Below are 114,862 nucleotides of genomic sequence, written 5' to 3'. Positions count from 1 at the left end.
CTCCCATGTCCAGAAGGGTTGCCGTGTCTTTCGAGCGGCACCATTGGCTGCTCCAGACCGCATCGAACTGAACCCCCGCCGCCCGCATCATCTGACCGATCTGGCGCGCCTGTGCGCGCCCGCGATCCCCCAGATTACGCTGCGTGCTGCAATCGTTCACATCGAAATTGGCCGGGTCACCCGTGCCGGGGGCCAAGGCATGCCGCATCAAGGCCACAACGCCGGGCTGCTTGAGCGATGAAAAATCCTGCGCCGCCGCCCACGCGGGCCAGAGCACAATCAAAACCGCCACTATAAAACGCATTGTCCACCCTCCTGCTGTGAACAGAATGTTAGGGCAATTGCGCCAATCGGCCAATTATTCTTCGGTGACCTCGACGATCAGCAACTCGCGCTCGGACGCGCCGCGCGCATGGCTCAACGCCTCTTGGTAGTCGGCGCTGTGATAGCAGGTTTCAGCGGCCTCGACACTGGGAAACCGGGCCACCACATTGCGCGGACGGTCCTTGCCCTCCAACTGCACATAACGGCCACCGCGCGCGATGAACTTACCGCCATGCTTGGCAATTGCGGGCCCGGCCAGCTTGGCATATTTGCCATAAGCCTCTTCGTCGGTGACAGTCACATGGGCAATCCAAAGTGCAGACATCTCTTATCCTTCCAATACGGCTTCGGCGGCTTTGATCGCGGCGTCGGCGTTTCCGGCATCCTTGCCGCCGCCCTGCGCCATGTCGGGGCGGCCGCCGCCCCCCTTGCCGCCCAGTTCGGGCACAGCCGCCTTGACCAGATCAACCGCCGATACTTTGTCGGTCAAATCCTTGGTCACACCGGCGGCCACCGCGGCCTTGCCATCGGCATCGGCGATCAGCAACACTGCACCCGATCCAAGCCGCGCCTTGTGCTCGTCGATCAGTGCAGGCAAATCCTTGCCCGACACACCGCTGAGCACCTGCGCCATGAATGGAATGCCGCCCACCTCTTTGGCCTGTGGGCCATCGCCCTGCCCGGCACCACCGGCCATCGCCAGCTCGCGGCGCAGCTGTGCCACTTCGTTGCTCAGCGCGCGGCGCTCGTCCATGAGCGACTTTACGCGATCCACCAGATCCTCGGGCCGGGTTTTCAACTCGGCGGCCAGCGTATCGACGCGCTGCGCCTGTGCACTTAGATAGGCCATCGCGGCTTCGCCGGTCAGCGCCTCGATCCGGCGCACCCCCGCGCTTGAGGCCTGATCAGCCGTCACCACAAAGGCCCCGATATCGCCGGTCTGGCGCACATGGGTGCCTCCACACAATTCGATCGAGTAGGTCCGCGCATCCAGCCCCTTGCCCGAGCCGTCCTGCTTGCCCATCGACACAACGCGCACTTCGTCGCCGTATTTCTCGCCGAACAGCGCCTGCGCGCCCAATTCGCGCGCATCATCCGGCGTCATAATCCGGGTCTCGACCGGCTCGTTCTGGCGGATATAGGCGTTCACCTCCGCCTCGACGCGGGCCAGTTCTTCGGCGGTCAAGGCCTTGGCATGGTTGAAATCAAACCGCAGACGGTCGGGCGCGTTCAGGCTGCCGCGCTGCGCCACGTGATCGCCAAGCGCCTCGCGCAGCGCCTCGTGCAGCAGGTGCGTGGCCGAATGGTTGGCGCGGATGGCGCTGCGGCGGCTGTGCTCCACCTCAAGCTGCGCGGCAGATCCGCTTTCGATCTCACCGTCGGTCACTTGGGCCACATGGATAAACACCCCGGCCACTTTGCGCGTGTCGCTGATCTGCGCTGTTCCGGTGTCGGTTTTCAGAAGGCCGGTATCGCCCACCTGTCCGCCTGATTCGGCGTAGAACGGGGTTTGGTTCAACACAATCTGCACGTCCTGGCCCTTGTTGGCCTTATCCACAGATTTACCATCTTGCACCAGCCCGGTGATCTGCCCCTCGGCCACCTCGGTGTCGTAGCCCAGAAAATCGGTAGTTCCGGTGTCTTCGGCAATATCGAACCAGATCGAGGCATCCGCCGTTTCCCCTGATCCGGACCACGCGGCCCGCGCCTTGGCCTTCTGCTCGGCCATGGCGGCGTCAAACCCTGCCACATCCACGCCGCGCCCTTGCTCGCGCAGGGCGTCTTGGGTCAGGTCCAGCGGGAACCCGTAGGTATCGTATAGCTTGAACGCGGTCTCACCCGGCAGCGGCGCGCCATCGGGCAGCTTGCCCAAGGCGTCGTCCAACAAGCGCAAGCCGCGCTCAAGCGTCTGGCGGAACCGGGTTTCTTCCAGCTTGAGCGTTTCTTCGATCAACGCCTGCGCGCGGCCCAATTCGGGATAGGCCTGCCCCATCTGCGTCACCAACGCGGGCACAAGGCGATACATCACCGGATCTTGCGCGCCCAACAAATGCGCATGCCGCATCGCGCGGCGCATGATCCGGCGCAGCACATAGCCCCGTCCCTCGTTTGAAGGCATGACACCATCCGCGATCAGAAACGACGTGGAGCGCAGGTGATCGGCGATCACCCGGTGATGCACATTGCCTTTGCCATCCGGGTCGCTGTTGGTCAGGTTGGCGCTGGCTTCGATCAACGCGCGCATCAGGTCGGTGTCGTAATTGTCGTGCTTGCCTTGCAACAAGGCGCCGATGCGTTCCAGCCCCATGCCGGTGTCGATCGACTGCATGTCAAGCGCCCGCATGCTGCCATCTTCGAACCGTTCGTTCTGCATGAAAACAAGGTTCCAGATCTCAATGAAACGGTCGCCATCCTCATCCGCACTGCCCGGAGGGCCGCCCCAGATGTCCGGGCCATGATCATAGAAAATCTCGGTGCAGGGGCCGCAGGGGCCGGTTGCGCCCATCGACCAGAAATTATCGTCGCTATCGATTCGAATGATCCGGTCGTCGCTTAGCCCGGCATATTTCTTCCAGATGTTCGCGGCTTCATCATCGGTATGGTAAACCGTGACCAGCAGCTTGTCCTTGTTCAGCCCAAATTCCTTGGTCAGCAAATCCCACGAATAGGGGATCGCCTGTTGCTTGAAATAATCGCCGAAACTGAAATTCCCCAGCATCTCAAAGAAGGTGTGATGCCGTGCGGTGTAGCCGACGTTGTCGAGATCGTTGTGCTTGCCGCCTGCGCGCACGCATTTCTGGCTGGTCGCCGCGCGGGTGTAATCGCGATGCTCAACCCCGGTGAACAGGTTCTTGAACTGCACCATACCGGAATTGGTGAACATCAGCGTCGGGTCGTTGCGCGGCACCAAAGGGCTACTGTCGACGATGCGGTGATCGTTTTCATCGAAGAAATTCAAAAAGGTCGAGCGGATTTCATTCAGCGTGGGCATCTGGATCTCTTTCGGGGCAATGTGGCCAAGCGTTACGACGGTTTATCTGCGCCCAACTGCGGTGTCCACAGCAAGAAAAAACCCGGGTCCATCCGAACCCGGGTCTCGCTGTTCTTGCAAGATCAGCGGTGGTGATCCAGTTTAGCTTTCCACAATCTCGTCACCACCTTCGGCGGTGCCGGGCGGCATCTCGAATTCCAACCCGTGCGAGGCGCGCACCTTGTCCTCGATCTCAAGCGCGATCCGGGTGTTTTCTTTCAGGAAAGTCTTGGCATTTTCACGGCCTTGGCCAATGCGCTCGTCACCGTAGCTGAACCAGCTTCCCGATTTGTCGACCACACCGGCCTTGACGCCCAAATCCAGCAATTCGCCGGTTTTCGAGATGCCTTCGCCATACATGATGTCAAATTCAACCTGCTTGAAGGGCGGCGCCACCTTGTTCTTGACCACCTTGACCCGGGTCTGGTTGCCAACCACCTCGTCGCGGTCCTTGACCGAGCCGATGCGGCGAATGTCCAGTCGGACCGAGCTGTAGAATTTCAAAGCGTTGCCGCCAGTGGTGGTTTCGGGGCTGCCAAACATGACGCCAATCTTCATCCGAATCTGGTTGATGAAAATCACCGTGCATTTGCTGCGGCTGATCGATCCGGTCAGCTTGCGCATCGCTTGACTCATCAGGCGGGCCTGCACACCGACACTGCTGTCGCCCATATCGCCTTCCAGTTCCGATTTCGGCGTCAGTGCGGCGACCGAATCGACCACCACCATGCTGACCGCGCCTGAGCGCACCAAAGTGTCGACAATCTCCAACGATTGTTCGCCAGTGTCGGGTTGCGAAATCAGCAATTCGTCCAGATCAACCCCCAGCTTGCGGGCATAGATCGGATCCAGCGCATGCTCGGCATCGACAAAGGCGCAGACGCCGCCTTTTTTCTGTTCTTCGGCCACGCAATGCAGCGTCAGCGTTGTTTTCCCCGAGCTTTCGGGGCCATAAACTTCGACGATACGCCCCTTGGGGATGCCGCCGATCCCAAGCGCGATATCCAACCCCAAAGAGCCAGTCGACGTGGATTCGATATCCGCAATCGGGTTGTCGCCGCCCAGTTTCATGATCGAGCCCTTGCCAAATTGGCGCTCGATCTGTGCAAGGGCACTGTCCAGCGCCTTTTGCTTGTCCGCGTTTTTTTTGCTGTCCATCGTCAAAAGATCTGCCGTTGCCATTGAATTCGGTCCCTTATTTCACACCCGCCTTCGGGCAGCAATCACTGCGTTTGTTCACGTCATGTTCTCATTACCTATGCAGACAAAATGAGAACATTTCAAGAAAATTGTTTACAACACCACTTTTGCCCATAGCGATTAACAAGTAGTTTACGGCGACCGCCAAAGTGCGAAACGTTATCGGATCGAGTGCGACATGCTTTTGTTCTCAAAGGCAAAACTTGTGCTGCTCTGCGTGCCCAAGACCGGCACCACCGCCTATCAGACAGCGCTTGGCCCCCATGCGGCGATGGTCGTCCGCGATCCGCCCGAGCTGAAACATGCGCCGGTGTTTCGGTATAACCGCTTCTATCGGCCGGCATTGGAAAAGTTCATCGGTACGCCTTTGGATATTGTCGCCGTGATGCGTGAGCCCGTGGATTGGTTGGGCAGTTGGTATCGCTATCGCCGACGCCCCTTTACCAAGGGACAACGCACTTCGACCCATGACGTGACATTTGATGAATTCATCGACGCCTACACACGCGGCGACAAACCGCCCTTCGCCAATGTCGGATCACAGGCCAAGTTTCTGGAACCGCAAAAAAACGGCACAGCCGTTACGCATCTGTTTCGCTATGACGATCAAGACGGCTTGCGCAAGTTTCTGCAGGACCGTCTGGGCGTGACCTTCGACACGGGTCGCGAAAATGCCTCGCCCGACATGTCGCTGGCGTTGAGCGCCGAGACCGAAACAAAACTGCGCCGCAAATGCGCGGATGAGTTCACCTTGTGGGAGGGGATCGGCGAGAATGGCGCCTATCGCCCCTTGCCCGCACCCTGAACACAGGCCAGCGCCCTGTCACGACATCTGTCGCTGCACGGTTTCCGTGAGTTCCGTCAATGAAAACGGCTTGGGCAGGAAAACCGAGTTCGGAATTGCTTTTTGCACATCCCCAAAGGTTTCTTGCGCGTAGCCTGAGACAAACACCACATGCACGTCGGGCCGATTTTTCAATGCCTCCTGCACCCAGCTTGGGCCATCTATACCGGGCATCACCACGTCGCTTACGAAGACATCCACCTTCAAATCAGGATCATCCAGCAACTCTAGCGCCTCTTCTGCGGCCTCGGCCTCCAGCACGGTGAAACCGCGCAACTGCAAGGCCCGGCTGGCGAAGGCGCGCACTGGCGCCTCATCCTCGACCAGCAAAACAACACCATCAGCCCGGCCTGATCCAAGTTCTCTTTCCTTGGGGGCGGGGGCAGTATCCCGAGGGGTCTCATGCACCGGCAAAAGAAGTTGAAATGTCGTGCCTGTGTTTGGCTGGCTTTCGGCAAAGATAAAGCCCCCGGTTTGCTTGATGATGCCATAGGCGGTGGACAGGCCCAGCCCGGTGCCCTCGCCGGTGCGTTTGGTCGTGAAGAACGGCTCGAATACCTTTTGAAGCTTGTCAGCCGCAATACCGACACCGGCATCAATGACCTTGACCGACACGTAGCGCCCCGGCGCGACCACAGCCCGGTCGCGGCGCATCGGTTCGTCAAGTGTCAGGTTCTCGGTGACAATGCGAATCTCGCCCCCCTCCGGCATGGCATCACGGGCATTGACCACCAGGTTCATCAGCACCTGTTCCAACTGCCGCTTATCGGCGCGGATCGTGTCCAGCATCGGATCGTGACTAAGCGTCAGCGTCACCTTTTCGCCGACCAGCCGGTTCAAAAGATGGGTCAGATCGGCCAGCATATCCCGCATGTCCATGACCTGCGGCAGCAAGGTCTGTTTGCGGGAATAAGCCAGCAATTGGCTCACAAGCGCGGCAGCGCGGTTTGCATTCTGGCTGATCTGCATCAGGTCGGCGTAATCCGGATCGCCCTGATCGTGACGCAGCAACAAAAGATCGCAATGCCCCGAGATCGCCGTCAGCAGATTATTGAAATCATGCGCAACTCCCCCGGCCAATTGGCCGATCGCCTGCATTTTTTGGCTTTGAACAAACTGGGCCTCTAGCGATTTCAGCTTTGTTGCGTCGTTGAGAACGGCAATCAGAACAGGTTCACCATCCTCGACCACACGGCTCAACGTGACCTGCGCGAACACTTCTTTGTCGTCGCGCCGCACCCGCATGAATTCGGAATGCACGTCGCCACGCCCGGCCGCCGCGTCGTCCAACCAGTCACTGATCGACCGCCCCAACCCTTCCAACATGTCGCCCAAGGGGTGACCCACACACTCGGTCACACCCAACAGATCCCGCGCCGGACGGTTCGAGAGTTCCACGACGCCAAGGCGCCCCAGCTTCAACAACGGCACGGGCAATTCATCGAAAAAAGCCCAGCCGTCGATTTGTGATGCATCCGCGCCAAAATCGGGCAACAGGAACACTTCACGTCGCGCGGCCATCCCCTCCAACGCGACAACAAGGCAAGACACTATGCCGTCCTTGGTCAAAATCGGGTTGGCCTGCCCCGGACGCAGCGGCAGTTGCGGGCACAGGCGATCCAATGACCGCACCCGCTCACCGACAAGGTGCCGCGCCGCCGCATTCATCGAAAGAACGGTATCCTTGCGGCCAACCGTCAGCATTGGAAGCGACACCGTATCGGCCCCGGCAAGCACACGATCAGACGCGCTTTCGATACGCCACAGATAGGTGCCATCCCCGATATGATGAACGGACAGGCGCAAATGCCCCCGGCCCGTCACCAAATCTTCATGCGCCGCGCCCGTGCTTTCGGCGCGGCTTTGCAGGCGAAAGAGGATCGGGCCCGGGTTGGCCAGATCCGCCCGCAAACATCCGGCCAGCGTTTCACAGGTGTCGGACATGCCGTAATCGGCCAAAACGGCGTGGGTTGCAGGGTTTTGATAGAGGATCGATCCATCAGCCTTGGCGACAACGGATGGGATCGCGTCGGCCTGTAGCATCTGTGCATACCAGCCCTGCCCTTGCGCCGCCGCGTTCGATCTGGCCGCCACTACAAGCCACAAGGACGTGGCCAACAAGGTGCCCGCAACCAACACCAAGATGACCTGTGCCAAGTGCAGCGTCACGGCCCAGCCTAACCCGCCGAAAATCAAGGCCGCCAGCGCGATCAGGCCCGCATGCGGCCGCAGGGTGACAACACCGCGCCGCATCGGCATGGATTGCATCATGTCTGCCATCCGGCCCGTCTCCTGCCTCGCCATCGGTTCTCGGCAAGACTGTCCGAAAAACCTTAAGCGAGACTTAATGACAGCCAGATCAACACGTCAAGGTTGCATGCAGAATCTAATTAACGCGAAAAGGTAGATAAATAGAACCCATCTCCCACCGCACTGACGGACCATCGGCGGCGGTCTGTCTCGTGCCAGTCGTGATGTCGCGCGACAAAGCCGTCGCTCTGCGCCTCGTTCTCGGGCCGAAACAGCGAGCAGGTGGCATAGGCCAGCCGCCCACCGGGGGCAACCAGGGCTTGGGCGCGATCAAGAATTTCGGCCTGAATCGCGCATAGTTCGTCAAGGCGTTCGGGGGTCAGCCGCCACTTGGCGTCAGGCGCACGCCGCCATGTGCCACTGCCGGAGCACGGCGCGTCGCACAGCACCAGATCAAAGGGACCATGCGCCGCCAACTGGTCGCCAGATAGCTGCGCGATCTGCACACCGGCCCGCTGTGCGCGCGGCGTCAGATCCGCCATCCGCGCGGGCTCGGCATCATGGGCAAACCAATGCCCCTCCGCACGCGCCGCAAGGGCCAAGATCTTGCCGCCGCCACCTGCACAATAGTCCAGAACCTTGGCACCGGGAGGCAGGTCAAGCGCCTCCATCGCGGCTTGGCTTGACCCGTCTTGCACTTCGACCAGACCTGTTTGATACGGCTGAGTTTGCATGACGCGCCGCGCACCTTCGATGACGATCAGCCCGTGGCCCCCCCCCTCGACCGGTTCAACTTGAACACCGCTTTTGTCTAATTCTTCAATCGCTTGCGGCACGGTGCTCAGGCGCGCGTTGACGCGCAGAACCACGGGGGCGCGAGTGCGCAGCGCCAAGGCAGTCCCTTCAGCCTCGGGGCCCAAAGCCGCGTGGAACAACGGCAGTTGCCAATCAGGCAGGTCAAGCCTGTCGGCATCGGCAACCGGCGCGGCTCCGGCCTTGACTTCATCTAAATTCAGAGGGTTTGGCGCATGGCCTTGCCCGGTGAAAATCTCGGCCGGGTTCAGCCCTTGGTCGCGCAGCGCTCCCAGCATCAGGCCACGGCCGGTCGCCGCACCGCCCAAGCAGGCATACGACCGCCAACAGCGCAGCGCCTGAAACACATGATCGCGCACCGCCGCCCGGTCCTTGGACCCGGCAAACCGCGAACGGCGCGCCCAACTGGTCAGGGCGCGTTCAGCCGGGGTGCCGGTGGCGATGTCGTCCAGCAGTTCGATTGCGGCCTGCACCCGCGCCGCGGGGGTCATGCCATAACCTCAGCTTCGCACTGCAATAGACTGAAATTGCGCAACTTATCCAATTCGGTAATTCGGGCTTTCACGGGTAATTTGCACGTCGTGCACATGGCTTTCCTTCAGCCCGGCACCGGTGATCCGCACGAATTTGCAATCGTGCCGCATCTCTTCCACCGTGGCGCAGCCGGTATACCCCATGGCGGCCCGCAGCCCGCCCACCAACTGATGCAAGACATTGCTCGCCGAGCCTTTGTAGGCCACCTGACCCTCGATGCCTTCGGGCACCAGTTTGTCGCTGGCGGCGTCCTTCTGGAAATAGCGGTCGGCACTGCCGCGCGCCATCGCGCCAAGGCTGCCCATGCCACGATACGCCTTGAACGAGCGGCCCTGATACAAGATCACCTCACCGGGGCTTTCATCCGTGCCAGCCAGCATCGAGCCGACCATGGCACAGGACGCGCCTGCTGCAATCGCCTTGGCGAAATCACCGGAAAACTTGATGCCGCCATCGGCGATCACCGGCACATCCCCCGCTGCCGCCACACAATCCATCACTGCGGTCAGTTGCGGCACACCGACACCGGCCACCATGCGTGTGGTGCAAATGCTGCCCGGGCCAATACCAACCTTGATCGCATCCGCGCCCGCATCAATCAGTGCGCGCGTCGCTTCGGCCGTGGCCACGTTACCGGCGACCACCTGCACCTCGCTGGACAGGGCCTTGGCCCGCGCCACGGCATGGGCCACACCTTCGGAATGGCCATGCGCGGTATCGATCACCACCAAGTCGACCCCGGCATTCACCAGTGCCTCGGTACGCTCAAACCCGGCATCGCCCACGGTCGAGGCCGCAGCGACCCGCAAACGCCCAAGGCCATCTTTGCAGGCCGTTGGGTTCAGCACGGCCTGCTCGGTGTCTTTCAGCGTCAGCAGCCCGGTCAGCTTGCCTGTGCCATCGGTCACCAGCAGTTTTTCAATCCGCCGCGCCTTCATCAGGCTTTTGGCTTCGTCGCGATCAGCAGGTTCTTGCAAGATGGCAAGATTTTCGCTGGTCATCATCACCCGCACGGGTGTTGCATCGTCTTCGGCAAAGCGCATGTCGCGGTTTGTCACGATGCCAACCACGCGGCCATCTTCATCAACCACCGGAAAGCCGGTCACGTTGTAGCGGTCTTGCAGGGCTTTGGCATCGGCCAGTGTCTGATCGGCCCGCAGGGTGATCGGGTTATAGACGATCCCCGATTCAAACCGCTTGACGCGGCGCACTTCCTTGGCCTGCTCATCGACGGTCAAGTTACGGTGAATAACCCCGATCCCGCCCAATTGCGCCATGCAGATCGCCATGGCGCTTTCGGTCACGGTATCCATGGCCGAGCTCATCAGAGGAATATTGAGGTCAATAGACTGGGTGACGCGCGTCCGCGTGTCGGCTGTGCTGGGCAGCACGCTCGACTGGGCGGGGACAAGCAGAACATCATCGAAGGTCAGGGCCTCACGAATCTCCATCACGTTTCTCCATGGACAGATCGTTTGGCACGTCCCTATTACATGCATGCGGTCAAATGGAAAGGGGGCGTGAACGCCTGCTGACGATTTGCCGCCCTCTGCTTGCGTCCTGTCCCCCGTGGTGCAATGCAGCCTGCGCAGCCGCAAAGGCGCGACTCTAACGGTCTATCTTGTCCGACGGCGTGTCCGGCTCGGGCACGGGGTCGTGGCCGCACGCCCCCCAAGGGTTGCAACGCGCAATCCGCTTGGCGGCCAGCCAGCCACCTTTCAGCCCGCCGTGTTTCTGCAAGGCCTCCAACGCGTATTGGCTACAGGTTGGGTGATACCGGCAATGATAGCCCACCCAAGGTGACAGGATCAGCCGATACGCCTTGATCGGCCAAGACAGGATATGGGCAAGCGGTGTCATGTCTTGATCTGGTGCAAGCGGCTCAGCGCATAACGCAGATCATTTTTCAGAGCCTCGAAGGGCCGTGATGCGGTGGCCTCGGCCCGCCCGATCAGGACGTAGTCAAAGCCTTTTCGCCCTGCCTCGGGCAAGACCGCGCGCGCGGCTTCGCGCAGCCGTCGCTTGGCCCGGTTTCGGGCCACGGCGTTGCCGACCTTTTTTGAACAGGTGAACCCGACCCGGATCGTCGGATCTTCATCGCGCCGGTCGCGGGCTTGCACCATCATAGAGGCGGTGCCCTGCCGACGAGCTTGCGCCGCCCGCAAAAAGTCGGGGCGCTTTGTCAGTGTCTTAATGCATACGGAAACCGCCGGTGGCTGTATCCCCGGTGTGTGATCGGGAGCCTCCGGCGGTGTCATAGCCGTTGTCCTGAGATCGTGGCTTACGCGCTCAGATCCTTGCGGCCACGTGCACGGCGCGCATTCAGGATTTTGCGGCCAGCTTTGGTGGCCATACGTGCGCGAAAGCCGTGGCGGCGCTTGCGAACGAGGTTCGAGGGTTGGTAGGTGCGTTTCATCGCTCCGTCTCCGGTCTTTGCGGGGCGGCACCGCATGGAATCGCGGCCAGCCCGGTATCTGTTCGAAGCCCGCTCTATAGAGGCCCCTTTTGCCCAAGTCAAACCCAGCCGGGATGTTTTGCAACAATTTCCAGCCCACGTGGCGCATCCCCATGTTGCAAACGGGTGCAAAGCTGTCGCTCTTGGACCGAAACCATCACTCTGTATCACCCCCGCGTGAGGCCTCTGGTCAGGGGCCGCTTATCCGCGCATGTTAGCGGCAATTGTAACAATCAGCCCAAGGCGGCGCGAGATGACAGATATGCCACATTCCAAGAAACCAACGCTTTGGCGCCACGCGCCACTGGCCGCGATCGTTGTGGTGGCGATCGTCGGGTCGTTCACGCTGAGCGATTATTTTACCTTCGATACGCTTCAGTCGAACCGCGATGCGCTGCTGGCCTTTCGCGATGCGAATTTTCTGGGAATGGTCGCTTTGTTTATCACGATCTACGTGGTGATTGTGGCCTTTTCCCTGCCGGGGGCATCCGTCGCCTCGGTGACCGGGGGTTTTTTATTCGGCCTGACACTGGGAACGGTGTTCAACGTGATCGCCGCCACCCTTGGGGCCTGCGCGATTTTTCTGGCGGCCCGGTGGGGGTTGGGCAAAACCCTTGCCGCCAAGATTGACGCCTCTGACGGGACCATGAAGAAACTCAAGGCCGGCCTGCATGAAAATGAAGTCAGTGTGCTTTTCCTGATGCGCCTTGTGCCTGCCGTGCCGTTCTTTGTGGCCAATCTGGTGCCGGCGCTGGTCGGTGTCCGCTTCACGAATTTCGCCATGACGACCCTGTTTGGTATCATCCCCGGTGCCATCGTCTTTACCTGGATCGGTGTCGGCGTCGGCGAGGTGTTTGACCGCGGCGAACGCCCCGATCTGTCGCTTTTGTGGGAGCCTCAGATTATCGGCCCCATCCTTGGCCTGTGCGTTCTGGCCGCCATGCCGATCTTCATCAAGGCCGTGCGCGGCAAAAAGGAACTCTGAGCCATGACCAACAAGATCAAAACAGACCTGCTGGTGATCGGCGCAGGCTCTGGCGGATTGTCTGTGGCCGCGGGGGCCGCGCAGATGGGGGCGGATGTGACCCTGCTGGAAGGCGGCAAGATGGGCGGCGATTGCCTGAACTATGGCTGCGTCCCGTCAAAAGCCCTGATCGCCAGCGGCAAAGCCGCCCATGCGCAAGCCAATGCCAGCCCATACGGCGTGGCCGATGTGGTGCCGCAGGTCGATTATGCGAAAGCCAAGGATCATGTCCGCGACGTGATCGCCCAGATCGAACCGCATGACAGCCAAGACCGGTTTGAAGGCCTTGGCGTGCGGGTCATCCGCGACTATGGGCAGTTCATCTCGGACACCGAGGTGCAGGCCGGCGATCACGTGATCCGCGCGCGGCGCATCATCATCGCCACCGGCTCATCCCCCTTGGTGCCGCCCATTCCGGGGCTGAAAACCGTGCCCTATGACACCAACGAAACGCTGTTTGACCTGCGCGACAAGCCGGACCACCTGCTGGTGATCGGCGGCGGCCCGGTCGGCATGGAAATGGCGCAGGCGCATCGCAGGCTTGACTGCAAGGTCACGGTGATCGAAGGCATGAAAGCGCTCGGCAAAGATGACCCGGAAACCGCCAAAGTGGTTCTGGACGCGCTGCGCGGCGAAGGCATCGACATCGTCGAAAACGCCTCGGCCAGCGAAATTCGGGGCAGCCACGGCGCGATCGAGGTGGAAACCAAGGATGGCCGCGTCTTCAAAGGCAGTCACCTGTTGATGGCCGTGGGCCGCAAGCCGAATATCGACCGCCTGAACCTAAAGGCAGCGGGTATTGAAACCACCCGCAGCGGGATCAAGGTGGATGCGGCCCTGAAAACCACAAATCGCCGCGTTTACGCCATTGGCGACGTGGCCGGTGGTCTGCAATTCACCCATGTTGCGGGCTATCATGCGGGGATCATAATCCGTTCGGCCCTGTTCGGCCTGCCTGCCAAAGCCAGCACTGCGCATATTCCTTGGGCCACGTACACGGCCCCGGAACTGGCACAGGTCGGCCTGACCGAAGCGCAGGCGCGCGACGCGCATGGCGACACGCTTGAGGTCGTCCGCTTTCCCTTTGCACAAAACGACAGGGCCATTGCCGAACGCCACACTGCCGGTCTGATCAAGGTGATGGTGGTGCGCGGCCGCCCCGTTGGCGTGTCGATTGCAGGCGCACAGGCCGGCGAATTGATCAACCTTTGGGCGCTCGTGCTGGCCAATGGCCTGAAAATGAAACATGTTGCAAACATGGTTGCGCCCTACCCCACGATCGGTGAAATCAACAAGCGGGCGGCGGGGGCCTATTTCTCACCGCGGCTGTTTGATAACCCTAAGGTGAAAACAATCGTGGGGCTGGTGCAGCGCTGGCTTCCCTGAAGGGCACAAGACAACATGCGGGTGCTGAATTCTCTTTCCGGGCGTTTTTTGATCCTGACCGTCGTGTTCGTGATGCTGGCGGAAATCCTGATTTTTGTCCCTTCCATTGCACGCTTTCGCGAAGATTTCCTGAACGCGCGGCTGGATCGCTCGCAGATTGCCTCCCTTGCTTTGCTGGCCAGCGATGAGATCAGCGATGACCTGCAAAAAGAGCTGTTGCAGAACGCTGGCGTGTTCAACGTGGTCTTGCGCCGGAATGAATCGCGGCAACTGGTGTTGTCCTCGCCGATCCCCGAGCCGGTCACCACTACATTTGATATGCGCAATGCCACGGCGTTTGAGTTGATCCGAGACGCCATGGCCCGGTTGGCCACCCCCGAGCCGCAGGTGATCCGCGTGATGGGAGAGCCGTCGCGCATGGCGGGATTGTTGATCGAGGTGACGTTGGACACATCCGATCTACGCGCAGCGATGATTGATTACGGATTGCGCATTCTGCTGCTATCGGCTGTCATCTCGGCCGTGACGGCGTTGCTGCTGTTTTTGGCGGTGCAGCGGTTTCTTGTGAAACCGATCAAACGGGTTGTGGGCCACATGCAATCCTACGCCGCCGCCCCCGAGGATGCGCGCCGGGTGATCACCCCATCCGCCGGCGTGACCGAGCTGCGCGAAGCCGAGGAAACCCTGCAATTGATGCAAACCCAATTGACCCGCGCCCTAAAGCAAAAGGAAAGGCTGGCCCAACTGGGCGGCGCGGTCGCCAAGGTCAGCCATGATTTGCGCAACATCCTGACCTCGGCACAACTGTTCACCGACCGTATCGAATTGAGCGAGGATCCAGCCGTCAAGCGTATGGCGCCCAAACTGGTCAATTCGATCACCCGCGCGGTGCATCTGTGCGAAACCACGCTGGCCTATGGCAAAGCCGAAGAACCGGGCCCGCGCCTGTCCCGGGTTCACTTGGCGGATGTCATCAGCGACGTGATCGCCAGCGAGCGTTTGTCAGTGGAGGATGGGCAGGTCAGCTTTTCCGAGGATATCCCCGCTTCGCTGACCATCCGCGCCGATGCCGAGCAGCTTTATCGCGTCATCGCAAACCTTGTGCGCAACGCCAGACAGGCCATCGTGAGCGCCGGGCAGCCCGGCGAAATTAACATTTCGGCAACCGATACCGACGATGATTGGATCATCCAAATCAGCGACACAGGCCCCGGCCTGCCGGAAAAGGCCCGCGAGCATCTGTTCAAACCCTTTCAGGGCGGCGTGACCAAGGGCGGAACCGGTCTTGGTCTGACCATCGCGCAGGAATTGGTCCGTGGTCATGGCGGCGAACTGACGCTGGAACGCAGCGACCAGACAGGAACCGTCTTCACAATCACCCTGCCCCGCGGAGGTGTAGAATAAGTTTCAGATTTTTGACACTCCCCCCCTTGCATTGTCCCGCGACAAAGTCTAATTCCCGGCGTCACGGACCGATAGCTCAGCTGGATAGAGTACCTGACTACGAATCAGGGGGTCGGGGGTTCGAATCCTCCTCGGTCCGCCACTTACCCCTACATGTACTTGAAAATACTGAATGAATTGGATTGCGTTGCGCGCCCATTTGCGGCGTTGATGGCCATGGTCCGCTCGGTTTGACCAAACCCATGCTCGAACCGATTGCTGGTATCCGCGACGCCCTGTCCGATCTGGGCCAAGCCACACCCAAGCAACTTGCCCATACCTTCAAACGCACCCGCGCCAAGACAGTGCAGACCCGTCTGGACGGCATGACCGCCCTTGGCCTTGCCATGCAATCCGACGCCAGCGCGTCTCACGCCCGCACACTGATATTCGCATACCGGCGGGATGATCTGCACATCCGGCCCATCGTCGCTTCAAAGGCCAAGTCTTGAAATCAACCACGCACTCCAATCATCTGGACATCTGAACCATTCAGTTTACTCTCGGCTTCAACTGCGAAAGGCGAAAGGCGCTGATATGGAATTGACGGTGGATAACGTCACGCAAAGCCTTGATATCGAACCCGACATGCCGCTTTTGTGGGTGCTGCGCGACGAATTGGGGCTGACCGGTGTGAAATACGGCTGCGGCATCGCGCAATGCGGGGCTTGCACCGTGCAAATCGATGGCGCTGCCGTGCGCGCGTGCCAGACGCGTGTCGGGGATGTTTGGGGACCGGTGATCACGATCCATGGCTTGGGAACGCCTGACGCCTTGCACGCGGTTCAGGCGGCGTGGGTCGACCATCAGGTGGCGCAATGCGGCTACTGTCAATCTGGGCAGATCGTGCAGGCCGCCGCGCTTTTGGCGCAAACGCCCGATCCGTCATACGAGCAGATCAACGACGCGCTGAGCGGAAACCTGTGCCGATGTGGCACCTACCCACGTCTCCGCGCCGCTGTAAAAACCGCCGCCGCCAAGCTGCGCGAGGCGCCGGAATGAGCCGCGCCGGAAAAATCGCCCGCCGGACTTTTCTGATCGGGTCTGCCGCCATGGCGGGGGGCGTGGCCTTTGGCGTGGTGATGTACAAACGCCCGCACCACAACCCGTTGCTGGACACTTTGGGCAAGGACGCGGCCGCGCTGACGCCCTACGTGCTGATCACGCCGCAGGGCATCACCCTAATCACGCCGCGCGCCGATCTGGGCCAAGGGGCCTATCACCTACAGGCGGCCTTGATCGCCGAAGAGTTGGACGTGTCCCTGGATCAGGTCACGGTCGATCCCGGCCCACCAAGCCCGGCCTATTACAACACCGCCCTGTCGGGCGATGCCGTGCCCTTTGCCGCCACCGATGACGGCTGGATGGCTGAGACCGCGCGCGCGGTGGCGGACGTGCCGATGAAGCTCTTTGGCATCCAAGTCACCGGCGGTTCGACCACCGTGCCGGATGCGTGGGACAAACTGCGCCATGCCGGGGCCGTGGCGCGTGAAACGCTCAAGGCGGCGGCAGCGGCGCAAACAGGTCACAACGCCGATGATCTGCACACAGAGAACGGGGCGGTGATTTTACCCGATGGCACCCGCCTGCCCTATACCGATTTGGTGGATACCGTCGCGCAGACCGATCCTGTCACCGATGTCACGCTCCGCGACCCATCTGAATGGCGGCTGGTCGGGCACAACATGCAACGTCTGGACATGGTCGCCAAATCGACCGGCACACAGGCCTACGGAATTGATGTTGAGCTGGAGGGCATGCTGCACGCGGCGGTGCGCACAAACCCCCGGCAAGGCGGCACATTGCGCGGGTTCGACGCGTCAGAGGCCGAAACCATGCGCGGCGTGCACAAGGTTATCGCCATTCCCGGCGGTGTTGGTGTTCTGGCCGACAACACATGGCGCGCCATGCAAGCGGTGAACGCGGTTAAGATCGAATGGGATGAGACAGACCTCTATCCCGCCGCGATGGACGACCATTGGCGCATTCTGGCCGATAGTTTTGATGCAGCTTCTCGCGACAGCCGTTTCAAAGACGAGGGCGATGTCGAGGCCACCCTCGCCGCAACAGACGCCGTGCAGGCCGAGTATCGCGCGCCCTATCTGGCCCACGCCCCGCTTGAGCCGGTGAACGCCACGGTCCTGGTCACCGATGCCCGCGTCGATGTCTGGACCGGCACGCAGATACCACGGTTTGTGCAGGATAACGTGGCGCAAATCACCGGGCATGATGCGGATGACGTGCATGTACATGGGCAGGTGATCGGCGGCAGCTTTGGCCACCGTCTGGAAGATACCGTCGTGCGGCAAGCGGCGCACTTGGCGCGTGCGGTCAAAGGCACGCCTGTCAAACTGACCCTGTCCCGCGAAGAGGATATGATGCACGATTTCCCGCGCCAGATTGCCATGGCACGAGGGCGCGGCGCGGTCGCCGACGGTCAGGTGACAGCGTTTGACCTAGGGCTTGCCATGCCTTCGGTTCTAGCGTCACAGCTTGGCCGTCAGGGGCTACCCGCGGCAGGCCCTGACCTTCAGATCGTGGCCGGCGCATGGGATCAGCCGTTTGCCATCCCCGATTACCGCGTCACCGGCTACCGTGCCCAAGGGCTGGCCCCGGTCAGCTCGTGGCGCTCGGTCGGGGCATCGACCAACGGGTTCTTTCATGACAGCTTCCTTGACGAACTGATCCACGCCGCAGGGGCCGATCCGCTGGAAGAACGCTTGAGACTGTGCAACCACGCCCCGTCCCGCAAGGTGCTGGAGGCCGTGGGCGAGATGTCCGATTGGGGTAAGCCGTTGGCTGAGGGACAAGGGCGCGGGGTGGCCTATTGCCTGTCCTTCGGCGTGCCCTGCGCCGAGGTGGTCGAGGTCACCGACACAGCTGATGGTATACGCATCGACAAGGTCTTTGTCGCCGCCGAGGTCGGGCGGGTCATCGACCCGGTGAATTTCGAAAATCAGGTTCAGGGCGGTGTGATTTGGGGCCTTGGCCACGCGATCATGTCCGAAATCACCTATTCCGAAGGTCGCGCGACCCAAGATAATTTCGACAGCTTCCCGTTTCTGCGTCTCTACCAATGCCCGCAGATTTCCGTGCGCGGATTGGAAAACGACAGCGCCGTGCGCGGGGTTGGCGAACCGCCCGTGCCCCCCGCCGCCCCTGCCCTTGCCAACGCAATTTTTGCGGCCACGGGCAAACGGCTGCGCGAGATGCCGTTCAACAAGCACGTTGTTTTCGTCTGACACCTTCGGCCAAGGCCGCATCGCCTTTGACAGCGCCCCCGTCGCAGGTTATCTGAACACATGTTCATTTAAACGATCGGAGACCGCCATGCGCATGACAGACACTGCCGCGATCATCACCGGGGGCGCCTCTGGCTTGGGCGAGGCCACAGCCCGCCATTTTCGCGATCAGGGCGCGCAGGTCACCATTCTGGACCGCGACAGCGCCCGCGGCGAAACGGTCGCCCACGAGATCGGCGCGACATTCGTGGAAACCGATGTGACGGATGAGGCATCGGTGCAACATGCGGTGGCAACGGCCAACGCGCAAATGGGCAAGATTACCGCTGCGGTGAACTGTGCCGGGATTGCCACCGGCGAAAAGACCCTTGGCAAAAACGGGCCACATGATCTGGAGGCCTTCCGCCGCACCATCGACATCAATCTTGTGGGCAGCTTCAACGTCGCGCGGCTGGCCGCGGCCGAAATCGCCAAGAACGCGCCCGGCCCAAATGGCGAGCGGGGCGTGATTATCAACACCGCCTCCATCGCCGCGTTCGACGGACAAAAGGGCCAAGCGGCCTATGCCGCGTCGAAAGGCGGGATTGCGGGCCTGTCATTGCCCATGGCGCGGGATTTGGCCCGCGACGGCATCCGCGTGATGGCCATCGCACCCGGCATTTTTCTGACCCCGATGATGCAAGGTTTGCCGCAAGAGGTGCAGGACCAGTTGGCCCAAGACGTGACGTTTCCCAAACGTCTGGGCGATCCGGCGGAATACGCAGCACTGGCGCGGTTTATCGTCGAATGCGATTACCTGAACGGCGAGGTGATCCGGCTGGATGGAGCCTTGCGCATGCAATAAAGGTGTCGATCAGATGGCACCCTCGGTCTCGATCTTCAGGTCGTGACCGCAATGTTTGCAGAAAATCGCATCTACGTCATGCTTGATCAGCCCGCATTCCGGGCATTTATGTTTGACCTTGGTGGGGGAAAAAATCGCGCGGGCCAGTTGTAGGAACAGGCCTACGCCGACAACCATGATGCCGACGGACAGCAGCCTGCCCAATGGTGTCGTCATGGTGATGTCGCCAAATCCCGTGGTGGTCAGCGTCGCAACCGTGAAATACAAAGAGTCAATGTAGCTGTCCAAACCCGGCTCGTCGCCGCCACGCAACACCTGCACAAGCGCGGTCATGGCGAATATGAACACCAGCAGGTTGACAGCCGCCAGAATGGCATCCTCATGACGGCGGAAAAACAACGAGTCCCGCCGCAGATCCTTGAGCAGATAATAAGAATGGATCAACCGCAGGGCCCGCAGAACGCGCAACACCGCCAGCCCCTGCCCGATAAATGGCGCCACCAGCAGGGAAAACAGCACGACGACATCCACAATCACGTAAATCTGTCGCATCATGCGCGTTCGATTTTCCGAAATCCAGAACCGCATCGCCAAGTCGAGGACAATCACAAAAGCAATGACAGCATCCGCTGCAATCAGCGCCGGCGTCAGTTGCATAGTCGCAGTGGCCAGAAAAAACGCGATTGTAAGCACATCGAAAATCAACAGGCCGTAGCGAAATCGCGTGGCCCGTTTGCTGCGACCTTCGTATAAAAGCCTGATCTTGTCTTTCAGCGGTCTGTCACTGGCCATCGACGTTTACACCTTACTTGCACAGCCGCACGATAGCCAAACGACACCAATTGGCAAGATCATGCACCCTTTTCGGCCTTTTCTTCAAGTCGCAACCACTCGTCCTCGGCCTCTTGCAAGGCCGTTTGCCGCGCGGTCAGCGCCTCGGTCGCTTTCTTGAATTTCACCGGCTCTCGGGTGAACAAGTCGGGGTCGGCCAACAACTGTTCCAGTTTCGCAATCTCGGCCTCCAGTCGCTGCATGTCTTGGGGCAGTGCCTCAAGCCGGTGTTTTTCGGTGAACGACAGGCCGGAGGCCTTTGTTTGCTTTGGCTTTTCGCCGGATACCGCCTCGGCAGAAGGTGAGGCTGACGTGGTCGATTTCGATATCGTGTCAGGGTTATCGGTGCCTCGCTGCGCGCGGTAATCGCTCCAGCCGCCGGCATAGACCGTCGCACGCCCGTCCCCTTCCATCGCGATGGTCGTGGTGGCCACGCGATCCAGAAAATCGCGGTCGTGGCTGACCAAAAGGACCGTGCCGTCGAAATCGTCCAACAATTCCTGAAGCAGATCAAGGGTTTCGATATCCAGATCGTTGGTCGGCTCATCCAGCACCAAAAGGTTGCTTTCCCGCGCCATCAGCTTGGCCAGCAACAACCGTGCCTTTTCGCCGCCCGACAGTGATTTAACCGGCGCGCGCACTTGCCGTTCGTCGAACAGAAATTCCTTGAGGTAGCCAACCACATGCTTGGGCTGTCCGCGCACCATCACCTGATCGGCCTGCCCTGATACGCGCATGTCCTTGTCGCCGGTCAGACTGTCCCAAAGCGTCATTTCCGGGTCCAACTGCGCGCGGGATTGATCGAACACGGCAGGCAACAGATTGGTGCCATGCTGCACGGTGCCCTGATCAGGCTCGATCTCTTTCATCAACAGCTTGAGCAAGGTCGTTTTGCCCACGCCGTTCGGCCCGACAAAGGCCACCCGTTCGCCGCGCTGAATACGGATCGAGAAATCACGCAGGATGCAGTTGCCTTCGTAAGACTTTGAAATCTCGGTCGCTTCGATCACACGCTTGCCGGATTTCGGTGCCGCAGCCAGATCCATGGCCGCCGCCCCTTGGCGTTTGATCTGCGAGGCGCGTTCGGCGCGCAGATCTTGCAGGTTGCGCACCCGGCCCTGATTGCGCTTGCGGCGCGCGCTGATGCCTTCAACGGCCCACCGGGCCTCGGCCTTGATCTTGCGGTTCAGCTTGTGGCGGGCTTGGTCCTCGTCTTCCCAAACCTTGTCGCGCCAAGCTTCGAAATCGGCAAAGCCCTTTTCCTGTCGGCGGATGACACCGCGGTCGATCCAAAGCGTTGCGCGTGTCAGCTCGCGCAGGAATGCGCGGTCGTGGCTGATCAGAACAAACCCGGTTCGGGTGTTTTTCAACTCGGCCTCAAGCCATGCAATCGCTTCGATGTCCAAATGGTTGGTCGGCTCGTCCAACAGCATCAATTCCGGCGCCTCGGCCATCAGCTTGGCCAGGGCGGCGCGGCGGCGTTCTCCGCCCGATGCGGTGGCCACCGGCGTATCGGGTTTGAATTTCAGCCCTTCCGCCGCCATTTCCACGCGATAGGTTTCGCCCGCATCAAGGCCACTGGCGGCAAACTCGCCCAAGGTGGAAAACCCCGACATGTCGGGATGCTGGTCCATATACCCTACGCTGGCACCGGGCGGCACGGTGCGATGGCCCGAATCCGCTTCGACCAGCCCGGCCATGACCTTCATCAAGGTCGATTTGCCCGAGCCATTGCGCCCGACAAGCGCGACGCGGTCGCCCGGTTGCACCACAAGCGAGACCTTGTCAAAGATCGGGTTGCCACCGAAGGTGAGTGAAATATCGGATAATTGAAGAAGAGGTGCACGTGCCATGGCTGCGAGCTATCTTGCGCCCCGCACGCCGTCAAGCACCACCGTGGCCACAGTGGCCCCTAACTGCGTGACGGACCAGTCCGCCGCCCCTATTGCGCCACGGCGCGCAACAACCTTTTGCGTGCTGGTGGGATTGCGGCAATCTCCAGTCCGGTGAACACGTGCAAGGTGTTCAAGTGCCTGTCGATCACGGCATGATCGCTGACCCAACCGCCCATCATAAGATAGGTGCGCAAAAGCGGCGGCATCGCAAGCATGCTGCGTTTTACATCCGGCTTGGCCCGGCGCAAGCGGTGGGCAAAGCGGACCACAGACGGCGATTTCACACGCGGCAGCCAGCGGCGCGGCGCGATATGCCGTGCCGCCAGCATGGTCAACGCATCGCGATGTTTGCCAGCATCCGCCCCGTGAAATGACGAACACCCGAACAAAAGCTCGACGCTATGGTCGTCGACAAAGCGCGTCATCGCCCCCCAAGCCACACGCAGAATATCAGGATCGTTCACATCAGGGGCGATGCAGAACCGGCCCATTTCCACCATTGGCCCCTGAAACTGCGCCAAGGCCGACAATTCATAAAACTGCGCGGAATAGCTGCGCCCGATATCGCCGCCGTCCCGAAGGGCAAGCATCCGAAAGCAACACACCAAACGCCCGCCTTCGACCTCTTCGATCAGAACATGGGTGCAAACCTCGTCGAACGGATCCTCATCCAACAGGCTGGCGTCGCTGTCTGCGCCCGCAAGGAAGGCCGTGGCGCGCAACCTTTGTGCCGAAGTCAGATCAGCCTTGTCCTGCGCGATGCGCGCGCGATACCGCCCTTTGCACAATGCCGACATTCCAACGCCCTTTCATGACGATCACAAATCGTATGTGGGGCCGTTGAAACACGCAATATGTGACAGGGGTTTGTCGCGGATCAGTTGAACATCTGGGAAGGGTCGATATTTCCGAAATTGCCCAAAATCTGACGCAAGAACCCGTTATCCATCACCGACGAGTCGGTGACACGGCGCGACAGCGGCACGATATTGCCATCCTCAAGCGCGAATCGCTCGATGTTGGCAATCGTGTCATCTTCGGCAAAACTGATCGCAAGAACCTGCCGTTCGATCACTTCTGGGCGATACATCCCATATTCACGAACCCGACTGCGCACGTAGTAATAATCGCCGTCATTCAGCATACCCGCCACGGACGGTGTGCCAATCACATCGTCCACGGTGGCCCGTGTATCAACGCCGACAACCAACTGTTGCAGGTCTTCCTCAAGCGGGACATAACCGTGGTTCTGGTAAGTGGCCGAGCAGGCCGTGAGGGCAACGAAACCTAATACGGCCATGACGCCGCGTGTTCGCTTTATGATACCAATCATGTCCACCCTCTTGATCTTGGCTCGAGATGCCTTTTATCCCGCTTACAACAAGGTGGGCTACCGGTTCAAGAAAGGAACACATCGCTTTGACGAATGACAGCAGCCAGACAAAGACGGCATATCGCATATCAGAGCTATCCGCCGGACGCCCGACCACGTTCGAATTACGCCCCGGCAAACCGCAAATGGAGCGGATCGCCTACGAATTGCGGCTTGAGGCCCTGCGCAAATTGTCGTTCGTCGGCACCATCACATCCGAAGGCAAACGCGATTGGCGCCTTGATGCAAAGCTGGGGGCGACGGTTGTGCAACCCTGCGTCGTCACATTGGCCCCGGTGACAACACGGATCGACACGCCCGTTGAAAGGGTCTTTGTCACTGATATGCCCGACATCAAGACAACGGACGACGTTGAGATGCCCGAGGATGATACGCTTGAACCCCTTGGCAATGTGATCGACCTGACCGCCGTGATGACCGAGGCACTGGCCCTTGCTCTGCCAGACTACCCGCGCAGCAGCGAGGCACAGTTGACGCAAACAGAATTCACACCACCGGATGCCGAACCGATCCGCGAAGAAGAAACCAAACCGTTCGCGGGCCTTGCCGCGCTCAAGGACAAGCTCGACAAAGATCAGTGAGCCAAAAAACCACTTGCCCTTGTGCCGATTCACTGTATTTTCGCGCTCTCATCGGAATTTGGGGTTGAACCGGCGGCTCGGTACGGATTAAGAGCCGCGGACACTCGTGAAACAGGGCCGATTGGCCCACAGGAAATTGAGGTTGCGACATGGCTGTCCAACAGAACAAAGTCTCGAAATCGCGCCGCAACAATCGCCGCGCTCATGACTCGCTGGTTGCGGGCAACCCGAACGAATGCCCCAACTGTGGCGAACTGAAGCGTCCGCATCATGTTTGCTCGGCTTGTGGCCACTACGCAGATCGCGAAGTTGTCGCGATGGCTGACGAAGTCGATCTGGACGAAGACGCAGCCTGAACATCGAAAGGGCGGGCGTCCGCATGACCGCAGGAACGCAAAATTCTGTCGCGGGTGCCGGACGCACCATTATCTCTGTAGATGCCATGGGCGGCGACAAGGGACCGGCAACTGTTGTTGCCGGGATCTCCCATTCCGCAAAGAAAAACCCCGATTTGGGGTTTATTCTACATGGCCCGCGCGCCGAGCTTGAGCCTTTGGTGGCCAAACGCCGCAATCTGGCGGGCCGCTGCGAAATCCGCGACGCTGCAGAAATCGTCAAGATGGAAGACAAACCCGCCCATGTTTTGCGGCATGGACGGGACACGTCTATGTGGTCGGCGCTCGAATCGGTGCGCAACGGCGAGGCGCGCGTTTGCGTGTCCTGCGGCAATACCGGTGCCCTCATGCTGTTGTCGGTGGTGCGGCTGCGCAAACTCAAAGGCATCTATCGCCCCGCGATCGGTGTGCTCTGGCCGTCAAAGAATCCGCAGGGTTTCAATATCATGTTGGATGGTGGCGCGGACATACGCGCCGATGCCAAAGACCTGATGCAGTATGCCCTGATGGGCACGTCTTACGCCCGCAACGGTTTTGGTCTGACCCGACCCCGCGTCGGACTTTTGAATGTTGGCACCGAAGAACACAAAGGCCGCGCCGAGCTGAAAGAGGCGTTTGACCTGATCGCAGCCAACGCCAAACATTCGGATTTCGAGTTTGTGGGCTTTGTCGAAGGCCGCGATCTACCCGGCACGCGCTGTGATGTCATCGTCACCGACGGGTTTACCGGCAATGTCGCGCTGAAAACCGCCGAGGGGATCGCCACGCTGTTTTCAGACCTTTTGCGCGAAGCGTTCCAGTATTCTTTCTTGTCGCGGTTCGCATCCGTCTTGGCCTATCCCTCGCTACGGCGCCTCAAAAAGCGCATTGACCCCCGGCGCGCCAATGGCGGCGTTTTTCTGGGGCTCAACGGAACAGTCGTGAAATCGCACGGCGCGGCAGATGCCACGGGGGTTTCGGCTGCGGTAAAACTCGCATTCGAATTGGCACAGTCAGGTTTTACTGAAAAGCTTGCCGCGCGGGTTGCATCCGCCACGATGCTTGACCAAGATGGCGAGACTGACAACTCAGACAATGGTGACTCTGAATGACGCTGCGCGCTGTCGTGGAAGGCGTCGGGCATTATCTGCCTGACAGAATTGTGCCGAACTCGGAGTTTGAAAAAACCCTTGATACGTCGGATGAATGGATTCGGACGCGCTCGGGCATTGAGCGGCGGCATTTCGCAGCCGACGGTCAAACCACCTCGGAACTGGCCAGCAACGCGGCCCGCGCGGCCTTGGAACACGCCGGGCTGACGATTGACGATATTGACGGCATCATCATCGCCACCTCGACACCCGATCTGACATTCCCCGCGGTTGCCACCATGGTTCAGCAGGATCTGGGGATGACCCGTGGTTTTGGCTTCGACGTGCAGGCTGTTTGCGCCGGGTTCGTCTATGCGCTGACCAATGCGAATGCGCTGATCCTCGCCGGACAAGCCAAACGCATTCTGGTGATTGGCGCGGAAACCTTCAGCCGGATCATGGACTGGACCGACCGCTCGACCTGCGTTTTGTTCGGCGACGGGGCCGGCGCATTGGTTCTGGGCGCGCAAGACGGGGCCGGGGACAACAGCGACCGGGGCATTTTGTCGGCCGACCTGAATTCCGACGGGCGCTATCGCGATATGTTGTATGTCGATGGCGGGGTGTCATCGACCGGCACCGCGGGCAAGCTGCGCATGCAAGGCAACCCGCTGTTCCGTCAAGCCGTTGAAAAACTGACCTCAACCGCCGACACCGCGCTTGAAAAGGTCGGGCTTCAGGGAACGGATTTGGATTGGATCGTGCCGCATCAGGCGAATATCCGGATCATCCAAGGCACAGCCAAGAAAATGGGCCTGTCGATGGACCGGGTGATTGTCACGGTTCAAGATCACGGCAACACCTCGGCGGCGTCGATCCCTTTGGCAATGTCGGTCGGAGTCGAACAGGGCCGGATCAAGCAAGGTGATCTGGTTTTATGCGAGGCGATCGGCGGCGGGCTCGCTTGGGGGGCGGTCGTGCTGCGCTGGTAGCTTCATTTTCCGCGCAAACATCACGTGCCAAGTGGTTGAGATTGACTCGGAAATTCTTTCCGCCCTAAAGTCCTTTGATAAAAGAGGGGACATCATGACCGAGACAACACTAACCAGAATGGATCTGAGCGAAGCGGTGTTCCGCGAGGTCGGACTTTCACGCAACGATTCCGCGGAACTTGTGGAAAGCGTTCTGGCCCATATGTCCGACGCGTTGGTGCGCGGCGAGCAAGTCAAGATTTCGTCTTTCGGCACCTTTTCCGTGCGTGACAAATCAGCCCGAGTGGGGCGCAACCCCAAAACCGGTGAAGAAGTGCCGATCAATCCCCGCCGGGTTTTGACCTTTCGCCCCTCGCATCTGATGAAGGATCGGGTCGCCGCTGGAAACAAACGTTAGGACCAACCTGAATCATGGGCAAATCCGCCGACGCCTTCCGAACCATAAGTGAGGTTGCCGACTGGCTGGAAACCCCGGCCCATGTGCTGCGGTTTTGGGAAAGCAAATTCAGTCAAGTCAAACCAGTCAAACGGGCCGGTGGCCGCCGGTATTACCGGCCCGCCGACATGCGGCTTTTGGGCGGGATCAAGAAACTGCTGCATGATGACGGGATGACGATTAAGGGCGTCCAGAAACTGTTGCGCGATCAGGGCGTCAAGCATGTCTCGAACATGGCGCCTGCGCTTGATGACGGCCTGACAGAGCAGGATGATGCCTCAATTTCTCTGGACACCGTGGATCAAAGCCCATCAGACGGCGCACAGGTTTTGGATTTTGCCCGCGGCGCTGCCAAATCCGGCGCGCCCGAAACGACGGCACCAGACCCGGACCCTCAGGATCAGCCCCGCGAGCCTGAACTTTTCGGCGACACGGAGTCCGAAACCGCCGAACCTGAGACGCCGCCCGAGCAGACATCGCCCGAACAGACACCGCCGGACAATCCAACGCCGCCGCCCGACGACAGCGACGACGCCGAAGCGGATCAGCCCGAAACGCCAGTGAGCGCAGAAAGCCCAGACAGCTTGGCCGCGCAGGATGATCAGCCCGAGACGCCCGCAACGCCAGCGTTCAGGCATCACAGCACCGACGACGCTCTTGCGCCGTCAGAGGACAGTATCGAAGATGCCCCCGAACAGCCCACAGGTGAGTCCAATGCGGAAACACCGGGCGATGCCCCAGCCCCCTCCGCACCCAAGCCGAACATCATTGAGCTTGCAGACGATGCGCCCGACACGGTTGAGGCCGGTCTGGGGGTTTTGAGCAAACTTTGTGGCCTGTCTTCACCGCGCGACGCCGACACGGCAAAGCAGCTGGAACAGGTTGCACACCGCCTGCGCGCGTTGATCAACGACTAGGTCTGTCTTTAGACAACTTTCCACCGGGCAAATCGGTTTTTTTCTCTTGTTCCCACTCTCAAAACAGGTATGTAACGGCCTCATGTCGGGCTATAGCGCAGTCTGGTAGCGCGTCCGTCTGGGGGACGGGAGGTCGCAGGTTCGAGTCCTGCTAGCCCGACCATGAAAACCGCCCCCAACACCGGATCCTGACTGTGGCACGTGGCCTGCAAGCCGGGGCCGCGTTGCGCTGAAGGGGATAAGATGACGGGTGTACTGGCAAGCCAGCAAATTTCAGCCCTGATTGCTGACGGTCGTATTTCCGCGCAACCCGCCGTTATTTCAGAACAAATTCAACCGGCCAGTCTGGACCTGAGACTGGGCCACGTTGCGTATCGTGTGCGCGCCTCTTTTCTGTCCGGCCATAACCGCAGTGTTGCCGACCGTTTGGCCGAACTGGAAATGCACCGCATCGACCTGAGCCAAGGTGCCGTGCTGGAAAAGGGCTGTGTCTACGTTGTGCCATTGATGGAACAGCTTGACCTGCCATCAGGCATGCAGGCGGTTGCAAACGCCAAATCCTCGACCGGGCGGCTGGATCTGCTGACGCGCATGATCACCGATGGCGGCACAGAGTTTGATCGCGTTCCACAGGGCTACAAAGGCCCGCTTTATGCCGAGATCTGCCCAAGAAGTTTTTCGGTTCTGGTCCGGCCCGGAATGCGCCTGAACCAGATCCGATTCCGCGACGGGCAATCCATTCTGGACGACGCCGCGTTGCGGGCGTTGAACGCAGACACGCCTTTGGTGGATGGCCCTGCCGTCATCAGCGATGGCTTGGGGTTTTCCGTTGATCTGAAACCGGAAACCGGCACGCTGGTCGGGTATCGCGCCAAGCCGCATACCGGGGTCATTGATCTGGACAATATCGGCGGTTACAGCCCCGCGGAATATTGGGAAGAGGTGCATTCCGACACCGGGCGCATCATCCTTGACCCCGGCGCGTTTTACATCCTTGTCAGCCGCGAAGCGGTGCATATTCCGCCCGCTTATGCCGCTGAAATGGCCCCCTACCTTGCGATGGTGGGCGAATTCCGGGTGCATTACGCGGGTTTTTTCGACCCCGGCTTTGGCCATGACGCCGCCGGTGGTGCAGGATCGCGCGGCGTGCTTGAGGTGCGCTGTCACGAGGCCCCGTTTGTGTTGGAACATGGCCAGATCGTCGGGCGGCTGGTCTATGAGAAAATGGATCAGGTGCCACAGCAGCTATATGGTGCCGACCTGAAATCCAACTATCAGGGCCAAGGCCTGAAACTCAGCAAACACTTTCACGCGGCGTAAGTCGACGCGAACTCAAAACTTCCCGAAACGCCGGTTAACGCGCATGGCCTGACGGGCGCGTTTTTCGCTTGTTTTGCTGTCAGGACCGGTCGAAGGCCCCTGCCCGTCCTGATCTTGCGCGCTGTTATCCGCGCGACCGCGACCAAACCGTTTGCTGGCCGCGCTGATCCCTGCGTTCATGCCGCCGCGCATCACTTTGCGCATGACCATCCGGATCACCATATTAACTATGAAGTTGGCGTTCATTGCGGCCTCCTAAACTATCTACAGCCCCACACTTAACATCAAATCATGCAGTTTTCAGGGCATTCGCAAGATTTTTAACCCTTAGTCTTCGAACATGTCGCTCTGATCGGTATCCCCGCCATCCTCGCTGTCGTCATCAGGTGACATTGCACCGGGTGGCGGCCGGTTTTCCAACAGCCCGGCCGATCGCAATTCCTTGAGACCGGGCAGGTCACGCGCGGATTCAAGGCCGAAATGATCCAAAAAGGATTGGGTCACGACAAACGTCACCGGACGCCCCGGTGTCATTTTCCGGCGGCCAAAGCGAATCCACTCCATTTCAAGCAGTTGGTCCACCGTCCCACGGCTGACCGACACGCCCCTGATCTCTTCAATCTCGGCGCGGGTCACCGGCTGATGATACGCAACGATCGCCAGCGTCTCGATCGCCGCACGGCTGAGCTTGCGGGTCTCGACGGTTTCCTTTTGCATTAAAAACCCAAGGTCAGGCGCGGTGCGCATCGCCCACGCCTCGCCGACCTTGATCACCTGCACGCCCCGCCCCTCGTAACGTTTGCGCAAATGCACCAAGGCTTCGACCACGTCACACCCGTGCGGCATCCGGGCCGACATCTCCTTGACCGTGACCGGCTCGGCACTGGCAAAAAGGATCGCTTCGCACATTCTTTCTTGTTCGGCGATCGGCGGGGCCTCGAACAGGGTTTCTTCTTTTTCGTCGGTATCTTGTGACATGCTATCTATCCCTGCGGCGCACCTGAATTGGCGCGAACGTGTCCTCTTGCCGGATCTCGGCCTTGCCTTCCTTGACCAATTCCAGCGATGCCGCAAAGGTCGAGGCCGTCGCCGACCGCAGCCGCGCTGGATCGGATGTGAACCCTTCTGGCAAGTAGGTTGCAATATCCGTCCACGTCGCGGCAAATCCGATCAGCGGGCGCATACGCTCAAGCGCCTGCTCCAAGGTGAACACCGCGTCCCGATCCATGATGTAGGGGCGAAATTCATCCTTTGTGCGAATGCGTGCGTAGCCCTGCATCAGGTCCAACAAAGTGGCGGTATAGGTCACCCGTTTGACCCGCATCACATCCTCGGGGATACCACGGGCAAAGAAATCACGCCCCAATTGATCGCGTGCCATCAAGGTGGCCGCCTGTTCGCGCATCGCTTGCAGGCGTTCCAGTTGAAACGCCAGATGCGCGGCCAGTTCTTCGCCCGATGGCCCCTCTTCGGTGGGGTCGGGCGGCAGCAGCAGCCGCGATTTCAAGAACGCCAGCCATGCCGCCATGACCAGATAATCGGCGGCCAATTCGATGCGCAATTGCTTGGCCCGTTCGACAAAGGCCAGATATTGCTGCGCCAATTGCAGCACCGACACCTTGCGCAAGTCCACTTTCTGAGTGCGGCTTAACGTTAACAGCAGGTCCAACGGGCCTTCAAAACCGTCGACATCCACGATCAACGCCTCGGCCGCCATACGGTCGGCCACGCGTGTCGGTTCTGTTTGATCTTCCTCGAATAAGTCCTCAGACATCACCACGCCCGTTCAGCAATGCATCAAGCTTTGCTTCAACCGCGCGAATGTCAACCTGTTGGGGTGTTTTGCGCGCCGCCAAAGCACGCTCGGCCCGGTCTTGCGCCTGATCGGTCATCTGACCTGCGGCAGTTGCCACGGCGCGTCGGTCCTCAAGCGAGGCGTTGCACAACAGCACCACATCACAGCCTGCGGCCAGCGAACCTTGTGCTATCTCGGGCAACGATCCGTTCAACGCCTTCATCGAGATATCATCGGTCATGATCAGACCTTCGAACTCGATCTCGTCGCGGATTAATTGCATCACCTTTGGCGACAGCGTGGCGGGCCGCGCGTCGATCTCTGAGTAGACCACATGCGCGGTCATCCCCATGGGCAAATCGTTCAGCGCCTGAAACGGGGCAAAATCAATGCCTGTCAAATCCGACAGCGGCGCATCCACGCCGGGCAAATCAAGGTGACTGTCCACCACCGCGCGACCATGGCCGGGGATATGCTTGACCACAGGCAAAACGCCGCCATCCAGCAAGCCTTCCGCAACCGCGCGGCCCATGCGGGCCACGGTGCCTGCATCAAACCCGTAACAGCGGTTTTTTAGAAAATCATGCGTGTCCTGCCCCGCCACATCAACCAACGGCGCACAATTGCTGTCAATGCCCAGATCATACAGTTCCGCGGCAATAAGACGGTAGCGCAAATACATCGCCTGCGCCGCATTGGCCCTAGCCTCGGCCACATGTTCCAGCGGGGGCAGCCAGTCGCGCCACAGCGGCGCGCGCAAGCGCTGCACGCGGCCACCTTCCTGATCAATTGTGATCGGGGCCGCACGGCCCACGGCCTCGCGCATCTCGGCGCATAGGGCGCGGACCTGTTCGGGCGTGTCGATGTTGCGCGCAAACAGGATAAACCCGAACGGGTTCACCTCGGCAAAAAGCCGTTTCTCGTCGGCCGTCAGGCGCAGGCCTTCGGCATCAAGGATGCACGCGCCAAAGCGCACGCTCACCGTGTCACCACCGGGATACAATCGGCGTTCTCGGCGACAAGCGCCGAACAAAAGCGGCGCGCATCGCTGAGGTCGGCAAACCCCATGGCCCGTAAACGATAGAAGGTGCGCCCGCCACTTTGCGCCTTTTGGACGACCCGGTCCTTGTCGGCCAGATACTCGCCAAACTTGCCGCTCAGGCGCGTCCATTCTTTTTCTGCAATCTCGGCGGATTCAAAAGCGCCCAACTGGGCCATTCGGGTGCCAGCGGCGATATCCGCCGGATCAACATCCTGCGTCGCCTCGGAAGGGGCCGGGGCCGCGACCTGCCTAACCTCAGACAAGGTTGCAGGGCGCAGCCTGGGCCGCAAGGACCGGCCCAACCCATCTTTTGGCTCCGCCGTCTGCGGCTCCGCTTCAGGTTCTGCCTCAGCCGCAGGCTTGGGGGTCTCTTCGAATTTCGGGGATCCTTGCGCAAGTTGCGTGGCCAAGGCCTCGACCGTGGCCAACTGGATGGCCTCGCGGTCGGATGACGCAGGCGGTTCTGCCTCGGCTGTCGGGCTCACTTCGGTGGGCGTGTCGGTATTCTCTGACGCGGCCTGTGCCATTTTCTCTGACGGCACATCCTCAAGCGTCAGGTCCAATGGCTTGGGCGCAAGGATCAAACGGTCTGCGGGTTTCGCCGCAGTGCCTTGGGCAGCCACCTGATTGACAGCCAGCCCCTGATTGATGGCCTGCCGCCCGCCGGGATCATCGGGTTGGACGCGCATTGGCCCTTCGGCGGCGCGCACTACCGGCACGCCGCTGACGTCACGCACCAACAGTTTGTAGCCCCAAACACCAACCCCGGCGACCAGCGCCAAGGACACCACGGCGCCCGCAAGATTGGTGAATTTCTTAACGATATTGCTATGGTTCGGCGCAGCCATATGCTGCGCAGCTTGCCTGTCTGCCATGTCTCGCCTCGCTTTGCCGCCGACGATACTTGGCCGCCGGGGTCATTGCCTTGCCTGATCCCCGGCTTGCACGGTTTTTTTACCGCATTTCTTCCGCAGGGGTTACGCCAAGAATACCAAGACCAGAGGAAATAACAACGGTCACGGCCCGCGCCAAAGCGATTTTCGCCTGACTTGTGGCCGGATCGCCCTCTTGCAAGAAGCGCAGAGCCGGATCATCATTGCCACGGTTCCACAACGCATGCAGGTCGGACGCCAGATCATAGAGGTAGAAGGCAATGCGATGCGGTTCATTGGTGCGGCCCGCGATTTCCACCAGACGCGGCCATTCGGCCAGCTTCTTGGCCACCGCCAATTCGGCGTCATGGGTCAGGATTGACAAATCTGCCCCGGCCAAAGCGGCATCATCGACGGTAATACCCGCCTCGCGCGCCTTGCGCAGAACTGAATTGACCCGTGCATTGGCATATTGGACGTAAAACACGGGGTTGTCTTTCGACTGCTCTAGCACCTTGTCAAAATCGAAATCCAGCGGGGCGTCGTTCTTGCGGGTCAGCATGACAAAGCGCGTCACATCGGCCCCCACCTGATCGACCACATCGCGCAGGGTCACGAATGTGCCGGCCCGCTTGGACATTTTGAACGGCTCGCCGTTTTTATAAAGCTTGACCAGTTGGCACAGCTTGATGTCCAAGGGCACCCGGCCATCAGTCAGGGCCGACACAGCGGCTTTCATCCGTTTGACATAGCCGCCATGATCCGCGCCGAACACGTCGATCAGCATATCAAAGCCACGGCTGACCTTATCGTAGTGATAGGCAATATCGGGGGCGAAATACGTCCAGCCGCCATCGGATTTCTTCACCGGCCGGTCCACGTCATCGCCATGTTCGGTGGATTTGAACAAGGTTTGCTCGCGCGGCTCCCAATCCTCGGGCTTTTTGCCTTTGGGGGGCTCCAGCACGCCCTCGTAAATCAGGCCCTTTTCTTCCAGCGTCTGCAAGGCTTCTTCGATCCGGCCCGTGCCATACAGCGATTTTTCCGAGAAAAACACATCCATTTCGACGCCAAGCGCCTTCAGATCCTCGCGGATCAGCGCCATCATCGCATCACTGGCAAAGGTCCGGATTTCAGCCAGCCAGACGGCCTCGGGCTGATCGACATAGGCATCGCCAACCTGATCTTTCAGCGCCTCGCCCACGGCAATCAGGTAGTCGCCGGGATAGGTGCCATCCTCAAACGCCACGGCCTGACCATGCGCCTCAAGATACCGCAGATAGACCGACCGCGCCAAAACATCGACCTGCGCACCGCCATCGTTGATGTAATATTCGCGGGTCACATCATAGCCCACGAAAACCAGCAGGCTGGCCAAGGCATCGCCAAACACCGCGCCCCGCGTATGGCCCACATGCAGCGGCCCGGTCGGGTTGGCGCTGACATATTCGACATTCACCTTTTTACCCGCGCCCATATCCGAGCGGCCAAATTCAGGCCCGTCTGTCAGGGCCCTATGCACCACGTCCTGCCAAACACCGTCCGCCAGCCGCAGGTTCAAAAAGCCCGGCCCGGCCACGTCGGCGCTTTCGATCCGATCACTGCCCAAAAGCCGTGCTGCCAGATCAACGGCAATGTCGCGCGGCTTGAGCCCGGCGGGTTTGGCCAGCACCATGGCGGCGTTGGTCGCCATGTCGCCATGCGCAGGATCGCGCGGCGGCTCGACCGTGACATTCGCTAAATCAAGACCGTCGGGCAATTTGCCTTCGGATTGCAAAACGGCCAGTTCATTCTGAACCAACGCGTGAATTTCGGTGAACAGATTCATCGGAATATCCTTTGTTCGTTGGCGCAGGGTTTACCACTGCCACTGCCCGCGTCAATCGCAAGGCAGATCAACAGGCAAAACCGCCCCCGAGACCGTCTGGCCGTGCGGCTGACACAGCCACAAAACCGTCTGCGCAAGGTCGGCTTGGCCTCGGTCGGTCTCCAGCCCCGATGCGTTGGTCACGCGCACCGCATTGACGGCCCCCTGCGCCTGCAAGCCAAGCTCTTGTTGCAAGGCTTGGGGCAGATGCTGCATCGCACGGTCATAGGCCCATGCCTCGGCAGGCGCTTGCGCCGGTGGGACGACACAGACCACGATCACGCGGGCAAAACGGGCCGCCCGCAAGCCCGCGACAAGCGAGCGCGTCAGCGCCGGGATGGCCGCAATCACAGCACCCGGACGCCCCGGCGAGGACACAGCCTGCAAATGGATAAGCATATCAAGTGGTTCATCGCGCCATTCCGCCCCCAACACACGGCAAGACCGCGGCCGCAGCACATCCAAGACCAGATGATCAAGATGGTCTGGCGCGGCTTTGACCGTCTGGCGCAACAGGCCCTCGTCAACACCGGCAAGAATAAAGCGCACCCCGGCACGCGCCAAGGCCCAAGCCAAGGTTTAGCCAAAAGCACAATCCGCACCGGCAATCAAAGCTGTCTGTCCTGACACTCGCTGATCTTGCAATATCTACACTCGCCCTCTCAAAAGCTGGCGAAACGGTACTTCTTTACCTCTCACGTCACAATCCACGGTTTGATTTATTCGGTGCCTTCATTGTCGGCTTTGGCCGCGTCCAGTGTATCGTTTTCAGGGGACAGAGACAGAAGGGTAACATCTTTTTGCTTTCGCGGATCTTCATCGGCAACGATCAAGCGCAAATCGCCCCCCTCGTCATGCTCGGCCAGCAAGATGGCGTCGGGGTTCGCCGCGCGCCAGTTTTCAAACGTATATTCTTCCGTCAGGTTGGTGGCGCGCACACGCCACCCCGCATTCATCTTCGAGGTCAGATCAAGATAGGTCTGCCCCCCGGCAATCGCCCGCCCGCCAAGCGTTGCTGGCAAGGCATGGCGGGGGCTGTCCTGCTTGGTGCGTTTCAGTTGAAAGACGTTGTCGCGGCCAAACTCCGGCCCCAGATCGGTGGCCACCAGCGTGTTGTAGGCATCATTGTCGCTGACCGCCAGAACGCGGCCATAGCTTGTGACCTCGACACCGTGTTCGGCGGCCTCTGACAGAATGTCACCGAAAAAAACCGGCAAACCCACCTCACGCGCGCTGCGCAGGCGGCCCCGGTTCGGGTCGGCGATCAGCACCGGCACCTCGCGCTTTTGCAACGCTTCGCCAAAGGCCGCCGCAAAGCGCGATCCCCCCACGATGATCACACCGGGAATGCCCTTGCCTGCCAATCCAAGCGCCGCCGCAAACGGGCGCAAGGAAAACCCGTTTAACACGACAGTGGCCGCCACCAGAGCAAACGCCAACGGCCCCAGCAACGCGGCATCCGCCACGCCCATGGCCACCAAACGTTCGGCAAACAAGCCAGCCACCGCCACCAGAACAACACCACGTGGGCCCGTCAGCCCCACCAGCAGACGCTCGCGCATCGGCAATTTCGTACCGACCAGCGAGATCATGACCGTCAGCGGTCGCACCACCAAAATAACAACGATCACAAATGCCAACGCTCGCCAATTCAGCATCGCCAGCTTTTCGAAATCCATATTGGCCGCCAACAGGATAAACACCCCCGAGACCAGCAAAATGGTGGCATGTTCCTTGAACCGGCGCATTTCGGTGTAGCTGGGCAGATCAGCATTGGCGATCCATATGCCCATGACGGTCACGGCCAACAAACCGCTTTCGTGCAGCACCGTATCGGACAGCGCAAAGACCCCCAGCAAGGCGGCGAACAAGACCGGCACTTTCATGTATTCCGGCACCCATGCGCGGCGGAAGGATTCCGAGATAATTGCGCCTGCAGCCACACCCATCACGGCGGCCACGACAATCCCGCGCGCCATGTCCCATGCGGCATCGCCCATGGTTTCCGCCGTATTGAGGACCAAGACCACTTGGAACGCCAAGACGGCGGCCAATGCGCCGATCGGATCGTTGACGATGGCCTCCCACTGAAGCAGTTGCGCGGGCCTGCGGTTTAGCCGCGCCTGACGCAGCAAAGGCGCAATGACGGTGGGGCCGGTGACAATCATGATGCCGCCGAACACCGCCGAGGACGCCCATCCCAACCCCGCCACGTAATGCAGCGCCAAGGTCGAGAGCAGCCATCCAAGCGGCGCGCCCAAAACAATAAGGCGTTTCACACCTTCGGCCGCCCCCCGCAGGCTGTGCAGGTTTAGCGTTAAACCACCCTCGAACAGGATAATCGCAACCGCGATGGAAATCATCGGGGCCATCAGCGGCCCGATATCGCGGGAGGGGTCGAAAACGCCCAGCACCGGACCGATCAACAACCCGGCCAGCAGCATCAGAACGATGGCGGGCATGCGCAAGCGCCACGCGGCCCATTGCGCCCCGACGCCAAGCGCGCCGACCAATGCAAAACTCATAACCGGCGCCAAAGCCCCGTCTGCCGCTGACTCAATCGCCATAATCTATGCTCCGACCCATGCACCCGAACCGCCAGCGCCGCCCAACAGGCGCGCGTGTTGCTGCAACGCGAACCGGTCGGTCATGCCAGCGATGTAATCACTCACAAGACGCGCAAGCGTGGTTTCACCCTGCGCCGCCTCAACATCATGTCGCCAACGGTCGGGCAAAAGGCCGGGTTTCGCAAGGTAGAAAGGAAACAGCTCTTCCACGACATGGGTGACCTGCGCGCGCATCTCCATCACCGATGGGGCGCGATACATTCTGGAAAACAAAAACTCTCTGATCCGGGTCAGGTCTGCCCACATCTCGGGTGAAAACTGAATGACAGGACGCCCAAGATGACGGACTGCAGCCGCGCAATCCGGCGATGCCTGTTCCAACGTTGCGCGCGATGTTTCTATGACATCACCCACCATCACACCGAACACGCGGCGCAGCGCCTCATGCCGCCGCCTGTAGGCATCAAGCCCCGGATACAGCGATTCAACCTGGGCATAGCATGGGCCAACGATGGGCAATTGCCGAATATCGTCTTCGGTGAACAGCCCCGCGCGCAAGCCATCATGCAGGTCGTGGTTGTTATAGGCTATATCATCGGCCAAGGCGGCCACCTGCGCCTCGGTGCTGGCATGGGTGTGCAGTTCAAGATCATGGCGCGCGTTGTAATCAGACAGCGCATAGGGCAAATCACCCATGACCGGGCCGTTGTGCTTGGCGATCCCTTCCAGAGTGTCCCAGGTCAGGTTCAGGCCGTCGAACTCGGCATAATGGCGTTCCAGCGCGGTGACGATCCGAACTGCCTGCGCGTTGTGATCAAACCCGCCATAGGGCTGCATCAGCGCGTTGAGGGCATCCTCGCCGGTATGGCCAAACGGAGTATGCCCAAGGTCGTGCGCCAACGCGACAGCCTCGGTCAGTTCTTGGTTCAGACCAAGCGCCCCGGCAATCGTGCGCGCAACTTGCGCCACTTCGATGGAATGGGTCAGGCGCGTTCTAAAATAATCGCCCTCATGTTCGACGAAAACCTGTGTCTTGTGTTTCAGGCGGCGAAAGGCGCTCGAATGAATAATCCGGTCCCGATCGCGTTGAAAACACGACCGGAACGCGCTTTCATCCTCGGCCACCAGCCGTCCCTTGGTCTGCGCCGGAGTCGAGGCATAAGGCATTTGCATGTCGGCTATCCTTGTCGCGGGTTTTCCTGCTCCATATATTGCAAAGGATAGAACAACGGAACCGTCAGGAGAGCGCAATGCAACTGCCCCCCAAAGTGACCGAACGCGCCTTTGAGCGTCTGGCCGAAATCGGTGCCGCAAATGACGGCCATGCCCTTCGGGTCGCCGTGGAAGGTGGCGGGTGTTCGGGGTTTCAATACGAAATCCGGCTGGACAACCCAAGCAATGACGATCTGGTTCTGGAAGGTCAGGGCCAAAAGGTCGTGGTCGACAGCGTGTCCTTGCCCTTCTTGGCTGGCGCAACCATCGACTTCACCGAAGAGCTGATCGGCGCGCGGTTTACAATTAACAACCCCAATGCCAGCAGCTCTTGCGGCTGCGGAACATCTTTTTCAATGTAATCAATATAGTAAAGATCACCATTCACGCAAAACTTCAGGGCCGATCATTTTCAAGGCGCAAGACCCCCGCTTGTCTTGGGCTTGGTCTTGCGCGATAGAAGGTGCCAAGGACACAGGCAAAAAAAGGCGCAGGTCATGAAAATCGCCAGTTTCAATATCAACGGGATCAAGGCGCGCATTCAGGCCCTGCCAGATTGGCTGGACGAGGCGCAGCCGGATGTTGTTCTGTTACAGGAAATCAAATCCGTCGACGAAAATTTCCCGCGCGACCTGTTCGAAGAGCGCGGGTATACCGTCGAAACCCATGGGCAAAAAAGTTTTAACGGTGTCGCCATCCTGTCGAAACTTCCCCTAGAGGATGTCAGCCGCGGCCTGCCCGGTGATGACGACGACGAACAAGCCCGCTGGATCGAGGCCACCGTGATCGGTGACAAAACTGCCGTCCGGGTGTGTGGTCTTTACCTGCCGAACGGCAATCCGGCACCAGGGCCGAAATACGATTACAAACTGGCATGGATGGAGCGCCTGAAAGACCGCGCCGCCGAGTTGCTGGCCACCGAAGAACCGGCGCTGATGGCCGGCGACTATAACATCATCCCGCAAGACGAAGACGCCAAACGCCCCGAGGCTTGGGCGAAAGACGCGCTTGCCCTGCCCGAAAGCCGTGCTGCCTTTCGCAAGATCGTCAATCTGGGCTTTACCGAAGCCTTCCGGGCGCAGCATCAGGGGCCGGGGCACTATACGTTTTGGGATTATCAGGCCGGGGCCTGGAACCGCGATGACGGCATTCGCATCGATCATTTCCTGCTGACGCCTCAGGCGGCCGATTTGCTGACCGATTGCCAGATCGACAAAGAGGTGCGCGGGCGCGAAAAACCCTCGGATCACGTTCCGATCTGGATCACGCTGGACGCGTAAGCCCGGCGTCACCCGCTTGGGCGGGTCACGTCATATCCGTAGATCCAATCGAACTGGCGCAGCAAACGGTCAGGCGCGACGGTGCCACCAATCCTAAGCGCCGTGTGCGCCGCCCACCTGAGCGGTGAAAAGGCCAAATGGTATTTCCATGCATTACCGTTGGCCGCGTCGACCACCCGCGTTGCGCGCGGTTTTCGACGCTGTTGATAGGTCGACAGGCCGCTCTCCAGATCCCCTGCCCTGTCCAGACAATCCGCCAAGGCCCAAGCATCCTCAAGCGCCATACAGGCCCCTTGCGCCATGAACGGCAATGTCGGGTGCGCGGCATCGCCCAACAGGGCCGCACCACCGCCATACCAACGGTTGGCCACTGGATGCCGGAACAATCCCCAAAGATTCACGCTTTCAATCCGCGACAACATACGCTGCACATCCGGGCCGAAATCCGCGAACGCGGCCTGCACGGCCAAAGGATCGTCTTGCTGGCTCCAGCTTTCCTTGGCCCATGCGGCGCGTTCCTGCACGGCCACAAGGTTCATATACTGCCCGTCGCGCAAGGGGTAGCTGACCAGATGGCGGTGCGGCCCCATATGAACCCGCGCCTCGGGCGGCGCGTTATCGGCATTGGGCACAATCGCGCGCCATGCCACCTGGCCTGTGAAAAACGGCGCGACCTGCCCGTTCAGCGCCGGACGCACGACCGAGTGCAAACCATCCGCGCCGACCACAAGATCAGCCGACAAAACAGCGCCATTGCATAACGTCACACGCGCATTGGTCTGGCCCGGCGTCAGCGTGACAGACTGCACATTTTGCAACAGCCGAATTTTGACCCCGGCCTCACGCGCACCTTGGGCCAGAACATCGACCAGATCGGCCCGGTGGACGAAATAATAATCCCGGCTGTCCAGCCGCCCCAAATCCAGCGATACAACCTTTGGACCGCGATAGTCATGCAGATTGACCGCCCGTGCCTGTACGGAACACTCGCGCAAGGCCTGTCCCAAACCAAGCGCGTTCAACACGACAAAGCCGTTCGGGCTGATTTGCAGCCCGGCGCCGACCTCGGAAATCTCGGCGGCTTGCTCCAACACGGTGACATCGGCACCGCGCAACGCCATAGCTCGCGCCGCGGTCAAACCACCAATGCCGCCGCCGATCACCAGCGTTTTCAATCCGTGCAAACTCATGGGATTCTATTGAAACGAAAAACGCCGGAGCGAAAGCCCCGGCGTCGATGAAATTTAGTGAACGTCATGCTCAATCGTCGCGATGGACCTTTTCACGACGTTCATGACGCTCTTGCGCTTCAAGGCTCATGGTGGCGATCGGCCGCGCGTCCAGACGCTTTAGGCTGATCGGCTCGCCGGTGACTTCGCAATAGCCAAATTCACCCTCTTCGATCCGGCGCAGTGCGGCATCAATCTTGGTCACCAGTTTGCGCTGACGGTCACGGGTGCGCAGCTCGATTGCGCGGTCTGTTTCTTCGCTGGCGCGGTCCGCAACATCCGGAATTGCGCGGGTGCCGTCCTGTAACCCTTCGATTGTATCGCGGGTATCGTCCAGCAGGTCATTTTTCCAATTAATCAACTTGCGACGAAAATATTCCAACTGGCGTTCATTCATGAACGGTTCGTCTTCGGCCGGTTGGTAATCGTCGGGTAGAAAGACTTCGGCTTTCATGGTGGTCCCCTCATCAAGGCCAACGTCCGACATTGCAATCTCCTCAGATCGTGGCGCTTCCCTGCCGTGCAATTACACCCGCCACACAGGAATGTCACTAGGCAATCACGCTGCATTGATGTGCCGGACCGATCAGCCTACTGTGCGTGTCAAACCTGCCTGAAAAAGTCGCATAAGGACCAAACCGCACATGAAGTTCGAAGGAACAGAGAGCTACGTCGCTACAAGTGACCTGACCATCGCCGTGAATGCCGCCGTCACCTTGGAACGCCCCCTTCTGGTCAAGGGCGAACCCGGAACCGGCAAAACCGAATTGGCCCGTCAGGTGGCGCAGGGTTTGGGCCTGCGGATGATCGAATGGAACATCAAGTCCACCACCAAAGCCCAGCAGGGCCTTTACGAATATGACGCCGTCTCGCGCTTGCGCGACAGCCAATTGGGCGATGAACGCGTGCACGATGTGCGCAATTACATCCGCAAGGGCAAACTGTGGGAGGCGTTTGAAGCCGACGAAAAAGTCGTTTTGCTGATCGACGAGATCGACAAGGCCGACATCGAGTTTCCCAATGACCTTTTGCAAGAACTCGACCGGATGGAGTTTTACGTCTACGAGACCGGCGAAACCATCAAGGCCCGGCAACGGCCCATCGTCATCATCACCTCGAACAATGAAAAGGAACTGCCCGACGCGTTCTTGCGGCGCTGCTTTTTCCATTACATCCGCTTTCCCGACATCGAGACGATGAAGCGGATTGTCGCCGTGCATCACCCCGGCCTTAAGGACCAGTTGCTGACCACCGCCCTGACCCAGTTTTACGAACTGCGCGATCAAGCCGGGCTGAAGAAAAAGCCCTCAACCTCAGAGGTGCTGGATTGGCTCAAGCTGCTATTGGCCGAAGACCTGAGCGCAGACGATCTCAAGCGTGATGGCGCCGACGCCCTACCAAAACTGCACGGTGCGCTTTTGAAAAACGAACAAGACGTGCATCTTTTCGAAAGGCTGGCGTTCATGGCGCGGCGGACCAGATAACGCAGGAAAAGGACAGGCGATTGACGGTAAAGGCAGACACCATCTGCAAGCGACCCCTCGGCCCGGAAAATGAACCGGGCCACAGTTTTGCCGCGCTTCGTCCTTACCCCGGACAGGATAGGTGGGCATCGTCTGCCTTGTCCTGTGACGGTGCCCGCGCATCTGAAAGGGTGGCCCCAAGCGTGGCGGCCACCGTGAAACGCGCACGCCAAAGCAGGTGCATCGGCCGGGCCGTGACTGCCCCCGGTCGCATGACACGAAAACCAAGCTTCGGGGGGCACATGCGTCGCGTTATCCTACCTATATGTTTGATGCTGGGCGCTTGCGTGCCGGGGCAATCGGTCGACATGCCCTCGCGGGCCGCAACAGCCGATGTCTCGGGTCTGCCGGCGATCAAATCATTTTCCGCACCCCGCCCAGTGCCGCCCATGCGGTCCAACAAGGATATCCAGCGCGATTTTCTGGACCTGTCGTTCCAGTTGGAATCCGGGCGCAGGTTGCAACATTTCTCGCGCTTTGAAGAACCCATCAGCATCGCCGTCGCTGGCACCCCGCCGCCGACCTTGATGCCGGATCTGAACCGCTTGGTGCACCGCCTGCGGACCGAAGCCGGGATTGATGTGGCGCGTGTCCAAGATGGACCAGCCAATATCACGATCGAGGCCGTATCGCGGGCCGAGATCCGCCGAAACCTGCCGAAAGCGGCCTGTTTTGTTGTGCCGAATATTTCGCGCTTGTCAGAATACCGCACCGCACGGCATAGCCGCGCCACCAATTGGAGCTTGCTGACCGAGCGTAAAAAGCTGGCGATCTTCCTGCCCAATGACTCCTCTCCACAAGAGGTGCGCGATTGCCTGCATGAAGAACTGGCGCAGGCCCTTGGACCACTCAACGATCTATACCGACTGCCCGATTCGGTGTTCAACGACGACAATGTGCATGCGGTTCTGACCGGCTTTGATATGCTTATTCTGCGTGCCTATTACGCGCCCGAACTGCGCTCAGGCATGACGCGGGCGCAGGTGGAAGAGCGCCTGCCCACCATTCTGAGCCGTTTGAATCCAGCCGGTGACACGCGCGCGCCTCGCTTTGCATCGTCCACCCCGCGCGAATGGATCGACGCGATTCAAACCGCGCTTGGGCCGGGCGCCCGTTCCGCCGAGCGGCGCGAAGCCGCACTGACGGCCGTGCGCATCGCCGAGACCGTGGGCTGGCGCGACCATCGCCGCGGCTTCAGCCACTTTGCCCTTGGGCGGCTGTCGCAATCCGTCGACCCGGATTTTGCCCAAGATCAATTCGTCACCGCTGATCAGTTCTACAAACGCACGCCGGGCAATGATCTGCACCGGGCCTACACGGCGTCGCAACTGGCGGCCTATGCCATCAGTCAGGGCCGTGGCGCGGATGCCTTGATGCTGATCGGGCCGCATCTGGCCACCGCCGAACGCCACGAAAACGCCGCCCTTTTGGCGACCTTGATGATGCTGCGCGCCGAGGCGCTGGACCTGAGCGGTCGCGTTGCCGAAGCCAACGCCGTGCGGCTGGACAGTCTAGGCTGGGCGCGCTACGGGTTCGGGGCGGATTGGGCTGTGCGCGCGAAACTGCGCGAAATATCGGGCCTCAGTCCGTTAAAGGGATCGAACGGGTAAGCACAGCACATGATCGTTATTATCGGAGCCATTCTAGGCGCAATCATCGGCGCAACAATCGCCAAGCGGCGCAAGGGACGACTGGCCGACATCCTGCAATATGCCTTTGTGTATATGCTGGTTTTCACACTGGCGGGCTTGTTCATCACGCTGATTGTCCACCGCGCCTCGATATAAGGGCCGCTCATGTTTCTGCCGTTCTTCGAAACCCTTCGAAAATCCGGCGTTCCGGTGTCGCTGCGTGAATACCTGACCTTTCTTGAGGCGATGAACGCCAATCTGGTCACCTATGACATCGAAGGCTTCTATTATCTGGCGCGCGCGGCCATGGTCAAAGACGAGCGGATGATCGACCGCTTTGATCGTGCCTTTGCGATCAGCTTTGATGGCTTGGACCAGATTTCCGCAGATGACGTGCTGAACGCCGTCGACCTGCCCGCCGAGTGGCTGGAAAAACTGGCAGAAAAACACCTCAGCGACGAGGAAAAAGCCGAGATCGAAGCGCTTGGCGGTTTCGACAAGCTGATGGAAACCCTAAAAGAACGCCTGCGCGATCAGCAAGGCCGCCACCAAGGTGGTAACAAATGGATTGGTACGGCGGGCACGTCCCCGTTTGGTGCCTATGGCTACAACCCCGAAGGGGTGCGCATTGGGCAGGACCAATCGCGCCACCGCCGCGCGGTCAAGGTTTGGGACAAGCGCGAGTTTCGCAATCTCGACGACAGTATCGAATTGGGCACCCGCAACATCAAGGTCGCGCTGAAACGCCTGCGCCAATGGGCGCGCGACGGCGCCCATGACGAGCTGGATCTTGACGGCACCATTCGCGCCACCGCCGAACACGGTTATCTGGATGTCAAAACCCGCCCCGAGCGGCGCAATGCAGTCAAGGTGTTGCTGTTTCTGGATATCGGCGGCTCGATGGATCCGCATATCAAGGTGGTCGAGGAATTGTTCAGCGCCGCCCGCGCCGAGTTCAAGCATCTGGAATACTATTATTTCCACAATTGCCTGTATGAGGGCGTCTGGCGCGACAATGCGCGCCGCTATGATGAGCAAACCCCGACATGGGATGTGCTGCACACCTATGGCCCGGATTACAAATGTATTTTCGTGGGCGACGCCAGCATGTCACCCTATGAGGTCGCCTATCCCGGTGGCGCGAATGAACATTGGAACGCCGAGGCCGGGCAAGTCTGGCTGGAGCGCGCGCGCGAGCAATGGCCGTCGCATCTATGGATCAATCCGGTGCCGCAAAAATACTGGACCTATACCCAGTCCATCGGCATGATTTCGGACATTTTCGAAAATCGCATGGTGCCGATGACCCTTGAAGGGCTGGATCGCGGCATGCGCGCCCTGCTGCGCTGATCCGCGCCAGACCACATCGCACACAGAAAAAAGGGGCGCCCAAGGGCGCCCCAAGTTTTGCTGATCAGGCTCATCATTTGACCGCTCGGTTTCTGCCTGCGGCCTGATCGGCCCGGGGCAAGCGCACCTGCCCCGTGTCCGGTTGCGTGGTTTGCGCCTTTCGCGGCGCAAACCGTCTTGTCCTCAGCTACACCCGCTCGTTGATCCGCAGGTGTTGCACTTCATGCAGGTGCCGTTGCGCACCAGCGTGTAGTTGCCGCATTCGCCACAGGCCTCGCCCTCGTAGCCCTGCATCTTGGCCTTGGTGCGCGCGTCCATGCTGACACTGCCGGTGGCCATGGTGGTGGTCGTGGTCGACGTGGCCGCGACGGTTGCCGTGCCGCTGGCGGTTTCCGGCACCAGCGTTTGCAGCGTGTCAACCGCATCGCCCGAGCGGTCGAACGACACCGCACCAGATTGCCCACCATTCAGCACCACCAGTTCCTGCGGCAGACGCTTGCGCAGATACCCGGTTGAGCTGATCTGCTTGAGCACCTCCAGCGAGCGCGAGGCGGCGGCATCGCTCATCTCGGTGATGTTCGACACGCCCTCTTCCTCGCCACGCCCCAGATCGTCAAAGCTGGCACCTTGCGGCTTCACATGGGCCAGATCGGTGCGATCCAGATAGGACACGGCCAGTTCACGGAAGATATAATCAAGGATCGACGTGGCATTCTTGATGCTGTCATTGCCCTGCACCATGCCCGCCGGTTCGAACTTGGTGAAGGTGAAGGCATCCACGAATTCCTCCAGCGGCACACCGTATTGCAGGCCCACCGACACGGCGATGGCGAAATTGTTCATCATCGCCCGGAAGCCGGCACCTTCTTTGTGCATGTCGATAAAGATTTCGCCAAGCGCGCCGCCCTCGTATTCGCCGGTGCGCAGATACACCTTGTGACCGCCGACAATCGCCTTTTGCGTATAGCCCTTGCGCCGCTCGGGCATCTTGGTGCGTTGCGATTTGACGATTTCCTTGATCACCACCTTCTCGACGATCTTTTCGGCCAGAACCGCCGCTTTTTCCTGCGACGAGCCGCTTTCCAAAATCTCGGCCGCGTCCTCGTCATCTTCGACAAGGCTTGCCGCCAGCGGCTGGCTGAGCTTGGAGCCGTCGCGATACAGCGCGTTGGCTTTCACGCCCAAGGACCAGCTTAGCTCGTAGGCTTGCTGACAATCTTCGATGGTGGCGTCGTTGGGCATGTTGATCGTCTTCGAGATCGCCCCCGAGATAAAGCTTTGCGCCGCCGCCATCATGTAGATGTGGCTATCGACATTCAGGTACCGCTTGCCCTTCTTGCCGCAGGGATTGGCGCAATCGAAGATGTGGTAATGCTCTTCCTTAAGGTGCGGCGCACCTTCCAGCGTCATCGTCCCGCACACATGGTCGTTCGCAGCGTCGATATCGGCCTTGGAATAACCCAGATGAGCCAGCATGTCGAAGGTGGGATCGTTCAGCTTTGCAGCCGGGATGCCCAGAACATTGGTGCAGAATTCCTGCCCAAGCGTCCACTGGTTGAACACGAACCGGATATCAAAGGCCGAGCCAAGCGCGCCGTCGACCTTTTCCAACTCGTTGGGGCCAAACCCATGGCCGACCAACGAGGTGTGGTTGATCCCCGGCGCATTGCCGATGGTGCCGTGACCCACGGCATAGCTGACGATTTCCTCGACTTGGGCAGGGCCATAGCCCAGCTTTTCCAACGCCGCGGGCACCGATTGGTTGATGATCTTGAAATAACCACCACCGGCCAGCTTTTTGAACTTCACCAGCGCGAAATCGGGTTCGATTCCGGTGGTGTCGCAGTCCATCACCAGACCGATCGTGCCGGTTGGCGCGATCACTGTGGCCTGTGCATTGCGATAGCCGTGCTTTTCACCAAGCGACAGCGCCTCGTCCCAGCTGGCCATCGCCAGATCGACCAGACGCGTGTCGGGGCAGTTAGCCAGATCCAGCGGCACCGGCTTGACGGCCAAGCCTTCGTAGCCTTCGGTCGCACCGTAAGCCGCGTTGCGGTGGTTGCGGATCACCCGCAACATGTGACCGCGGTTCCGCTTGTAGCCCGCGAACGCGCCCAATTCGCCCGCCATCTCGGCGCTGGTGGCGTAGGCCACGCCGGTCATGATCGCGCTCAGCGCACCACACAGCGCCCGGCCTTCGGGGCTGTCATAGCCGTAGCCCATATTCATCAGCAGGCCGCCGATATTGGCGTAGCCCAGACCAAGCGTGCGGAAATCAAAGCTACGCTGCGCAATCTCTTTTGAGGGGAACTGCGCCATCATCACCGAAATTTCCAGCGTCACGGTCCAAAGACGCGAGGCGTGGACATAGCTATCGGCGTCAAACTGCCCGTCCTCGAAGAACTGCAACAGGTTCATCGACGCCAGATTGCAGGCCGTGTCATCAAGGAACATGTATTCCGAACATGGGTTCGAGCCGCGAATTTCACCGTCTTCGGGGCAGGTATGCCACGCATTGACCGTGTCATGGTATTGGATACCCGGATCGGCACAGGCCCATGCGGCATGGCCCACATCTTCCCACAGGTCGCGCGCTTTGATCGTCTTGGCCACGCTGCCATCGGTGCGGTTCAAAAGCGCCCAGTCATCATCGTTGCGCACAGCCTCAAGGAAGGCATCGGTCACCCGGATCGAGTTGTTCGAGTTCTGCCCCGACACAGATGCATAGGCCTCAGAGTCCCAATCGGTGTCATAGGTCGGAAACTCGATGCTGTCATAGCCCTGCTTGGCATAGTCAAGCACGCGCTTGACGTAGGTTTCGGGGATCTGCACCTGCTTGGCACCCCGGATGGCCCCCTTCAGGGCGTCGTTTTTCTTGGGGTCAACCGCATCCTCTGAACTGCCATCCCATGCGCGGATCGCGGCAAAGATTTCGTTCAGCTTCTGCTCGTGCATTTTCGAGCCGGCCACGATGCTGGCCACTTTTTGCTCTTCTTTAACCTTCCAGTTGATGAATTCCTGGATGTCGGGGTGGTCTGCATCGCAGATCACCATCTTGGCCGCACGGCGCGTGGTGCCGCCCGACTTGATCGCGCCCGCCGCGCGGTCGCCGATCTTGAGAAAGCCCATCAAGCCGCTGGATTTGCCACCGCCCGACAGGGATTCACCCGCCGCACGCAAGCTGGAAAAGTTGGTGCCGGTGCCCGAGCCATATTTGAACAGGCGCGCCTCGCGCACCCACAGGTCCATGATGCCACCGTCGCCAACCAAGTCATCCCCAACCGACTGGATGAAGCAGGCATGGGGCTGCGGATGCTCATAGGCGCTGCTGGATTTGGTCAGTTCGCCGGTCTGATAATCGACGTAGTAGTGCCCTTGGCTGGGGCCGTCGATGCCATAGGCCCAATGCAGGCCAGTGTTGAACCACTGCGGGCTATTGGGCGCGGCCATCTGGTTGGCCAGCATGAAACGCATTTCGTCATAATAGGCTTTGGCGTCGCCTTCTGTGGTGAAGTAGCCGCCTTTCCAGCCCCAATACGCCCACGCGCCTGCCAGCCGGTCGAACACCTGCTTCGAGCTGGTCTCGCCGCCAAAGCCCGTGTTGTCGTCTGCCGGGACCGACCGCCACAGGAATTCAGGAACATCTTTTTCTTCGACGCGGGTCAGTTTACGGGGCACACCAGCCTTGCGGAAATACTTCTGCGCGATCACGTCGCTGGCCACTTGGCTCCAGCTTGACGGAACTTCGACATTGTCCAACTTGAACACTGTGGTGCCGTCCGGGTTGCGAATTTCCGAGCTTGTCGTCACAAAATCCAGTGCCGCATACGCGTCTTGCCCTGCCTTGGTGAACTTTCTTTCAATCTTCATGGTCTTACTGCCCCATATCCAGCGTTTCACGTCTCAACTTTGTGCCATCGGTTGCCTGTGTGTCACACGTCAGACCAAACGCCCCTGCCTGCACCGGTCAGACCGATACAGATACATCTTGCCCGGAGGTCCCGGTGCTTATGGTGGGTTGCGTCCCTGATCCGCCGCTGCGCACTATATCTTGTGGCCCGCTGAGCGATGGCCACAATCTGGCGTATGAAAGGTGCTTTGGTCAACGGCTTTTTTTACACAATCTGCCGCAAAAAAACATTGACCTTTGGGCTGGCCGCATACCGACAAAGGCCGGCGACGATTCATCCACAGACCATGATCCAAGGATCTGATGGCACGCCGCTTGGCATCGAAAAGCAAAAATGGTGTTAAATAAAAGATTTATCTCAAAGCATTCATAAATTGCTTGAACATGGCCCAAGCCGTCAGTGCTGCGCGACTCGTGGCACAGCGCAGTTATCCACCACTGTTGATCTACATGTTGTGGATAACAAGACAGTGACAAAAAAACCCGCACTGCACTCAATTCAGATAATGACTTATAAAACTATCAGAAACTGAGGCTATACCAACAGGTAGCCACCGCCGAAGGGCGGGCTACTCTTTGCTACAAGATCTTGTGTGCTTGAGATTGGTCGGGGCGGCGAGATTCGAACTCACGACCCCCTGTACCCAAAACAGGTGCGCTACCAGACTGCGCTACGCCCCGAACCAAGGCTGTGCATACTCGGACAAAACCGGTTTGAAAACCCCCTAACAGGGCCAAGCCGCCGCTTTCGTATCAATTGCCGGATGTCGCAGTTGGCTGCCCTCTGAAATCCCCAACTGGGCCGCCAAGCCGCCGTTGATCTCAAGCACATACTGGATAGCGCGCCCGCCCATGATCGGGCGTTCATCATGCGGTTGGGCACGATGATGCACCCGCCGCACAGTCCCGGTGCGGTCGGCAAAGATCATATCCAGTTCGATCAACGTGTTTTTCATCCAAAAGCCCACACGTTTCGGCGCGGGATAGACGAATAGCATTCCGGCCGTCTTTGCCATGCTCTCGCGGTTCATCAGGCCTTGCGCGCGTTCCTCGGCATCGTCGGCAACCTCAACGGTGAACGCCGCCTGCCCCCAGTCGCCACGCACAGAAACCCGGTTGTCGCGGCACACGTCGCCCGCGACAACCGGCGTTCCAAACGCCAAAACACACAGTGCAAGCGTTAGCCGTCGTGCTGTTTTACCGCCATCTCCCATCCACACACCTCCATGGCCATACGGCCACGTTTACCATCTATCACGCGCATGGCCAAAGCTTCGCCCGGTTGCAGATCGGCCAAGCCGGACCGGCGCAGAACCTCGACATGCACGAAAACATCTTCCTCGCGGCCAAAGGTGTTGGCAAACCCAAACCCCTTGCCCTTATCGAACCATTTCACGCGTGCCGGCTCAAGCGGCGCCGCGCGCACAAGCTCGGGATCGATTTCTTCCAGATCGCTCAGCCCGGTGCCTTCGATGTCCTCCGGCGGCTCGATACTCAGAACTTCTACGGCTTGGACACCGCGCTCGGTGTCTTGCACATCAATTTCCACACCAGCCCGGTCTGCAACCGAACTTTGGCCAAAATTGCGCAAAACATTTGCGTGCAACAGAATATCAGGACCACCTTCATCGGCGACTACAAAACCAAACCCTTTAATCGGATCAAACCACTTAACGCGCCCCGTTACTCTTCGGATACGTTCATTTTCTTTGGTCACTTCTTTCCTACCTAAACAGTCTTTATCCCCAGAGACCCCGGTTTAGTCTTGCTTCAATTCATCACCCTGTTACAAGCAATAATCCTATTTATATTCAGCGCCTTGCATTTGACGACACGTGAATGTCACGGGTTGAGACGGGTAATTTCCCATGCTTTATCAGGGTCTTCGCGGCGCCAGACGAACCTGTCATGCAGCCTGAACGCACCGTCCGCCCAGAATTCAATCTCGACAGGATTGATTCTGAAACCTCCCCAAAAGGGTGGTCTCGGCGGATTTGTGCCGTGCCGTGCGGTCATCTTCGCGACCTCGGCCATAAGGGCGGTGCGCGACGACAAGGGCCGCGATTGTTTCGAGGCCCACGCGCCCAGCCTGCTTTTGAGGGATCGTGACGCGTAATAGGCATCTGCCTCGGGGCCGTCATCGCGGGTGACTGTGCCCCGCACGCGAAGCTGCCGGCGCAAAGATTTCCAATGCAGGACAATCGCCGCCTTGCCCGCGCCCTGCAACTCTTGTCCCTTTACACTGTCATAATTCGTGTAAAACCAAAACGCGTCGTCGGTGATGTCTTTCAGCAAGACCATTCGCACATTCGGAAGCCCGTCCGCGTCAACCGTAGACAAGGCCATAGCATTGGGATCATTCAGTTCCGTCTCGGTCGCCTCGGCCAACCAACGGCGCGCGATTTCAAACGGATCGTCTCCTGCAAAGATATCGGTTCTGTCTGTCATGTGCCCGCCCTTTTCTTATCCTATTGTTACGACTTTGCGCATGATACGCCATAAAAATTCGTGCCATTCCGCAGATTTCGTTATCGCACAAACATCGGCAATAACCGCTTTCCCTTGATGCCTTATAGTTGATCGCCTAAAGCGTCATGGAGCGGAGAACAGATGGGCCGAGGACAAAACATGTCAAATCAACTAATGGCGGGCAAGCGCGGCCTTATTATGGGCGTTGCAAATGATAAATCCATCGCGTGGGGCATCGCCAAGGCCTGCGCCGATGCCGGGGCCGAGCTGGCGTTTACCTACATGGGGGATGCCTTTCGCAAGCGGGTTGCGCCGCTGGCCGACAGTCTGGGCGTCGAGCATCTGTTTGACTGCAACGTATCCGATGCTGCGTCGATTGATGCCACCTTCGCCGAGATTGAAAAGGTTTGGGGCAAGATTGACTTTCTGGTCCACGCCATCGGGTTTTCGGACAAGTCAGAACTGCGCGGTCGCTATGTGGATACCAGCCGCGACAATTTCCTGATGACCATGGAGGTCAGCTGTTACAGCTTCACCTCTGTGATGCAGCGCGCCGAAAAGCTGATGACAGACGGCGGCAGCGCCCTGACGCTGACATATTATGGTGCCGAACAGGTGATGCCGCATTATAACGTCATGGGGGTGGCTAAGGCCGCGCTTGAAGCGTCGGTCAAATATCTGGCCGAAGATTTGGGCAAGGACAATATCCGCGTCAACGCCATCTCCGCCGGCCCGATCAAGACGCTGGCCGCCAGCGGCATCGGCGATTTCCGCTATATCCTGAAATGGAACGAGCTGAACTCGCCCCTGCGCCGCAACGTGACCATCGACGACGTTGGCAAATCCGCGCTTTATCTTCTGTCCGATCTGGGAAGCGGGGTGACCGGGGAAAACCTGCATGTCGACGCGGGCTATCATGTCGTCGGCATGAAGGCCGTGGACGCCCCGGATATTGACGCCACCTCATAATCGCAGGAGGCCACCTTGGACGCCACCGCGCTGATCGCTTTCAACATCGCCATGCTTGGCGCGCTGGTCTCACCGGGGCCCGCGCTGGTCGCGATGCTGCGCGCCGCGGTGACCGGTGGGCGAAAATCCGCGCTGGCCTGCGGTTTGGGGCTGGCCATTGGCGGTATGAGTTGGAGCGTGATGGCCATTCTTGGGCTAACGGCACTGTTCGCCGTCGCGCCTTGGGCCTTCATAACCCTGAAGCTATGTGGCGCGGCCTATCTAGTGTGGTTTGCCGTCACGCTGTGGCGCAACGCCGACCGGGCGCTGAACACCAGCGCGCCGCGCGGCGCACAGGGCTTTTGGCTGGGCCTGCTGACCAATCTGGCCAATCCCAAGGCCGTGGTGTGTCTGGCGGCGATTTTCACAACCGTGTTCCCCGCGATGCCCACCGGCGGGCAGGCGCTGTTGGTGTTGGGCAACCAATTGCTGCTTGAAGTCTCGTTCTTCGCGCTGTTGGCCTTCGGGCTGGCCTTGCCTGCCTTTCAGCACAGATATATCGCCTTCAAAGCCCAATGCGACCGGGCCGCCGCCGCTATACTAGGCGTTCTGGCCCTGCGCGTGGCGATCTGAAGCGCCCATACAAAAGACCGAAAGGATCAGAGGATGACCGACCGCTTGCCGCACGAAAAAGGCTTTCACGTCAGTTGGGACCAGTTGCACCGCGATGCCCGCGCGTTGGCGTGGCGGTTGCAGGATACCAGCCCGCAAGGCGGTTGGAACGCTGTGGTGGCCATCACCCGTGGCGGTATGGCCCCGGCGATGATCGTGGCGCGCGAATTGGATATTCGCGCCGTGGACACGATCAGCGTGAAATCCTATGACCATCAAACGCAATCTGCGCCACGGGTGATAAAATCCCCTGATCCCGATCTGGTGGGCAACGGCGAGGGCGTGCTGATCGTCGATGATCTGGTCGATACCGGCAAAACGCTTGAAGTGGTGCGGGCGCTTTTGCCCAAAGCGCATGTTGCGACTGTTTACGCCAAACCGATGGGCCGCGAGATGGTGCAGACCTTCGTCACCGAAGTCAGTCAGGACACGTGGATTTTCTTCCCGTGGGACATGGCCCTGCAATACGTGGAACCTTATCGCGGGGCATGACATACCCCTGACCGGAGCCTTATCATGACACATACGCCGCGCACGGCCCGCACCTTTTCGCCGCCAGTCATGGAGGCGCGCCGCTGGCTTGATGGGGTCGATTTCCCCATCGACCGCCCGCTGATCAATGTCAGTCAGGCCGCGCCCGTTGACCCGCCACCTGAACCGTTGCGCCAGATCATCGCCGACGCCGCACTCAGCGATCCTCAGGCGCATCTTTATGGCCCGGTTCTGGGCCGCCCCGATCTGCGCGAAGAAGTGGCCCACCAATGGTCGTCGACCTATGGCGGTGCGCTTGCGGCGCAGAACGTGGCCATCACCTCGGGCTGCAATCAGGCCTTTTGCGCGGCGATCGCCACACTATGCGCCGACGGCGACGAGGTGATCGTGCCAACGCCTTGGTATTTCAATCATAAAATGTGGCTGGATATGTCCGGCGTGGCAGCCGTGCCCCTGCCCGCACGGGCCGAACTTTTGCCCGACCCGGACGAAGCCGCGCACCTGATCACCCCGCGCACCCGCGCCATCGTTCTGGTCACGCCCAACAATCCCGGCGGCGTCGAATACCCCGCCGATCTGGTGCGCGCGTTTTATACGCTGGCGCAACAGCACGGGCTGGCCTTGATCATCGACGAGACTTACCGCGATTTCGATGCCCGCCCCGGCGCGCCGCATGATCTGTTTGCCGATACCGATTGGGATCAAACGCTGATCCAGCTTTATTCCTTTTCCAAGGCATACCGGCTGACCGGTCATAGGGTCGGCGCGATGGTGGCCAGCCCTGCGCGCTTGGCACAAGCTGAGAAGTTTCTGGATACCGTCACCATCTGCCCCAACCAACTGGGCCAGATCGCGGCGCTGTGGGGCATGCGCAACCTGTCGCAATGGCTGGCGGGCGAACGCGCTGAAATTCTTGACCGGCGCGCCGCCATTCACGACGCGATGCCGAAACTGGCCGCTCAGGGCTGGGAATTGCGAGGCTGCGGCGCTTATTTTGCCTACCTGCGCCACCCGTTCGCGATGCCGTCAAACGAACTGGCCCCGGCATTGGTGCGCGAGGCAAGCGTATTGCTGTTGCCGGGCACCATGTTTCAACCCGAAGACAGCCCAACCGCGGGCCATGAACTGCGCGTGGCCTTTGCCAATGTGGACCGCGCTGGAATCGACACCTTGTTTGGGCGGCTGGCGGGTCTGCGCTGGCCTCTTGCCCCTGCCCCGGACAGCGCGTAGACAGTCCCGAACATTGAACCCAACGCCGTCTGACAGGGGGCCTTATGGCAGCCAATAGCATTTCGAAAACGCTGGTCTGGATCTTGATGGGTCTGCTGATCCTTGGGCTGGGGGGCTTTGGCGTCACCAACCTGTCGGGCAATGTGCGCAGCGTCGGCAGCGTCGGCGACACCGAGATCGACATGAACGAATATGCCCGCGCGCTGCAAAACGAACTGAACGCGGGCGCGGCTGGCAGCGGCCAACCGATGACGCTACAGCAGGCCCGCCAGAACGGTGTGACAGATGCGGTTTTGTCGCGATTGATTGCCACCGCCTCGCTGGATCATGAGGCCGGGCGGCTTGGGATTTCGATTGGCGACGAAAACCTGCGCCAGCAAATTCTGGAGATTCCCGGATTTCAGGGCATCGACGGCAATTTTGACCGCGAGGCCTATTCCTTTGCTCTCGACCGCACCGGGCTGAGCGAGGCAGAGTTCGAAGAAGACATGCGTGCCGACACCGCGCGCTCTTTGCTGCAAGCCGCGATCATGGCCGGCATCAAGGCCCCGGACGGTTATACCAATCCGCTGCTGACCTATCTGGCCGAAGAACGGGATGTGTCCTTTGCCACACTGCAACGCAGCGATCTGGACACCGGCCTGCCCGCGCCAACCGACGAAGAATTGAAAGCCTACCATCAAAGCCACCTGCCGGATTTCACCACGCCGCAGGTCAAGCGCATCACCTATGCCTATCTGACGCCCGAGATGATCATCGACACGGTCGAGGTTGATGAACAATCCATGCGCGACGCCTATGAGGCCCGGATTGACGAATTCCGCCAACCCGAACGCCGCCTTGTCGAACGTCTGATCTTTGCCGACAGCACCACAGCAAACGACGCGCTGGCCCGGATCGAAGATGGCGACATCACCTTTGAAGATCTTGTGGCCGAACGCGGCCTTGCGCTGGCTGATATCGACATGGGCGATGTCACTGAAAACGATCTGGACGCAGCCGCCGATCCGATTTTCGCGGCACAGTCCGGCGACATCGTCGGCCCGCTCGACACCGATCTTGGCCCCGCCCTGTTTCGCGTGAACGCCATTCTCGCCGCACAGGAAACCACCTTTGAAGAGGCCGAGGCCGAACTGCGCGACGAACTGGCCAGTGACCGCGCCCGCCGGGTGATTGAAACCCAGATCACCAATATCGACGATCTGCTGGCCGGTGGCGCCACGATTGAGGATCTGGCCGCGGAAACCGATATGCAAACCGGAACCTTGGATTGGCACGACGAGGTCAGAGATGGCATTGCCGCCTATGCCAAGTTCCGTGAGGCCGCAGACAGCGTCACCGCCGAGGATTATCCCGAAGTCATGGATCTGGACGATGGCGGCATCTTTGCGCTGCGTCTGGACGATGTGATTGATCCCGAGGTTCAACCGCTTGACGAGGTGCGCAGCGCCGTTGTGGCCGGTTGGCGGGCGCAAGCCACAGTGGACGCGCTCAAGGCGCAGGTCGATCCGCAGCTTGCCCAATTGCGCACCGGTGCGAGTTTTGAAGAGCTGGGGCTTGATCCCACCATGGCGACCGATCTGACGCGGCAGGGGTTTCAACCCGATACACCGCCGGAATTTATCGAAACCGTATTCGGCATGGACAAGGGCGACGTGACCGTGATCGACGGCAATGCGCGTATTTTCGTGTTGCGGCTGGACGATGTCCGCGCGCCGGATACATCGTCGCCCGAACTGGCGACCTTGCAGCAACGCCTGCGCGAACAGGCCGCATCGGGGCTGGCGCAAGACATGTTCCAGATGCTGGCGAACGATATCCGCCAACGCGCGGGGCTGACCATCGACCAACAGGCGATCAACGCCGTGCATTCGAATTTCCAGTAAGGGGCCCTGACGTGGAGCTGACACCCTCGTTCGAAGACTTCGCCAAAGGGTTTGAATCCGGCCAAAATCAGGTGGTCCACGCCCGGTTGGCCGCCGATCTGGACACGCCAGTTTCCTTGATGCTGAAATTGACCGGCGCGGCGCGCGATGCCTTCATGTTGGAATCCGTCACCGGTGGCGAAACGCGTGGCCGCTATTCGATCATCGGCATGAAGCCAGACCTGATCTGGCAATGCCATGGCGAGACCAGCCGCATCAACCGGCAGGCCCGCTATGACAGCGACAGCTTTGAGGCTCAGGACGGCGACCCGTTGACCAATCTGCGCGCCCTGATCGCCGAGTGCAAAATCGACCTGCCCGATGATCTGCCCGCCGCCAGTGCGGGGCTCTATGGCTATCTGGGTTATGACATGATCCGGCTGGTCGAACATCTGCCCGATGTGAACCCCGACCCGTTGGGCCTGCCCGATGCGCTGATGATGCGGCCGTCTGTCGTGGCGGTGCTGGATGGCGTCAAGGGCGAGGTGATCGTCGTGGCCCCAGCTTGGGCAGGCAGTGGCCAGTCGGCGCGCGCAGCCTACGCTCAGGCGGCCGAGCGTGTGATGGACGCTATTCGCGATCTTGACCGCGCCCTGCCCCAACAAGCCCGCGATCTGGGCCATGCCGCCGCCGAAGACGAAGCCCCGGTGTCGAATTTCACGCACGCGGGCTACAAGGCCGCCGTTGAAAAGGCCAAGGATTACATCCGCGCCGGTGACATCTTTCAGGTGGTGCCAAGCCAACGCTGGACCCAACCTTTCCGCCAGCCGCCTTTCGCGCTCTATCGCTCGTTGCGTCGCACCAACCCATCGCCGTTCATGTTCTATTTCAATTTCGGCGGCTTTCAGGTGGTCGGGGCCAGCCCGGAAATCCTTGTTCGGGTGATGGAGGGTCAAGTGACGATCCGGCCCATTGCGGGCACCCGTCCGCGCGGCGCCACCCCGGAAGAGGATCGCGCCAACGAGGCAGACCTGCTGGCCGACCAGAAAGAACTGGCCGAGCATTTGATGCTGCTTGATCTGGGGCGCAACGATGCGGGCCGCGTGTCGAAAATCGGCACCGTGCGCCCGACCGAGGAATTCATCATCGAACGTTACAGCCACGTGATGCACATCGTGTCAAACGTGGTGGGCGAGCTTGACCCCGATCAAGACGCGCTGTCGGCGCTGTTGGCCGGCTTGCCTGCAGGGACGGTCTCGGGCGCGCCCAAGGTCCGCGCGATGGAAATCATCGACGAGCTGGAGCCGGAAAAACGCGGTGTCTACGGCGGCGGCGTGGGCTATTTCAGCGCCGGTGGGGACATGGATGTGTGCATCGCGCTGCGCACGGCCGTCGTAAAGGACGAAAAACTATATATTCAGGCCGGTGGCGGCGTGGTCTATGACAGCGACCCCGAGGCCGAATATATGGAAACCGTCCACAAATCCAACGCGATCCGGCGGGCCGCAGCCGATGCCGCACGCTTTGGCGGGGATGGCAATCGCTAGTCAGGCTTTGATTCAGGTCAAAGATCAGACGGCGGCACACCTTTAGACAGGACATCGTATTCCAAAACGCGAATGTCTTGAAAAGGAAACGCCATGAAATCCATTACCCGTCTTTTTGCCGCACCTGCCTTGGCCTTGGGCCTCAGCCTTGCGCTGCCGCTTCCGGCCCTCGCTGATGGTCACGGGTCGAAACTTGACACCTCGGTCATCGAATCTGAGTTGCCCAAGAAAAAGACCAACGCCACATCGACCTACATCACCGCCGCTGAATCGATTGCCCTGCTGGCCGAACGCGATGATGTGGCCTTGGTCGATATCCGCAGTCCCGAGGAAACCATGTTCGTGGGCTATGCCAATGAAACGGATGCCAACATCCCGTTCAAGCTGGTCAATCCCGACCATCCCTACAACGCCAAGAAAAACGCCTATGGCATGATGGATAACCCGGCCTTCATCGACCAGATCAAAGGCTTTGTTGCGGCCAATGATCCGGCGGCGGTTCTGATCATCTGCCGCTCAGGCTCGCGCAGTGCGGCGGCGGTTGATGCCTTGGTCGAGGCCGGTGTCGAAACCCCGTCCTATACGGTTGTCGACGGGTTCGAGGGTGACAAATCCGACGCGGGCCAACGCACTGTGAACGGCTGGAAAAACGCCGGCGGTGCCTGGACCTACAAGGTGCGCGCAGGGCTGATGCCGACCGCGGCCAACCAGTAACCCCTTGTCAGCCATGGCGTCCTGAGGCATCAGCGCGCCATGGCCCGTCTTATCGCCTTCAACAAACCTTTCGGTGTGCTGTCGCAGTTCACCGACAAGGGCACCGCCGACAGCCCGCGCGCGACGTTGTCCGATCACATCGACCTGCCCGGCGTCTATCCCGCCGGGCGGCTGGATCGCGACAGCGAAGGGCTGCTTTTGCTGACCGACGATGGAAAGCTACAGGCGCGCATTTCAAACCCACGGTTCAAAACTAAAAAAACCTATCGTGTGCAGGTCGAAGGCCTGCCGGATGACGCCGCGCTAGAGGCACTGCGCCGGGGTGTCACGCTCAAGGACGGGCTGACGCGCCCGGCCCAAGTGCGCCGGATTGATCCGCCCGACATCTGGGATCGCGATCCGCCTGTCCGCTATCGCAAAAGCGTGCCGGATTGCTGGCTAGAGATCACCATCAGCGAAGGCCGCAACCGCCAAGTGCGCCGGATGACGGCACATATCGGGCATCCTACCTTGCGGCTTGTGCGCTGGCGTATTGGCAATTGGTCGCTTGACGGGCTGTTGCCCGGCGCATGGCGTGACTTGCCCACCAAAAGCCGCCGCTAATCATCCCCAAGCGGTTGCCCATGCGGGCGGACATGCCCCGCCCGCATGGTGTTGATCAATATCGCCCGATGGTGAAATCCCGGATTTCGGCCAAGACCTTGCCTTGCTTATCCACAGCCTTCAGATCGACAGAATAGCGATTGTTCTTGCCGCCCGAACAGGGGGGCAAATAGCCGGGGCTGGCATATTTGCCCGAGGATTTGGCCGGGGCCATGACCTGCGCCCCACCGGGCAACCGCTTTGTCATACCCGGCACAGCTGGCAGGTCGGTCACCGCGCCGCGCACCGGAAATGCAATCGTGCCATGCCCACCATTACGCGACAGGGGCTTGTAAGACTTGTCATTGAAATAGGCCACAATCCAAACCGCGCCCGAGGGAATACCCGATACGCGCATCGGCGGTGTGCTGCCATTGCCGCCCTGCAAATTGCACTGCTGGCCCGACGGCACCTTGCCGCCATCCCATCCGCCGCCCAACTGGGCCGACATATCTGCCATGGCCACACCTGCACTGGCCACCAGACCCAACACTGCTGCTACTGTCACTTTCATTTCAAACCCCTTATAATCTTATACCTAAGGAAGAATACCCCAGAATTTTTCTAGTACAGGTTGATCAACATCCTGCAACACTGTTTCGCAAAGTGACTTTGAAGTTTTAGTCTTGGCGCAATATGGCCGAGACGGGGGCCAGCGCCACAGTGCTGGCTCGGTCCTGCAAGCCCCAAAGCAACAGCGCGCTGATCGTATCGGGGCGCAAGCGCCCCACCATGATCACCCCGCCCTCCTCGCGGCTGGCCTTGAAGGCCGCCTGATCGAGAAACCGGCGGATCACCGTCGCATCCTGTCCGCTGGCATCGAAATCCCGAAATATCGTGGCCGACGGCACGCCGTCCTTGGCAATCAATTTCTGCGCGGTGTTCAGCCCCTGCGGATACATCACCAAACCATGACCGCTGGCCGACAGGATGCTGGCCAATTGCTCACTGGCGTCACGATTAGATTGCAAATCGGCGTCCGGGGCCTCGAACACGGCCACGGCATTGGGAACCGCCGCCATTTGCGCCTGCATGGCCACCTCGGTATCCGCCGGGCTGGCGCCGGGCGGCAAATAGGCCATGGCAAGGGTTTCAAACCCGGCCTCGCGATAGCGCCGGGCGGCCTCGGCTGCGCCGGGCCATCCGGGGTCAATCGCAAAGCTGATTGGGTAGGGAAACCCTGACAATGCCTCAAGCCCGACCGCGCTGTCGCCATCGTCAATCAAGACGATGGACATCAGGGGCTTGCCTTCAGGATTGTCAAACGCGGTGGCGAACCGTTCCAGCGGCGGCCGGGTGTCTTCGGCCTCGCCGCCATCCGCTGCGTCTGTCTCATCCGGCGGGGTGGCGGCGCGGGTCTCGGCGTTGGTCCCTGTCGTGTCAGGTGTGTCAGGTGTGTCAGGTGTGTCGGCCATTGACGGCAAGCGCCCGGTGGTCACCCCCTGCGCCATGTTGCCGATTGTGGCCTGACGCTCTGGTTCCTCTGTGGCGGTGTCGTCGGGCTGCGCGTCAACGGCCGTGTCAGCCTCGTTCTGCGCGGCTTGGTCGGGCGTGGGGTTGGGGATGGTCGCGATCTCATCCGAGGGGCGGTCCTGATCCGCACTGTCGGCTTGCGGCGCGCGGGCCTCGGGTTCGGCTTCGAGGTCAGAGCTTTGCGCATCCTCTGGCGTGGTCGACGCCTCAGGCGTGGACTGCGGCCCATCGAATGCGCCACCATCTTCCACGTCCGGGGCCGCGGGCTGTGCCGGTTCGGTCGAGATCGACAGGTTGTCGTCATCCGCTGGCGCGGTGGGCGCCATGGCTTGTGGGCTGGGCAATACCGGGCTGTCACTTTCCACTTGAACGCCTGACGCGTCATCGCCCACCTCGGGCGCAGACAGTCCATTTTCAGGCTGTGCCGTTTCGGGCTGGCCGGCCGGCGCGGTATCGGCGTCTTGCAAAGACGTCAGGTCATCCGGCTCGGGCGGGGCAACCTTGGGCGCGGAGGCCGAAGCAGACGTGCCTTGGTCCGAAGCGGGCAAATCAGCCTCGCGATCCTCGCGCGATTGATCAAACTCCGAGCTTGCCGGAACATCCAACGCCGCCGCCTCGGGCGAGGTGGTCACCGGTGGCGCGGTCAGCACCGACACGGTGCCAAGCACAGCCCCCGACAGCACAGTTCCGACAAGGAATCCCGAAAAAAGCCCGCGTGCCACTGCAATTGCCCCCTGTTATTACCTTTTCTCAGCTATGCGCCCCTTGACGGTACCGCGCAAGCCTGAACATGTATACCGCGACCGCACCGCCGGCCTCCACCCCCCTCTTGGCGCAAGGACGGGCAAAATGCTGCTTTTGATAGATAACTACGACAGTTTCACCTACAATCTGGTGCATTACGTCGGTGAATTGGGCGCAGACGTTGTTGTAAAACGCAACGACGCGCTGACCGTGCAAGACGCGATGGCCATGAACCCCGCCGGGATTCTGCTGTCACCGGGGCCGTGTGACCCTGATCAGGCCGGCATCTGCCTTGCGCTGACGCAGGCCGCCGCCGAAACGGGCACGCCACTTTTGGGCGTCTGCCTTGGCCATCAGACCATCGGGCAGGCCTTTGGCGGCAAGGTGGTGCGCCACTCGGACATCGTGCACGGCAAGATGGGGCAAGTGCATCACACCGGACAGGGTGTGTTCGCAGGCCTGCCCTCGCCGTTTCAGGCGACGCGCTATCATTCGCTGGTGGTCGAACGGGCCACCTGCCCCGAAGTGCTGGCCATCACCGCCGAGCTTGAGGATGGCACGATCATGGGCCTGAAACATCGCGAATTGCCAATCGAAGGCGTGCAGTTTCACCCCGAATCGATAGCCTCGGAACACGGCCATGCCCTGCTGAAAAATTTCCTTGATACGATGAAGGCCCCGGCATGAGCGACCGTTTGAAGCCATTGATCGGCGCCGCCGCAGAACGCCCCCTGAGCCGAGACGAGGCCGAGGCGGCATTTTCGTGTTTGTTCGAGGGCGAGGCCACACCGGCCCAGATGGGCGGCTTTCTGATGGCGCTGCGCACCCGTGGCGAAACGGTGGACGAATTCGCCGCCGCCGCCGCCGTGATGCGCGCAAAGTGCAACAAGGTGACGGCCCCCGCAGGCGCGATGGATATCGTCGGCACAGGCGGCGACGGCAAGGGCACGCTGAACATTTCCACCGCGACCGCCTTTGTGGTGGCGGGCGCGGGTGTGCCGGTGGCTAAACACGGCAACCGCAACCTCAGCTCAAAATCCGGCGCGGCGGATGCACTGACGCAGATGGGAATCAACGTGATGGTTGGCCCGGATGTGGTGGAACGCGCCATGCAACAGGCCGGGATCGGCTTTATGATGGCCCCGATGCATCACCCTGCGATGGCGCATGTCGGCCCGGTCCGCGCCGAGCTGGGAACACGCACCATTTTCAACATTCTGGGCCCGCTGACCAATCCCGCAGGTGTCAAACGGCAATTGACCGGCGCTTTTGCGCGCGACCTGATCCGCCCGATGGCCGAAACGCTGGGGCAGCTTGGATCCGAGCGCGCATGGCTGGTGCATGGCAGCGACGGCACCGACGAGATGACGATCACCGGTATCACATGGGTGGCGCAACTGGGCGAAAACGGCGATGTGACCGACACCGAGATGCACCCCGAAGAGTTCGGCCTGCCCGTGCATCCGTTCGAGGCGATCATCGGCGGCACCCCCGAAGACAACGCCAACGCCTTTCGCGCGCTGCTGGAGGGGGCCGCGGGGGCCTATCGCGACGCGGTTTTGCTGAACGCAGCGGCCGCATTGGTGGTCGCAGGCCACGCAGCCGACGTGAAAGACGGCGTCGCGCAGGCCATTGAAAGCATTGACAGCGGCGCAGCCCACGCCAAAGTTAGAACCCTTGCCAAGATCACATCGGAGGCCGCATGAGCACCCCTACCATTCTGGAAAAGATCAAGGCCTACAAACTGGACGAAATCGCCGCCGCCAAGGCCGAACTCCCGCTGGACGAGGTTGAGGCCGCCGCACGCGACGCGGGCGAGGTCCGCCCCTTTGCCGACACGTTGTTGCAAGCCAGCAAGCTGGGCTACGGCCTGATCGCCGAGATCAAGAAGGCCAGCCCCTCCAAGGGGCTGATCCGCGAAGATTTTGATCCTGCCACATTGGCGACGGCCTATGCAAATGGCGGCGCGGCCTGTCTGTCGGTTCTGACCGACACGCCCAGTTTTCAGGGCGCGCCTGACTATCTGCAACAGGCCCGTGCCGCCTGTGACCTGCCGGTGCTGCGCAAGGATTTCATGTATGACCCCTATCAGGTGGCCGAAGCGCGCGCATGGGGGTCCGATTGCATCCTGATCATCATGGCCTCGGTCGATGACACGCAAGCCGCCGAGCTTGAGGCGGCCGCGACGGATTGGGGCATGGATGCGCTGATCGAAGTGCATGACGAGGCCGAGCTTGAGCGGGCCGCGAAACTGTCTTCAAAGATGATCGGTATCAACAATCGCGACCTGAACACGTTTGAAACCTCTTTGGACACCACGCGCACCTTGTCGCGGCTGGTGCCCGCCGATCGCATGATCGTCTGCGAAAGCGGGCTGAGCACGCCCAAGGATCTGTCGGATATGGCAAGGTATGGCGCACGATGCTTTTTGATCGGGGAATCGCTGATGCGGGCGGATGATGTCGCCGCGGCCACCCAAACGCTGCTGGCCAACCCGCTGACCGCGGGGGGGATGTAAATGGCGGGCCTCACGCATTTTGACGGCAAGGGCGATGCGCATATGGTCGATGTCTCGGACAAGGCCGTGACCGCCCGTGTCGCCGTGGCCGCCGGGCATGTGACCATGGCGCAAGCCACCTTTGACATGATCAGCGACGGCACCGCCAAGAAAGGCGATGTGCTGTCGGTGGCGCGGCTGGCAGGCATCATGGGGGCCAAGAAAACGCCCGAGTTGATCCCGCTATGTCATCCCCTGCCCGTGACCAAAGTGGCGGTAGACCTGACGCTTGATCCCGAGTTGCCCGGTGTGCAGATCGAGGCGACGGTCAAGACCACGGGCCAGACCGGCGTTGAGATGGAGGCGCTGACCGCCGTCAGCACCGCAGCATTGACCGTCTATGACATGGTCAAGGCCGTCGACAAGGCGATGGAGATCGGTGGCATCCGCGTGTTGCTGAAAGATGGTGGCAAATCCGGGCGTTACGAGGCCACATGATCACCGTAGATGACGCGCTGAAACATCTGTTTTCGCTGGTTACCCCGCTGAACAGCGAAACCGTTCCCCTAAAGGATGCGGCGGGCCGTGTTCTGGCCGCCGATGCTGTCGCCCGGCGCGATCAGCCACCCTTTGCGGCCTCGGCCATGGATGGCTATGCGGTCAGCGGCCCTGCCGCCCACCCCGGCGCGCAGTTCGACGTGATCGGCGAGGCCGCCGCCGGCCACGGGTTTGCGGGCCATGTGCGGGCGGGCCAAGCCGTGCGCATTTTCACCGGCGCGCCCGTGCCCGAAGGCGCCGACAGGGTCGTCATCCAAGAAGATGTCACCCGCGACGGCGACCGGATCACCTTGGGGGACAATCTGGGTGACAACACACATATCCGCCCCGTCGGCGCGGACTTCAAAACCGGCGACCGGATCACCGCGCCCCGTGTTCTGAGGCCGGCGGATATTGCCCTTCTGGCCTCGATGAATATCGGGGCCGTGACTGTCAGCCGCAAACCGCAGGTCGCGCTGATCTCGACCGGGGATGAACTGGTGATGCCCGGCGAAGACCCCGGCCCGGACCAGATCATCGCCTCGAACACCTTCGGGTTGAAGGCGATGCTGGACGGGATTGGCGCGCAGGCCCGCATCCTGCCGATTGCGCGCGACACGCGCGCCTCGTTGGAAGCGGCGTTCGATCTGGCGCGCGACGCAGATCTGGTAATCACCATCGGCGGCGCGTCGGTGGGCGACCATGATCTGGTCGGCGATGTGACCGAAAGCCTTGGCGTGAAGCGGGCATTTTACAAGGTGCGCATGCGCCCTGGCAAACCGCTGATGGCGGGCCGGATGGGCGATGCGGTGATGATCGGCCTGCCCGGCAATCCGGTTTCGGCCATGGTGTGCGGGCATGTGTTTGTGATCCCGGTGATCCGCGCCATGCTGGGCCTTGGGGCGCAGCGCTCGTCGCGCCTAACGGCGCGCCTCGCACATGATTTACCAGCGGGCGGACCGCGCGAACATTACATGCGCGCGCAGGTGGACGGTGGCGCAATCACACCGGCCAGCCGCCAAGACAGTGCTTTGCTGAGCGTTCTGGCCGATGCCAACGCGCTGATGATCCGCCCCGCCGATGACGGGCCACGAAAAGCGGGCGAAATGATCGAGTATCTAGCGGTTTGAAAAGGGGGGCGCTGCCCCCGTCGCCGTAAACGGCGACTCCCCCGGAGTATTTTCAGAACAATGAAGGTTCGCGGTGCGGAGTTGACACAAAACGGGAACATGTGTAGAACAAAAAAAAATGCACAGTCCGGAGGTGTGCCGCATGTTGACCAAGAAACAGCTGGATCTGCTGGAATTCATCCATAACCGCGTCCAACGTGATGGCGTGCCCCCCAGTTTTGACGAAATGAAAGAAGCGCTTGATTTGCGGTCGAAATCTGGCATTCACCGCCTGATTACCGCGTTGGAAGAACGTGGATTCATTCGGCGGTTGGCGCATCGGGCCCGTGCGCTTGAAATTGTGAAGCTGCCCGAGTCACTGGGCGGAGAGGCGCGCCATGGCTTCACCCCGCACGTGATTGAGGGTGATCGTCCCGATGCGGCGCAACCGGCAAACGCGCAGCCGGTAGAGGCACTGGCTGCGATGGAACTGCCGGTTATGGGGCGGATTGCGGCCGGTGTTCCGATCGAGGCGATTGCCCATGTCAGCCATAAGGTGGCCGTGCCCGGCGCGATGATCTCGGGACAGGGCGAGCATTACGCGTTGGAAGTGAAGGGCGATTCGATGATCGAGGCTGGGATTAACGAAGGCGATGTCGTGGTGATCCGGGAAACCAGCACGGCAGACAATGGCGATATCGTTGTGGCACTGATCGAAGATCAGGAAGCGACGCTGAAAAAATTCTATCGCCGCGGCAATGCGATTGCACTCGAAGCCGCCAATCCGGCCTATGAAACCCGCGTTTTGCCTGAAGACCAAGTCAAGGTTCAGGGCCGTCTGGTGGGATTGATCCGCACCTATTGAGCGTTCCACATCCGCGCGCCGGTGACTTGGCGCGCGGTTTTTTGAATGATGCCATCGGGTGTTGCGTAGAGGGCGATCGCGCCCGTGTGCCGCAGGCGGGGCGGATCGAACACAGTGCACGGCACGGGATGCACGGCCGGGGTGTTAATCACAATCCAGTCGTAGCCCCGGCACGTCGTCAAACTCTGGGCGGCGGCTTTTCCACGCAGGGCCAAGACGCCAATGTCCCCGACAGATTGATCGCGCCAACGGGATGCGGCGCGTTCCTGAGAGGCGGCATCGCCATCGTTTTCCAGCCAGTTCAAAGCGACGAACCCCGCTCCCCGCGCGCGGTTCAAGGCGCGGCCTTCCGGCGTCATGACACCTATCAATGCGCCGGTATCGGCGATCAGGACATCGGGCCGCTTGGCCCCTGTCCAAAGAAACACCGCCAAAAGCATTGGCAGACAGCCGACAAGCCGAAAGCGGCCCTGCCATAGCACCAATATCAAAGCGCCAAACGCCATAACTGGCAGAACCATGGTATCAGGACTGACCACTGTACCGCGCGCGCCATCAAGGCCTGACACCCAGTGTGCCACGCCTAAAATCCAGTCTAGGCCCAGCCCCATGGCCCAAAGGGCCAAGGCTTCTAATCCAAACGGCAAAAGGCAGGCGGCCAGCACGGCGGCGGGCATGACCAAAACCCCCATCAACGGCACACTCGCCAAATTGGCCAGCAGGCCAAAATGCGCGAATTGGTTGAAATGCGCGGCAGCCACGGGCGCGGTGGCAAGCCCCGCGACTGTGGAGGAGATCACCACCGCCACCGCCCCACGCGCCAATCGCGGCCCAAGCGGAACCTGTGCATCGCGCAGCCATCCGAACACCGCAACCAGCGCCGTGGTGGCCGCGAACGACATCTGAAACCCCGGGCCCAACAACGCCTCGGGGCGCAAGATCAAAACGATCACCGCGGCCACTGCCACCGCCCTGAGCGACAAGACACGTCGATCTGTCATCACGGCCACCAAGGCCACGGCCACCATGACGAAGGCCCGTTCCGTCGCCACATTGCCCCCCGAGAGGCCCAGATAAACGGCCGCCACGGGCAAAGCCATCAGAGCCGACAATTTTTTGGCGGGCACCCGCAACCCAACCGCTGGCACCGCCGCAAAGGCCAACCGGAAGGCGGCAAAGACAAGCCCTGCCAGCAGCCCCATATGCAACCCCGAAATAGCCAGCAGATGCGCGAGGTTGGACACCCGCAGCGCGCGCAATGTGTCTTGGCCAATGCCAGAACGGTCGCCTGTCATGATCGCTGCGGCAAAGCCACCCGTTTCACCGGGCAAAGCGGCTTGCACCCGTGCGGACAGGGCCATGCGGGCCTTGAACATCCACTGCCCGGCCCCGGGCGGGGCGACTGTCAGAACAGGTGTGCGCGTGTAGCCAACAGCGCCCAAGCGCAAAAACCACGCGTGGCGCTGAAAATCAAAGCCCCCCGGTTCGACCGGGCCGCCGGGGGGCGACAGATGCGCGGTCATCATCACCCGCAGACCGGGGCGCGGCGTGATAAAGCCCTGTTGACCATGCAGCGAAACCCGCACGCGCGCCGGGGTTTTGGACGGGGCGACATCATCCAGGCGGACGTGATCCAACGTCAGGCGCATGGCATCCGAGCCCGAGCGATCAATGGCCACGATCCGGCCTTCGACCGGGCCGTAATACCGCCAGCCCAGAACCGGTTCGTCAAAGCTATGGGCGCGCACGCCCGCCAAACAGACACCGGCGGCCATAAGTGACAGCGCCAGCAGCAGCGGGCCGATCCCGGCGCGCAACCACCATGCCAAAGCGGTGGCAACAGCGCAGAAGGCGACCAGCCCGACATAGGCCCACACCGATGGCTCTGTCCTCAAGGCGAAATAAATCGCCACGCCAAGGCCCAGACAGACCGGCACCCAAGGAAACAAATACCCCCGCTGATCCAGCCAAGCGGACCACGCGTATTGCCAAAGCGCCACGTCTTGTCACCCCTCTGCCGCGCCGATAGACAGGCGGCAACGCTAGGCCCATTCCGGTTACCGAAAGGTTAATACCCCCCATGTCGCAGACAATCGTGACCCGTTTCGCCCCGTCTCCCACGGGATTCCTGCATATCGGCGGCGCGCGCACCGCGCTGTTCAACTGGCTTTATGCCCGTGGCCGGGGCGGCAAGTTCCTGTTGCGGATCGAAGACACCGACCGCGCCCGCTCGACCGAGGCGGCAACGCAGGCCATTCTTGACGGTATGGCATGGCTGGGGCTGGATCATGACGGTGAGGTGATCAGCCAGTACGCGCGCGGCGATCGGCACCGCGAGGTCGCGCTTGAGCTATTGGAAAAAGGCCAAGCCTACAAATGCTTTGCCACCCAAGACGACATTGAATCCTTCCGCGAGGCCGCACGCGCCGAAGGCCGTTCGACCCTGTATCAAAGCCCGTGGCGCGACGCCGATCCGGCCAGCCATCCCGATGCGCCCTACGTGGTTCGCATCAAGGCGCCGCGCGATGGTGCCACCGTCATTCACGATCAGGTTCAGGGCGATGTGACCATCCGCAACGATCAACTGGACGATATGGTGTTGCTGCGCTCGGATGACACCCCGGTCTACATGTTGGCCGTGGCGGTGGACGATCATGATATGGGCGTGACCCATGTGATCCGGGGCGATGACCACCTCAACAACGCGGCGCGGCAAATGCTGATTTATACCGCAATGGGCTGGCCCCTGCCCGTCTACGCGCATATCCCGCTGATCCACGGCCCCGACGGCAAAAAGCTGAGCAAACGCCACGGCGCGCTTGGCGTCGATGAATATCAGAAAATGGGCTACCCGGCGGCGGGCATGCGCAATTATCTGGCGCGCTTGGGTTGGAGCCACGGGGACGACGAATTCTTTACCGACGCGCAGGCGCAAGACTGGTTCGATCTGAACGGTGTCGGCAAATCCCCGGCGCGGTTCGATTTTAAGAAGCTCGACAACCTGTGCGGGCAGCATATCGCGGCCAGCGACGATGCTGCGCTGCTGCATGAATTGCAGGGCTTTCTGGCCGCCACCGACCAGCCCAAGCTGCAACCGGAAAAATCCGCGCTGATGGAAAAGGCCATGTATTGCCTCAAAGAGCGCGCCAAAACATTCCCGGAACTTCTTGATAAAGCACAGTTTATTTTGGCCGACCGCCCGATTATACCGGATGAGAAAGCTGCCGGACAGCTCGACAGTGTATCCCGTAGTATACTGACACAATTGACGCCGCACCTGCAAACTGTTACTTGGTCCCGCGATGAATTAGAGGCGGTTGCAATGCAATTCGCCGAATCCGTGGATATGAAATTCGGCAAGCTGGCAGGCCCTTTGCGGGCCGCATTGGCAGGCCGCAGCGCGACACCGAGCGTTTTTGACATGATGCTCGTGCTTGGCCGGGATGAAACCATTGCCCGGCTTTCTGATGCCGCCTCCGAGAGTGGTTAATCCCCTCGAAAGGCTGAATGTAATAGGCAGCCCATGACGCGCGCAGGACGCGCGGGCTTGTAAGGGAGGACCCCCAATGGCTGAAAGCACCAAGAATGCGACCCTGTCGATTGACGGCACAGACTATGAATTGCCGATCTTTTCGCCCACGGCCGGCCCCGATGTGATCGACATCCGCAAGCTGTATGCCCAAGCGGGCGTGTTCACTTATGATCCGGGCTTTACCTCGACGGCAAGCTGCGACAGCACGATCACCTTCATTGATGGCGACAAGGGCGAATTGCTGCACAGGGGCTATCCGATTGATCAACTTGCTGAAAAATCGCATTTCCTCGAAGTGTGCTACCTGTTGCTTTACGGCGAACTGCCCTCGCCCGCGCAGTTGGAAGATTTCGAATCGCGCGTTACCAACCACACCATGATCCACGAACAGATGATGTATCTGTTCCGCGGCTACCGCCGCGATGCGCACCCGATGGCGATCATGGTGGGTGTTGTCGGCGCATTGTCAGCCTTTTATCATGACAGCACCGACATTGCCGACCCGTGGCAGCGCGAGGTGGCGTCGATCCGGATGATCGCCAAGATGCCGACGATTGCCGCGATGGCGTTCAAATACACACTGGGTCAGCCCTTTGTGTATCCACGCAATGATCTGGACTACGCGTCGAACTTCCTGCGCATGTGTTTTGCCGTCCCGGCCGAGGATTACGAAGTCAACCCGATCCTGTCGCGCGCGATGGACCGCATTTTTACCCTGCATGCCGACCACGAACAAAACGCATCGACATCGACCGTGCGTCTGGCGTCCAGCTCGGGGGCCAACCCGTTTGCCTGCATCGCGGCGGGCATCGCATGCCTGTGGGGGCCGGCCCATGGTGGCGCCAATCAGGCCACGCTGGAAATGCTGCGCGAAATCGGCACGCCAGATCGTATCCCCGAATTCATCGCGCGCGCCAAGGACAAAGACGACCCGTTCCGCCTGATGGGCTTTGGTCACCGCGTCTACAAAAACTTCGACCCGCGCGCCAAGGTGATGAAGCAATCCGCCGACGAGGTGCTGGATCTTTTGGGTGTCGAAGACAACCCAACCCTGCAGGTCGCCAAAGAGCTTGAAGCCGCGGCGCTGGCCGATCCTTATTTCACCGACAAAAAACTGTTCCCGAATGTCGATTTCTACTCGGGGATCATTCTTGAAGCGATGGGTTTCCCAACCTCGATGTTCACCCCCATCTTTGCGCTGTCGCGCACCGTGGGCTGGATTTCGCAGTGGAAGGAAATGATCAGCGACCCGCAGTTGAAAATTGGCCGTCCGCGCCAATTGTACAGGGGCGATACCCTGCGCGATTACGTGGATATCGAAAACCGCTAATTCGCAACCAATCCCAAAGACAAAGGCCGGGCCGCATCATGCGCCCGGCCTTTTTTTCCGTATTTTCTCAAATTTTATTGAAGATTTCACCGCTCCGGCCAAGCGCTATTCACCCGACCTTTACCACCGTCCTGCTAGGCGTGGTCGGTCACGGATCACACTCAAGGGGCGTTTCTCATGGCCTTTCTTGCACTTTTTCTAGTGGTCGGCGCATCGCTTGCGGGCATGGTCGGGCTGTCAGCGGCGGAAATTGACAGCCCTGATGCAGCGCTTGACGATGACAACATTGAACAAGGCAATGACAACGCCGACACGTTATCGGGCGATAGTGGCAATGAGCTGTTGATCGGTTGGAATGGCGGCGATGCGCTATCGGGGAACGACGGCCATGATTGGCTCTTGGGCCTGAATGGCGATGATCACCTTTCGGGCGGGGATGGGGCGGACGTTCTGATCGGCGGCGCGGGGCAGGACACGCTTATTGGCGGCGCTGGCGGCGACTTCATAGAGTCAGCCAATATTGTAGATGAAGCCGCGCTGCTCGCCTCGATCAAAGGGGCGGACAATCCGGGCGATCTGGACTTTGGCTATGCCCTGCCCGGCACCTCCGATGACGGCGACATTGCCGATCTTGGGCCCGGCGACGACACGATTGTGGCGGGCAGCGATGACAGCGTGACCGGCGGCAGCGGGGCCGATGAATTTGTCTTGGGCGACTGGATCGAAGGCGGCCGACCGGTTGTGATCGAAGATTTTGACATCGCAGAGGATTTGATCTCTTTCATGCATGCCGATGATCAGCCCACCCCGGACATGACCCTTCAGGTGGACGCGCAAACCGGCCTCACCAGCATCAAGGCCGATGGTCAGACCGTGGCGGTTGTGCGCAATGCCAGCCCGGATTTTTCGCTGCGCAACGTGGCCGTGGGCCGCTATGCCGCCTGAAGTGCACTGGGGAACTGTCGCGCCGGTATGATATCCCCCCCAAAGGCGGCGCATCCCTACGGCTCAAAAGCTTTGATACCACGCGACGGCAGGGTCTTTGCCGCGGCTCATATATGCCTGCGCCGCGACCAATTGACCGCGTGCCGGCCCTTGCTGCGCCGGGCTTAGCGCCCCTCGTACCGGGCTGGGCGTTTCTCCAAAAAAGCCACCACGCCTTCCTTGAAATCGCGGGTCTGGCCACAGGCCCCCTGCAATTTCGCCTCCAGATCCAACTGCGCGTCGTAGTCATTGCTCCAGCTTTGGCGGATCGCCTGTTTCAATTGGCGATAAGCCACCGTCGGCCCCTTGGCCAGATGCGCCGCGCGGGCCAGCCAATGCGCCTCGAACGCATCGTCGGGCACCGCTTCCCAGATCATGCCCCAATCGCTGGCTTGCCGGGCGCTGACCGGCTCGGCGAACAGAGCCGCGCCCATGGCCTTGGCCGCCCCCATCTGACGCGGCAACCAATAGGTTCCGCCCGCGTCGGGTATCAGCCCAATGCGCGTAAAGGCTTGAAGAAAATAGGCACTTTCCGATGCGATCACCACATCGGCGGCCAATGCCAAATTGGCCCCCGCCCCGGCAGCCGGGCCATTGACCGCGCTGATCGTCGGAATGGGACACTCGGCAATGGCGCGCAACATCGGCTCGTATTCATCCCGTAGCACACGTTCAAGATCCAGGTTGGCGGCATTGCCGTTATCGCTCAGATCCTGCCCCGAGCAAAAACATGTGCCGTTGCCCGTCATTACCAGCACGCGAGCTGTCTTGGCCGCGGCGCTGATGGCATCGGTGATTTCGGCACGCATCTGGGTGTTCAGCGCGTTCATTTTGTCGGTACGGTTGAGCCGTAAAACGGCAACATCCTCTGCGATGTCCAGCGTAATCGTCTGATAGTCTTTCACCGGGCCGTCCCCTCTGCGCTTTGTTGTAAAATGTCAGGCAGAATAAACCCGATTTGCCCGCACAGGGAAAGCGCAACGGCGCGTCAGTCTTTCATGATCTCGCGCAAACGCTCGGCCTCGTCTTCGTCCAGCGGATCAATCTGGTCATCCTCGGCCCGTCCACGGCGGCGCAGATAGGCCCAGCCAATACCTGCCCCGATCAACAGCATCCCGGGCCCTGCCAGCCACAGCACAAGGTTCGACCCTGTGACGCGCGGGTTCAACAATACATACTCGCCATACCGGTCCACGATAAATTGGACGACCTCATCGTTACTGTCGCCCGCGATCAGCCGCTCACGCACCAAAAGGCGCAAATCACGCGCCAAATCTGCGTTGGACTCGTCAATGCTTTCGTTGCGGCACACCAAACAGCGCAGACCCGCCGAAATATCGCGCGCGCGCTCTTCCAGCTTGGGATCGTCCAGAACTTCATCTGGTTCCAAGGCTAAAAGCGGCGAGGCCATCAAGCACAAGGCAAGGCTAAGGGCCAGGTGTTTCATTCTGCCGGCACCCCCGACGCGCGCGGCGCCGCTTTACGCGCACCCGCCGCGACACGATAGCGCCGGTCGCTCAGGCTGAAGGCACCACCAATTGCCATCAGGATAGAGCCCCCCCAAATCCAGTTGGCCAGCGGTTTGTAATAGGTCCGAACGGCCCAACCGCCATTATCCTGAGGATCGCCGATCACAACGTAGATATCACGCCAAAACCCGATATCCAGCGCCGCCTCGGTGGTGGGCATCCGGGCCACGGGGTAGTTACGTTTTTCCGGCTGCAATGTCGAAATCTCGCGCCCGTCGCGCGACAGAACCATGTCAGCCTGCACCGCAGTGTAGTTCGGCCCCTGAATCCGCCGAACATCGTCCAGCTTGACGGTATAGCCCGACAGGTCAAGGCTTTCGCCCATCTGCAATACGCGAATATCCTCGGTCTCCCAGGCAAGGATGCCGGCAACACCGGCAAAGGTCACGCCAAGACCGGCATGGGCTATGGATTTACCCCAATCGGCGCGCGGAAGGCGGGCCAGCCGGCCCAAACGGTTTTTACCGCGCCCGGTCCGCCCCCAAAGATCAACCGCCGCACCAGACACCAGCCACGCGCCCAGAAACAGACCGACAGGGCCAAGCGCACTGCGCCCGGTCTGCATGGCAAAGGTCAACGCCCCAACGGCCACCGCCAACGCGAAGGCCCCGCGCAACTGTCGAATGATTCGACCAATATTGGCACGTTTCCATGGCAGCATCGCACCGACCGGAAGGATAAGGCCCAACACCACCATGAACGGCGTGAAGGCCATGTTAAAGAAAGGTGCCCCAACCGACAGTTTGCGATCAAACGCCATTTCGCTGACCAACGGCCACATGGTGCCCACGAACACCACCAAGGCCGACACCGCCAGCAGAACATTATTGGCCACCAACATGGATTCCCGACTGGCCAGCGAGAAAACGCCCTTGGCCTGCAACACGTTGGCCCGCGCCGCAAACAATGCCAGCGCGCCGATCATGAACACTGCCAAAATCAGCAACAGGAACACCCCACGCTCGGGGTCGGTGGCGAAGGCATGCACCGAGGTAATCACCCCCGAGCGCGTGATGAATGCGCCCACCATCGAAAAACCAAAGGCGATGATCGCCAACAGCACGGTCCAGCTTTTCAAGCTTTCGCGTTTTTCCACCACGATGGCCGAATGCAACAGCGCAACGGCAATCAGCCACGGCATGAAACTGGCGTTTTCAACGGGATCCCAAAACCAGAAACCGCCCCAGCCCAGCTCGTAATAGGCCCACCAGCTACCAAGGCCGATCCCAACGGTCAGGAAAATCCACGCCGCCAACGTGTAAGGCCGCACCCAGCGGCCCCACGCCGCATCCACGCGCCCTTCGATCAAGGCCGCCACGGCGAACGAAAATGTCATCGACAGCCCGACATAGCCCAAGTAAAGGAACGGCGGATGAAAGGCCAAACCGGGGTCTTGCAGCAGCGGGTTGAGGTCTTGCCCATCAAAGGGCGGGACCGACATGCGCAAAAACGGGTTGGAGGTGAAAAGGATAAAGGCGAAAAACGCCACGCCGATCATCGCCTGAACCGACAAGACGCGCGCCTTCAGCGTCGGTGGTAGGTTCCCGCCGAACCATGCGGCAAAGGCGCCGAACAATGTCACAATCAGCACCCACAGCAGCATTGAGCCTTCGTGATTCCCCCAAACGCCCGTGATTTTGTAGAGCAGCGGCTTGTCGGTGTGACTGTTGATCGTCACCAACTGAACCGAGAAGTCCGAGAAGACAAAGGCGTAGGTCAACGCGGCGAAAGACGCCGCCGTCAGAAGAAATTGAACATTCGCCGCAGGTTCGGCCACGGCCATCCAGCCGGGCCAGCGTTTATATGCGCCAACAAGCGGCACAACCGCCTGAACACAAGCGACGAAAAAGGCGAGGACGAGGGCGAAGTGGCCAAATTCTGTAATCATGCCCCCAATATAGACAATTCACATCTGTGCAGCCAATCGGATTCGTACGCGCAAGGTGATCACATTGTCGCGGGCTGCCCGTTTCAACGCGCGCGCGCTGCATCCCGCGCCTGCCATGCGGCCAGGGCGGGGTTTTCCGCCGGTCGGATCACTGTCAGCGCCGCGCGGGCATCTGGCCCCGGATCGGCCACGCCGGGGCTGTCGGGGCGCAACTGCTCCAACCGCTGCAAATTGTCAGCCACCTGCGGTGTGCGCGCCAGCGTGCGCGCCACCGATTGTTGAAACTGCTGCCCTTTCAACTGATGCCGCGCCCCGAAATAAAAGCTGACGATTGCCCCCAACAGCCACCACAGCGGTTCGGGCACAAGGGCGATTCCTTGCATCCGCGCAGCAAACCACACCGGATCAATCATCGCGGCGGCGAACAATCCCAAAGTTCCAAGCGCCATGGCCGGACGCGGCACACGGTTCACCCCGTCCATGATACGGTCAAACAGTCCGCGCGAAGGCTGGCTGAACTCGGCCCCGAACTGATCGACGACCCCGGCCCGCTGCGCGGCGTCACGTGCGGCACCGCTCTCGGCGTTTTCTCGAAACACTTCGACCGTGTCACGCACCATGTTTCGCCCGTCACCAAAAACCAGCGTCACCAGACGTTCCATCAACCCCATGCCGCAACCCTTTCCCGAAATGCCTTGTTGCTCAGATGATATCGCGGCGCGATGAATTCTTCGGCGCGCTTGATCCAGCCACCTTTGCCGCCACTGCGCGTTCGGGCAAACTTGCGGCTGGCGGGGCGGCGATCGGCCAAGGCAAGGTAATAATTGCGGCGCGCGATCCCGTAGGCATCGGCAATATGGTCCGGGGCTGCATCCACTGCGGCCCGCGCGGCGGCCATGGTCTGCGGCCCAATCACACCATCCACCGCCACCACCTGCCCCATATCGCGTAGTAAGCGCTGTAAAATCTTCACTGCATTGGCCCCAGCATTGACATACATGTCAAAAACACTGGCTTGCAGCGTCTCGGGCAGCGCATCAATCTGCGGTCGATGATAATAATGCTCGATGAAGATCGCCTGCGCATCGGCCCGTGTCAGACGCTGGACATCACCCACATCAACATCGCCATCCCGGTCCAGACCCAACCCAAGACGGCGCATGGTGTGGATCGTGACCCCGTATTTCGTGGCCCCGCCCGGATCATCCGGGTCGTTCACAAAGCCCCCCTCGCGGGCGACGATCTGTTTGGCGATGTCAGAAACGGTTTGCATGGCAGGATCCCTCTTGCGGCCCATGGCAGCAAGACTGATCCCGAAATGTTAATGGTTGGCTTGACCAGCGGTCGCAAGTCCGACCAGCGACCTCAGCTTCCGCTGTTGTGGCCGTTATACTGCGCTTCCGGCTCTTGATAGACGCCTTGCTCTTTCAACGCATCCACCACTTCCTTGGGCATGTAATCTTCGTCATGCTTGGCCAAAATCTCGGTGGCGCGGAACACCTTGCCGTCATAGGTGCCCATGCCAACCATGCCCTGATTTTCCTCGAACAAATCTGGCAAAACACCTTTGTAAGTCACCGGCACCGCGGCACCGCCATCGGTCACATTAAAGCGGATTTCTTCCCCCTGACCGCGCACAAGGCTGCCCCCTTCGACCAGCCCGCCGATCCGGAACACTTCGGTCGCGCCGGGCGGTTTTGCGATCACTTCAGAGGGCGAGCGGAAAAAGTTGATGCCGTCCTTGAACGCCCACCCAATCAGCGAAACCGATACAAGCAGCGCAACAACAGCAATAAGGACCACATGTACTCTGCGTCTCTTTTTCAACGATTTCATGGCCTTGCTCCGATCAGGTCACGGGAATACCGGGGCCATCAAAAGACCTTCGGTTTCTTGAATATTTAACATTAAATTGGCGTTCTGCAATGCCTGCCCGCTGCTACCTTTTGTCAGGTTATCCAACGCAGCGATGACAATAGCCTTACCGGGCTGACGGTCGGCCACCACCCCGATATGGCAGTAGTTGCTACCACGCACATGGCGGGTGCTGGGTGTTTCGCCCATCGGCAACAGTTCGATGAACGGCTCTTTGTCATATTGCGCGGCCAGTGCGGCATGAATGGCTTGCGCCTCACCTTTGACGTAGCCCGTGGCCAGAATGCCCCGGTTCGCGGGCACCAGATGCGGGGTAAACTGGATATGCACATCACGCCCGGCAATCGCACTGAATTCCTGATCGAACTCGCCCAGATGGCGATGCGGACCGCCGACTGCATAGGCATGATAGCCCTCGGACAGCTCGGCGTGCAGTAGGTTTTCCTTCAAAGACCGTCCCGCCCCCGAGACGCCGCATTTCAGATCAAGGATGATATCCTCAAGGTCAATCACCCCGGCGGCGATCAGCGGGCGCAACAGATATTGCCCCGTCGCGGCGTTACAGCCCGTCCCGGCCACCAACCTCGCCTCACGAATCTGATCGCGGTAGAACTCGGTCAGGCCATAGACCGCCTCTTTTTGCAATTCGACCGCCGCATGGGGGTTGCCATACCACGTCTCATAGGCGGCCGGGTCGCGCAGCCGGAAATCGGCGCTTAGGTCCACGATCTTCAGATAACGCGGCAAGGCGCTGATGACCTCTTGGCTGGTCTTGTGCGGCAAAGCGCAAAAGCACAGGTCGATCTCCGCAAAATCAATCTGGTCGATGGTCACCAGATCGGGCAGGTGCAGATGCCGCAAATGCGGGAACACCTGCGCCATGCGCTGTCCCGCCTTGGAGTTCGCCCCAAGCGCGGCAATCTCCATCTGCGGATGGGTGGCAATCAGCCGAACAAGTTCCGCCCCAGTATACCCGCTGGCCCCCAGAATCGCGATTTTATGAGTCATAGCAACGCCCCGATCTTTATCGGCATTTGCCTACATGCTGCACATCCGAAAGCCAAGGGCAGGCGCGATCCCCGCCAACACCGCGTCGCCAGCGTAGAAACCGCGGCACGCGACGATCAGGCGGCGGTAAAGCTTATCTCGCGGCGCAGGAACTGCGTGGCACGGCTGGACACGCGCTTGGGATCGCCCGTGGTCAGAAAACCCGGCCCTGTCCCGTCGCCTATCATGTTCGGATGGCGTGTCAGGTAATCGGCAAGGCTTTCGGCCACCAGATTGGCCTGACTATACACTTGCACATCTTCGCCAAGGGCGTCCTGAAACACGTCTTGCATTAAAGGATAATGGGTGCAGCCCAGAATGGCCGCCTCGGGCTTGGGCATTTTGCGCCGCAGCGCATCGACATGGGATCGCACCAGCGCCTCGGCTAGAATCATGTCGCCCTCTTCGATGGCGTCGACAACACCGCCGCAGGCCTGCGCCTCGACATCCACACCGATGGCGCGAAACGCCAGTTCGCGCTGAAACGCCCGACTGCTGACCGTGGCCGGCGTGGCAAACAATGCGACATGCTTGACCGCCACCTCGCGCGGGGGCGAGTTGTCGCCCCATTGCCGTTCGGTCAGCGCCTCGATCAAGGGCACGAAAACGCCCAACACCCGTTTGTCACGCGGCACCCACGATTCCTGCATCCGGCGCAAAGCGGCGGCGCTGGCGGTGTTGCAGGCCAAGATCACCAGATCACAGCCCGCATCCCACAACCGTTCAACGGCCTTGGTTGTAAGATCATAAACATCATCGGCGTCACGCACGCCGTACGGCGCGTGGGCATTATCCCCGTAATACACAAACGGCACGTCGGGCAGGCGTTTTTGCACCGCGTCCAGCACCGTCAGCCCGCCAAGCCCGCTGTCGAAAATTCCCACCGCCATGATGATCCGCGCCCCTGCGCCGCTATTCGTACTCGAAGCCGACTGCCATTGGATCAACCGGCCTTGGGGCAAGCTCATACGTCTTGTGTCGCAAAAACGCCATAAGGGATTTACTGTCACCGGCGTGTGCGCCAAGCGCATCACGACCGATAGGGTTGCCAACAACCACCCTCACCGACGTGTCGACACGCTTGCGGAACTCTTTGATCAAAAGCCCCATGCGCAACGTGTAATGCAGATGGCTGGCCACTTGAAACAGACGGCTGGTGTGCCCGTCGAAATACACCGGCACCACCGTGGCGTTAGATTTGGCTACCATCCGCGCGGTAAATCCGCGCCAGCCCGGATCCATCGGCTGCGCAAAGGGTTTCGCCGCCGTGCTGACCGTGCCGCCGGGAAAGATGCCGATGGCCCCGCCCTGCCCCAGATACTCCAGCGCGCGTTTGCGGGTGTCGAGGTTGAGTTTCACAGCCTCTTTGGTGTCGTCAAAACTGATCGGTAAAATAATCCGGCTGACATCTTCGGCCTTGCGAAACACATGATGCGCAAGAATGCGGAAATCCCCGCGTGTCTGGCTTAGGATGTGGCCCATCATCAGCCCATCCAGTATGCCATAGGGATGGTTGGCAATCAGGATCAACGGCCCGTCACGCGGGATGCTATCCAACGACCCGCCCACAACGTCCAGCGTCAGGCCATACCGCTCGACCATCACCTGCCAAAAGTCGCGCCCCTGCGCGATTTCCTGCTCGTAACCGCGCGCGCGCTTGATCAGGCCGATCCGGCCCGTCAGGTTTTCCATCGTGCGGATCATAGCCCGGCCACCCTTGGACCGGGCCGAGTGGGCATAGCTGATATCACGAGCGATTTGTCTGTCTTGACGCATGGTCAGTCCTGTCTGATTCGAGGCGCTAGGTGGCACTTCAAGACAGGGGTGACCAGATATCGTTACAGTTTCACGACATTTGCATGACGTTTATTCCGCCGCCTGCGCCATCGGGGCGCCACCTTGCCGGATCACGGTCAACAATTCCTCGCGCCGTTTGGCGGCCTTTGCCTCATTCGCCTGCTTGACCGGGCCAAACCCGCGGATCTGCAGGGGCAGCTCTGCCAAGGCGACAATCGCCTCGCGCGTGGCGTCATCGAGTTTTGGCAAAACCTCGGCCATGTCACGCTCGTATTGCGTGATCAGCGCGCGCTCCATCTTGCGCTCGGCGGTATATCCAAACGGGTCCAGCGGTGTGCCGCGCAGGCGTTTGAGCTTTGACATCAAGCGCAAGGGCCGCTCCAGCCATGGCCCAAACTCACGCTTCTGGGGCCGCCCGTCCGCGCCTGTCTTGGCCAGCAAAGGCGGCGCAAGGTGGAAGGTCATAGCGAAATCGCCATCAAACTCCGCACGGGCCTTGTCGCGGGTCGACAGCAGCAGCCGCGCAACCTCGTATTCGTCCTTGTAGGCCAATAGTTTGTGATAGCCCTTGGCAACCGCCTCTTTGACAGCCGGGTCCGTGATCGCATCCAGCATCTTGCGGTAACGTTTGGCCAGTCGCTTACCCTGATAAGCCACCAGATGATCGGCACGGAAGGCTATTTTTTCGTCAAGCGACTTTGGCTTTTGCACCACATTGGGGGCCAGCATATCGGCGGCCTCTTGGGGCCGTTCAGCGGCCCACCGGCCAACATCAAAGGCACGTAGATTACGCTCAACCGCGGCCCCGTTCAGCGTGATCGCCTCGCGAATGGCTTCCAGCGACAGCGGGACAAGCCCACGCTGCCACGCCGCGCCAAACACGATCATGTTCGAATATATCGAATCGCCAAGCGTGATTTTGGCCAACTCATGCGCGTCGAACATCTGCACCTTGTCTTGCAACCGCGCCTCAAGCGACAGCTTCAGCTGGTCGGTTGGCAGGCGAAACTCGGTGTTGCGGGTAAACTCGCCGGTGATGATCTCGTGGCTGTTGACCACCGCGCCTGTGCGGCCCGTGCGGGTCAGGCCCAACGTTTTAGCCCCGGCGCTGACCACCAGATCGCCGCCGATCAGGGCATCCGCCTCGCCCAAGGCCACGCGGATCGCGCTGATATCGGCGGGGCTGTTGGCAATCCGGCAATGGATATGCACCGCACCGCCCTTTTGGGCCAAGCCGGCCATTTCCATCATGCCCGCGCCCTTGCCGTCCAACTGCGCCGCCTGCGCCATGATGGCGCCGATGGTCACAACGCCTGTGCCGCCCACGCCGGTGATGACCACGTTATGGGTGCCGTCAATCTGAGGCACTTTCGGCAATGGCAGATCAGGCAGGTCGAACGCCTTGGCTGGTTCTTTACGAACTTGTGCCCCCTCCAGCGTCACAAAGGACGGGCAGAAGCCTTTCAGACAACTGAAATCCTTGTTGCAGGCCGATTGATCAATCGCGCGTTTGCGGCCCAGTTCGGTTTCTTCTGGCACCACCGCCACGCAGTTCGACTGCACCCCGCAATCGCCACAGCCCTCGCAGACATCGGTGTTGATGAACACCCGCTTGTCAGGATCGGGAAAGCTGCCCCGCTTGCGGCGTCGGCGCTTTTCGGCGGCGCAGGTCTGCACGTAAACAATTGCCGACACGCCTTTGATTTCACGCATTTTATCCTGAATTTTTGGCAGCTCTGCACGCTCATGCCACGCGATATCCGTCGGGAAATCCGCGCGCTCGGGCTCTTCCTTGGCGTCATAGACAACGGCAATCTCTTGCACGCCCGCCGCCTGCAGTTCGCGCACAATCCGATCCGGGGTCAGATCCCCCTCGTTGCCCTGCCCGCCGGTCATTGCGACCGCATCGTTATAGAGGATCTTGTAGGTGATATTGGTGCCCGCCGCCACGGCCGCCCGGATCGCCAAAAGGCCCGAATGGTTATAGGTGCCGTCGCCGATGTTCTGGAACACATGGTCGCGCGTCGAAAATGGCGCTTCGCCGATCCAGTTTGCGCCTTCACCGCCCATATGGGTGTAGCCGCTGGTCTCACGATCCATCCAAAGCGACATGATATGACAGCCGATGCCCGCATAGGCGCGGCTGCCCTCGGGCACCTTGGTTGAGGTATTATGCGGGCAGCCTGCGCAAAAGTAGGGCAAGCGCGCGGCAATCTCTTCGGCATTGTCGGATTTCTTATCCTGTTCAATGGCTTGAAGACCGGCCTTCACGCCATCTGTGCCGCGCCCTTCCTCGATCAGGATGGTGCCGATCTTTTCGGCAATCATCACCGGATCCAGCGCCATACGGGTCGGGAACAGCTCTTCGGAGTGCATACTGCCTGCACCGCCCTTGTACCAACCATAGACACGCCGCCCGCGCCGGTTGTCGAAAATCGCCTCTTTGATCTGCACCTCGATCAGCTTGCGCTTTTCTTCGACCACCACGATCAATTCCAGCCCCTCGGCCCAATCATGAAAGCCTTTCATATCCATCGGGAAAGTCTGGCCGATCTTGTAGGTGGTCAGCCCAAGGCGCAGCGCCTCCTCCTCGTCGATACCCAACAGGTCCAGCGCGTGAACCAGATCCAACCAGTTCTTGCCCGCCGCGACGAACCCAATTTTGGCCCCCGGCTTACCCCACACCCGCTTGTCCATTTTATTCGCGTTTGCAAAGGCTTCTGCGGCGAACCTCTTGTGGTCGATCATCCGCGCCTCTTGCGGAATCCAGTGGTCGTTCAGGCGGATATTCAGCCCGCCCTCGGGCATGTCGAACTCGGGCGTGACAAACTGCATCCGGTCGGGGCGGCCATCGACAACGCTGGTCACTTCTACCGTGTCTTTCATCGTCTTTAGCCCGGCCCAGACCCCGGCAAAGCGGCTCAGCGCAAAACCATAAAGCCCAAAGTCCAGAATTTCCTGCACCCCCGCAGGCGACAGAACCGGCATATAGGCATCCACCATCGCCCAATCGGATTGATGACACACGGTCGAGGATTCGCCGGTATGGTCATCACCCATGGCCATCAGCACGCCGCCATGCCGCGAGCTGCCCGCCATATTGGCATGCCGCATCACATCGCCTGAGCGGTCCACGCCGGGACCTTTGCCATACCACAGGCCAAACACACCGTCATAACGCCCCTCACCGCGCAACTCGGCCTGCTGCGTGCCCCACAGGGCCGTCGCCGCCAGATCTTCGTTGAGGCCCGGCTGAAACAGAACATCAGCCTGTTTGAGATGCTTTTCGGCACGCATCATCTGCATGTCGACCGCCCCCAAAGGTGAGCCGCGATAGCCCGTCACATAACCGGCAGTGGTCAGCCCCGCCGCCCTGTCACGTGCGGCCTGCATCAACATCAGCCGGACCAAGGCCTGCGTCCCGTTCAACAACACGGGCGATTTCTCCAGATCAAAACGATCACTCAGGGATACTGTCTGTTTGCTCATCGCGCGCCCCCTTTCGGTGCGTTGGATATGATCAAATATAGGGCATTATTAGGTCACAATCTATGACCTACCAAGTAAAATTTCATAATTCTTCCAAGGGAACACTGTGGCGTAAAAGTGGTTTTCTGCTATTGCGTGAGAGCGGGACAGGAAAATTGAAAGTTGCTTCGATGGATTGGGATAAGCTCAGAATCTTTCACGCTGTGGCCGACGCAGGCAGCCTGACACATGCGGGCGATCAACTGCACCTGTCGCAATCGGCCGTGTCGCGGCAAGTGCGCGCGCTTGAGGAATCATTGAATACCACCCTGTTCCACCGCCATGCGCGTGGGCTGATTCTGACAGAACAGGGCGAATTGTTGTTCGATGCCACCCGTGCCATGCTCAAGCGGTTGGATGCCGCCACCGCGCGCATCCGCGACAGCGAAGAAGAAGTGTTTGGCGAATTGCGCGTCACCACGACCACCGGCTTTGGCACCTTGTGGCTGGCCCCGCGCCTGCCGCAGCTTTACGCCAATTACCCTGATCTCAAGATTGACCTGATGCTGGAAGAACGCGTGCTTGACTTGCCCATGCGCGAAGCCGATGTCGCCATCCGTATGAAAGAACCCAGCCAGGCCGATCTGATCCGCAAGCGCCTGATGACCGTGACGATGTGCCTGTATGCGTCATCTGATTACGTGGCGCAGCACGGCATGCCCACAACCACGGCAGACCTGCATCGTCATCGGCTGATTTGCCAAAACCCACGCTCGGCGCAGGTTGGGGCCGGCGCCATGCTGATCAATGAATTGATGACGCATGATATTCCGTCGCTTCTGACCGTGAACAATTATTTCGGCGTTTTGCAGGGGGTTCTGCACAATCTGGGTATTGGGGTGCTGCCGGACTATCTGACCCATGAATACTCCAATCTTGTGCAAGTCCTGCCAGATGTGCATTCGGTCGATGTTCCGGTCTTTCTGGCGTATCCAGAGGAGCTGCGCCACTCCAAGCGCATCGCGGCGTTCCGGGATTTCGTGCAAGAGCAGATTTTAAGCTACCGCAAAAAGCGCAGAGAACAATCAGACAGCTGATCTTTTGGGCAGCTTCTGATTTAGACATGCACAAAACGCATATCGGTCATGCTGCAACTGCGGCATTATTGCCCTTGATCGGCGCAACACCAATCCCTAAATCCCGGTCATGACAGTGATTGCTTAGCGCATCACTTTCATACCTCCCTGTTGGACTATGGCCGAGCTTAGTGCTCGGCCTTTTTTTTGGGCAACCGGCAGTCCGGCACCTCATTCCGCCCATTTTACATGCAGTCCGCCCGTTTTGCAGTCAGTCTACCGTGTGCCGGACGTTAGATCACGGGCAATTCAGGCCCCGCCAAGGGCGATAGGGCGCTTGGCGCATCTTCGGTGATCACGATGTTTTCCTCGTGGACCATGATCCGCCCCGGTGCCGTATCGATGCAAGGCTCCAGCGTAATCACCATGCCGGGCCGCAACTCGGTCAGGTCCTTCACGGTCAGCGATAGCACCTCGGTCAGTTGCATGCCCAACCCGTGTCCCAAACGCCCCGCGCCATCAGTGCCGCCGACGATATCGGCCATGGCCCGCCAAACCTGGCAGGCCCGTGCACCGGGCCGCGCCGCGGCAAGCCCGGCCTGTGTCGCCTCGATCAGGCGGGCATGGGCAGCCCGTTGCAACGGGGTGGCGCGGCCGATTGCGAAATTCCGGTCAAAATCGCAGAAATACCCATCCCATACCGCGCCGGTATCCAGCATCAGGATATCCCCCTTGGCCAGCGGCGTCTCGGTGGCGGGCGATATCACGTCGCCATACCCGTCCGGGCCAGCGCCGCCCGCCAGATAGGGCACCCAATCGGCCCCTTCCTCCAGCAACAAGCGCTGAAAATCACGAAATACCCGGCTCAGCGGCACGCCCTGCGCGGCAATCTCTCCGACACGGGCAAACGCCCGGCCCGCAATCGCGCAACTTTCTGCAATCTTCGCAATCTCGGCCTCTGACTTCACAGCACGGCACCGCGCCACGATGCCCCGATCATCCATAAATGTCAGGCCACTGGCCTGTTTCAGCCGCTCGAATTCAGCCAAAGGCATGCGCAAGTGGCTTTCCGGCCCCGATGGCACCCCGACAGGGCCGCCCGTTTCGCGCAACGCCTCGGACAAAAGGCTTATCCCGTCATCCTCCGGGTCGGGCGCGGCCCATGTGCGGATATCGTTGATCCATGTCGTGCCCATAAGGGCCGCCCCAATCGACGGGATCACCGCCACCGGATCGCCCGCCGCCGGCAAAATCAGAAACCAAGGGCGGCTTGGGCTTTCCCAGAACCGCGTCAGAAAGCCGGTGAAATAGCGTATCTCGGGCTCGGTGGTCAGCAGCAGCGCCCCCAACCCCGCGTTGGCCATACCCGCTTGCGCACGGGCCAGCCGACCGCGATATTCTTCCACCGGGAATCCCCGGATCATGCCTCGGCCTCTTCGCTGATAATGCACAGAACTCGCGCATCGGCGCGCAGATCCATCTCGCCCAGCGCCGCCAACCCGGCCGCCCCCGATTCCGTGGTCGCCAGCCCCTGTGCGGCCAATTGCGACAGCACCGCGCTGGCCTGCGCATCACGGATGGTGACAAAGGCATCGGCATCACGCGCCAGACCTTTCAACGCAATCAAAGACGGCGTTTTGCAATCCAGCCGCCCCATGTTCGACACCGGGCCATCGGTATCAACCACATGTCCGGCCTTGATCGAAGCGAGCAAGGCTGGCGCGGCCTCGGGCTCAACCACGATGATTTGCGGGGCATCGCCCCAGACATGGCGGAACCACGCCGCACAGGCCCCTGCCAGCCCGCCAACCCCGGCTTGCAATAGGATATGCGTGGGCGGCTCGGGCATTTGCCGCGTCGCCTCGGCGGCCATGGCCAGATACCCCTCCATCAACCGATGCGGCAGATCGAAATAGCCGGGCCATGAACTGTCCGACAAGAGCGTCCAACCCTTTTCATGCGCGGTATCAGCCGCGGCCTGCATGCTGGCCTCGTAATCGCGGCCCGCGCGCACCACCTCGGCCCCTTTGTGGCGCAGCTTTTGCGCGAACACATCCGGCACAGTGTCGGACAGGTAAACAACCGCCCGCGCCCCGAATATCTGCGCCCCTGCGGCCACAGACAGCCCGTGATTGCCCGCGCTTGCAGTCACATAAGTGCGGCCCGCCAGTGCGCGCGCCATATCCGACGTGCCGGTCGCGGCGGCCTGATGCGCAATCACATAAGCCGCACCCAGCGCCTTGAAGCTGCCCAGCCCCATGCGGCCGCGTTCATCCTTGGCCCAGACACGGGGGACGAAACCCGACACTTCGACCAGCGGGGTTTCCGCCGCCGCCGGACACCGCGCCAAGAGGCCTTCGACGGTCCCTGCGTCGAGGCTTGGGGCCGGTGCGCCGTGCAAAACCTGATCCGGCAGGCCCGTGCCCCGCCATGGATTGTCTAACCTGTTCATGTTGTCTCCCTGTCTGACACATCATAGCAATGCCAAAGCGCCGCTTGGGTCAAGCATCCTTGCGCGCCCCCTTCCCCCGGCCCGCGCCATGCACTAAAGAGGCATCAACCGGACCACCGAGGGGGAATCCATTCACATGCAGGACCCGGCAATCACGCCCGAACTGATCGAGGCCCACGGCCTCAAGGCCGACGAATATCAACTGATCCTCGATATCATCGGCCGCGAACCCACATTCACCGAGCTGGGCATCTTCAGCGCCATGTGGAACGAACACTGTTCCTACAAGTCGTCCAAGAAATGGCTGCGCACCCTGCCCACCGAAGGGCCACAGGTGATCTGCGGGCCGGGCGAAAACGCCGGGGTTGTCGATATTGGCGACGGGCAAGCGGTGATCTTCAAAATGGAAAGCCACAACCACCCCAGCTATATCGAGCCCTACCAAGGCGCAGCGACGGGTGTGGGCGGTATCCTGCGCGATGTGTTCACCATGGGCGCGCGGCCTATCGCGTCGATGAACTCGCTGTCGTTCGGCGAACCCGACCACCCCAAGACACGCCAGCTGGTGCATGGTGTGGTCGAAGGGATCGGCGGCTATGGCAACTGTTTCGGCGTGCCGTGCGCGGGTGGCGAGGTGCGGTTTGATCCGGCCTATAACGGCAATTGCCTTGTGAACGCCTTTGCTGCCGGTCTGGCCGATGCCGATAAGATTTTCTACTCAGCCGCATCCGGTGTTGGCATGCCCGTTGTGTATCTGGGCGCCAAAACGGGCCGCGACGGTGTCGGCGGTGCCACCATGGCCAGCGCCGAGTTTGACGAAACCATCGAAGAAAAGCGCCCCACCGTTCAGGTTGGCGACCCGTTCACTGAAAAACGCCTGATGGAAGCCACGCTGGAATTGATGGCCACCGGGGCTGTGATCTCGATTCAAGATATGGGCGCGGCAGGCCTGACTTGTTCAGCGGTGGAAATGGGCGACAAGGGCAATCTGGGTGTGCGCCTCAACCTCGAAGACGTGCCGTGCCGTGAAGAAAACATGACCGCCTACGAAATGATGCTGTCGGAAAGCCAAGAACGCATGCTGATGGTCCTGCGCCCAGAAAAAGAGGCCGAAGCCAAGGCGGTGTTTGACAAATGGGATCTCGATTTCGCCATCGTCGGCGAAACCATCCCCGAGGATCGCTTCCTCATCATGCACAACAACACCGTCAAGGCCGACCTGCCCCTAAAGGCGCTGTCGGGCAACGCGCCCGAATATGACCGTCCTTGGGTGGAAACCGTCGCCGCAGAACCGCTTGATCCAGCCAGCGTGCCGGGTGTCGACCCTGTTGATGGGCTGCGCGCGCTGCTTGCCTCGCCCAATTACTGCGCGCGGCAGTGGGTCTATGAACAATACGACACGATGGTGATGGCCGACACCGCCCGTACACCGGGCCAAGGCGCGGGGCTGATCCGCGTGCATGGCACTGATAAGCAGTTGGCCTTCACATCGGATGTGACGCCGCGCTACGTCAAGGCCAACCCCGTCGAGGGCGGCAAACAGGCCGTGGCCGAGGCCTATCGCAACCTGACAGCCCTTGGCGCGGTGCCGCTGGCCACCACCGACAACATGAACTTCGGCAACCCCAAAAAGCCTGAAATAATGGGCCAATTCGTTGGCGCTATCAAAGGGATCGGCGCTGCCGTGTCGGCGCTGGATATGCCCATCGTGTCGGGCAATGTCTCGCTTTACAATGAAACCGACGGGCAGGCGATCCTTCCCACCCCCACCATCGGCGCCGTCGGCCTGATCCGAGACCCCGAAACCGCCATCACCGGCGAGGTGCGCGACGGCCATATGGCCATATTGATCGGCGACACCGCCGGGCATCTGGGGCAGTCGGCATTGCTGGCCGAAGTCTATAACCGTGTCGAAGGCGACGCGCCGCCGGTCGATCTGGAGATCGAAAAGCGCAACGGTGATTTTATCCGCGCGAACCATGCGCTGATCAAGGCCTGCACCGATCTGTCCGATGGCGGTCTGGCGCTGGCCGCCTTTGAAATGGCCGAGGCCGCAGGCGTGGGCGTTCAACTTGCCAGCGACGATACCGCTTTCTTGTTTGGCGAAGATCAGGCGCGCTATCTGGTGGCCTGTAACTTTGATCAGGCCGAGGCGCTTATGATCGAAGCGGGCCGCGCCGGTGTGCCTGTGCAAACCGTAGGCCGATTTACCGGCGACACGGTGCAATTCGGCACATCAGAGGCCACACTTTCGGATCTGTCGCATCAGTTCCGCACCAGTTTCGGCGCGCATTTCGCCTGATCGTGCATCGTGGGCAGGGTCTGACCCTGCCCGCTCTTGCACGCCACGCAGCCGCGCTCTACATCTTTTGGAAGAAGAGCAACAGGAGATCCCGCATGCCAATTCAAGCTCAGGAAATCGAGGATTTGATCCGCGCTGCATTTCCCGACGCCAAAATTAAAATCACCGATCTGGCAGGCGACGGGAACCACTACGCCGCCGAGGTCGTGGACGCCGCTTTCAAAGGCATGAACCGGGTTCAGCAACAGCGCGCCGTCTATGCCGCGCTTAAGGGCAAGATGGATGGCCCCAGTGGCGACTTGCACGCGCTGGCCCTGACAACCAAGGCACCTGACTAACCAATGGATGTACGGACCATCGTCTTCTTTCTGCTGACACCCTTCGTCTTGGTGTTCATTTATGCCGCATGGCACGAATACGGGCGATTCAAGCGCGAAGGCCCGTCTTCTTATGGATTGACCTACGATCCAGAAACCAACACCACCCATGTCGGGGCGCTGCCTGACGACGACGATGGGTTCGATCCCGAAGATTTTGACCCCGAAGACACACCCGACGCAGAGCAAACGGCCTCCGATGCATCGGACCAAGACACCAACGCACAGGACATCAAATCATGACCGACGCAAAAAACCAGATCGACGAAACCGTCAAAGCAAACGACGTCGTGCTTTACATGAAGGGCACCAAGGATATGCCGCAATGCGGGTTTTCCAGCCGTGTGGCCGGAGTGCTGAATTTCATGGGCGTGGAGTTCGCGGATGTGAACGTGCTGGCTGATGAAAATATCCGCCAAGGCATCAAGGATTATTCTGATTGGCCCACCATCCCGCAGCTTTACGTCAAAGGCGAGTTTGTGGGCGGCTGCGACATCATCACCGAAATGACCCTGTCGGGCGAGCTTGACCAATTGTTCGCGGACAACGGCGTGACTTTCGACAAAGACGCGGCCGACAAAATCCGTGAGGCCAACGCCTGACTCATCAGGCGCACTGAACATCAAAGCCCGGCCCACCTGTTGGTGGCCGGGTTTTTCTTTTGCATCTCGCAAACCTCTCAGGGATCGCGTTTCTCGGCCCCGCCTTCAATCTGATCGGCCAAGGATTCCGTGCGCGCTGCAATCTCGGCCATGGCATCCGTCACTGCCTGTGGCACCACCGGCACCTCGATATGCTGCGGTTCGGGCGCGGGCGCGTTGCGCAACTGGTCCAACTCGGCCTCTTTTTCGGCCATGCGGTCCTCCATCGCGCGCAGCTTGTCCTGCACGCCCGCTGTCTTGTCGGCCAACATCAGCCCGGCCATCAACAGCATGCGCGCCTCGGGAATACGCCCGATCTGCGCGGTCAGAACCGAAGCCTCTTCATCCAACATCTTGGCCGCCGCCTTCAGATAGTGTTCTTCGCCTTCCTGACAGGCCACCTCGAACGTGCGGCCACCGATTTCAATCTCGACCTCTGGCATCAGGCGTCCTCCGACTGGGATTGATCGTTTGTCGCGGCCCCCGCGTCCAGAATGCGGCCCAACTCGGCCAGAATGGCATCGGCTTCGGCCTGATCGGCGGCATGAGTGGCGCGCAGCCCTTCAAGCTCGGCCAACATCGCCTTGTTGATCAGATGCGGTTCCGCCACGCCTGCGGCATTGGCCTCGCGAAGGGTCGCGTTGTTTTCGCGCAATTGCTGATTGGCCGTGCGCAACGATTGCAGGTCACGATCCAGCGTTTCGATCTTGCTGGCCAACTCATCTCGTGCGCGGGCCGCAACCTCGGCCTGTGCATCCTGCTTGTCACGCAGCTTTTTCAGACGCTCTTCCAATTGCGCACTGGCCAGTCGTTCATCCTCCAACTGCTGCTTGAGTGTCTCAACTTCCTGCACGTCGGGCCCGGCCTGCTGACCTTCAAGCCCCTGACCGATCCGGTCCAGTGCTGCAATGATCCTGCGTTGTAATTCGTCGATCTGGCTCATTCGTGGCGATTCCCCTGCTTGCCTCGGGTCGCGGCCACGCGAATCGCTTGTGGGCCGCTTTGGACCCAAGTTTAGCGAATGGCGCAACGAAATGCGCCCCCCTATGCCAATGCATGCCACCATGGGCGCCCGGCATGCTTGATCTTTGACCCCGGCCTGATATTCAGCGGCTGAAGACTGCCAATCAAAGGATGACCCCGTGGATATCGCCGCCCTGCGCACTTCCAATCCCGATCACTGGACCAAAGCCGCCGCAATCCGCGCCCTGACGCTGGATGCTGTGGCCGCCGCAAATTCTGGCCATTCCGGCATGCCAATGGGCATGGCCGATGTCGCCACCGTGCTGTTTGAAAAGCACCTCAAATTTGATGCCGCCACCCCCGACTGGCCTGACCGCGACAGGTTTATCCTGTCGGCGGGGCACGGCTCGATGCTGCTGTATTCGTTGCTGCACCTGACCGGCTATCAGGACATGACGCTTGAGCAGATCAAGAACTTCCGCCAGTGGGGCGCGATCACGGCGGGCCACCCGGAATACGGCCACGCCAAGGGGATTGAGACCACCACCGGTCCCTTGGGTCAGGGCATTTCCAACGCCGTCGGCTTTGCCATGGCCGAAGAAATGCTGCGGGCTCGTTTTGGCCGTAAACTGGTTGATCATCACACCTACGCCATCGCCGGGGATGGTTGCCTGATGGAAGGCGTCAGCCAAGAGGCCATCACCCTTGCCGGTCGCCATAGCCTTGGCAAGTTGATCGTGTTCTGGGACAATAACAACATCACCATCGACGGCACCGTCGATCTGGCGGACCGCACCGATCAGGTGAAACGCTTCCGCGCTGCGGGCTGGCAGGTTCTGGAAATCGACGGCCACGACCCGGCAGCGATTGATCAAGCCATCACCGCGGCCAAGACCACGCGCAAGCCGACGATGATCGCCTGCGCCACGCATATCGCCCTTGGCCACGCCGCGCAGGACACCTCCAAGGGTCACGGCGCGCTGACCGACGCCACCCAACTGGCCGCCGCGAAAGAGGCCTATGGCTGGCCTCATGGCCCCTTCGAAGTGCCCGCTGAGGTGAAATCGGCATGGGAGGCCATCGGATCGCGCGGTGGCGCGGACCGCGAAGCCTGGGAGGGTCGCCTGTCGGAGATGCCCGAGCGTCGCCAGAAGGAATTCGCCCGCATCTTCGCGCGGGATGTTCCCAAAAGCCTGTCGGCCCGTATCAAGGCCCTCAAGAAACAGATTTCCGAAGAGCAGCCCAAGGTGGCCACCCGTAAATCCAGCGAAATGGTGCTAGAGGTGGTCAACCCGGTCATGCCCGAAACCGTCGGCGGCTCGGCCGATCTGTCGGGATCGAACAACACCCGTTCGGGCGACATGACCGTGTTTGACGTGGACAACCGCAAGGGCCGCTACGTGCACTGGGGCATTCGTGAACACGGCATGGCCGCCGCGATGAACGGCATGGCGCTGCATGGCGGCATCCGTCCCTATGGCGGCACCTTCATGTGCTTTACCGACTACGCCCGCCCGGCGATGCGTCTGGCTGCGCTGATGCGTATTCCCACCGTGTTCGTCATGACCCATGACAGCATCGGTCTGGGCGAAGACGGCCCGACCCACCAACCGGTCGAGCATCTGGCCATCAGCCGCGCAACCCCCAACACCTATGTGTTCCGCCCCTGCGACACCGTGGAAACCGCCGAAGCATGGGAAATCGCCCTGCGCTCTAAGGACACGCCATCGGTGCTGTCACTGACGCGCCAAGGCGTGGCCACCCTGCGGGTTGAGCACAAGAACAAGAACCTCACCGAACAGGGCGCTTATGTTTTGGCCGACGCCGAAGGCAAGCGTCAGGCGGTCCTGATCGCCACCGGCTCTGAGGTGGAAATCGCCATGCAGGCCCGCGATCTGCTACAGGCCGACGGCATCGGCACCCGTGTGGTTTCGATGCCCTGCATGGAATTGTTCGCCGATCAGGACGAGGCCTACCGCAAACGCGTCTTGCCCGGTGGCCCTGTCCGCGTCGGCGTCGAGGCGGCGGTGCAGCAAGGCTGGGATCGCTGGCTGTGCGGCGAGCGGGGCCGCGAGACGAAAGCCGGCTTTGTCGGCATGGACAGCTTTGGCGCTTCCGCGCCCGCAGGCACGCTTTACGAAAAATTCGGAATCACCGCGCAGGCCGTGGCCGAAAAGGCCAAATCCCTGCTCTGATCGCGGCGCACTGACAAGAAAAGGCCCGGACGCGCGCAACGTCCGGGCCTTTTTTTTCCGTTATCAGACCTTGCCCATCCACTGCTGAGCCCGCCATGAAATCAGCCAAACCGGGGAAACGATGCAAGCCCCGGCTATTTACATCCCTCACCTGTCCGGAGTTTCCCACTCTGACGCGGGCACATTGCGCCGCCGCAACCGTATTGCCAGCCCAAGCGCCACGCCAACCCCGATCGCCAAGGCCAGATCGGTCACCACCGTCAGAACCAACGTTATAATCATCAAAAACCGGTCCGAGCGCCGCTCTTTCAGATAGCCGCGCCAACGGTGCGGCTCGCTCATGTTCCAAGCTGTCAAGATCAACAAACCGGCCAGCGCGGGCATCGCCATGAACCCGGCCAGCGGCGCGGCCACCAGCATCACGATCAGGATCACCACCGCATGAACCAGCCCCGCCACCGGGGTCTTGCCGCCCGCGCGCACATTGGTCGCGGTTCGGGCAATCGCACCCGTCGCGGGCAGCCCCCCAAACAGGCCCGATCCCAGATTGGCCGCCCCTTGCGCCAATAACTCGGCATTCGGTCGATGCTGCCCGCCAATCATCCGGTCGGCCACCATCGCTGACAACAGCGATTCAACCCCGGCCAGAAACGCGATCACCAGCGCCGAAGGCAGCAACTCTTTGATCCGTGAAAGGCTTATCTCGGGCAAAGACGGCACAGGCAAAGCCTGTGGCAAAGCCCCAAAGCGCGACTGAATGGTGTCCACCGGCCAGCCCATCAGCGCCACCAGCCCTGATGTAAGCCCAACCGCCACGATCAAGCCCGGAAAGCGCGGAAACGCCCGCCGCAAGCCCACGATCAGCCCCATGGTCACCAGACCAATGGCCAGCGCCGACGCGTTCAACGTTTCCTGCGCGCCCCATAACGCAGCCAGCTTTCCAAAAAACTCCGCCGGAACTTCGGGCAATGAAAGGCCCAGGAGATCCTTGATCTGACTGGTGGCAATCACCACTGCAATGCCGATGGTGAACCCGTTGATCACCGGCTCGGGCACCAACCGGATCAACCGCCCGGCCCGCAACAGCCCCGCCACCAGCAAGATCACCCCAGCCATCAGCGTCGCCAGAACCAACCCGTCATAGCCATGCTCGGCAATCACGCCAAACACGACCACGATAAAGGCGCCGGTTGGCCCGCCAATCTGCACTCGGCTTCCGCCAAGGGCCGAAATCAACCCACCCGCTACAATCGCGGTCACCAGCCCTGTCTCGGGCGCTGCACCCGATGCAATCGCAATCGCAAGGCTAAGCGGCAAAGCCACCATCGCAACGGTGATCCCGGCCATAAGATCGGCACCAAAAGTTTGCCGGTCATAGGTTTGCAACGTGGTGAAAATCTTGGGCGTCATGTCAACACTTTGCGTCCGGTATCCAACGGCTGCAAGCCGATTGGTTTTGCATCCCATATCATTGGCCTGTGTCTCTGGCCTCAGCCTGTCACACCGGCTAGGCTCTCCAAATGGCACAGCTTTTGATCATCTACCACTCACGCACCGGCGGCAGTCAGCAGATGGCGCAGGCCGCGCATGACGCCGCGAAAGGCGAAACCGAAACCGTCCTGAAACCTGCCGATCAGGCCGGTCCCGACGATTTGCTGGCCGCCGATGGCTATCTTTTCTGCGCGCCCGAAAATCTTGCCGCACTGTCAGGCGTGATGAAGGATTTCTTTGATCGTTGTTATTATCCCGTTCTGGGCCGGATCGAGGGCCGCGCCTACGTCCAGATGGTCTGTGCCGGGTCCGATGGCGAAAACGCCGTGCGCCAAACCGCGCGCATCGCCCAAGGCTGGCGGCTGCGTGCGGTGCAAGAGGCGCTGATCATCTGCACCCACGCCCAATCGCCCGAGGATATCCTTGCGCCCAAAACGATCCCCAACGACGAATTGGCCAAATGCCGCGACATCGGGCAGGCGCTGGCGGCGGGCTTGGCCATGGGCCTGTTCTAACGCGCGTTCCACCAGAAACCCGGCCTGCTTTGGTATAGATACGGCTTCGTCATCACGGCGAACACGCGCCTCAGGCCGGCATCACGCTGGTCCAAAGCGGTTTGATGATTTTCACCCCAATGGGAATCAAGACAACGCCAAGCGCAAGGCCAAACACCCCGTCCAGACCGGCGGTCACGCCCCATTCAAGCGCGCCTTGCCAGTTGCCCGTTCCTTGCGCCGCGGCGACAGCGACATGGTGAACCCAGTCATACGGTGCCGAAACCGCCATCTGGTCCAAAGCGTGCAGAATGATCGAGCCGCCCACCCATAGCATCGCCGCCGTGCCGACGATCATCAACAGTTTCATAAAAGCAGGCATTGCATGCACGATCCCGCGTCCGATGGCGCGGGTCAGGCCCCAGCGTCCGCGCTCGGCCATGAACAGCCCCACATCATCCGCTTTCACAATCAGGGCCACGGCCCCATAGACCAAAACCGTGATTCCGACCGCAACCATGGCCAGCGTGGCGGCCTCCATCCAGAAATTGCTTTCGGGGATCGCAGCCAAGGAAATGGTCATGATTTCGGCGGATAGAATGAAATCAGTCTTGATCGCGCCTTTGACCTTGGTTTCTTCCAGATGCGTGGCATCGCCTTCGGTGTGGCTTCCGTCGGGGCCACCATGACCCTTGCCAAAGCCAAGCGCATGGGCAATCTTTTCTGCGCCTTCAAAACATAAATACGCACCGCCCAGCATCAACAAGGGCGGAATCAGCCACGGCGCAAAGGCCGCTAATGCCAGCCCCGCAGGTAATAAAAACACCAGCTTGTTGAACGCCGAGGCCCGCGCGATCCGCCAGACCATCGGCAATTCGCGCGCCGGCGCAAAGCCTTGCATGTATTTCGGCGTGACAGCCGCATCGTCAATCGCCGCGCCTGCGGCCTTTGATCCGGCCTTGGCCGCCTGCCCGGCCACGTCATCTACCGACGCCGCCGCCATCTTGGCGATGCCTGCCACATCGTCCAAAAGTGCCATCAATCCACTCATACCAACCCCTTTGCTTGCCGCTGTCCTTTAGTTCTTCGTTAGCGCCATCATGTCAAGCCCTGCCATGGATCGCTTGGTTTTGCGATAACGGTTACCGCTAACATATTGAGATAGCGCTAAAATTGCCGTTTTTCACCTTTCAGCACAGTGTCGCGCCGTCTATATCGCAGACAACCCGAAAACGCAGGAGATACGCATGACCATCACCGTCGGCATCAATGGTTTCGGCCGAATCGGCCGCTGCACGCTGGCCCATATCGCGGCCAGCACCCGCAACGATATCAAGGTGGTCAAGGTCAATGCCACAGGCCCTTTGGAAACCGCAGCGCACTTGCTCAAATACGACAGCGTGCATGGCCGCTTCCCGCATGAGATCACGCTTGGCGATAGCACCATGGATCTGGGCCGTGGGCCGATGCAGATGTATTCCACCTATGACATGGATGCGCTGGACTGGTCGGGTGTCGATGTGGTTCTGGAATGCACCGGCAACTTTAACGACGGCCTGAAAGCCCAAAAGCATCTTGAGCGCGGCGCCGGTAAAGTGCTGCTGTCGGCCCCCGGCAAGAACGTCGACCGCACTGTGGTTTACGGCGTCAACCACAACGACCTGCAAGCTGATGAGCGGATGATCTCGAACGGGTCTTGCACCACCAACTGCCTTGCCCCGCTGGCCAAGGTGCTGAACGAAACGATTGGCATCGAGTCGGGCATCATGACAACGATCCACGCCTATACAGGCGATCAGCCCACGCTGGACCGCCGGCACAGCGATTTGTATCGCGCCCGCGCCGCCGCGATGTCGATGATTCCCACCTCGACCGGTGCCGCAAAGGCCTTGGGCGAGGTTCTGCCCGACCTCAAGGGCAAGCTGGACGGCTCGGCCATTCGCGTGCCAACCCCCAACGTCTCGGCCGTGGACCTGACATTCGTCGCCAAGAAAGACGTGACGGCCGAGGATGTGAACGCCGTGGTCGCCGAAGCCGCCGCAGGCCCGATGAAAGGTGTTCTGGGCTATGATCCCGAACCAAAGGTCAGCGTCGATTTCAACCACACCGAGGAAAGCTCGATCTTTGCGCCCGATCAGACACGAGTGACGGGCGGGCGCTTGGTGCGGGTGCTGGCATGGTATGACAACGAATGGGGCTTTTCGTGCCGCATGGCCGATGTGGCCGTGGCCATGGGCCGCTTGTCTTAAAAACGGTCTCAACCCTTTTAAAATCACAGAACCCCGGTGCATCCGCGCCGGGGTTTTTTAGTGCCCATTGCCGGGATATGCGCCCATCAACCTGAGTTATAGGCGGGCCAAATGAACCTTAGGTCAATGGATGCGGCACGCCGTTCCCGTCACTTTCGGTGTCATCGCGGGCCACAACGCGCCCTGTGATCAACACAATCAACATCCCCCGAAAGGACACATCATGACACGCATCATCGCACTGGCCCTTGCCATCACCGCAGGCAGCATGGCGCAGGCCTCGGACGACTATATGAAAATCGACCCCGCCAAAGCCGAGCAGATCAAGGCGCAGCTAAGCGCGCAGGGCTATGACGTGCGCAAGATCGAGATGGAGGACGGCATGTACGAGGCCTACGCCCTCAAGGACGGTGCCCGCTATGAAATCTACCTCAACAGAGATCTGAGCATCGTGAAAACCGAAATTGATGATTGACGGTTTGGGGCCGGCACGCCCGGCCCCGCCCCACAACGGAGATTGCCATGACCAAGATCAAAGTCTGGGATCCGTTCGTCAGGGTCTTTCACTGGTCACTTGTGATCGGATTTGCCGCGAACGCCCTGTTTGTCGACGATGACAGTAAGCTGCATGAATGGGTCGGTTACGCCGTTGTCGCCCTTGTGCTCGCGCGTATCCTTTGGGGGCTTGTCGGACCACACACCGCGCGGTTCGCAAGTTTCCTGCCCGGCCCTGCCGCAGTTATGGAACAAGTCACCGATATAGCCACACAGCGCCGGCGCACACATCTGGGTCATACGCCGCTAGGCGCATTGATGATCGTGAACCTGATGGCGACAATGCTGGCCATCGGCGCGACCGGCTACATGATGACCACAAACATGTTCTGGGGCGTGGACTGGGTGGAAGACACCCACGAAGCCTTGGTGATATGGGCCGAAATTTCGGTTGTGCTGCACATCGTGGCGGTGGTCTGGGAAAGCTGGCGCACGGGGGTAAATCTGCCACGAGCGATGGTAACGGGTATCAAAACCATCCCAGACAACGTAAACTTGGTCAGATGAAACAAACCCACCCTGACCGCCCCGGCGCACTGATTTTCCTGATTGCCGTGCAGGCGCTTTGCGCCGGGTTTTTCCTATGGGACGTTCTGGAGGATACACGGCCTGATGGCTTGCGTGCGCTGATCAATTTGCACATTGCCATCGAAGCGCTGGCCGCGTTCGGCCTGATTGTCGCGGTGGTCTTTGAAACCCGATATCTCATGCGTCTTTTGCGGCGCAAGGCGCATCTTGAACAGCAAGTCTCGGTCGCGGCGGGGGCATTTCATGACATCATGCAAGCGCATTTTCGCACATGGGGCCTGACCCCGGCCGAGGAAGACGTGGCGACATTCACGATCAAGGGTTTCTCGATTGCTGAAATCGCCGCAATAAGAGGCGCGGCGCAAGGCACCGTGAAGTCTCAATTGAACGCGATTTATCGCAAGGCCGGGGTGACAGGGCGCGGTGGCCTCCTCAGTGTATTGATCGACGATCTTCTGAACGCTCCGCTGATGCCCTCGGACATCAAGCCCCGCCAACAACCTGCGTGACTTGCGCGGCGCGCTCTGGCATCTAGGGGCGCAATCGTGGATCGCAAAGGCAAGTACAGCATGACCAACGCAACCTCTGTCGGGCTGGGCGTGATCATCCTGATCGGCTTGGGGATTGATGCCACTCAGTTTGACTGGTCGGGCACCCTGTTTCTGGCCCGAAAGCTGACCGACATGATCGAGTGGATGGCCTTTTGGCGCTGATCTGCGCGCGGCTTGCCGCTGGCTAAGCAATTTTGAGCAGCCCCCTGTTGACGGATCGTGGCCGCGGCGATTATACACCCGGTTGACTGGAATTGTTAGCGCTAACAAACACGCAGGAGAAAACCATGCCAATCAGACTTGCCATCAACGGGTTCGGCCGGATCGGACGAAACGTATTGCGCGCCATCGTGGAGTCGGGCCGCACTGATGTTGAAATCGTTGCGATCAATGATTTGGCCCCGGTTGCAACCAATGCCCACCTGCTGGAATTCGATAGCGTCCATGGTCGGTTTCCCGGCACAATCCAGACGCAGGAAAACAGCATTGACGTCGGGCGCGGGCCAATCCGGGTGACCGCCCTGCGCGACCCGTCCGACCTGCCGTGGGACGATGTCGATATCGCCTTGGAATGCACCGGCTTGTTCACCGACCGCGACAGCGCGGCCAAGCACCTGAACAACGGATCAAACCGGGTGCTGGTCTCGGCCCCCGCCAAGGGCGCGGACCGCACCGTTGTTTATGGCGTCAATCACGACACGCTGACTGTGGATGACCTGATCGTCTCAAACGCGTCCTGCACGACCAACTGTCTTGCCCCGATGGTCAAGGCCCTGCATGACGCCATCGGCATCACGCGGGGGTTCATGACCACGATCCACAGCTACACCGGCGACCAGCCCACGCTGGACACCGCGCATAAGGATCTGTATCGCGCCCGCGCCGCAGGGCTGAACATGATCCCCACATCGACCGGCGCAGCGCGGGCCGTGGGGCTGGTGCTGCCCGATCTGGCTGGCAAGCTGGACGGCACCGCCATTCGCGTGCCGACCCCCAATGTCAGCGCCGTTGACCTGACATTCGAAGCCGCGCGTCACACGACCGCCGAGGAAATCAACGAAGCCATCGCAAACGCGGTGCAAAACGGCCCTCTGGCCGGGGTGTTGGACATCACCAACCGTGAGCTGGTGTCATCAGACTTCAACCACCATCCAGCCAGCTCGGTTTTTGCCACCGATCAGACGCGGGTCATGGACGGCACGATGTGCCGGGTTCTCAGCTGGTATGACAACGAATGGGGCTTTTCGAACCGGATGGTCGACACGGCCGCCGCCATGGGCGCCCTGCACAGCAAAGGCGGCGCGGGTCACAACACCACGACGCGGACCCCCGAACACGTATAAGCGTGACCGGCCGGGCAGCACCCTGCCCGGCCTTTACACGAATTTGGCCATCAACTGCGATTGGACTGCGGGGGTCACGAATTTGCTGGTGTCCCCGCCCAAGCGGGCGATTTCCTTGACCAGCTTGCTGGCGATAGCCTGATGAGTGGCATCTGCCATCAGGAACACTGTCTCGACCGAGTTGTCCAAAGTCCGGTTCATACCGACCATCTGAAACTCATATTCAAAATCCGCGACCGCCCGAAGACCACGAATAATCAACTGCGCGCCGACATCATGGGCGCAGTCGATCAGCAGGTTCTCGAACGGATGGACGACAATCTCGGTGCCGATATCCTGAGATAGCTTGGCGGCTTCCGCCTCGATCAGGGCAACCCGCTCTTCCAGCGGGAAAAGCGGGCCTTTGTCACGATTGATCGCAACCCCGATCACCAACCGATCCACAAGCGCGGCGGCGCGGCGGATGATGTCGATATGGCCCAACGTGATGGGATCGAAAGTGCCGGGGTATAATCCGATGCGCATGATGCCGCTCCGTTTTCTGTCTTGCTGCGCACGCAACAAGATTGCGCGCAAGATTGCAAGACGTAGAAATACGTCATGCGGTATTGGCGGATGCTATGGCAGATGTGGCGACCGGTTTGGGGGGCGCTGCCCCCGTCGCCGCAGGCGGCGACTCCCCCGGAGTATTTTTGGAACAATGAAGCGGCGAAACGCGAGCGTTTCCGTGCGGCTAGTGCCCCATGATCATGCCTTGCAGGGCATCTTTTTCCATCGACAGTTCCTGCAGGCGCGCCTTGACCACGTCGCCGATGGTCACGAGTCCGATCAGTTTTCCATCTTCGACCACCGGCATGTGACGAAACCGCCCGTCAGTCATACGCGACAGAACCTGATCCGAGCTGTCCTGCCGCGTGCAGGACACGGGGTTACGGGTCATCATCATGTCGACTGTCTCGGTCAGGCAGCCCGGTCCTTTGACCGCCAAGGCGCGGACGATATCGCGCTCGGACAGGATGCCATCAGCGGTGGAGCCGTCGCGCGAGACGATCACACCGCCGATCCGGCGCTCGGCCAGAATCTGCGCCGCATCCGCGACCAATGTGCCCGGCGTGACCGTGATCACACCATCGTCACCTTTGGATTTCAGGATTTGCTGCACCAGCATAGTTGGGCCCTCCGAAAAAATGACCGTTGGATCAGCGTTTACGATCTGCGGCATTCTGTCAAGTCAGTGCCTCAAGTCGCGCCACCTCGGTCCGGGTTTCGCTGACCAAGGCGGCGGCGAAGCGGTTCAAGCGCTCAAGCCGTCGATCATCGGCGTGACGCACAAGGTAAAAACTGCGCGTCAGGGTGAAATCCCCGACCAGAAGCTTGCGCAGCCCGCGAAACCACGGGATCGAGAAATCATGCACAACGCCGATGCCCCCGCCCTGCCTGATCCAGTTCACCTGCACTGCCACCGAGTTCGAAGCGAGGTTCACACGCTCGACCCCGGCTTCGCTCAGGTAGTCCAGTTCCTTGTCGAAAATCATGTCCTGGATATAGCCGACCAACCGGTGACCTTTGAGATCGGACAATTGCGTGATCGGATCGTGCTGGCGCAGATACGACCGGTGTGCCGCTAGATGCAGGTGATAGTCGGTAATCTTTTGCACGCTCAGCCGCCCGGCCGTGGGCGGGCTGACCGCGACAACCATATCCGCCTCGCGCCGGGTCAGGTTGAACACACGCGGCAACGCAACGATTTGAATCTCAAGATCGGGATTATCGCGCGCGATCCGGGCGCACACCTGTGGCAGCACGAAATTTGCCGCCCCATCCGGCGCGCCGATGCGGATCTGTCCGGTCAGCCCGCCCGATTGCCCAGCCATTTCCTCGGCCACACCTTCAACCGCCTGTTCGACGCGCACGGCGTGCGACATCAGGCGTTGGCCTGCGTCACTCAGCGCATAACCCATGGGCGATTTGGCAAACAGCGGCGCGCCCAGATCGGTTTCAAGCCGGGCAATGCGGCGGCCCACGGTGGCCGGATCAATCCGCAGCATCCGCCCCGCGCCCGATAAGCTCTCGGCGCGGGCCACGGCCAGAAACACTCGCAGATCGTCCCATTGTACATCCATCACGACAGCCTTTGCATTTTTGCATGACGCTTTTGAGATATTGCGTGTTTTACATCAATATTTGCAAGACTACACTGCGGGAAACTTGAACCCGAGGGAGGATTCTCATGAAAGAGCTTACGCATTACATTGGCGGCGAACATGTCAAAGGCACATCGGGCCGCTTTGCCGACGTCTTCAACCCGGCCACCGGCGAAGTGCAGTCGAAATGCCCGCTGGCCTCGACCGAAGAGCTGAACAAGGCCGTCGACATCGCCGCCGCCGCACAGCCCGCATGGGGCGCGACCAACCCACAGCGCCGCGCGCGGGTGATGATGGAATTCGTCCGCCTGCTCAACCGCGACATGGACAAGCTGGCCGAGGCCCTGTCGTCAGAGCATGGCAAGACCTTTCCCGACGCCAAGGGCGACATTCAGCGCGGTCTGGAAGTTGTGGAATACTGCATTGGCGCGCCGCAACTGCTGAAAGGTGAATTCACCGATGGCGCGGGCCCCGGCATCGACATGTATTCGATGAAACAGCCACTTGGCGTGTCGGCGGGCATCACGCCCTTCAACTTCCCGGCGATGATCCCGATGTGGATGTTCGCCCCGGCGCTGGCCTGCGGCAACGCCTTTATCCTCAAACCTTCCGAGCGTGACCCCTCGGTGCCCTTGATGCTGGCCGAATTGATGGAAGAGGCCGGGCTGCCCAAGGGGCTGCTGCAAGTCGTCAACGGCGACAAGGACGCGGTGGATGCGATCCTTGATAACCCGGTGATCCAATCGGTTGGCTTTGTCGGCTCCACTCCGATTGCCGAATATATCTATGGGCGGGGATGTTCCAACGGCAAGCGTGTGCAGTGCTTTGGCGGGGCCAAGAACCACATGATCATCATGCCCGATGCCGATATGGATCAGGCGGCTGATGCGCTGGTGGGCGCGGGCTATGGCGCGGCGGGCGAACGCTGCATGGCAATTTCCGTGGCTGTGCCGGTGGGCGATGAGACCGCTGATCGGTTGATCGAAAAGCTGGTGCCGCGCATCGAAAAGCTGAAGGTTGGCCCCTTTACGGCTGGCAATGACGTGGATTACGGCCCCGTCGTGACCGCCGCGGCCAAGGAAAAAATCCTTGGGCTGATACAATCGGGCGTCGATCAGGGCGCGGAACTGGTTGTGGATGGTCGCGACTTTTCCTTGCAAGGCTACGAGAACGGGTTCTTTGTCGGCCCGCACCTGTTTGACAAGGTGACGCCTGATATGGACATCTACCAGCAGGAAATCTTCGGCCCTGTGCTAAGCACCGTGCGCGCGGCGTCTTACGAAGAGGCGCTCAAGCTGGCGATGGATCACGAGATGGGCAACGGCACCGCGATCTATACCCGCGATGGCGATGCGGCCCGCGATTTTGCTGCCCGGATCAATATCGGCATGGTCGGCGTCAACGTCCCGATCCCGGTGCCGCTGGCCTATCACACCTTTGGCGGCTGGAAGAAATCCATGTTTGGCGACCTTAACCAACACGGCCCCGACGCCTTCAAGTTCTACACCCGCACCAAAACCGTCACCTCGCGCTGGCCCTCAGGCATCAAAGAAGGCGGCGAATTCAACTTCAAAGCGATGGACTGATCCATCTTGCCTTGACCGGAAGATGAGCGCCTGCCCCGATCCGGGGCGGGCGTTTTTCATATCTGGGCTGGCCAACTTGCCTCTTGCCCGATCCGGCCCCGGCGTGCTCAAGTGAACACCCCGATTGTTGTTACAAGGGGGCGCATCATGGCCCTGACACATCCCGATTTCACCATCGGCATCGAAGAAGAATACCTTCTGGTTGACCGTGACAGCCTCGCCTTGGCCGATGCGCCCGATGGGCTGATGCAAGACTGCCAAACCCAATTGCAAGATCAGGTCAGCCCGGAATTCCTGAATTGTCAGATCGAGATCGGCACGCAGGTCTGTCGCAATGTGGCCGAAGCCCGCGATGACCTCAAACGCCTGCGTTCCACCGTATCGGCCTGCGCGGCCAAGTATAATCTGGCACCCATTGCCGCCGCGTGCCATCCATTTGCCGATTGGCGCAACCAGACGCACACCGACAAGGACCGCTACAACATGCTGGCGGGTGATCTGGCTGGTGTCGTGCGGCGGATGCTGATCTGCGGCATGCATGTACATGTCGGCATCGACCCGCCCGACCGACGCGTCGACCTTATGAACCAGCTGTCCTATTTTCTGCCGCATCTTCTGGCGCTGAGCTGTTCCTCGCCGTTTTGGCAGGGGCAAGATACCGGGCTTAGCAGCTATCGGCTGACCGTGTTTGACAACCTGCCGCGCACCGGATTGCCCCCGCGCATGGAAAGCTATGGAGAGTTCGAACGCTCGGTAAACGCGCTGGTCGATCTGGGCGTGATCGAGGACAGTTCCAAAATCTGGTGGGATTTGCGCCCCAGTCATCAATTCCCCACGCTTGAAACACGGATTTGCGATGTTCAGCCAAGGCTGGAAGATGCGTTGACGCTGGCCGCGATCACGCAGGCCTTGGCCCGAATGCTGTGGCGGCTGGCCGTGAAAAACCAACGCTGGCGGCTCTATGACCGGTTCCTGTTGGCCGAAAACCGCTGGCGCGCGCAACGCTATGGCGTGCGCGAAGGCTTGATTGATTTTGGTCTTGGCGAGATCGTCCCGATGGGCGATCTGGTGGAGGAACTGATCGGGCTTTTGGCCGAAGATGCTGCATTTTTCGAATCCCTCGCCGAAATCGAAGGTGCCCGCGACATGCTGCGCACGGGCAGCAGTTCGGGGCGGCAGCGACAGGTCTATTCCGACGCGCTGCACGCCGCCGACGATCGCGATCACGCCCTTCAGGCCGTGGTGCGACACTTGATCGAAGAATATCATGCCGATCTATGACAATCCCGTCCGCCCGATGCCGGACCCCGCCGTCAGGCCATGGACACCGCCCGCTTGCAATACTCCTGCAAGAATTGGTAATTAAACGCATGTTCAATTCAACTTGGGAGGAGGCCAGGTCATGGATTTTGCCCTGACAGAGGAACAAACCGCCATTTTCGACATGGCCCATGCCTTTGGGCAGGACAACATTGCGCCCCATGCGCAACAATGGGAACGCGATGGCACCATCCCAAAAGAGCTGTGGCCGCAAATCGCCGAATTGGGATTTGGCGGGTTGTATGTCTCTGAGGACGGTGGCGGTTCGGGGCTGTCCCGGCTGGATGCGACGCTGGTGTTCGAGGCTTTGTCGATGGCCTGCCCGTCGGTCGCGGCCTTCCTTTCAATCCACAACATGTGCGCCAAGATGATCGACACCTTCGCCAGTGACGAAATGAAGGCCCGCGTCATGCCTGACGTGCTGTCGATGAAGACCGTTCTGTCCTACTGCCTGACCGAACCCGGCTCGGGCTCGGACGCGGCGGCGCTGAAAACCCGCGCCGAACGCACCAACGAAGGCTATACCCTGAACGGCACCAAGGCGTTCATCTCAGGGGGCGGGTATTCCGACGCGTATGTTGTCATGGTCCGCACCGGCGAAGACGGGCCCAAGGGCATCTCGACCGTCTATGTCGAAGACGGCACCGAGGGCCTCAGCTTTGGCGGGCTAGAGGATAAAATGGGCTGGCGCAGTCAACCGACGGCACAGGTTCAGTTCGACAATTGCAACATTTCTGCCAACAATCTGCTTGGCGAAGAGGGCAAAGGTTTCACATATGCGATGTCGGGCCTTGATGGCGGGCGTTTGAATATCGCCGCCTGTTCGCTTGGGGCCGCGCAACAGGCGCTAACCATGACGCTTGGGTATATGGGCGACCGCAAGGCCTTTGGCAAACCCATCGACCAATTCCAAGCGCTGCAATTCAGGCTGGCTGATCTTGAGATCGAACTTCAGGCCGCGCGCACCTTTTTGCGCCAAGCCGCGTGGAAACTGGATACAGGCGCGCCTGACGCCACCAAGTTCTGCGCCATGGCCAAGAAATTCGTGACCGAAGCGGGCAGCCGCATCGTCAATCAGTGCCTGCAACTGCATGGGGGCTATGGCTACCTTGCCGATTACGGGATCGAGAAACTGGTGCGCGATCTGCGCGTGCATGAAATCCTTGAAGGGACCAATGAAATCATGCGCCTGATCGTGGCGCGTCAGATGCTGGCCGACCGATGACCGACGACATCAACATACGCAAAGACGGCCGCGCCGGGCGCATCACGCTGACGCGCCCGAAGGCGCTAAACGCGCTTGGCTACGACATGTGCCTTGCCATTGAGGATGCGTTGGACAATTGGGCCACGGATGACGACATTGACCTGATCATAATCGACGCCGAAGGCGACAAGGCCTTTTGCGCCGGCGGCGACATTCAAAAGCTCTACGAAGCAGGCCGCGCCGGGGATTTCACCTATGGCCGCCGCTTTTGGCGTGACGAATACCGCCTGAACGCGAAAATCGCTGAGTATCCCAAACCCTATGTCGCCTTCCTACAGGGCTTTACCATGGGCGGCGGGGTTGGCATGGGCTGTCACGGCAGTCACCGAATTGTCTGCGACAGCAGCCAGATCGCCATGCCCGAATGCTCAATCGGGCTGGTGCCTGATGTGGGCGGTTCGCTTTTGCTGACCCGCGCGCCGGGTCGGATGGGCGAGTATCTGGGCCTGACGGGCGCGCGCATGGGGCCGGGCGATGCCATTCACGCAGGCTTTGCCGATCACTACCTGCCCCAGGAGGCGTGGGACGAACTGAAAGCCCAACTGATCGACACAGGCGATGCAAAGTTGATCGAAACCTCTGCCGCACCGGCCCCCGATAGCCCGTTGGCGGCTCAACAGCACGACATTGACGCCCTGTTCAACGGCAAGCACCTGTCGGACATCGTGACAGCACTTGAGGCCGATGCGGGCGACGTTGCGGCAAGCGCGCTCAAGGCCATACGCCGCAACGCGCCGCTTTCCATGGCCTGCACCGTTGAAATGATCCACCGTCTGCGCGATGCCACCGCCGATATCCGCGACGCACTGGACCTTGAATACCGGTTCACGCATCGGGCGATGGAACAGGGGGATTTCCTTGAAGGCGTCCGCGCCCAGATCATCGACAAGGATCGTCAGCCCAAATGGCAGCACGAGCTTATCGCCCTGCCCGACATGGCCGTGAACCAGATGCTGGACCCGCTTGGCGCCGACGCACTGACATTCGACAAGGAAGGATAAGCCATGAAAATCGGATTTATCGGATTGGGCAACATGGGCGGGCCGATGGCCGCCAACCTGGCCAAGGCTGGCCATGATGTCACCGGTTTCGATGCCGCCGACGTCACGATTGAGGGCGTCACCCCCGCCAACAGCGCCGAGGAGGCCGCACAAGGCGCAGAGGTGGTGATCACGATGCTGCCCAACGGGCAGATCCTGCGCAGCGTCGCCGATCAGGTAGTCCCTGTGATGGACAAGGGTGCGGTGCTTCTGGATTGCTCGACCGTGGATGTGGACAGCGCCCGCGCGGTGGCCGAACAGGCGCAGGCTGCAGGCCTTTCGGCCTTGGATGCGCCGGTGTCGGGTGGCGTTGGTGGGGCGCAGAACGGCACGCTGACCTTCATGGTCGGCGGCGACGAGGCAGGCTTTGATACCGCCCGAGACCTGTTTGATATCATGGGGCAAAAAGCCGTCCACTGCGGCCCCTCCGGCAACGGGCAAGCCGCCAAGATTTGCAACAACATGATCCTTGGCGCCACCATGATCGTCACCTGCGAGGCATTTGCCTTGGCCGACAAGCTGGGCCTTGATCGGCAGGCGATGTTCGATGTGGTCAGCACATCCTCGGGGCAATCGTGGTCGATGAACACCTACTGCCCTGCCCCCGGCGTGGGCCCCACCAGCCCCGCCGACAACGGGTATCAACCCGGCTTCGCCGCCGAATTGATGCTCAAGGATTTGCGCCTTGCCCAAGAAGCCGCCAGTTCGGCAGATGCCGACACCCCAATTGGCGAAGCGGCGATGAAGCTTTATGCACAATTCGTCGAAGAGGAAGATGGAAATGGCCGTGACTTCAGCGCCATGTTGCCCCGCTTTGAAAAACGCGTGCGCGGTTGATCTGCATCATATTCCCGAATCCCGATTTATTGTTAACATGCGCGCTAGATAAACCTTTTTGGGAGAAACCGCATGTTTGCAAAGAATATGGGAAACGCTGATCGTGCAATTCGGGCAATTGTTGGGATCGTACTGTTGATCTTGGCCTTCACATCGCTGGCGGGCACATGGGCTTGGGTCGCGGGGATCGTCGGCGCGGTGCTTTTGGTCACCGCCGCCATGGGGTCATGCCCGCCCTATGCATTGCTTGGGATCAACACCTGCAAAAAGTCCTGAGCAACACACCATAAAAGGCCGCGCGACAGGGCGGCCTTTTCCATATCCGACCATCAGGCAGACCAGCTTATTCCGCCGCCACCTTGCGCGCCAAAAGCATCTCTTTCAGGTAGCGGCCGGTATGACTGCGCTCGACCTCGGCCACCTTTTCCGGCGTGCCCTCGGCCACGATTTCGCCACCGCCATCACCGCCTTCGGGGCCGATGTCGATGATATGATCGGCGGTTTTGACCACGTCCAAATTATGCTCGATCACCACAACGGTATTGCCAGCCTCAACCAGTTCGTGCAGCACTTCCAGCAGTTTCTTGACGTCCTCGAAATGCAAGCCCGTCGTCGGCTCGTCCAAAATATACAGCGTTCGCCCGGTGGATCGCTTAGCCAACTCCTTGGACAGCTTGACGCGCTGCGCCTCGCCGCCTGATAGCGTTGTCGCCTGCTGGCCAACCTTGATATACCCCAGACCAACCCGCGCCAGTGCATCCATCTTGTCACGGATGCTGGGCACCGCCTTAAAGAACTCCTGCGCATCCTCCACCGTCATATCCAGCACATCGGCAATGCTTTTGCCCTTCCACTGGATGTCCAAAGTCTCGCGGTTATAGCGCGCGCCGTTGCAGGTTTCGCAGGTCACATAGACATCGGGCAAAAAGTGCATCTCGATCTTGATGACACCGTCACCCTGACAGGCCTCACACCGCCCACCTTTGACGTTGAAGGAAAACCGCCCCGGTTTATAGCCGCGCGCCTTGGCCTCGGGGAGCCCGGCAAACCAGTCACGGATCGGGGTGAACGCCCCGGTATAGGTCGCCGGGTTTGAACGTGGCGTGCGCCCGATAGGCCGCTGGTCAATGTCGATCACCTTGTCCAGATGCTCAAGCCCCTTGATCGTCTCACAGGGGGCCGGCGTCTGGCGGGCCCCGTTCAGCCGCATCGATGCAGTCTTGAACAGGGTTTCGATGGTCAATGTAGATTTGCCGCCGCCCGACACGCCGGTCACGCAGACGAACTTGCCCAAGGGGAACTTGGCCGTCACGTTTTTCAGGTTGTTGCCGGTGGCCTTGACCACGCTCAGCGCCTTGCCGTTGCCCTTGCGCCGCTTGGGCGGGATGGCGATCTCGCGCGCGCCGGACAGGTATTGCCCGGTGATCGAGGCCGGATCGGCTATGATCTGCTCGGGCGTGCCGTGGCTGACCACCTGCCCGCCATGCACACCCGCGCCGGGGCCAATATCATAGACATAATCGGCGGTGCGGATCGCCTCTTCGTCATGCTCAACCACGATCACCGTATTGCCCTGATCGCGTAGGTTTTGCAGCGTGGTCAGCAACCGGTCATTGTCGCGCTGATGCAGCCCGATGCTGGGTTCATCCAGCACATACAACACCCCGGTCAACCCGCTGCCGATCTGGCTGGCAAGCCGTATGCGTTGGCTTTCCCCGCCCGACAACGTCCCGGCATTGCGGCTCAGCGTCAGGTATTCCAGCCCGACATTGTTCAAAAAGCCCAAACGCTCGCGGATTTCTTTCAGGATGGCGCGCGCGATCTCGTTTTTTTGCTTGGTCAGCGCCTCGGGCACACCGCCGCACCACTCATAGGCCTCGCGGATCGACATCTGCACCACTTGGCCGATATGCAACCCGTCGATGCGCACGGCCAACGCCTCTTCGCGCAAACGATACCCGCCACAGGTGCCACAGGAACGGTTGTTCTGATACCGCTCGAACTCCTCGCGGATCCAGTTGCTGTCCGTCTCGCGATACCGCCGCTCCATGTTGGGGATCACCCCCTCAAAACTGCGCGTCACGTTATAAACACGCCCGCCTTCGTCATAGCGAAACGGTATTTCCTCGTCACCCGAGCCATAGAGGAACACCTGCTGCACATGCTTGGGCAGGTCTTTCCACGGGCTTTTCTTGTCAAATTCGTAATGCTTGGCCAGCGATTCGATGGTTTGCAGGAAATACGGCGATTTGCCCTTCCGCCACGGCGCAATCGCCCCGTCACTGATCTTCAACGTCGCATCCGGCACGACAAGTTGCTCGTCAAAGAACAATTCCACACCCAACCCGTCACAATCCGGGCAGGCCCCAAAGGGGGCGTTGAACGAGAACAATCGCGGCTCGATCTCGGGGATGGTAAACCCGCTGACCGGGCAGGCAAATTTCTCGGAAAATGTGATGCGCTCCGGCTCGCCCTCTTTGGGTGCGGTTTCCAGGATAGCAATCCCGTCAGCCAAATCCAGCGCGGTGCGGAAACTGTCGGCTAGCCGGGTCTCAATCCCCTCTTTCACCACCAGACGATCCACGACAACGTCGATGTCATGGCGGTATTTCTTGTCCAGCGTCGGCGGATCATCCAGATCATGAAAATTCCCGTCGACCTTGATGCGCTGAAAGCCCTGCTTGCGCAGTTCCAGCATTTCTTTGCGATACTCGCCCTTGCGGTCGCGCACGATGGGGGCCAGCAAATAGGCGCGCGTGCCCTCCTCCATGGCCATCACCCGGTCGGCCATGTCCTGCACCTGCTGGGCCTCAATGGGCAGCCCCGTGGCGGGGGAAAATGGCGTGCCGACACGGGCGAACAACAGACGCATGTAGTCATAAATCTCGGTCACAGTGCCCACGGTCGATCGCGGGTTCTTGCTGGTGGTTTTCTGTTCAATGGAAATCGCCGGGCTCAGCCCGCTGATGTGGTCCACATCGGGCTTTTCCATCATATCCAGAAACTGCCGCGCATAGGCCGACAGGCTTTCGACATAGCGCCGCTGCCCTTCAGCATAAATCGTATCGAACGCCAGCGACGACTTGCCCGAGCCGCTCAGCCCGGTGATCACCACCAGTTCATTGCGCGGAATATCCACGTCAATGCTCTTGAGGTTGTGCTCGCGTGCGCCACGCACCTCGATATGCTTCAACTCGGCCATAGGGTCCCCCGTCAACGGTGGTTCACAGATAGTGGCGCGCGCGGCGGGTTCCAAGAATTTTCTGCGAACAATTAAGGAACACCTATGACAGCCACGACTTATTTTTGCGCCAGCGCCCACGAACAGATCGGAAAGTCCGGCTCATCGGTCAGATCGTCGCGGCCGCGCTCATAGGCGGGCGGCCACGGCGTTTCGAAATTGCGCAACGCAGCCGCCCGATTGCCCCACTGACGCGCCTTGATCTTGTCCTCGTCAAAGCCCGCTTCGATCAACAGGTTCTTCAAGCCCCGCGCGCTCCACCGCGAACAATCCACCGGGTCGCCATGATAGGGAATGAAGAACGGCACCGCGACCCAAAAATACCCGCCCGGCCGCAGCATCTCTAACACGTTGCGCGTGGCGGTATAGGGCCGGTCCAGATGCTCCCACACCTGATTGGCCAAAATCAGATCAAAGTTGAAGATCTCACCATCCCGTCCGCGATACGGCCCGGCGCAGACATCGTATTTGGGATAGCGAAACCGCTCATAGCTGCGGAACGCGAACCGCCGCCCGAATTTGCCCGACACCTCGGCCACATCCATCTGCGCCAGCGGTAGGGCCTCCAACCATCGGCGCGTCGTGCGCTGCATCACAACCCGGTTCACACTTGGCATGGCTGACCCCTTACGCTTTGCGGCCCTCATACTGCATGTAAGGACGTAAACGGCAAGATCACCCTGCCCTTCATTGTTCCAAAAATACTCCGGGGGAGTCGCCGCCTGCGGCGACGGGGGCAGCGCCCCCATCTGCACCGCTCAGATATGAATAACCCGGTCAAACGCATCCAAAACCGATTCGTGCATCATCTCGCTCAGCGTCGGATGCGGGAACACGGCCTGCATCAGGTCTTCCTCGGTGGTCTCCAATTGACGGCCCACCACATAGCCCTGAATAAGCTCGGTCACTTCGGCGCCGATCATATGCGCGCCCAGCAATTCGCCGGTTTTCTCGTCGAACAGGGTTTTCACCATGCCCTCGGGCTCGCCAAGTGCGATGGCCTTGCCATTGCCGATAAACGGGAAGCGGCCCACCTTGATCTTGTACCCAGCCTCCTTGGCCTGCGCCTCGGTCATCCCGACGCTGGCGATCTGCGGATGACAATAGGTGCAGCCTGCGATGCTTTCGGGTTTGACCGGATGCGCCTTTTGCCCGGCGATCATGTCAGCCACCATGACGCCTTCGTGGCTGGCCTTATGCGCCAGCCACGGTGCCCCAGCCAGATCACCGATGGCATACACGCCCTCGACGCCCGTGCGGCAGTATTCATCGGTCACCACATGGGTCCGGTCCACTGTGACACCCAGCTCTTCCAGTCCAAGCCCTTCGGTGTTGCCGACGATGCCAACCGCAGAAATCACCGCGTCGAACGCGTGTTTTTCCACTTTGCCGCCGGTTTCGATATGGGCGGTCACCTTGTCCTTGGCACGATCCAATTGCTTGACCATGGCTTTTTCC

At 60.4% G+C, this 114,862-nt stretch carries 112 protein-coding genes and 3 tRNA genes (2 of these 115 cut by a window edge); 60 read left to right on the top strand and 55 right to left on the bottom strand.

What is annotated here, in order from left to right:
- The 4 genes from HAT86_RS01115 to recA form a co-directional block, all read right to left on the bottom strand.
- Positions 1-304 carry the 5' portion of a histidine phosphatase family protein gene (locus HAT86_RS01115; RefSeq protein WP_167192744.1) on the bottom strand. The gene continues 245 nt to the left of window position 1, outside the view, so only the first 304 of its 549 coding nucleotides appear in the window; the start codon lies at positions 302-304; its stop codon lies beyond the left edge, outside the window.
- A 54-nt stretch (positions 305-358) separates the two neighbouring features.
- Positions 359-649 (bottom strand): DUF1330 domain-containing protein, encoded by a 291-nt coding sequence (locus tag HAT86_RS01110; protein WP_167192743.1) that lies wholly within the window; start codon positions 647-649, stop codon positions 359-361.
- Positions 650-652: 3 nt separating this feature from the next.
- Positions 653-3,316 (bottom strand): alanine--tRNA ligase, encoded by a 2,664-nt coding sequence (alaS, locus tag HAT86_RS01105; protein WP_167192742.1) that lies wholly within the window; start codon positions 3,314-3,316, stop codon positions 653-655.
- A 141-nt stretch (positions 3,317-3,457) separates the two neighbouring features.
- Positions 3,458-4,537 (bottom strand): recombinase RecA, encoded by a 1,080-nt coding sequence (gene recA, locus HAT86_RS01100; RefSeq protein ID WP_167192741.1) that lies wholly within the window; start codon positions 4,535-4,537, stop codon positions 3,458-3,460.
- A gap of 196 nt (positions 4,538-4,733) precedes the next feature.
- On the opposite strand from recA, the gene HAT86_RS01095 reads away from it, so the two are divergent.
- Positions 4,734-5,360, top strand: a complete 627-nt coding sequence (locus HAT86_RS01095; protein WP_167192740.1) for a gamma-glutamyl kinase — start codon at positions 4,734-4,736, stop codon at positions 5,358-5,360.
- 18 nt (positions 5,361-5,378) lie between these two features.
- On the opposite strand, the gene HAT86_RS01090 is transcribed toward HAT86_RS01095, so the two are convergent.
- The 6 genes from HAT86_RS01090 to rpmH all read right to left on the bottom strand — a co-directional run bounded on the left by HAT86_RS01090 (position 5,379) and on the right by rpmH (position 11,412).
- Entirely contained in the window at positions 5,379-7,670 is a 2,292-nt protein-coding gene (locus HAT86_RS01090; RefSeq protein WP_408014978.1) for an ATP-binding response regulator, read from the bottom strand.
- Between the two features lie 119 nt (positions 7,671-7,789).
- Positions 7,790-8,953: an RsmB/NOP family class I SAM-dependent RNA methyltransferase gene (locus tag HAT86_RS01085; RefSeq protein ID WP_167192738.1), complete on the bottom strand. Its 1,164-nt coding sequence runs from the start codon at positions 8,951-8,953 to the stop codon at positions 7,790-7,792.
- Between the two features lie 45 nt (positions 8,954-8,998).
- Positions 8,999-10,447: an IMP dehydrogenase gene (guaB, locus tag HAT86_RS01080; protein ID WP_167192737.1), complete on the bottom strand. Its 1,449-nt coding sequence runs from the start codon at positions 10,445-10,447 to the stop codon at positions 8,999-9,001.
- Between the two features lie 157 nt (positions 10,448-10,604).
- Complete coding sequence (gene yidD, locus HAT86_RS01075; RefSeq protein ID WP_167192736.1) at positions 10,605-10,856, bottom strand: membrane protein insertion efficiency factor YidD; 252 nt, start codon at positions 10,854-10,856, stop codon at positions 10,605-10,607.
- On the bottom strand, positions 10,853-11,254 hold the full coding sequence (rnpA, locus tag HAT86_RS01070; RefSeq protein WP_167192735.1) for a ribonuclease P protein component: 402 nt from the start codon (positions 11,252-11,254) through the stop codon (positions 10,853-10,855). Before rnpA ends, yidD begins: the two co-directional genes overlap by 4 nt.
- A 23-nt stretch (positions 11,255-11,277) precedes the next feature.
- Entirely contained in the window at positions 11,278-11,412 is a 135-nt protein-coding gene (gene rpmH, locus HAT86_RS01065; RefSeq protein WP_090269000.1) for a 50S ribosomal protein L34, read from the bottom strand.
- A 292-nt stretch (positions 11,413-11,704) separates the two neighbouring features.
- Here rpmH and HAT86_RS01060 point away from each other — a divergent pair, with 292 nt between their 5' ends.
- From HAT86_RS01060 to HAT86_RS01025, 8 genes are all read left to right on the top strand, one after another.
- The gene (locus HAT86_RS01060; protein ID WP_167192734.1) at positions 11,705-12,436 is read left to right on the top strand and encodes a TVP38/TMEM64 family protein; all 732 of its coding nucleotides are present in this window, start codon (positions 11,705-11,707) and stop codon (positions 12,434-12,436) included.
- Positions 12,437-12,439: 3 nt separating this feature from the next.
- Entirely contained in the window at positions 12,440-13,861 is a 1,422-nt protein-coding gene (locus HAT86_RS01055; protein ID WP_167192733.1) for a dihydrolipoyl dehydrogenase family protein, read from the top strand.
- 21 nt (positions 13,862-13,882) lie between these two features.
- Positions 13,883-15,265 (top strand): sensor histidine kinase, encoded by a 1,383-nt coding sequence (locus HAT86_RS01050; RefSeq protein ID WP_167192781.1) that lies wholly within the window; start codon positions 13,883-13,885, stop codon positions 15,263-15,265.
- A gap of 65 nt (positions 15,266-15,330) precedes the next feature.
- Positions 15,331-15,407 (top strand) — tRNA-Arg (locus HAT86_RS01045).
- Between the two features lie 100 nt (positions 15,408-15,507).
- Positions 15,508-15,756 carry a hypothetical protein gene (locus tag HAT86_RS01040; RefSeq protein ID WP_167192732.1) on the top strand — a complete coding sequence of 83 codons (249 nt, stop codon included), beginning with the start codon at positions 15,508-15,510 and terminating at the stop codon, positions 15,754-15,756.
- Between the two features lie 85 nt (positions 15,757-15,841).
- Positions 15,842-16,306, top strand: a complete 465-nt coding sequence (locus HAT86_RS01035; protein WP_167192731.1) for a (2Fe-2S)-binding protein — start codon at positions 15,842-15,844, stop codon at positions 16,304-16,306.
- Entirely contained in the window at positions 16,303-18,546 is a 2,244-nt protein-coding gene (locus HAT86_RS01030) for a xanthine dehydrogenase family protein molybdopterin-binding subunit (RefSeq protein ID WP_167192730.1), read from the top strand. Before HAT86_RS01035 ends, HAT86_RS01030 begins: the two co-directional genes overlap by 4 nt.
- Before the next feature lie 88 nt (positions 18,547-18,634).
- Complete coding sequence (locus HAT86_RS01025; RefSeq protein ID WP_167192729.1) at positions 18,635-19,390, top strand: 3-hydroxyacyl-CoA dehydrogenase; 756 nt, start codon at positions 18,635-18,637, stop codon at positions 19,388-19,390.
- A 9-nt stretch (positions 19,391-19,399) separates the two neighbouring features.
- Here the strand turns inward: HAT86_RS01025 and HAT86_RS01020 are convergent, their stop codons facing one another.
- The 4 genes from HAT86_RS01020 to HAT86_RS01005 all read right to left on the bottom strand — a co-directional run bounded on the left by HAT86_RS01020 (position 19,400) and on the right by HAT86_RS01005 (position 23,449).
- Positions 19,400-20,182, bottom strand: a complete 783-nt coding sequence (locus HAT86_RS01020) for an ion channel (protein ID WP_167192728.1) — start codon at positions 20,180-20,182, stop codon at positions 19,400-19,402.
- Positions 20,183-20,241: 59 nt separating this feature from the next.
- Positions 20,242-22,074, bottom strand: coding sequence for an ABC-F family ATP-binding cassette domain-containing protein (locus tag HAT86_RS01015; protein ID WP_167192727.1), 1,833 nt, complete (start codon positions 22,072-22,074; stop codon positions 20,242-20,244).
- A gap of 89 nt (positions 22,075-22,163) precedes the next feature.
- Positions 22,164-22,913, bottom strand: coding sequence for a GNAT family N-acetyltransferase (locus tag HAT86_RS01010; protein ID WP_167192726.1), 750 nt, complete (start codon positions 22,911-22,913; stop codon positions 22,164-22,166).
- Positions 22,914-22,993: 80 nt separating this feature from the next.
- Positions 22,994-23,449, bottom strand: a complete 456-nt coding sequence (locus HAT86_RS01005) for an outer membrane protein assembly factor BamE (RefSeq protein ID WP_167192725.1) — start codon at positions 23,447-23,449, stop codon at positions 22,994-22,996.
- An 86-nt stretch (positions 23,450-23,535) separates the two neighbouring features.
- Here HAT86_RS01005 and HAT86_RS01000 point away from each other — a divergent pair, with 86 nt between their 5' ends.
- The 8 genes from HAT86_RS01000 to HAT86_RS00965 all read left to right on the top strand — a co-directional run bounded on the left by HAT86_RS01000 (position 23,536) and on the right by HAT86_RS00965 (position 29,220).
- On the top strand, positions 23,536-24,090 hold the full coding sequence (locus HAT86_RS01000; RefSeq protein WP_231125774.1) for a YceD family protein: 555 nt from the start codon (positions 23,536-23,538) through the stop codon (positions 24,088-24,090).
- Between the two features lie 149 nt (positions 24,091-24,239).
- Entirely contained in the window at positions 24,240-24,446 is a 207-nt protein-coding gene (gene rpmF, locus HAT86_RS00995) for a 50S ribosomal protein L32 (RefSeq protein WP_167192723.1), read from the top strand.
- A 23-nt stretch (positions 24,447-24,469) separates the two neighbouring features.
- Positions 24,470-25,576, top strand: a complete 1,107-nt coding sequence (gene plsX / locus HAT86_RS00990) for a phosphate acyltransferase PlsX (protein ID WP_167192722.1) — start codon at positions 24,470-24,472, stop codon at positions 25,574-25,576.
- A complete protein-coding gene (locus HAT86_RS00985; RefSeq protein ID WP_167192721.1) occupies positions 25,573-26,547 on the top strand; it encodes a beta-ketoacyl-ACP synthase III in 975 nt (324 codons plus the stop codon). Before plsX ends, HAT86_RS00985 begins: the two co-directional genes overlap by 4 nt.
- A 94-nt stretch (positions 26,548-26,641) precedes the next feature.
- Positions 26,642-26,944, top strand: coding sequence for an integration host factor subunit alpha (gene ihfA, locus HAT86_RS00980; protein ID WP_167192720.1), 303 nt, complete (start codon positions 26,642-26,644; stop codon positions 26,942-26,944).
- A gap of 14 nt (positions 26,945-26,958) precedes the next feature.
- Complete coding sequence (locus HAT86_RS16795; RefSeq protein ID WP_231125773.1) at positions 26,959-27,900, top strand: MerR family transcriptional regulator; 942 nt, start codon at positions 26,959-26,961, stop codon at positions 27,898-27,900.
- Positions 27,901-27,986: 86 nt separating this feature from the next.
- Positions 27,987-28,063: transfer RNA gene (locus HAT86_RS00970), tRNA-Pro, on the top strand.
- Between the two features lie 80 nt (positions 28,064-28,143).
- Complete coding sequence (locus tag HAT86_RS00965; RefSeq protein ID WP_167192719.1) at positions 28,144-29,220, top strand: 2'-deoxycytidine 5'-triphosphate deaminase; 1,077 nt, start codon at positions 28,144-28,146, stop codon at positions 29,218-29,220.
- Positions 29,221-29,232: 12 nt separating this feature from the next.
- Here the strand turns inward: HAT86_RS00965 and HAT86_RS00960 are convergent, their stop codons facing one another.
- The 9 genes from HAT86_RS00960 to HAT86_RS00925 all read right to left on the bottom strand — a co-directional run bounded on the left by HAT86_RS00960 (position 29,233) and on the right by HAT86_RS00925 (position 38,536).
- Complete coding sequence (locus tag HAT86_RS00960) at positions 29,233-29,466, bottom strand: hypothetical protein (RefSeq protein ID WP_167192718.1); 234 nt, start codon at positions 29,464-29,466, stop codon at positions 29,233-29,235.
- Positions 29,467-29,547: 81 nt separating this feature from the next.
- Positions 29,548-30,198: an SMC-Scp complex subunit ScpB gene (gene scpB, locus HAT86_RS00955; protein ID WP_167192717.1), complete on the bottom strand. Its 651-nt coding sequence runs from the start codon at positions 30,196-30,198 to the stop codon at positions 29,548-29,550.
- A gap of 1 nt (position 30,199) precedes the next feature.
- Complete coding sequence (locus HAT86_RS00950) at positions 30,200-30,994, bottom strand: segregation and condensation protein A (RefSeq protein ID WP_167192716.1); 795 nt, start codon at positions 30,992-30,994, stop codon at positions 30,200-30,202.
- A complete protein-coding gene (gene nagZ, locus HAT86_RS00945) occupies positions 30,987-31,991 on the bottom strand; it encodes a beta-N-acetylhexosaminidase (RefSeq protein WP_331272481.1) in 1,005 nt (334 codons plus the stop codon). The genes HAT86_RS00950 and nagZ overlap by 8 nt, the downstream gene beginning before the upstream one ends.
- A 2-nt stretch (positions 31,992-31,993) precedes the next feature.
- The gene (locus HAT86_RS16790; RefSeq protein ID WP_231125771.1) at positions 31,994-32,932 is read right to left on the bottom strand and encodes an SPOR domain-containing protein; all 939 of its coding nucleotides are present in this window, start codon (positions 32,930-32,932) and stop codon (positions 31,994-31,996) included.
- Positions 32,933-33,011: 79 nt separating this feature from the next.
- Positions 33,012-34,757, bottom strand: coding sequence for an arginine--tRNA ligase (argS, locus tag HAT86_RS00940; RefSeq protein WP_167192714.1), 1,746 nt, complete (start codon positions 34,755-34,757; stop codon positions 33,012-33,014).
- A 51-nt stretch (positions 34,758-34,808) separates the two neighbouring features.
- Positions 34,809-35,372: a Rossmann-fold NAD(P)-binding domain-containing protein gene (locus HAT86_RS00935; protein ID WP_167192713.1), complete on the bottom strand. Its 564-nt coding sequence runs from the start codon at positions 35,370-35,372 to the stop codon at positions 34,809-34,811.
- Positions 35,373-35,515: 143 nt separating this feature from the next.
- A complete protein-coding gene (locus HAT86_RS00930; protein ID WP_167192712.1) occupies positions 35,516-37,363 on the bottom strand; it encodes a cation:proton antiporter in 1,848 nt (615 codons plus the stop codon).
- Positions 37,364-37,366: 3 nt separating this feature from the next.
- Positions 37,367-38,536 (bottom strand): deoxyguanosinetriphosphate triphosphohydrolase, encoded by a 1,170-nt coding sequence (locus HAT86_RS00925; RefSeq protein WP_167192711.1) that lies wholly within the window; start codon positions 38,534-38,536, stop codon positions 37,367-37,369.
- 77 nt (positions 38,537-38,613) lie between these two features.
- On the opposite strand from HAT86_RS00925, the gene HAT86_RS00920 reads away from it, so the two are divergent.
- Both HAT86_RS00920 and xth read left to right on the top strand, forming a co-directional pair.
- Positions 38,614-38,937: a HesB/IscA family protein gene (locus HAT86_RS00920; RefSeq protein WP_167192710.1), complete on the top strand. Its 324-nt coding sequence runs from the start codon at positions 38,614-38,616 to the stop codon at positions 38,935-38,937.
- Positions 38,938-39,072: 135 nt separating this feature from the next.
- Positions 39,073-39,855, top strand: a complete 783-nt coding sequence (gene xth, locus HAT86_RS00915) for an exodeoxyribonuclease III (protein ID WP_167192709.1) — start codon at positions 39,073-39,075, stop codon at positions 39,853-39,855.
- Positions 39,856-39,863: 8 nt separating this feature from the next.
- Here the strand turns inward: xth and HAT86_RS00910 are convergent, their stop codons facing one another.
- Complete coding sequence (locus HAT86_RS00910) at positions 39,864-41,045, bottom strand: FAD-dependent monooxygenase (RefSeq protein ID WP_167192708.1); 1,182 nt, start codon at positions 41,043-41,045, stop codon at positions 39,864-39,866.
- Between the two features lie 70 nt (positions 41,046-41,115).
- Positions 41,116-41,538 (bottom strand): RNA polymerase-binding protein DksA, encoded by a 423-nt coding sequence (gene dksA / locus HAT86_RS00905; RefSeq protein ID WP_167192780.1) that lies wholly within the window; start codon positions 41,536-41,538, stop codon positions 41,116-41,118.
- Positions 41,539-41,728: 190 nt separating this feature from the next.
- Here dksA and HAT86_RS00900 point away from each other — a divergent pair, with 190 nt between their 5' ends.
- The 4 genes from HAT86_RS00900 to HAT86_RS00885 all read left to right on the top strand — a co-directional run bounded on the left by HAT86_RS00900 (position 41,729) and on the right by HAT86_RS00885 (position 45,588).
- The gene (locus HAT86_RS00900; RefSeq protein WP_167192707.1) at positions 41,729-42,568 is read left to right on the top strand and encodes an AAA family ATPase; all 840 of its coding nucleotides are present in this window, start codon (positions 41,729-41,731) and stop codon (positions 42,566-42,568) included.
- A 281-nt stretch (positions 42,569-42,849) separates the two neighbouring features.
- Positions 42,850-44,217, top strand: a complete 1,368-nt coding sequence (locus tag HAT86_RS00895; RefSeq protein ID WP_167192706.1) for a DUF2927 domain-containing protein — start codon at positions 42,850-42,852, stop codon at positions 44,215-44,217.
- Positions 44,218-44,226: 9 nt separating this feature from the next.
- On the top strand, positions 44,227-44,394 hold the full coding sequence (locus HAT86_RS00890) for a hypothetical protein (RefSeq protein WP_167192705.1): 168 nt from the start codon (positions 44,227-44,229) through the stop codon (positions 44,392-44,394).
- A gap of 9 nt (positions 44,395-44,403) precedes the next feature.
- Complete coding sequence (locus tag HAT86_RS00885) at positions 44,404-45,588, top strand: vWA domain-containing protein (RefSeq protein ID WP_167192704.1); 1,185 nt, start codon at positions 44,404-44,406, stop codon at positions 45,586-45,588.
- A gap of 183 nt (positions 45,589-45,771) precedes the next feature.
- On the opposite strand, the gene HAT86_RS00880 is transcribed toward HAT86_RS00885, so the two are convergent.
- Complete coding sequence (locus HAT86_RS00880) at positions 45,772-49,458, bottom strand: vitamin B12-dependent ribonucleotide reductase (RefSeq protein ID WP_167192703.1); 3,687 nt, start codon at positions 49,456-49,458, stop codon at positions 45,772-45,774.
- 216 nt (positions 49,459-49,674) lie between these two features.
- Between HAT86_RS00880 and HAT86_RS00875 the strand changes: the two genes are divergently transcribed.
- Complete coding sequence (locus HAT86_RS00875) at positions 49,675-49,842, top strand: hypothetical protein (protein WP_167192702.1); 168 nt, start codon at positions 49,675-49,677, stop codon at positions 49,840-49,842.
- Between the two features lie 260 nt (positions 49,843-50,102).
- Here HAT86_RS00875 and HAT86_RS00870 read toward each other — a convergent pair.
- The 4 genes from HAT86_RS00870 to pdxH all read right to left on the bottom strand — a co-directional run bounded on the left by HAT86_RS00870 (position 50,103) and on the right by pdxH (position 51,946).
- A tRNA-Pro gene (locus tag HAT86_RS00870) sits at positions 50,103-50,179 on the bottom strand.
- Positions 50,180-50,223: 44 nt separating this feature from the next.
- Complete coding sequence (locus tag HAT86_RS00865; protein WP_167192701.1) at positions 50,224-50,712, bottom strand: DUF192 domain-containing protein; 489 nt, start codon at positions 50,710-50,712, stop codon at positions 50,224-50,226.
- Entirely contained in the window at positions 50,679-51,215 is a 537-nt protein-coding gene (locus tag HAT86_RS00860) for a cold-shock protein (RefSeq protein WP_167192700.1), read from the bottom strand. The genes HAT86_RS00865 and HAT86_RS00860 overlap by 34 nt, the downstream gene beginning before the upstream one ends.
- Positions 51,216-51,340: 125 nt before the next feature.
- Positions 51,341-51,946 carry a pyridoxamine 5'-phosphate oxidase gene (gene pdxH, locus HAT86_RS00855; RefSeq protein ID WP_167192699.1) on the bottom strand — a complete coding sequence of 202 codons (606 nt, stop codon included), beginning with the start codon at positions 51,944-51,946 and terminating at the stop codon, positions 51,341-51,343.
- A 180-nt stretch (positions 51,947-52,126) separates the two neighbouring features.
- Between pdxH and fabI the strand changes: the two genes are divergently transcribed.
- The 8 genes from fabI (at position 52,127) to HAT86_RS00815 (ending at position 60,038) form a co-directional block, all read left to right on the top strand.
- Complete coding sequence (gene fabI / locus HAT86_RS00850) at positions 52,127-52,936, top strand: enoyl-ACP reductase FabI (RefSeq protein WP_167192698.1); 810 nt, start codon at positions 52,127-52,129, stop codon at positions 52,934-52,936.
- 15 nt (positions 52,937-52,951) lie between these two features.
- Positions 52,952-53,548 carry a LysE family translocator gene (locus tag HAT86_RS00845; protein ID WP_167192697.1) on the top strand — a complete coding sequence of 199 codons (597 nt, stop codon included), beginning with the start codon at positions 52,952-52,954 and terminating at the stop codon, positions 53,546-53,548.
- A gap of 33 nt (positions 53,549-53,581) precedes the next feature.
- Positions 53,582-54,079 carry a xanthine phosphoribosyltransferase gene (gene gpt, locus HAT86_RS00840; protein ID WP_167192696.1) on the top strand — a complete coding sequence of 166 codons (498 nt, stop codon included), beginning with the start codon at positions 53,582-53,584 and terminating at the stop codon, positions 54,077-54,079.
- Between the two features lie 24 nt (positions 54,080-54,103).
- A complete protein-coding gene (locus tag HAT86_RS00835) occupies positions 54,104-55,309 on the top strand; it encodes an aminotransferase (protein ID WP_167192695.1) in 1,206 nt (401 codons plus the stop codon).
- Positions 55,310-55,353: 44 nt separating this feature from the next.
- Positions 55,354-57,195: a peptidyl-prolyl cis-trans isomerase gene (locus HAT86_RS00830; protein ID WP_167192694.1), complete on the top strand. Its 1,842-nt coding sequence runs from the start codon at positions 55,354-55,356 to the stop codon at positions 57,193-57,195.
- Between the two features lie 11 nt (positions 57,196-57,206).
- The gene (gene trpE / locus HAT86_RS00825; protein ID WP_167192693.1) at positions 57,207-58,721 is read left to right on the top strand and encodes an anthranilate synthase component I; all 1,515 of its coding nucleotides are present in this window, start codon (positions 57,207-57,209) and stop codon (positions 58,719-58,721) included.
- 93 nt (positions 58,722-58,814) lie between these two features.
- Positions 58,815-59,435: a rhodanese-like domain-containing protein gene (locus HAT86_RS00820; RefSeq protein ID WP_167192692.1), complete on the top strand. Its 621-nt coding sequence runs from the start codon at positions 58,815-58,817 to the stop codon at positions 59,433-59,435.
- Between the two features lie 39 nt (positions 59,436-59,474).
- Entirely contained in the window at positions 59,475-60,038 is a 564-nt protein-coding gene (locus HAT86_RS00815; protein WP_167192691.1) for a pseudouridine synthase, read from the top strand.
- A gap of 55 nt (positions 60,039-60,093) precedes the next feature.
- Here the strand turns inward: HAT86_RS00815 and HAT86_RS00810 are convergent, their stop codons facing one another.
- Both HAT86_RS00810 and HAT86_RS00805 read right to left on the bottom strand, forming a co-directional pair.
- Positions 60,094-60,591 carry a hypothetical protein gene (locus HAT86_RS00810; RefSeq protein ID WP_231125769.1) on the bottom strand — a complete coding sequence of 166 codons (498 nt, stop codon included), beginning with the start codon at positions 60,589-60,591 and terminating at the stop codon, positions 60,094-60,096.
- Between the two features lie 106 nt (positions 60,592-60,697).
- Positions 60,698-62,272, bottom strand: coding sequence for a divergent polysaccharide deacetylase family protein (locus tag HAT86_RS00805; RefSeq protein ID WP_167192690.1), 1,575 nt, complete (start codon positions 62,270-62,272; stop codon positions 60,698-60,700).
- Positions 62,273-62,399: 127 nt separating this feature from the next.
- On the opposite strand from HAT86_RS00805, the gene HAT86_RS00800 reads away from it, so the two are divergent.
- The 6 genes from HAT86_RS00800 to lexA all read left to right on the top strand — a co-directional run bounded on the left by HAT86_RS00800 (position 62,400) and on the right by lexA (position 67,302).
- Entirely contained in the window at positions 62,400-62,981 is a 582-nt protein-coding gene (locus HAT86_RS00800) for an anthranilate synthase component II (RefSeq protein WP_167192689.1), read from the top strand.
- Positions 62,978-64,000: an anthranilate phosphoribosyltransferase gene (trpD, locus tag HAT86_RS00795; RefSeq protein ID WP_167192688.1), complete on the top strand. Its 1,023-nt coding sequence runs from the start codon at positions 62,978-62,980 to the stop codon at positions 63,998-64,000. The genes HAT86_RS00800 and trpD overlap by 4 nt, the downstream gene beginning before the upstream one ends.
- Positions 63,997-64,812: an indole-3-glycerol phosphate synthase TrpC gene (trpC, locus tag HAT86_RS00790; RefSeq protein ID WP_167192687.1), complete on the top strand. Its 816-nt coding sequence runs from the start codon at positions 63,997-63,999 to the stop codon at positions 64,810-64,812. Before trpD ends, trpC begins: the two co-directional genes overlap by 4 nt.
- Entirely contained in the window at positions 64,813-65,289 is a 477-nt protein-coding gene (gene moaC / locus HAT86_RS00785) for a cyclic pyranopterin monophosphate synthase MoaC (RefSeq protein ID WP_167192686.1), read from the top strand.
- A complete protein-coding gene (locus HAT86_RS00780; RefSeq protein WP_167192685.1) occupies positions 65,286-66,458 on the top strand; it encodes a molybdopterin molybdotransferase MoeA in 1,173 nt (390 codons plus the stop codon). The genes moaC and HAT86_RS00780 overlap by 4 nt, the downstream gene beginning before the upstream one ends.
- A 142-nt stretch (positions 66,459-66,600) precedes the next feature.
- Positions 66,601-67,302, top strand: coding sequence for a transcriptional repressor LexA (gene lexA, locus HAT86_RS00775; protein ID WP_167192684.1), 702 nt, complete (start codon positions 66,601-66,603; stop codon positions 67,300-67,302).
- On the opposite strand, the gene HAT86_RS00770 is transcribed toward lexA, so the two are convergent.
- Positions 67,296-69,302: a ComEC/Rec2 family competence protein gene (locus HAT86_RS00770; protein WP_167192683.1), complete on the bottom strand. Its 2,007-nt coding sequence runs from the start codon at positions 69,300-69,302 to the stop codon at positions 67,296-67,298. The two genes, lexA and HAT86_RS00770, sit on opposite strands and share 7 nt — an antisense overlap.
- An 80-nt stretch (positions 69,303-69,382) precedes the next feature.
- On the opposite strand from HAT86_RS00770, the gene gltX reads away from it, so the two are divergent.
- The 3 genes from gltX (at position 69,383) to HAT86_RS00755 (ending at position 73,109) form a co-directional block, all read left to right on the top strand.
- Positions 69,383-70,792: a glutamate--tRNA ligase gene (gltX, locus tag HAT86_RS00765; RefSeq protein ID WP_167192682.1), complete on the top strand. Its 1,410-nt coding sequence runs from the start codon at positions 69,383-69,385 to the stop codon at positions 70,790-70,792.
- A 76-nt stretch (positions 70,793-70,868) separates the two neighbouring features.
- The gene (gltA, locus tag HAT86_RS00760) at positions 70,869-72,164 is read left to right on the top strand and encodes a citrate synthase (RefSeq protein ID WP_167192681.1); all 1,296 of its coding nucleotides are present in this window, start codon (positions 70,869-70,871) and stop codon (positions 72,162-72,164) included.
- 177 nt (positions 72,165-72,341) lie between these two features.
- A complete protein-coding gene (locus HAT86_RS00755) occupies positions 72,342-73,109 on the top strand; it encodes a calcium-binding protein (RefSeq protein ID WP_167192680.1) in 768 nt (255 codons plus the stop codon).
- A 164-nt stretch (positions 73,110-73,273) separates the two neighbouring features.
- On the opposite strand, the gene HAT86_RS00750 is transcribed toward HAT86_RS00755, so the two are convergent.
- The 10 genes from HAT86_RS00750 to HAT86_RS00705 all read right to left on the bottom strand — a co-directional run bounded on the left by HAT86_RS00750 (position 73,274) and on the right by HAT86_RS00705 (position 84,773).
- Positions 73,274-74,053, bottom strand: coding sequence for an enoyl-CoA hydratase-related protein (locus tag HAT86_RS00750; RefSeq protein ID WP_167192679.1), 780 nt, complete (start codon positions 74,051-74,053; stop codon positions 73,274-73,276).
- Positions 74,054-74,136: 83 nt separating this feature from the next.
- Positions 74,137-74,595: a cytochrome c-type biogenesis protein gene (locus HAT86_RS00745; protein WP_167192678.1), complete on the bottom strand. Its 459-nt coding sequence runs from the start codon at positions 74,593-74,595 to the stop codon at positions 74,137-74,139.
- On the bottom strand, positions 74,592-76,565 hold the full coding sequence (locus HAT86_RS00740; protein ID WP_167192677.1) for a heme lyase CcmF/NrfE family subunit: 1,974 nt from the start codon (positions 76,563-76,565) through the stop codon (positions 74,592-74,594). The genes HAT86_RS00745 and HAT86_RS00740 overlap by 4 nt, the downstream gene beginning before the upstream one ends.
- Positions 76,566-76,648: 83 nt before the next feature.
- The gene (locus HAT86_RS00735) at positions 76,649-77,236 is read right to left on the bottom strand and encodes a holin family protein (RefSeq protein ID WP_167192676.1); all 588 of its coding nucleotides are present in this window, start codon (positions 77,234-77,236) and stop codon (positions 76,649-76,651) included.
- Entirely contained in the window at positions 77,227-77,838 is a 612-nt protein-coding gene (locus HAT86_RS00730; protein ID WP_167192675.1) for a holin-associated N-acetylmuramidase, read from the bottom strand. The genes HAT86_RS00735 and HAT86_RS00730 overlap by 10 nt, the downstream gene beginning before the upstream one ends.
- Before the next feature lie 92 nt (positions 77,839-77,930).
- A complete protein-coding gene (gene ccmE / locus HAT86_RS00725) occupies positions 77,931-78,401 on the bottom strand; it encodes a cytochrome c maturation protein CcmE (protein WP_167192674.1) in 471 nt (156 codons plus the stop codon).
- Positions 78,402-78,419: 18 nt separating this feature from the next.
- The gene (argC, locus tag HAT86_RS00720; protein WP_167192673.1) at positions 78,420-79,448 is read right to left on the bottom strand and encodes an N-acetyl-gamma-glutamyl-phosphate reductase; all 1,029 of its coding nucleotides are present in this window, start codon (positions 79,446-79,448) and stop codon (positions 78,420-78,422) included.
- A gap of 116 nt (positions 79,449-79,564) precedes the next feature.
- Positions 79,565-80,377 carry a glutamate racemase gene (gene murI / locus HAT86_RS00715; protein ID WP_167192778.1) on the bottom strand — a complete coding sequence of 271 codons (813 nt, stop codon included), beginning with the start codon at positions 80,375-80,377 and terminating at the stop codon, positions 79,565-79,567.
- 22 nt (positions 80,378-80,399) lie between these two features.
- A complete protein-coding gene (locus HAT86_RS00710) occupies positions 80,400-81,263 on the bottom strand; it encodes a lysophospholipid acyltransferase family protein (protein ID WP_167192672.1) in 864 nt (287 codons plus the stop codon).
- 90 nt (positions 81,264-81,353) lie between these two features.
- Entirely contained in the window at positions 81,354-84,773 is a 3,420-nt protein-coding gene (locus tag HAT86_RS00705; RefSeq protein ID WP_167192671.1) for an indolepyruvate ferredoxin oxidoreductase family protein, read from the bottom strand.
- A 170-nt stretch (positions 84,774-84,943) separates the two neighbouring features.
- Here HAT86_RS00705 and HAT86_RS00700 point away from each other — a divergent pair, with 170 nt between their 5' ends.
- On the top strand, positions 84,944-85,849 hold the full coding sequence (locus tag HAT86_RS00700; RefSeq protein WP_167192670.1) for a LysR family transcriptional regulator: 906 nt from the start codon (positions 84,944-84,946) through the stop codon (positions 85,847-85,849).
- A gap of 272 nt (positions 85,850-86,121) precedes the next feature.
- On the opposite strand, the gene HAT86_RS00695 is transcribed toward HAT86_RS00700, so the two are convergent.
- Both HAT86_RS00695 and HAT86_RS00690 read right to left on the bottom strand, forming a co-directional pair.
- Positions 86,122-87,252, bottom strand: a complete 1,131-nt coding sequence (locus HAT86_RS00695) for a M24 family metallopeptidase (protein ID WP_167192669.1) — start codon at positions 87,250-87,252, stop codon at positions 86,122-86,124.
- Positions 87,249-88,280, bottom strand: a complete 1,032-nt coding sequence (locus HAT86_RS00690) for a pyridoxal-phosphate dependent enzyme (RefSeq protein WP_167192668.1) — start codon at positions 88,278-88,280, stop codon at positions 87,249-87,251. Before HAT86_RS00690 ends, HAT86_RS00695 begins: the two co-directional genes overlap by 4 nt.
- Positions 88,281-88,416: 136 nt before the next feature.
- Between HAT86_RS00690 and purL the strand changes: the two genes are divergently transcribed.
- From purL to grxD, 4 genes are all read left to right on the top strand, one after another.
- Positions 88,417-90,582 carry a phosphoribosylformylglycinamidine synthase subunit PurL gene (gene purL, locus HAT86_RS00685; protein WP_167192667.1) on the top strand — a complete coding sequence of 722 codons (2,166 nt, stop codon included), beginning with the start codon at positions 88,417-88,419 and terminating at the stop codon, positions 90,580-90,582.
- A gap of 95 nt (positions 90,583-90,677) precedes the next feature.
- On the top strand, positions 90,678-90,920 hold the full coding sequence (locus tag HAT86_RS00680) for a BolA/IbaG family iron-sulfur metabolism protein (RefSeq protein WP_167192666.1): 243 nt from the start codon (positions 90,678-90,680) through the stop codon (positions 90,918-90,920).
- Positions 90,921-90,923: 3 nt separating this feature from the next.
- Entirely contained in the window at positions 90,924-91,202 is a 279-nt protein-coding gene (locus tag HAT86_RS00675) for a hypothetical protein (RefSeq protein WP_196780456.1), read from the top strand.
- Positions 91,199-91,561 carry a Grx4 family monothiol glutaredoxin gene (grxD, locus tag HAT86_RS00670; protein WP_167192665.1) on the top strand — a complete coding sequence of 121 codons (363 nt, stop codon included), beginning with the start codon at positions 91,199-91,201 and terminating at the stop codon, positions 91,559-91,561. The genes HAT86_RS00675 and grxD overlap by 4 nt, the downstream gene beginning before the upstream one ends.
- A gap of 77 nt (positions 91,562-91,638) precedes the next feature.
- On the opposite strand, the gene HAT86_RS00665 is transcribed toward grxD, so the two are convergent.
- A complete protein-coding gene (locus HAT86_RS00665; protein ID WP_167192664.1) occupies positions 91,639-92,043 on the bottom strand; it encodes a cell division protein ZapA in 405 nt (134 codons plus the stop codon).
- A complete protein-coding gene (locus HAT86_RS00660; RefSeq protein WP_167192663.1) occupies positions 92,043-92,543 on the bottom strand; it encodes a hypothetical protein in 501 nt (166 codons plus the stop codon). Before HAT86_RS00660 ends, HAT86_RS00665 begins: the two co-directional genes overlap by 1 nt.
- Before the next feature lie 199 nt (positions 92,544-92,742).
- Between HAT86_RS00660 and tkt the strand changes: the two genes are divergently transcribed.
- Positions 92,743-94,758, top strand: coding sequence for a transketolase (tkt, locus tag HAT86_RS00655; RefSeq protein ID WP_167192662.1), 2,016 nt, complete (start codon positions 92,743-92,745; stop codon positions 94,756-94,758).
- Positions 94,759-94,905: 147 nt separating this feature from the next.
- On the opposite strand, the gene HAT86_RS00650 is transcribed toward tkt, so the two are convergent.
- Positions 94,906-96,168, bottom strand: a complete 1,263-nt coding sequence (locus tag HAT86_RS00650) for a SulP family inorganic anion transporter (RefSeq protein WP_167192661.1) — start codon at positions 96,166-96,168, stop codon at positions 94,906-94,908.
- A 110-nt stretch (positions 96,169-96,278) separates the two neighbouring features.
- Between HAT86_RS00650 and HAT86_RS00645 the strand changes: the two genes are divergently transcribed.
- Positions 96,279-96,764, top strand: a complete 486-nt coding sequence (locus HAT86_RS00645; RefSeq protein ID WP_167192660.1) for a flavodoxin family protein — start codon at positions 96,279-96,281, stop codon at positions 96,762-96,764.
- A 70-nt stretch (positions 96,765-96,834) separates the two neighbouring features.
- Here HAT86_RS00645 and HAT86_RS00640 read toward each other — a convergent pair whose 3' ends face one another.
- Complete coding sequence (locus HAT86_RS00640; protein ID WP_167192659.1) at positions 96,835-97,794, bottom strand: DUF808 domain-containing protein; 960 nt, start codon at positions 97,792-97,794, stop codon at positions 96,835-96,837.
- Positions 97,795-97,990: 196 nt separating this feature from the next.
- On the opposite strand from HAT86_RS00640, the gene gap (HAT86_RS00635) reads away from it, so the two are divergent.
- The 6 genes from gap (HAT86_RS00635) to gap (HAT86_RS00610) all read left to right on the top strand — a co-directional run bounded on the left by gap (HAT86_RS00635) (position 97,991) and on the right by gap (HAT86_RS00610) (position 101,969).
- Positions 97,991-98,992: a type I glyceraldehyde-3-phosphate dehydrogenase gene (gene gap, locus HAT86_RS00635; protein WP_167192658.1), complete on the top strand. Its 1,002-nt coding sequence runs from the start codon at positions 97,991-97,993 to the stop codon at positions 98,990-98,992.
- A gap of 223 nt (positions 98,993-99,215) precedes the next feature.
- A complete protein-coding gene (locus HAT86_RS00630) occupies positions 99,216-99,467 on the top strand; it encodes a PepSY domain-containing protein (RefSeq protein WP_167192657.1) in 252 nt (83 codons plus the stop codon).
- A gap of 47 nt (positions 99,468-99,514) precedes the next feature.
- A complete protein-coding gene (locus HAT86_RS00625; protein WP_167192656.1) occupies positions 99,515-100,054 on the top strand; it encodes a cytochrome b/b6 domain-containing protein in 540 nt (179 codons plus the stop codon).
- Positions 100,051-100,584: a helix-turn-helix transcriptional regulator gene (locus tag HAT86_RS00620; RefSeq protein ID WP_167192655.1), complete on the top strand. Its 534-nt coding sequence runs from the start codon at positions 100,051-100,053 to the stop codon at positions 100,582-100,584. The genes HAT86_RS00625 and HAT86_RS00620 overlap by 4 nt, the downstream gene beginning before the upstream one ends.
- 60 nt (positions 100,585-100,644) lie before the next feature.
- Positions 100,645-100,788, top strand: a complete 144-nt coding sequence (locus tag HAT86_RS00615; protein ID WP_167192654.1) for a hypothetical protein — start codon at positions 100,645-100,647, stop codon at positions 100,786-100,788.
- Positions 100,789-100,913: 125 nt separating this feature from the next.
- A complete protein-coding gene (gap, locus tag HAT86_RS00610) occupies positions 100,914-101,969 on the top strand; it encodes a type I glyceraldehyde-3-phosphate dehydrogenase (protein ID WP_167192653.1) in 1,056 nt (351 codons plus the stop codon).
- 33 nt (positions 101,970-102,002) lie between these two features.
- Here the strand turns inward: gap (HAT86_RS00610) and coaD are convergent, their stop codons facing one another.
- The 3 genes from coaD to HAT86_RS00595 all read right to left on the bottom strand — a co-directional run bounded on the left by coaD (position 102,003) and on the right by HAT86_RS00595 (position 104,092).
- On the bottom strand, positions 102,003-102,494 hold the full coding sequence (gene coaD / locus HAT86_RS00605; protein WP_167192652.1) for a pantetheine-phosphate adenylyltransferase: 492 nt from the start codon (positions 102,492-102,494) through the stop codon (positions 102,003-102,005).
- Between the two features lie 208 nt (positions 102,495-102,702).
- Entirely contained in the window at positions 102,703-103,137 is a 435-nt protein-coding gene (locus HAT86_RS00600) for a CBS domain-containing protein (protein ID WP_167192651.1), read from the bottom strand.
- A 58-nt stretch (positions 103,138-103,195) separates the two neighbouring features.
- A complete protein-coding gene (locus tag HAT86_RS00595; RefSeq protein ID WP_167192650.1) occupies positions 103,196-104,092 on the bottom strand; it encodes a LysR family transcriptional regulator in 897 nt (298 codons plus the stop codon).
- Positions 104,093-104,199: 107 nt separating this feature from the next.
- Here HAT86_RS00595 and HAT86_RS00590 point away from each other — a divergent pair, with 107 nt between their 5' ends.
- The 6 genes from HAT86_RS00590 to HAT86_RS00565 all read left to right on the top strand — a co-directional run bounded on the left by HAT86_RS00590 (position 104,200) and on the right by HAT86_RS00565 (position 110,439).
- Positions 104,200-105,699, top strand: a complete 1,500-nt coding sequence (locus HAT86_RS00590) for a CoA-acylating methylmalonate-semialdehyde dehydrogenase (RefSeq protein WP_167192649.1) — start codon at positions 104,200-104,202, stop codon at positions 105,697-105,699.
- A 147-nt stretch (positions 105,700-105,846) separates the two neighbouring features.
- On the top strand, positions 105,847-106,980 hold the full coding sequence (locus HAT86_RS00585; protein ID WP_167192648.1) for a carboxylate-amine ligase: 1,134 nt from the start codon (positions 105,847-105,849) through the stop codon (positions 106,978-106,980).
- A 121-nt stretch (positions 106,981-107,101) separates the two neighbouring features.
- The gene (locus HAT86_RS00580) at positions 107,102-108,244 is read left to right on the top strand and encodes an acyl-CoA dehydrogenase family protein (protein WP_167192647.1); all 1,143 of its coding nucleotides are present in this window, start codon (positions 107,102-107,104) and stop codon (positions 108,242-108,244) included.
- Positions 108,241-109,287 carry a 3-hydroxyisobutyryl-CoA hydrolase gene (locus HAT86_RS00575; RefSeq protein ID WP_167192646.1) on the top strand — a complete coding sequence of 349 codons (1,047 nt, stop codon included), beginning with the start codon at positions 108,241-108,243 and terminating at the stop codon, positions 109,285-109,287. The genes HAT86_RS00580 and HAT86_RS00575 overlap by 4 nt, the downstream gene beginning before the upstream one ends.
- 3 nt (positions 109,288-109,290) lie before the next feature.
- Positions 109,291-110,163, top strand: coding sequence for a 3-hydroxyisobutyrate dehydrogenase (gene mmsB / locus HAT86_RS00570; protein WP_167192645.1), 873 nt, complete (start codon positions 109,291-109,293; stop codon positions 110,161-110,163).
- Positions 110,164-110,250: 87 nt separating this feature from the next.
- The gene (locus HAT86_RS00565) at positions 110,251-110,439 is read left to right on the top strand and encodes a YgaP family membrane protein (RefSeq protein ID WP_231125768.1); all 189 of its coding nucleotides are present in this window, start codon (positions 110,251-110,253) and stop codon (positions 110,437-110,439) included.
- A 67-nt stretch (positions 110,440-110,506) separates the two neighbouring features.
- On the opposite strand, the gene uvrA is transcribed toward HAT86_RS00565, so the two are convergent.
- From uvrA to lpdA, 3 genes are all read right to left on the bottom strand, one after another.
- A complete protein-coding gene (uvrA, locus tag HAT86_RS00560) occupies positions 110,507-113,365 on the bottom strand; it encodes an excinuclease ABC subunit UvrA (protein ID WP_167192643.1) in 2,859 nt (952 codons plus the stop codon).
- A gap of 98 nt (positions 113,366-113,463) precedes the next feature.
- Positions 113,464-114,021: a methyltransferase domain-containing protein gene (locus HAT86_RS00555; RefSeq protein ID WP_167192642.1), complete on the bottom strand. Its 558-nt coding sequence runs from the start codon at positions 114,019-114,021 to the stop codon at positions 113,464-113,466.
- 141 nt (positions 114,022-114,162) lie between these two features.
- On the bottom strand, positions 114,163-114,862 hold the 3' portion of the coding sequence (lpdA, locus tag HAT86_RS00550; RefSeq protein ID WP_167192641.1) for a dihydrolipoyl dehydrogenase. Its footprint extends 695 nt past the window's final position; the window shows 700 of its 1,395 coding nt (coding positions 696-1,395); its start codon lies beyond the right edge, outside the window; its stop codon occupies positions 114,163-114,165.

Source organism: Roseovarius gahaiensis (genome assembly GCF_011601345.1).
GTDB lineage: Bacteria > Pseudomonadota > Alphaproteobacteria > Rhodobacterales > Rhodobacteraceae > Roseovarius > Roseovarius gahaiensis.
This window is presented reverse-complemented; position numbering and strand designations above follow the sequence as displayed.

Coding starts and splice junctions, on each gene's coding strand:
- HAT86_RS01110 (WP_167192743.1), bottom strand. CDS start 649: ATGTCTGCACTTTGGATTGCCCATGTGACTGTCACCGACGAAGAGGCT.
- alaS (WP_167192742.1), bottom strand. CDS start 3,316: ATGCCCACGCTGAATGAAATCCGCTCGACCTTTTTGAATTTCTTCGAT.
- recA (WP_167192741.1), bottom strand. CDS start 4,537: ATGGCAACGGCAGATCTTTTGACGATGGACAGCAAAAAAAACGCGGAC.
- HAT86_RS01095 (WP_167192740.1), top strand. CDS start 4,734: ATGCTTTTGTTCTCAAAGGCAAAACTTGTGCTGCTCTGCGTGCCCAAG.
- HAT86_RS01090 (WP_408014978.1), bottom strand. CDS start 7,670: ATGATGCAATCCATGCCGATGCGGCGCGGTGTTGTCACCCTGCGGCCG.
- HAT86_RS01085 (WP_167192738.1), bottom strand. CDS start 8,953: ATGACCCCCGCGGCGCGGGTGCAGGCCGCAATCGAACTGCTGGACGAC.
- guaB (WP_167192737.1), bottom strand. CDS start 10,447: ATGGAGATTCGTGAGGCCCTGACCTTCGATGATGTTCTGCTTGTCCCC.
- yidD (WP_167192736.1), bottom strand. CDS start 10,856: ATGACACCGCTTGCCCATATCCTGTCTTGGCCGATCAAGGCGTATCGG.
- rnpA (WP_167192735.1), bottom strand. CDS start 11,254: ATGACACCGCCGGAGGCTCCCGATCACACACCGGGGATACAGCCACCG.
- rpmH (WP_090269000.1), bottom strand. CDS start 11,412: ATGAAACGCACCTACCAACCCTCGAACCTCGTTCGCAAGCGCCGCCAC.
- HAT86_RS01060 (WP_167192734.1), top strand. CDS start 11,705: ATGACAGATATGCCACATTCCAAGAAACCAACGCTTTGGCGCCACGCG.
- HAT86_RS01055 (WP_167192733.1), top strand. CDS start 12,440: ATGACCAACAAGATCAAAACAGACCTGCTGGTGATCGGCGCAGGCTCT.
- HAT86_RS01040 (WP_167192732.1), top strand. CDS start 15,508: ATGCTCGAACCGATTGCTGGTATCCGCGACGCCCTGTCCGATCTGGGC.
- HAT86_RS01035 (WP_167192731.1), top strand. CDS start 15,842: ATGGAATTGACGGTGGATAACGTCACGCAAAGCCTTGATATCGAACCC.
- HAT86_RS01030 (WP_167192730.1), top strand. CDS start 16,303: ATGAGCCGCGCCGGAAAAATCGCCCGCCGGACTTTTCTGATCGGGTCT.
- HAT86_RS01025 (WP_167192729.1), top strand. CDS start 18,635: ATGCGCATGACAGACACTGCCGCGATCATCACCGGGGGCGCCTCTGGC.
- HAT86_RS01020 (WP_167192728.1), bottom strand. CDS start 20,182: ATGGCCAGTGACAGACCGCTGAAAGACAAGATCAGGCTTTTATACGAA.
- HAT86_RS01015 (WP_167192727.1), bottom strand. CDS start 22,074: ATGGCACGTGCACCTCTTCTTCAATTATCCGATATTTCACTCACCTTC.
- HAT86_RS01010 (WP_167192726.1), bottom strand. CDS start 22,913: ATGTCGGCATTGTGCAAAGGGCGGTATCGCGCGCGCATCGCGCAGGAC.
- HAT86_RS01005 (WP_167192725.1), bottom strand. CDS start 23,449: ATGATTGGTATCATAAAGCGAACACGCGGCGTCATGGCCGTATTAGGT.
- rpmF (WP_167192723.1), top strand. CDS start 24,240: ATGGCTGTCCAACAGAACAAAGTCTCGAAATCGCGCCGCAACAATCGC.
- plsX (WP_167192722.1), top strand. CDS start 24,470: ATGACCGCAGGAACGCAAAATTCTGTCGCGGGTGCCGGACGCACCATT.
- HAT86_RS00985 (WP_167192721.1), top strand. CDS start 25,573: ATGACGCTGCGCGCTGTCGTGGAAGGCGTCGGGCATTATCTGCCTGAC.
- ihfA (WP_167192720.1), top strand. CDS start 26,642: ATGACCGAGACAACACTAACCAGAATGGATCTGAGCGAAGCGGTGTTC.
- HAT86_RS16795 (WP_231125773.1), top strand. CDS start 26,959: ATGGGCAAATCCGCCGACGCCTTCCGAACCATAAGTGAGGTTGCCGAC.
- HAT86_RS00965 (WP_167192719.1), top strand. CDS start 28,144: ATGACGGGTGTACTGGCAAGCCAGCAAATTTCAGCCCTGATTGCTGAC.
- HAT86_RS00960 (WP_167192718.1), bottom strand. CDS start 29,466: ATGAACGCCAACTTCATAGTTAATATGGTGATCCGGATGGTCATGCGC.
- scpB (WP_167192717.1), bottom strand. CDS start 30,198: ATGTCACAAGATACCGACGAAAAAGAAGAAACCCTGTTCGAGGCCCCG.
- HAT86_RS00950 (WP_167192716.1), bottom strand. CDS start 30,994: ATGTCTGAGGACTTATTCGAGGAAGATCAAACAGAACCGACACGCGTG.
- HAT86_RS16790 (WP_231125771.1), bottom strand. CDS start 32,932: ATGGCAGACAGGCAAGCTGCGCAGCATATGGCTGCGCCGAACCATAGC.
- argS (WP_167192714.1), bottom strand. CDS start 34,757: ATGAATCTGTTCACCGAAATTCACGCGTTGGTTCAGAATGAACTGGCC.
- HAT86_RS00930 (WP_167192712.1), bottom strand. CDS start 37,363: ATGGCGATTGAGTCAGCGGCAGACGGGGCTTTGGCGCCGGTTATGAGT.
- HAT86_RS00925 (WP_167192711.1), bottom strand. CDS start 38,536: ATGCAAATGCCTTATGCCTCGACTCCGGCGCAGACCAAGGGACGGCTG.
- HAT86_RS00920 (WP_167192710.1), top strand. CDS start 38,614: ATGCAACTGCCCCCCAAAGTGACCGAACGCGCCTTTGAGCGTCTGGCC.
- xth (WP_167192709.1), top strand. CDS start 39,073: ATGAAAATCGCCAGTTTCAATATCAACGGGATCAAGGCGCGCATTCAG.
- HAT86_RS00910 (WP_167192708.1), bottom strand. CDS start 41,045: ATGAGTTTGCACGGATTGAAAACGCTGGTGATCGGCGGCGGCATTGGT.
- dksA (WP_167192780.1), bottom strand. CDS start 41,538: ATGAAAGCCGAAGTCTTTCTACCCGACGATTACCAACCGGCCGAAGAC.
- HAT86_RS00900 (WP_167192707.1), top strand. CDS start 41,729: ATGAAGTTCGAAGGAACAGAGAGCTACGTCGCTACAAGTGACCTGACC.
- HAT86_RS00895 (WP_167192706.1), top strand. CDS start 42,850: ATGCGTCGCGTTATCCTACCTATATGTTTGATGCTGGGCGCTTGCGTG.
- HAT86_RS00890 (WP_167192705.1), top strand. CDS start 44,227: ATGATCGTTATTATCGGAGCCATTCTAGGCGCAATCATCGGCGCAACA.
- HAT86_RS00885 (WP_167192704.1), top strand. CDS start 44,404: ATGTTTCTGCCGTTCTTCGAAACCCTTCGAAAATCCGGCGTTCCGGTG.
- HAT86_RS00880 (WP_167192703.1), bottom strand. CDS start 49,458: ATGAAGATTGAAAGAAAGTTCACCAAGGCAGGGCAAGACGCGTATGCG.
- HAT86_RS00875 (WP_167192702.1), top strand. CDS start 49,675: ATGAAAGGTGCTTTGGTCAACGGCTTTTTTTACACAATCTGCCGCAAA.
- HAT86_RS00865 (WP_167192701.1), bottom strand. CDS start 50,712: ATGGGAGATGGCGGTAAAACAGCACGACGGCTAACGCTTGCACTGTGT.
- pdxH (WP_167192699.1), bottom strand. CDS start 51,946: ATGACAGACAGAACCGATATCTTTGCAGGAGACGATCCGTTTGAAATC.
- fabI (WP_167192698.1), top strand. CDS start 52,127: ATGTCAAATCAACTAATGGCGGGCAAGCGCGGCCTTATTATGGGCGTT.
- gpt (WP_167192696.1), top strand. CDS start 53,582: ATGACCGACCGCTTGCCGCACGAAAAAGGCTTTCACGTCAGTTGGGAC.
- HAT86_RS00835 (WP_167192695.1), top strand. CDS start 54,104: ATGACACATACGCCGCGCACGGCCCGCACCTTTTCGCCGCCAGTCATG.
- HAT86_RS00830 (WP_167192694.1), top strand. CDS start 55,354: ATGGCAGCCAATAGCATTTCGAAAACGCTGGTCTGGATCTTGATGGGT.
- HAT86_RS00820 (WP_167192692.1), top strand. CDS start 58,815: ATGAAATCCATTACCCGTCTTTTTGCCGCACCTGCCTTGGCCTTGGGC.
- HAT86_RS00815 (WP_167192691.1), top strand. CDS start 59,475: ATGGCCCGTCTTATCGCCTTCAACAAACCTTTCGGTGTGCTGTCGCAG.
- HAT86_RS00810 (WP_231125769.1), bottom strand. CDS start 60,591: ATGAAAGTGACAGTAGCAGCAGTGTTGGGTCTGGTGGCCAGTGCAGGT.
- HAT86_RS00800 (WP_167192689.1), top strand. CDS start 62,400: ATGCTGCTTTTGATAGATAACTACGACAGTTTCACCTACAATCTGGTG.
- trpD (WP_167192688.1), top strand. CDS start 62,978: ATGAGCGACCGTTTGAAGCCATTGATCGGCGCCGCCGCAGAACGCCCC.
- trpC (WP_167192687.1), top strand. CDS start 63,997: ATGAGCACCCCTACCATTCTGGAAAAGATCAAGGCCTACAAACTGGAC.
- moaC (WP_167192686.1), top strand. CDS start 64,813: ATGGCGGGCCTCACGCATTTTGACGGCAAGGGCGATGCGCATATGGTC.
- HAT86_RS00780 (WP_167192685.1), top strand. CDS start 65,286: ATGATCACCGTAGATGACGCGCTGAAACATCTGTTTTCGCTGGTTACC.
- lexA (WP_167192684.1), top strand. CDS start 66,601: ATGTTGACCAAGAAACAGCTGGATCTGCTGGAATTCATCCATAACCGC.
- gltX (WP_167192682.1), top strand. CDS start 69,383: ATGTCGCAGACAATCGTGACCCGTTTCGCCCCGTCTCCCACGGGATTC.
- gltA (WP_167192681.1), top strand. CDS start 70,869: ATGGCTGAAAGCACCAAGAATGCGACCCTGTCGATTGACGGCACAGAC.
- HAT86_RS00755 (WP_167192680.1), top strand. CDS start 72,342: ATGGCCTTTCTTGCACTTTTTCTAGTGGTCGGCGCATCGCTTGCGGGC.
- HAT86_RS00745 (WP_167192678.1), bottom strand. CDS start 74,595: ATGAAACACCTGGCCCTTAGCCTTGCCTTGTGCTTGATGGCCTCGCCG.
- HAT86_RS00740 (WP_167192677.1), bottom strand. CDS start 76,565: ATGATTACAGAATTTGGCCACTTCGCCCTCGTCCTCGCCTTTTTCGTC.
- HAT86_RS00735 (WP_167192676.1), bottom strand. CDS start 77,236: ATGGGGTTGATGGAACGTCTGGTGACGCTGGTTTTTGGTGACGGGCGA.
- HAT86_RS00730 (WP_167192675.1), bottom strand. CDS start 77,838: ATGCAAACCGTTTCTGACATCGCCAAACAGATCGTCGCCCGCGAGGGG.
- ccmE (WP_167192674.1), bottom strand. CDS start 78,401: ATGAAATCGTTGAAAAAGAGACGCAGAGTACATGTGGTCCTTATTGCT.
- argC (WP_167192673.1), bottom strand. CDS start 79,448: ATGACTCATAAAATCGCGATTCTGGGGGCCAGCGGGTATACTGGGGCG.
- murI (WP_167192778.1), bottom strand. CDS start 80,377: ATGGCGGTGGGAATTTTCGACAGCGGGCTTGGCGGGCTGACGGTGCTG.
- HAT86_RS00710 (WP_167192672.1), bottom strand. CDS start 81,263: ATGCGTCAAGACAGACAAATCGCTCGTGATATCAGCTATGCCCACTCG.
- HAT86_RS00705 (WP_167192671.1), bottom strand. CDS start 84,773: ATGAGCAAACAGACAGTATCCCTGAGTGATCGTTTTGATCTGGAGAAA.
- HAT86_RS00700 (WP_167192670.1), top strand. CDS start 84,944: ATGGATTGGGATAAGCTCAGAATCTTTCACGCTGTGGCCGACGCAGGC.
- HAT86_RS00695 (WP_167192669.1), bottom strand. CDS start 87,252: ATGATCCGGGGATTCCCGGTGGAAGAATATCGCGGTCGGCTGGCCCGT.
- HAT86_RS00690 (WP_167192668.1), bottom strand. CDS start 88,280: ATGAACAGGTTAGACAATCCATGGCGGGGCACGGGCCTGCCGGATCAG.
- purL (WP_167192667.1), top strand. CDS start 88,417: ATGCAGGACCCGGCAATCACGCCCGAACTGATCGAGGCCCACGGCCTC.
- HAT86_RS00680 (WP_167192666.1), top strand. CDS start 90,678: ATGCCAATTCAAGCTCAGGAAATCGAGGATTTGATCCGCGCTGCATTT.
- HAT86_RS00675 (WP_196780456.1), top strand. CDS start 90,924: ATGGATGTACGGACCATCGTCTTCTTTCTGCTGACACCCTTCGTCTTG.
- grxD (WP_167192665.1), top strand. CDS start 91,199: ATGACCGACGCAAAAAACCAGATCGACGAAACCGTCAAAGCAAACGAC.
- HAT86_RS00665 (WP_167192664.1), bottom strand. CDS start 92,043: ATGCCAGAGGTCGAGATTGAAATCGGTGGCCGCACGTTCGAGGTGGCC.
- HAT86_RS00660 (WP_167192663.1), bottom strand. CDS start 92,543: ATGAGCCAGATCGACGAATTACAACGCAGGATCATTGCAGCACTGGAC.
- HAT86_RS00650 (WP_167192661.1), bottom strand. CDS start 96,168: ATGACGCCCAAGATTTTCACCACGTTGCAAACCTATGACCGGCAAACT.
- HAT86_RS00645 (WP_167192660.1), top strand. CDS start 96,279: ATGGCACAGCTTTTGATCATCTACCACTCACGCACCGGCGGCAGTCAG.
- HAT86_RS00640 (WP_167192659.1), bottom strand. CDS start 97,794: ATGAGTGGATTGATGGCACTTTTGGACGATGTGGCAGGCATCGCCAAG.
- gap (WP_167192658.1), top strand. CDS start 97,991: ATGACCATCACCGTCGGCATCAATGGTTTCGGCCGAATCGGCCGCTGC.
- HAT86_RS00630 (WP_167192657.1), top strand. CDS start 99,216: ATGACACGCATCATCGCACTGGCCCTTGCCATCACCGCAGGCAGCATG.
- HAT86_RS00625 (WP_167192656.1), top strand. CDS start 99,515: ATGACCAAGATCAAAGTCTGGGATCCGTTCGTCAGGGTCTTTCACTGG.
- HAT86_RS00620 (WP_167192655.1), top strand. CDS start 100,051: ATGAAACAAACCCACCCTGACCGCCCCGGCGCACTGATTTTCCTGATT.
- HAT86_RS00615 (WP_167192654.1), top strand. CDS start 100,645: ATGACCAACGCAACCTCTGTCGGGCTGGGCGTGATCATCCTGATCGGC.
- gap (WP_167192653.1), top strand. CDS start 100,914: ATGCCAATCAGACTTGCCATCAACGGGTTCGGCCGGATCGGACGAAAC.
- coaD (WP_167192652.1), bottom strand. CDS start 102,494: ATGCGCATCGGATTATACCCCGGCACTTTCGATCCCATCACGTTGGGC.
- HAT86_RS00600 (WP_167192651.1), bottom strand. CDS start 103,137: ATGCTGGTGCAGCAAATCCTGAAATCCAAAGGTGACGATGGTGTGATC.
- HAT86_RS00595 (WP_167192650.1), bottom strand. CDS start 104,092: ATGGATGTACAATGGGACGATCTGCGAGTGTTTCTGGCCGTGGCCCGC.
- HAT86_RS00590 (WP_167192649.1), top strand. CDS start 104,200: ATGAAAGAGCTTACGCATTACATTGGCGGCGAACATGTCAAAGGCACA.
- HAT86_RS00585 (WP_167192648.1), top strand. CDS start 105,847: ATGGCCCTGACACATCCCGATTTCACCATCGGCATCGAAGAAGAATAC.
- HAT86_RS00580 (WP_167192647.1), top strand. CDS start 107,102: ATGGATTTTGCCCTGACAGAGGAACAAACCGCCATTTTCGACATGGCC.
- HAT86_RS00575 (WP_167192646.1), top strand. CDS start 108,241: ATGACCGACGACATCAACATACGCAAAGACGGCCGCGCCGGGCGCATC.
- mmsB (WP_167192645.1), top strand. CDS start 109,291: ATGAAAATCGGATTTATCGGATTGGGCAACATGGGCGGGCCGATGGCC.
- HAT86_RS00565 (WP_231125768.1), top strand. CDS start 110,251: ATGGGAAACGCTGATCGTGCAATTCGGGCAATTGTTGGGATCGTACTG.
- uvrA (WP_167192643.1), bottom strand. CDS start 113,365: ATGGCCGAGTTGAAGCATATCGAGGTGCGTGGCGCACGCGAGCACAAC.
- HAT86_RS00555 (WP_167192642.1), bottom strand. CDS start 114,021: ATGCCAAGTGTGAACCGGGTTGTGATGCAGCGCACGACGCGCCGATGG.